Raw genomic sequence first — 113,791 nt, 5'->3', positions numbered from 1 at the left:
ACCGGCTGCGGCACTCGTTCGCCATGCAGGGCATCACCTCGCGTGAGATCAAGTCGGGTGTCATCGAGTTACGGATGACCGGCTACGACGTCCTCAAGCGGGTCCAGATGCCCGCCAAGGTCAACCGGGAAGGGCTGCGGGTCCCGGTCGCCCTCCGGGAGGACGGAGCAGTCCACTACCGGGACTACCAGGAGGTCCCGCACGCCCTGAACCTCGGGGCCACCAAGTCCGGGAAATCTGTCTACCAGCGGCAGTTGGTCAAGGAACTCGCGCCGCTCAACGTCGCCCTGGTCGGGATCGACTGCAAGGAAGGAGTGGAGCTCGCCCCGCTTGCCCGCCGGTTTTCCGCCCTGGCGGACAACCCCGATGACGCCGTCGAGCTGCTGGAGGCCCTCGTGGTCCGGATGGCCGACACGTACCAGGTGATCCGCAGCGAACAGCGCATCAGCGCCGACACTCCGGACGGGGAAATCACTGCCGACATCTGGGGCCTCCCGGATGATCTGCGGCCGGTCCCGGTCGTCCTCCTCGTCGACGAGGTGGCGGAACTCGCCCTGTTCTCCACCTCGGCGGAGAAGAAGCGGCGGGAGCGGATCATCACCGCCCTGGTTCGCCTCGTCCAGCTCGGTCGTGCGGCGGGGATCTATGTGGAGATCTGCGGGCAGCGATTCGGCGCCGAACTCGGGGACGGCATCACCATGCTCCGGGCCCAGCTGACCGGCCGCGTCTCGCACCGGGTCAACGATGAAGCCTCCGCCAAGATGGCGTTCGGCGACATCTCCTCCGATGCGGTGTCGGCCACCACACAGATCCCCATCGAACGCCCCGGTATGGCCGTGGCCGGTGACTCCTCCGGCGGCTGGGTCCGTATCCGCACCCCGTTTACGACGCTGCGCCAGGCCGTGACCGCCTGCAATGCACACGCGCACCGCACGCCGGCACTCGACGGGCTCGCCGCGTTTCGGCCGGTCCTGCCGGACGTGTCCCTGGTCAAGATCCCGGCCCCGGCCAGCACCCCCGCCACGGCCTGACACACCCCGCACCCCACGGCGGCGCGACCGCCCTTCGCGCCAAGTCCCTACCCCCGCCATGCCCAAAGGGAGGACGCCATGCCCGCCGCGAAGAGGCCCCGTCGCACACCCGCCGTGAAGAGGAAGCCGTGTCCGGACTGCAAGAGGGCCGGTCAGGTCTCCGAGTCCTTCCAGGTCGGAGGCCGCAAGAAGCGCGACTCCGCCGACCGGCAGGAAGCCCTCTGCCTGACCTGCTTCGGCACCGGCCACGCCCCCGAGTAGATCCCCGCCGGGGCCGGGCGGCAGGACATGGATACCCGCCCGGCCCCGGCCCCAACACCCCAGCGAAGGAGGTGAAGACATGACCCGCTCGATCCGCCCGGACGCCGTCCTCGTGCAAGCCGTGATCGCCGGTGCCCTGTCCTTCGCCCACCTGCACGACATTGCCGCGGCAGCCGGACAGGACGGCTGGAAAGCCTGGGCCTACCCCATCTCCGTCGACCTGCTCCTCGTCGCGGCCTGGCGGCGCCTGCGCATCCTCCGCACCACCGGCAAGCCGACCCGCGCTGCATGGACCTGGTTCGCCGTCGCACTGGCCGCATCCCTCGGCGCGAACATCGCCACCGCCGGACTCCTCGACCTCACCGACGTCCCCGCCTGGCTCCGCATCCTCGTCGCCGGATGGCCCGCCCTCGCCTTCCTCGGCGGAACCCTCCTCGTCCACACCCCGACCAGTGAGCCGGACACCGCCCCCGAACCCACTCCTGCGGCGGCTCCGGCAATCGTGCCGGCCGAATTGGCCCCCGAACGTGAGCCGTTCCCGGACGCGGTCGAAGCTGCCGATCCCGTCCCCGCGCTGCCCGCTCCGCCACCGGTGGATGTTCCGCCCGCTCTGGTCGACCACGCCCGCAAGCTCGCCGACGCGCACCGCTCCGCGACCGGCAACCCGATCGACGCCGACACCCTGCGCGACCGCCTCGGCCTGCCCGGTCCGATGGCCGCCCAGCTCGCTACCCACCTCGCCTGACAAGGAGACCCGTGATGGCTGCCCGTGACTTCTTCCACTCCGTGATGCGGATCGGCCCGGTGCAGATCGGCACCCACCGCGACCGCCACGGCCGCACCAAGCACGCCGCCGTCTGCGGCAACGACGACTGCGGCTGGTCCGCCGATTACTCCAGCCAGTCCGCCGCCCAACTCGCCGCGCGCACCCACCGCTGCCGCACCCACTGACCGAAAGGACCGACCCCCATGGACGTCCCTCTCTGGCTCGCCCTGATCGTCGTCGGCTGGCTCGGCATCAAGCTCTTCCGTCCCCCGGCCTGGCTCGTCGTCGTGCTCCTCCTCGGCGGCTACCTCCTCGCCGACAGCCTCCTGGCCCCCGTCATCGACACCGCCGTCAAGTAACCCGCCCGAAGGGAGAACACCCCATGATCCGCCCCCGCATCCCGGTCAACCCGCTGCCCACCGGCATCGCCACCCCGCTCATCACCACCGCCCCGGCTCCGGCCCCGGTCGAGCAGCACCACGCTGCAGCCTGCGCCTGCCAGCACACCACCCCGGCGCCCGCCCCGGTCGCTTCCGGGCCAGCGGTACGGCTGTCCCCGGCCGGTGTCCTGGCGGTAGTCGGCGGTGGCGCTGCCGTCGTACTCGTCGTCGGCGCGGTCCTGGTCTCGATGCTGCTGGCCGTCGCCATCACGGGCGCCTCGGTCGCCGTCTGCGCCGTCGTCCTGCGCTCCCTGCTCAACGACCCCCGGAAGCGGTGAGGGCAATGGACCTGCAAGCCGCGGCCATCGCCTTACCCGCCGTCGGCTGGGCCATACACAGCGGCTTCCTCGCCCGCCGCCTGGCCACTGCCCGCCGCGACCCGCTGACCGGCCTCCATACCCGCGCCGGATGGACCGCCCGCGCTGAACGCCTGATCACCCGCACCCCGGACTCGCTCGTCCTGCTGCTCGACCTGGACGACTTCAAAGCAATCAACGACACCCACGGACACGCCGCCGGGGACGCCGTCCTCACCGCCACAGCCGCCCGGCTGACCGCCTGGTGCGACCAGGACGGCATCGCCGCACGGCTCGGCGGAGACGAGTTCACCGCCATCGTCACCCACCCTGACCGCACCACCGGCCTCGCCGCCCTCACAGCCGCTCTGCGCCGCCCGGTCCCCTACCGCGGCTGCCTGCTGCCGGTCTCCGCCTCGGTCGGCAGCTGCCGCATCGCTGATCTGCCCGTGGCGACCCTCACCGACGCACTCGCCGCAGCTGACGCCGCCATGTACGCGGCCAAAGGCCACGGCCGCCGCACGACTCACCTGTAACCGGCCCTCGGGGCGGCCTCAACCGCCAAGTTTCCGCCGCCCCGAGAGCCCTGCCCCCTCCATCCCAAAGGACCGAAGGAGAACCCCATCATGGCCCAGCCCACCCCCGCCCCGGTGCGCATCTGCCCCAGCTGCGACGGCTTCGCCTCCGCCGCCATCACCCTCGGCGGCCGCGACCGCAACGGCAACCGGCGCACCATCACCGCCCACTGCCGCACCTGCCACGGCACCGGCATCACCCCGCCCCTGCGCACCCTGCTCGACACCGCGGCCACCGCCGCCTTCACCAGCCGCTGACCCCGCCGCCGGGACACCGCGCGCCCTTCCGGCCCGGTGTCCCGGCCTCTGCCTTTCGAGAGGAGGACTCCACAGTGACCACGACCACCGCACCGCCCCCGGTGGGCGACCTCGCGTTCCTCGCCAGCCTGGGCACCATGCCCGGCCTCATGCGCCAACTGCGCGGCCTCGGCGGCTGCACCACACCCATCCGCCTCGACGGACAGCGCACCGACATCCACCCCGCCACCGGCGAAATCCTCGACGAACTCCACTCCTCGGATCTGCCCGCCGGGAACCTCCTGGTCCGCTGCAACAACCGCCGCGCCACCCGCTGCCCTGCCTGCGCAGAGACCTACCGACGCGACACCTACCAACTCATCACCGCCGGACTCCGCGGCGGCAAAGGCACCCCCGCACAAGTCGCCACCCACCCACGGGTGTTCGCAACCTTCACCGCCCCCAGCTTCGGGCCCGTCCACAACCAACCCGCCTCCAGCCGTTGCCGCTGCGGCACTCAGCATCCGGACGACGCACCCGAGTTAGGCACCCCGCTCGCGCCCGCCGCCTACGACTACGAAGCAGCCGTGCTCTGGAACGCGCACGCCTCGAAAATCTGGGCCCGTTTCTCCATCTACCTGCGCCGGGAAGTCGCCAAGCGCGCCGGCCTCTCCCAACGCGCCTTCGCCGACCACGCCCGCGTCTCCTTCGCCAAGGTCGCCGAGTACCAGCGCCGCGGCGCCATCCACTTCCACGCCGTGATCCGCCTCGACGGCCCCGACGGCGGCGACACCCCGCCCCCGGCCTGGGCCACCCCAGACCTCCTCGCCGACGCCATCCGCGCCGCCGCCACCGCTGCCGACGTGCCCGGGCCGATCGTCGACGGCCGCGCCCACACCTTCGCCTTCGGCCGACAGCTCGACATCCGCCCCATCCGCACAGCCGACTTCGACGGGGGCACCGAACTCACCGAACGAGCCGTCGCCGCCTACATCGCCAAGTACGCAACCAAAGGAGCCGAGACCGCGACCGGCACCCTCGACCGCCCGCTGAAGTTCCTCGCCGAACTCGCCCGTATGACCCTCACCGAACACGCCCGCCAGATGATCCGCACCGCTTGGGCCCTCGGCGCTCGCAAGGACCTCGCAGAGCTCCGGCTCAGGGCATGGGCCCACATGCTGGGGTTCCGCGGCCACTTCTCCACCAAAACCCGCCGCTACTCCACCACCCTCGGCGCCCTACGCACCGCCCGCGCCGAATGGCGACGCCTCCAAGCCGCCATCGCCCACGGTGACCAAACCCCCGTGCCGGCCGACCTGGACGGTGACGACACCACCCTCGTCCTCGCCCATTGGAACTTCGCCGGAACCGGCCTCACCCGCGGCGAGGAATGGCTCGCCGCCTCCATCGCACCCGACCCGGAAGGAGAGATGGCCGCATGACTGATCGACTGCTCACAGTGGAGGAGGCTGCTCAACTCCTCGGCACAACCGTTCGCTTTCCTCGGCGCCTGATCGCCGAACGGAGGATCGTGTTCGTGAAGGTGGGGCGGCATGTCCGGATCCCCGAGAGCGCGTTGGCTGACTTCATCGCGGTCAACACCGTGCAGCCGATCGTCACGAGCCGTCGGCGCTTGAGGGCGGTGGCCTGATGGCGAACCAGAGAGGCAAACGTCGCCGGTTCGGGTCGGTCCGCAAGCTGCCGTCCGGTCGCTTTCAGGTGCGGTATCCCGGTCCGGATGGCCTGCTGCGTTCGGCGCCGGAGACCTTCTCCACTCAGACCGATGCTGATCGGTGGCTCGTCCGCAAGGAAGCGGAGATCCTCGACGGCCGATGGAGGAACCCGGACGACAAGGTTCTCTTCGGGGTGTACGCCGACGCCTGGTTCAAAGAGCGCGACTACGCCGCGACTACCCGCGAACGTAACGGCAGCGCGCTTCGCCTCCACATCCTGCCGACCTTCGCGAACGTGGTCCTGAGTGAGATCACGACACCGCAGATCCGCCGCTGGCGTGCCGGCCTCCTGGAATCTGGTGTCGGTGAGCCGACGGTCGCCAAGGCGTATCAGATCCTCCGCGCCGTCATGAGCACCGCGGTCGACGACGAGGTGATCCAGCGCAACCCCTGCCGTATCAAGGGCGCTGGGGCGGCTAAGACAGCCGAGCGGCCGTTCCTGGACGTCTCGGAGGTCTTCCAGCTCGCCGACGCCGTACCGGTGCGCTTCCGGGTGTTCATCCTCCTGGCGGCCTTCACCGGCCTCCGCTTCGGGGAGCTCGCCGCGCTCCAGCGTCATGACGTCGACCTCGTACGGCGAACCGTCGCCGTACGGCGGGCCCTGGCCGAGACCCGCACGGACGGCATCCTGGTCAAGACGCCCAAGAGCGCGGCCGGTGTCCGCACCGTCGCCTTCCCTGCCTCGCTGACTGAGGACGTGGCTGCTCACCTCGCTGCCTACGCAGAGCCGGGTCGTACCGAGCTGGTCTTCACCGGCGCACGTGGCGGGCAGCTTCGCCGGAACAACTTCCGCCGCCTGTGGTTGCGGGCCCTGGAGACGACCGGCCTGGGAGACGTCCACTTCCACGATCTGCGCCATACCGGGAACACCCTCGCCGCGACCGGTGGCGCGACGACGCGTGAGCTGATGCAGCGCATGGGGCACTCGTCGGTGCGGGCCGCGCTGATCTATCAGCACCTGGTCAACGGGCGGGACCATGCGATCGCCGCTCACGTCGATGAGCAGATCAAAAAGGTCCGCCCGGCCGAGCCCTCCGGGGAGGGTCCGGAGGAGGCATCTGGCACGTGAGTGGCACGACGCCACTCCCCTGCCGGAATGACGGAGAAACGATCAAGGCCCAGGTTCCCGGTTTGATGCCGGTGACCTGGGCCTTTGTCGTGCTTCCTGCTGGTGGGCGCGGACGGTTTCGAACCGCCGACATCTGCTTTGTAAGAGCAGCGCTCTACCCCTGAGCTACGCACCCGTGGATGAAGGAACAGCCTACATGGCGCATGGCCCATGCTCACAAACGGTTGTCCGGGCCGGGGAAGAGCGAGGGATTCGGGGGATATCCCCACCTCGCATACGGTAGCCGTCCGGATTCACCCCGGGCTGCCGCGCTCCCTACGGTGGTCCCAGACCGGTGGGACAAGCCCCCCGGACCCGGACGGGGGATCGATCACCGTGGCACTCCATACCCGCACTCGCACACTCGTCGCATCCGTCGGAGCCGTGGTCGTCGCCCTGGGGCTGTCCGGTTGCGGAAGTGCGGATGTGGATGACGCACCGGTCGAGCACAAGTCGTTCGCGTTCGGGGGGAAGTCCCTGACGATCGACTCCGGCAATACGGCCGTGGAGCTCGTACCGGCGGATGTGGACAAGGTCGAGGTGACGCGCCGCGTCGACGGGTGGGTGGTGCTCGGGAGCGGGCCCGACGCGCGTTGGTCGATGCGGGACGGCAGGCTCACGCTGCGGGTGAAGTGCACGGCGGTCGTCAGCAACTGCGAGGCCCTGCATCAGGTGAAGGTGCCGCGTGGGGTCGCGGTGACGGTCGACGGTGACAACGGCAGGGTCGTCGCCTCCGGGTTCGACACTCCTCTCACACTCCGCTCCGACAACGGGAAGGTGACCGTGCGTGACTCCAGTGCGCCGCTGAAGCTGGAGAGCGACAACGGGGGCGTCGTCACGGAGCGGATCTCCAGCACGTCCGTCTCCGCGCGGTCCGAAAACGGGGAGGTCCGGCTCGGGTTCACAGCCGTGCCGGATCGGGTGGACACCGTCAGTGACAACGGCCGGGTGACCATCGAACTGCCGAAGGGGTCGCAGACGTACGCGGTGACGGCCGTCGCCGGGAACGGGGACATCTCGGTGCGGGTGCCGCGCAGCGACAGCAGCCCGCATGTGGTGAAGGCCCGCAGCGACAACGGGGAAATCACGGTTCGAAGCGCGAACTAACGGGCCCGTGTGTTCGTCCTTACCTGGTGGGAGAATGAACCGGGCAAGGCGATACGGCACGGGAGAGGGATGTGACGGCGACACACGCGCGGCCGCAGGCAAGAGCGGGTGGCAGAACCGCCGTCAGGGACGTCCTCGGATTGATGCTGCTGCCGGTTCCGTTGCTCGCCGCCGCGTTGCCGGCCGCCTTCGCCGGTGGTGGTACGCGGCGCTGGTTCGGCGGTCGCGGGGAGGGCCAGCGCGCCGATGCGCAGGCGGCGAAGGACGCGGCTGCGGAGGCCTTCTACGAGCTGGACACGGCCCAGCGCGATCTGCAGATCTCGATCGAGACGATCACCGCGGTGGACAGCTCGCCCGCCGCGCGGAAGGTCGTGGACGATTTCGCCGCGCTGGGGCGGCGGATCGACGAGGCGAGCCATGCGTACATCACGGCGGTCGACGCCCATGATCTGGATCGCGACGATCTTGAGCCTGCTGTTGCGTCGCGTGCCCGGACGGAGCTGACCGCCGCCAAGGACGAGCTCGTGCGGGTCAAGGGCGAGCTGGATCGGTTCGCGCAGGGACTCGGTCCGCTCCTGGGGAGCGCCGAGACGCAGCTCGCCCGGCTCGCGCCGGCCGTCGAACGGGCGCGACAAGCGCTCCTCGGCGCGAGCAATGCTCTCGACGCGGCGCGCGCGTCCGGACTGCGGGCGGACGATCTCGCCGCACGCCTGGCGGCCCTCGCCCCCGAGCTGACCAAGCTCAATCAGGGCGCCGGCAGGCACGGCGTACCGGAGACGCTGCAACGCGCCGACCAGGTGCTGCGTGGCGCCGAGGCCGTGCGGGCCGAGGCGGCGCAGCTTCCGGAGCGCGCCGCGGAGATCGACCACCGGCTGGTGTCGCTGCGCACGCGAGCCCAAGCGCTGACGACGCGCGCGGGCTCGGTGGAGCCGGTGCTGAGCGAGCTGCGGCGGCGGTTCACCGCTGCCTGCTGGCAGGACCTCCAGTCCGTGCCCGAGCAGGCCGCGGTCAATGTGCGGCAGGCCGAGGAGAAGCTCAAGGAGGCCACCGAGGCACGGGGCGAGCAGCGCTGGGCCGATGCGACGTCGCGGCTGTCCACCGTGCGGGCCCTGCTGAACGCGACGGACGAGGCCGTGTCCGCGGCCGGTGACCGGCTGCGCCGCCTCGACGACGTGGCCAAGGATCCCCAGCAGGAGATCCAGCGGACCAGGTTCGCCATCCGCGACGCCCAGCGCCTGGCCATGGCGGGGCGCAACACACCCGAGCCGCGCCACGCCCGGCCGCTGGACGACTCCGTGGCCCGGCTGGAGCAGGCGATCGCCGGGCTGGAGGGCCGTCACCCCGACTACTGGCACTTCCTGACCGAGACCGAAGCCGTGCGGCAGACGGCGGCGCGGGTGGTCTCGGAGATCCGGGAGGAGCGGGGCGCCGGCGGCTGAGTTGTCGCGGCCGGGCGCGGGGCGGATCCTGGGGGTAGCGCGAAGGAGGCCCCCATGGCTACCCATGCAGTGCATCCCCCGCGGCGACGTGCACAGAAGCCCGCACGGCGCAGCAGAGCCGCCCGGTTCGACGACCATCTCCCGGTCGATCACCGGCTCAACAGCGTCTACCGCATAGGGGCGGGGTTGATGGGGCTGTTGCTGCTCGCTTTCGGCATCCTGGGACTCATCGACAAGATCGGCTTCTTCAACACGGGCGACGCCACTGTCGCGGGCCTGAACACCAACGGGTCGCTCAGCGTCCTCTCCATCTGCGTCGGCCTGCTCCTGTTCGTCGGGATGGTGATCGGCGGCAACTTCGCCTCGACGGTCAACATGGTGCTGGGCATCGCGTTCATCCTCAGTGGCTTCATCAATCTGGCGCTGCTCGACACCGACTTCAATTTCCTCGCCTTCCGCATGCAGAACGTCCTGTTCAGCTTTGTCGTCGGGCTGATGCTGATGATGTTCGGGATGTACGGAAGGGTCAGCGGCGGGCTCCCGCACGACAACCCGTACTGGCGCGCCCGCCATCCCGATGAGGCCGCCGTCGAAGAGCGCCACGACCGGAGTGCGTCCATGCCCATCGCCGGCCGGAGCCGTATTACGCGGTAGCCGCGGTGCCCGCCGGTTAGCCTGGGGCCATGCCTCGTTACGAATACCGCTGCCGCTCCTGCGGAGACACGTTCGAACTCAGCCGTCCGATGGCCGAGTCGTCGGCCCCCGCCTCCTGCCCCGCCGGGCACGAGGACACGGTGAAGCTCCTCTCCACGGTGGCCGTGGGCGGGGCGTCGGCCAAGTCCGCGCCCGCCGCCCCGTCGGGCGGCGGCGGTTGCTGTGGCGGGGGCTGCTGCGGCTGACCCGCCCGGGCGGACGGTCGCTAGCGCTTGCGGGAGAGGGTCAGTCCGTCCGCCACGGTGAGCATGACGCTGTCCATCCGCGGATCCGCGGCCACATGCTCGTTGAACTCCTTGATGGCCGCCGCTCCGCCGGTTGCCCGTGGGTCGGTCACACCGCCGTGGAACAGCACATTGTCGGTGACGATGAGGCCGCCGCGGCGCATCCGGGGCACCAGCTCTTCCCAGTACGGAATGTAGTTGCCCTTGTCCGCGTCCAGGTAGGCCAGATCGATGTGCGGCTCGGACGGCATCGCCGCCAGGGTGTCGAGAGCGGGGGCGATGCGCAGCTCGATGCGGTCGGCGACGCCCGCCTTCTCCCACGCCTCGCGGCCGTAGGCGGTCCACTCCTCCGAGATGTCGCAGGCGATCAGCCGCCCGTCGGCGGGCAGTGCCTGCGCCATCGCCAGGGCCGAGAACCCGGTGAACGTCCCGACCTCGACGATGTGCCGGGCACCCGTCAGCCGTACGAGGAAGGCGAGCAGCGGACCCTGCTCCTCGGCGGACTGCATCCCCGCCTGTTCGGGAAGCTGCGCGTACGTGGTCGCGACGAGTTCACGCTGTACCGCGTCGAGCGGCGGGTTGTGCGCCAGCATGTACGCGTACAGCTCGTCCGTGATCTTGGTTTCGTTTCCCTTGCTCATCGCGCACTCCCTCTGTGCCTGCCGGGCAGGCGGTCACCTGCCCGGCAGCTGGTCACCTGCCGGGCAGACCGGTCACGGCCTCAGGTACCACTGTTCCTTGCCGGAGGCCCTGCTGCGGGACGGAAGCGCGAAGGAAACGCCGGAGGATCTCCTCACCCGCCGCCACACCGCCCTCCGTCAGCACGTCGACGTGCGGGGCGCTCCAGTCGGTGTCGGCGAGCTCGCCGTGGCCGGGGCGCCAGGCGTGGTCGGCGGCGAGAAGCAGATCGGCGTCGAGGAGCGAGTCACCGGCGGCGAGGGTGAGCGTGGCGCCGGCGCGGCAGGCGACTTCGTTCATCGCGGCGCTCTTGGTGAGCGGCTTGGGTACGGCGTAGATCTTGCGGCCCTGGAGCGACACGGTCCAGCCACGGGGGTCCGCCCATTCGGCCAGCTCCCTCACCCAGCCCGCGGGCAGCAGCGAGCGTTCGACGACGAGATAGGCGAAGAGGTCCTCGGCGACCCGCTCCTTGAGGAGCCAGGCAGGGTCCGTGGTGGCGACGAGGTGGGCGCGGACTTCGGCGAGCGAGGCGCACTCGTCGGCGAGCCGGCGGGCCACCTGTGTCTGCCAGTCGGGGTCGGACACCCCGTCGACCAGGAGGTGTCCCCCGTTGGCGCAGATGGCGAACTTCGGTGCGGGGCCGGGGAGCCTGATGCGGTGGTACTGCTCACGGGTGCGGGTGGTCGTGGGTACGAAGACCGTGGTGCGGGCCAGCTCGTCGAGGAGTGCGGCGGCCGTCTCCGTGAGATAGGAGAGCGGCTTGTGGCCGTACACCTCGACGCAGAGCAGCCGGGGTGCTTCGGCGTCCGGCATGGAGAGCTGGAGCGCCGCCGTCGAGTAGATGAGGGTGCGGTCGAGGTCGCTGGCGACCAGCGTCACGGGGCCGGCCGGGGCGGCCATGGGGGCCGGGGCGGCCGTGGGCGTCGGGATGGTCACCGAGCCCGGGGTGGTCAGGGAGGTCGGGGTGGTCACTGTGACGCCACCGCCTTGCCGTCCGCTCCCGTCGCTCCCCGGGTGTACTTCGGGTGGATCAGTCCCACGCAGGTGTACGGGAGTTCGTCGACCTCTTCGACCGGCACTCCGCGCTGCTCGGCCAGCAGCCTGATGTGCTCGAGGTCGGCGCCGGCGCCGCGCTTGGCGAGGATCTTCCACGGGACGCGTCGCAGCAGTACGCGTGTGGTCTCGCCGACCCCCGGCTTGACCAGGTTCACATCGTGGATGCCGTACTCCTCGCTGATGCGCTCGACGGCCGCCCAGCCGTCCCACGTCGGGGCGCGGTCCGCGGCGAGCAGCTCCTTGACCTCGGCGTCCACCGCGTCGGCGACCTCGTCGAAGTGCTCGGCGACGGTGTCGAGGAAGTGGCCGGACACATCGGCGTCCGCCAGCTCCCGGTAGAACTTCGCGCCGTGGAAGTCATGCGGGCCGACCAGGTCGGCACGGAGCACCGTGCGCGAAATCAGTCCGGAGACGGTGGAGTTGAGGCAGGCGGACGGGATGAGGAAATCCTCGCGGGTGCCGTAGGTGCGGACGCAGCCGCCCGGGTCGGCCAGGACCGCGATCTCGGGGTCGAAGCCCTCGAACTCGGCGAGCGCCGCCGACAGTTCACGGGTGATCGCCCCCTTGCCGGTCCAGCCGTCGACGAAGACGACGTCCGCCGGGTTGTGGTGGGCGGCCAGCCAGCGCAGTGCGTTGGCGTCGATGCCCCGTCCGCGCACGATGGAGACGGCGTAGTGCGGCAGATCGAGTCCGTGCCGGTGCTGCGCCCAGCGGCGCATCAGCACACCGACCGGGGTACCGGCCCGGGCGAGGGAGACGAGAACAGGGCGGGGGGTGCGCTCGGCGAGAACCGTCTCGGTGACGGTGCCGACGGCCCGTGCGATGCGGGCGGCCGAAAGGTCCAGGGCCGCCTTGAACAGGTCCTGGTACTCGGCGGACGGCTGGTACTCGACGGGCAGCGACTCGGCGTAGTGCGCGCCACCGCTCTGTATCGCTTCCTCGCGCTCCTCGGTGGGCGCCTCCAGCTCGGTGTCCGAGAGGTCCTGGAGCAGCCATCCGACGTCGTCCGGCTCGTAGGAGGAGAAGACGGGGCCGCGAAGGGGCTCGGGCAGCATGCGGGGTTCCTGCCGTTCGGGGGCGGGTGAGGAGGCGTACGGGACGTACGAGGGGACGACGGCCAGCAGGACCTGGGCGGTGTGCGCGGCCAGCTCCGCCAGCAGGCCGCCGGGAGCGTGCAGCTCCGGGGTGTCGGCAGTGGAGTCGACGACCACCACCACCGCGTCGAAACCGGCGCCCGCGACGTTGTAGGCGAAGCGCTCGCCGGGGCCGTCGGCCGGGTTGTCGTGGGCCGGGAAGACCAGACGGCTGCGTATCGCGTAGCCGGGGTCGTCGACGGCGAGGACGGGGGAACGCGTGGTGGTCGAGTACCGCACCTCGGCGTCGGTGTGGTCCTCCAGTGCCGTGCCGAGCCGGAGCGGTGCGTACATCAGCTCCTCGAAGCCGAGGACCAGCACGCGGCGGGCGTCGCCGTCCAGGGCGTCGGCGATGCGGGCGGCCATGGCGGGAAGGGCCGATTCCAGACTTGCGCGATGTCCGGGGGTGAAGCCGTGCCGGCCGCCGTCGGGCACCCCGGCCGGCCACCCCAGCTCCACCCGGGTGCAGCGGGTGTCGGCCTCCCGCCCCGGTACCGACGATCCGGCCCCGGTTGCGGCAGCCGCGCCGCCGTCGCTCGCCTCGGCGGCCCGCTCATGGGCGGCGACCAGTGCCTGCCCCTTCTCCAGGACGCCGTCCGGGAGCCGGACCGTGCCCGTTCCCCTCGCCACCAGGTCGACACGTGCGCCGATCTCCGCGGCGAACTCGGTCAGGCGTCCGCGGTCGGCCGGCGACCTCATGTCCACCAGGGCCACGATCACGTACCGGTCGCGCGGGTACAGCTCGTGCAGCGCGCGGATCGTGTTGAGCACGGTGTTGCCCGTGGAGAACTCGTCGTCCACCAGCACGAGAGGCTCTCCCGCCCGGCCCTCACCGCCGGTCCCGAGCAGCGTCGGATCCTCCGGCAGCAGCAGATGCGAGGTCGCGTGCGAGTGCGACTCCTCGAAGCCGCCCGCCCGGACGACTCCCTCGACCGGACGGCGTGTCGAGTGGAGGTACGGCGCCACTCCCAGCCCGTCGGCGACCGCGTGGCCGAGACCGGTGGCCGTCTCCGCGTACCCGAGGACCACCGACCGGCGCGCCAGCGTCTCCCCGAGGTGCTCGCGCACCCGCAGACCGAGTTCGAAGCCCGCCCCGTAGACCACGGACGGCCTCTGCGGCACATGCTTGCCCAGCACATTGGAGACGAGCAGATGGGCCCGCTTGGGGTTGCGGCGCAGAGCCAGGCCCAGCAGCTCCCGGAGCTCGCCGTCACCGCCGGGCGTCCCGTTGCCGACGAGCTCGACGCCCAGTCGCTCCGCCACCCAGCTGCCCGACCACACCACGTTCGCCTTCTCTTTCCCTGCTGCGCGCTCGCTCGTTCGGGACGCGCTCATTCCGCGAGGCCCGCGGCCAGCAGATCCACGAACCCGACGTCTTCCTTCGCCACGCCGAAGACCTCGGCCCGCAGCAGCGTGCGCTCGGCCCAGGCCCGGTGGGGCTTCACTTCGTTCATCTTGTTCGTATACGCGGAGCGCATCACTCCACCGCCTCCCCGCTCCGGCCGCAGGATGTCCTGTGCATCGCTGAACTCCTCATGGCTGACCACGGACAGTGCGTGGACGGGCGCGACGTGCGACGGGTGGATGCAGGTCTTGCCGAGCAGCCCGTTGGCCCGGTCGAGCTCGATCTCCCGCAGCAGTCCGTCCAGGTCGTGCTCGATCAGCTCCGTGCGCAGCTCCTCGGCCCGGCCCTCCAGGAAGGGGCTGCGGCGCAGCTGCGGCTTGAACATGCGCTCCTGAAGTCGGAAGTACTCCCACACCGGGCCGGTGATGGTGAAACCGGTGCCGTCCGCCCGGCCCAGGACATTGACCACGTCGGCGATGACCGCGGCGACGAGCTGCACGTCGTACGCCGTCATGTCGGGCGCCCTGCGCAGTCCGTACGCCGAGCAGAAGTCGGTGACCCCGAGCCGCAGCGCGAGCACCCGGTCCCGGTACCTGTCCACGGTACGGGCGATTCCCCGCAGTGTCTCGCCGCGGGACTCCAGATGAAGCAGCTCCGGGGATTCGAGGACGGGCATCGCGAAGAGCCGTCGGCTCATGGCCGTCTCGGCCTTGGTGAGTGCCTCCATGAACGGCACACCACGCTCTTCCGTGAATTTCGGAAGTACAAAACCGGACAACAATCGGGCGGAGCCGCCGAGCCGGTTCACCAGGTCCGTGATCTGCTCCGGCTCACGGACCCGGATGAAGAGAAGCGGCACCTCGACACCGCGCGCCGCGAGGTCGGTGAACTGCCTGACCAGGTTCTCCTCGGCCTCCGCCACCTCGGAGTCGTCGATCGAGTCCTCCAGGCACAGCACCATCGAGACGACACCCCGCCCGGCCTGTTTGATGATGTCGTCCGCGAGCCGCGGCCGGGTGGCCGGGGAGTAGAGGGTGGCGCCCAGGGCGGCCGAAAGCGTGCGGGCGGGCGAGCCCGCACCGAACTCAGCCGGCTCCCGATGGAACAGGCCCTTCCGCGCAGCGGGCGAGATGTGCCCGAAATGCCGCATATATTTCCCCCGTACTGCCTGGCCGGCCGGACAACGCATGGCCGGTAATAGTACGTAAAGACTGGTGTCGAGAGTTCCCTGCGTGCATGAATTTCGGGTAACTCGTCCATTTCCCGACGGTTCCGCAAGGTGCGGGGTGAGTGGTTCCGACGCGGTGCCGGGACATGGGTTGCGACCCCCACGTTGTCTGCGCGGGTGGCCAGCAGGCAGGATGACCGCCATGACGCACGCGATGCTGAAGGGCTCGAACGTCCCGCTCGATGCCACGGCCGTACGGGCCGTGCTGCGCTGGACCCCGGGCGCCGGGGTCCCCGATGTGGACGCTTCGGCCCTGCTTCTCGGCACCGGTGGCCGTGTGCGCTCCGACGAGGACTTCGTCTTCTACAACCAGCCCAGGCACCCTTCCGGCCTGGTACGACGGCTACCGAAGCGCAGTGTCGCCGAGGGGCTGACCGACACCATCGAGGCCGACCTCGGCGCCCTCGACCCCTCGGTCGAGCAGGTGGTCATCGCCGCGTCCTCGGACGGCGCCGCCTTCCAGCAGGTCCGCGATCTGCGCATCCTGCTGTACGACGCGGGCTCGGCGGGCGGGGATCCACTCGCCGTGTTCGATGTGCGGCCGGAGACCGGCGAGGAGACCGCGATCATCTGCGGTGAGCTCTACCGGCGCGGCGATGGCTGGAAATTCAGGGCGGTCGGCCAGGGCTACCCGACGGGTCTGGTGGGTCTCGCGACCGCGTTCGGCATCTCGGTCGACGAGGCGGAGGCCGCGGCCGAGCCCGCTGCGGTCGGATCGCCCGGCCCTTCGCCCGCCTCGACGCCTGCGCCGGTCACCGGGCCGGCCGCCGCACCGCCCGCCCCCACTTTCCCCCCCGCGCCCGGACCCGACCCGCAGGCCACCGTCCAGCACCAGCAGCCCGCGTACGGCTACCCGCAGCCGACAGCGGTCGCAGCACCCTCCCCGGTCCCCCAGCCGGCCTACGGCTACCCGCAGCCGGCCTCCGCACAGCCCGCGTACGGGTATCCACAGCCCGCGGCGGCTGCGCAGCCCGCCCCGGACCCGAATTTCGTCCTGCCGCCGCAGGGACCGCAGTTCGTCCGCTCCTGACCGGCACGGCGCCGCGGGCCGGATCCGGGTCCGGGAACCGGCGATCGGCCTCCGCCGGGACTCAGGACCGCCACACAGGTCTCCAGGGCCCGGGCGTCGAGGACAGGCGGCCTCAGGCGCGTGACTTGTAGCCCCGCCCCCACTGCATCCCCCAGCCGTACAGCCGGTCCAGCTCCGACTGGAAGCCGTAGACGAACTTCACCTCGCGCCGCACGATCAGCTCGTCCTTGACGTTCTCCACGGTGAACACGGCGCACGAGCGGGCCTGCGGAGCCCTCTCGTCGAGCTCGATCTCGATCCGCGGCCCGTTGCCCGGGTAGAGCGTCACCTTGGCGTGCGTACGGTCGAAGGCCGGCGTCTGGTCGTAGATGTAGACGAAGAACAGCAGCCGCTTGATCTGGTCCCGCTGGTCGAGGTTGACGTACACGGTCTCCCCCGACGGCGCCCCGAAGCGGTCGTCCCCGCTGAGCCTGATGTACGGCGGCCCGTTCAGGTCGCCGATCAGGTTGCCCAGGGGCTGCACGACGCCCTTGGTGCCGTCCTTCAGCTCGTACATGCAGCCCAGGTCCAGGTCGACGTTGACCACGCCCTGGGTGTGCGCCTGGACCACATCGGGCTGGAAGAGCTTGAACGGGCGCAGCAGCCGGCCGCTCTGCCGCGATCGGCCCTCGATGTCGGACGTACGCATCCGCCAGGAGAGATTGACCCGGAGGTTGCCGGTCAGCGCGCCCTGCTTGGTCAGCGAGACCGTGGCGTGCCGCTTGGAGAGCACGATGGAGTTGGTCGCCGCGTTACCCGACTCGAACTGCGCTTCGCGCCTTGGCCACAGGCCGTCCCAGAACGCCATCCCCAACCCCCACACCTCTCGGTACTGCCCGGCCCCGCGCGCATCACTGCGGGGCGGCCCCCGGGCCGGCTCCGGGTGTCCCTGGAGAACCGTCGCCGTACGGACCGCCCCGCTGAGAGCGTTCCTCAATCCCTACCGGGTCACACCCCGGACGGGACTTCCGCCTTGGAGCCCGAGTTGTCGTCGCCGCCTCCGGCCTCCAGCGCCTTGTTGCGCCGGACCGAGGACCAGAAGGACCAGGCGATCAGCACGACGCCGACGAGGCCGGTGATGATCTCGTTGATCTGGTACTGGATGGTGACGAGCAGGATGACGGACAGCGCGCCGATCGCGTAGTGCGCGCCGTGCTCCAGGTAGACGTAGTCGTCGAGGGTTCCCTGACGGACCAGGTAGACCGTGAGCGACCGGACGTACATGGCGCCGATACCGAGGCCGAGGGCCATCAGCACGATGTTGTTGGTGATGGCGAATGCGCCGATGACGCCGTCGAACGAGAAGGACGCGTCGAGCACCTCGAGGTAGAGGAACATGAAGAACGCGGCCTTGCCGGAGAGGACCACCGCGGAGAGCTTCTTGCCGGTCTTCCTGGCCTCTTCCTCGGCCTCGTGCTCGCGCTCCTCCTCCTCCTCGAGCTTGTTCTCGAAGTAGCTGGAGAGACCGCCGACGATCAAGTACGTGATCAGACCCGCGACGCCCGCGAGCAGCACGGTCTCCGCCTTGTTCGCGTGACCGCCGCCGTGCTGGTGCGCCTGGACCGCAAAGGTCATGGCCGAGATCAGCAGCACGATGAGCGCGATGCAGACCGACAGCATGTCGACCTTGCCGAGCTTGGCGAGCGGACGCTCGATCCAGCGCAGCCACTGGATGTCACGCTCCTCGAAGATGAAGTCGAGGAAGATCATCAGCAGGAACATGCCACCGAAGGAGGCGATCGCCGGGTGGGCGTCCGTGACCAGTTCCTGATAGCGGTCGGGCTGGTTGAACGAGAGATCGACCGCCTCGATGGGGCCCAACTTGGCAGTGATGGCCACGATCACGACAGGGAAGACCAGCCGCATACCGAAGACCGCGATGATGACACCGATCGTGAGGAAGATCTTCTGCCAGAAGGCATTCATCTTCTTCAGGATTCCGGCGTTGACCACCGCATTGTCGAAGGACAGCGAGATCTCGAGGACGGAAAGGATCGCGACCACCCCGAGCGCCTCCCACCCCCCGTAGAACACCGCTGCGACCAGGCCGAGCGCGGTAATCGCGAACGACCAGCCGAAGGTTTTCAGAAGCACTGGCTACCCCATCGTGTAAGTACGGGTCTCCCCCGGGTGTGTACGGGGCTCCCCCGCGCCGTGCGCGGCTTTACGAAACGTTGACCCCGAAGTCTAGAGCGATGCCCCGCAGCCCCGACGCGTACCCCTGTCCCACCGCACGGAACTTCCATTCACCGCTGTACCGGTAGAGCTCACCGAAGATCATCGCGGTTTCCGTCGAGGCGTCCTCGCTCAGGTCGTAGCGCGCGAGTTCCTGGCCGTCCGCCTGGTTCACCACACGGATGAACGCATTGCTGACCTGACCGAAAGTCTGCCCGCGATTGTCGGCCTCATGGATCGAGACCGGAAAAACGATCTTGTCGCAGTGGGCGGGCACCTGCGTGAGGTTCACGATGATCGACTCGTCGTCGCCCTCGCCCTCACCGGTGAGATTGTCGCCCGTGTGCTCCACGGAGCCGTCGGGGCTCGTGAGGTTGTTGTAGAAGACGAACCACTCGTCGCCCAGCACCCGTCCCGACTGGCACAGCAGCGCGCTGGCGTCGAGGTCGAAGTCGGCTCCGGTGGTGGAACGCGCGTCCCAGCCGAGGCCGACGAGCACCTGGGTGAGGTTGGGTGCGGCCTTGGAGAGGGAGACATTGCCTCCCTTGGCGAGCGTGACGCCCATGGTGTGTGTCCTCCCCGAGTCGATGAACCGTCTGTACGTGACCGTCTATCGATGAACCGTCGACGGACTGTCTGTTGTGCGCGTCCGGCGCCGCACTGGGTGCGGCGCCGGACGGGGACGTGCCGGACGTGTCCCCGGCAGTGCCTGCGCAGGCACTGCCCGGTCACGCCTTCTGGGCCGTGCTCAGACGTTGACGCCGAAGTCCTGCGCGATGCCGCGCAGGCCCGAGGCGTAGCCCTGACCGATGGCACGGAACTTCCACTCCGCACCGTTGCGGTACAGCTCGCCGAAGACCATGGCGGTCTCCGTCGACGCGTCCTCGCTCAGGTCGTAGCGCGCGAGCTCGCTGTTGTCGGCCTGGTTGACCACGCGGATGTACGCGTTGCGCACCTGGCCGAAGCTCTGCTGGCGGGACTCGGCCTCATAGATCGAGACCGGGAAGACGATCTTGTCGACATCGGCCGGGACGCCGGCCAGGTTCACCTTGATGACCTCGTCGTCGCCCTCGCCCTCACCGGTGAGGTTGTCACCGGTGTGCTCGACGGAGCCGTCGGGGCTCTTGAGGTTGTTGAAGAAGACGAAATTCCCGTCGTTGCCGACCTTGCCCGCCGCGTTCGTCAGCAGGGCGCTGGCGTCGAGGTCGAAGTCTCCGCCGGTGGTGGTACGGGCATCCCAGCCGAGACCGACGATGACCGCGGTCAGGTTGGGCGCGGCCTTGGTCAGCGAGACGTTGCCGCCCTTGCTGAGGCTGACTCCCACGAGTCCTCCCATTGGTTTCATTAGAGGCCGACAGGTGCCGGCGCCTCCATCGTGCGTTGGCATCGGATCAACGAGTGGATCCTAGTGACCGGTTCCCGGCCAAAACAGGCTTTTGGCCGGGAGGCCGGGAGATCGCCCGGATCGTCGCCGGAAGATCCACCGAATCCGGATCAGATCGCGTCGAGGGCCTTGACGTAGTCGTTGAGGTCGCGCGCGTCGGGCAGGCCGTTGACGACGGTCCAGCGCACCACGCCCTCCTTGTCGATGATGAAGGTGCCGCGCACCGCACAGCCCTTCTCCTCGTCGAAGACGCCGTAGGCCCGCGAGGTCTCGCCGTGCGGCCAGAAGTCCGAGACGAGCGGGTACTCGAGGCCCTCCTGCTCGGCGAAGACACGAAGGGTGTGGATGGAGTCGTTGGAGACGGCGAGGAGCTGCGTGTCGTCGTTCTCGAACTTCGGCAGCTCGTCGCGGAGGGCGCAGAGCTCACCCGTGCACACGCCGGTGAAGGCGAACGGGTAGAACAGCAGGACCACGTTCTTCTCGCCGCGGAAGTCGGAGAGCTTCACGGTCCGGCCGTGGTTGTCCTTGAGCTCGAAATCCGGGGCCTTGGTGCCGACCTCGATCGCCATGGATACGCGTCCCTTCACTGCTTCACCGGGCTGGGCTGTCCGGGTGGACTCCCACCCTACGCAGAGCCCTCGGGGGGCCACGCGCCGCCCGCGTACCGACGCCCGCGAGCCCGCTCCCGGGCATACGAAGACCCCCGCCGGTGCACGACCGGCGGGGGCCTCGTGGTGAGTGCGGTTCAGCGCTTGGCTTTGGCCGACTTCGGGGTGACAAGACGGCTGCCCGTCCAGTCCTTGCCCGCATTGATGCTCTTGGTCTGGGAAAGACCGGCTGTCTGTGCAGCCTCGTTGATGTCGCTCGGTTCGACGTATCCCTCGCGGCCGGTCTTCGGCGTCATCAGCCAGACCGCACCGCCGTCCTCGATCAGACCAATGGCATCCACCAGCGCGTCCGTAAGGTCGCCGTCCTCGTCGCGGAACCAGAGCAGAACGACGTCAGCGACGTCGTCGTAGTCCTCATCGACGAGTTCCTGGCCGGTAGTGGCCTCAATGCCCTCACGGAGCTCCTGCTCGACGTCGTCGTCGTAGCCGATCTCCTGGACCACCTGTCCGGGCTCGAACCCCAGCCGTGCAGCCGAGTTGGTCCGTTCCTCCGCGTGGTCCGCGGTCGCGCTCACGGGTTGCCTCCTGATCATGTTTCGGAAAATGCTTCAGCCACGCGCGTGCGCGGGGCGTTGGCCGTAGTCCACACGGGCGCGGCGGATCGCGCAAGTACCCAGCGTGCGAGACCGCCTAAACGGTGACGTTCCCTGCCACGTCGCCGCACGATCGGCATGTCCCTCGCGGGGCCCGACGCTGCCGTCCACACCCTTTACGTGCTTGAACAGCATTACGTCCTTGAACAGCTTATGCCGTTTCGGTCCGCCAATCGGAGTCGAACAGCCTTTGGGAACGCTTGGACGGGTTGGGCGTATGGTTGCGGTTTGGTCCCACCCGTCTGCCGGACCGTCCTCGCGCACCGGACGTGATGTCTCACAACCTGACGGTTACCCCTGGGTAGAGATGACGTTTGCGTCCTCGCGGTACACGATGGTGACGACGTACATGCATACATCCCGGGGGCATGCCTCCCGTTATCAGGCCCCGTAGAGCACCACCGAACAGCGAAGGAACAGCGTGGCTTCCGGATCCGATCGCAACCCGATCATCATTGGCGGCCTTCCGAGCCAGGTCCCGGACTTCGATCCCGAGGAAACCCAGGAATGGCTCGACTCCCTCGACGCCGCCGTCGACGAGCGCGGGCGTGAGCGGGCCCGCTACCTGATGCTCCGGCTCATCGAGCGCGCGCGCGAGAAGCGTGTCGCCGTGCCGGAGATGCGCAGCACGGACTACGTGAACACGATCGCCACGAAGGACGAGCCGTTCTTCCCCGGCGACGAGGAGATCGAGCGCAAGGTCCTCAACGCGACTCGCTGGAACGCGGCCGTGATGGTGTCGCGCGCCCAGCGCCCGGGGATCGGCGTCGGCGGCCACATCGCCACGTTCGCCTCCTCGGCCTCGCTGTACGACGTGGGCTTCAACCACTTCTTCCGGGGCAAGGACGACGGCCTCGGCGGCGACCAGATCTTCTTCCAGGGGCACGCCTCCCCCGGTATCTACGCCCGCGCGTTCCTCCTCGACCGGCTGAGCGAGGCGCAGCTCGACGCCTTCCGCCAGGAGAAGTCGAAGGCGCCGAACGGCCTGTCCAGCTACCCGCACCCGCGGCTGATGCCGGACTTCTGGGAGTTCCCGACCGTCTCGATGGGCCTCGGTCCACTGGGCGCGATCTACCAGGCCCGGATGAACCGGTACATGGAGGCGCGCGGCATCGCCGACACCTCCCGGTCGCACGTCTGGGCCTACCTCGGTGACGGCGAGATGGACGAGCCCGAGTCGCTCGGCCAGCTCTCCATCGCCGCCCGTGAGGGCCTGGACAACCTGACCTTCGTGGTCAACTGCAACCTGCAGCGCCTCGACGGTCCGGTACGTGGCAACGGCAAGATCATCCAGGAGCTGGAGTCGCAGTTCCGCGGTGCCGGCTGGAATGTCATCAAGCTGGTCTGGGACCGCTCCTGGGACCCGCTGCTGGCGCAGGACCGCACCGGCATCCTGGTCAACAAGCTGAACACCACGCCGGACGGCCAGTTCCAGACGTACGCCACCGAGTCCGGCTCGTACATCCGTGAGCACTTCTTCGGGGACGACCCGCGGCTGCGCGACATGGTCAAGGACATGACCGACGACCAGATCCTGCACCTGGGCCGCGGCGGTCACGACCACAAGAAGGTCTACGCGGCGTACGCGGCGGCCAAGGCCCACAAGGGCCAGCCGACGGTGATCCTCGCGCAGACGGTCAAGGGCTGGACGCTCGGACCCAACTTCGAGGGCCGCAACGCGACCCACCAGATGAAGAAGCTCACGGTCGAGGACCTCAAGCGGTTCCGCGACCGGCTGCACATCCCGATCACGGACAAGCAGCTGGACGAGGGCTACCCGCCGTACTACCACCCGGGCCGCGACTCGGAAGAGATCCAGTACATGCACGACCGCCGCAAGGGTCTGGGCGGCTACGTCCCGACCCGTGTGGTGCGCGCGAAGCCGCTGGTCCTCCCCGAGGACAAGACGTACGCGACCGCGAAGAAGGGTTCGGGCCAGCAGTCGATCGCCACGACCATGGCGTTCGTCCGCATCCTGAAGGACCTCATGCGGGACAAGGAGATCGGCAAGCGTTTCGTGCTGATCGCGCCCGACGAGTACCGCACCTTCGGCATGGACGCGTTCTTCCCGAGCGCGAAGATCTACAACCCGCTGGGCCAGCAGTACGAGGCCGTGGACCGCGATCTGCTGCTCGCGTACAAGGAGTCGCCGACCGGTCAGATGCTGCACGACGGCATCTCCGAGGCCGGCTGCACGGCGTCGCTGATCGCCGCGGGTTCGGCGTACGCCACGCACGGCGAGCCGCTGATCCCGGTGTACGTCTTCTACTCGATGTTCGGTTTCCAGCGCACCGGTGACCAGTTCTGGCAGATGGCCGACCAGCTCGCGCGGGGCTTCGTACTGGGTGCGACCGCCGGTCGCACGACGCTGACCGGTGAGGGTCTGCAGCACGCGGACGGCCACTCGCAGCTGCTCGCCTCGACGAACCCCGGCTGTGTCGCGTACGACCCGGCCTTCGGGTACGAGATCGCGCACATCGTCAAGGACGGTCTGCGCCGGATGTACGGCGAGAACAGCGAGGACGTCTTCTACTACCTCACCGTCTACAACGAGCCGATCCAGCACCCGGCCGAGCCGGAGAACGTGGACGTCGAAGGCATCCTCAAGGGTGTCTACCGCTACAGGAGCGGCGAGCGGGGCATGATCCCGGCCCAGATCATGGCGTCCGGCGTGGCGGTCCCGTGGGCGGTCGAGGCGCAGCAGATCCTCGCCGACGAGTGGAACGTCAAGGCGGACGTCTGGTCGGCGACCTCCTGGAACGAGCTGCGCCGCGAGGCCGTCGAGGTGGAGCAGCACAACCTGCTGCACCCGGAGGAGGAGCTGCGCGTCCCGTACGTCACGCAGAAGCTCTCCGGCTCCGAGGGCCCGTTCGTGGCGGTCTCGGACTGGATGCGTTCCGTGCCGGACCAGATCGCTCGCTGGGTGCCCGGCACGTACCAGTCGCTGGGTGCGGACGGCTTCGGCTTCGCCGACACCCGTGGCGCGGCCCGCCGGTTCTTCCACATCGACGCGCAGTCGATCGTCCTCGCGGTGCTCACCGAGCTCGCGAAGGAGGGCCGGATCGACCGTTCGGTGCTGAAGACGGCGATCGACCGGTACGACCTCCTGGACGTGGCAGCGGCCGATCCCGGCGCGGCCGGCGGCGACGCGTAGGCACGACCGGCGGACGAGTCGGGTCGAAGGGCGGCGGACCTCCTGGTCCGCCGTCCTTCGGCGCTCTCCGGCCGGTCCCCCGTTCCGGCTCCGCGGTCAGTTCTCCCAGATCTTGAATGCCCTGACCTGGTACGGGGACTGCGGCACCCAGGTCCCGCCGCCCGGATACGTCTCGAACTCGCCGGTCTCGGCGCACTCCGCGGACTGATAGGTGGTGACGGGGCGGCCGGTGCGGTTGGCGAGTGCCTGGGCCTTGCCGCCCGGCGGCATCGGGACGCAGCTCTCGATGTCGGTGCCGGACAGTTCATGGATCTGCCGGGCGCCGGTGAAGTCCGGCTTCGCCCAGAAGCAGAGCTGCCCGCTTCCGCATGTCCCGAGGCGGACCGGCGCCGTGCGCGCGGCCGGTGCGGTCCGTGACGCCGAGGCTGCCGCCGGGATCAGTGCGGTGACGGCCAGTACCGCGGCAAGAACGGTCGTACGCATGTCAATCAACCCCCGTGCTGGTGTGGATCAGTTGCACGCACCCTGACCTGCGGGACAACGCCACCGGAAGGGGATCCGGGCCACACCACCCGGATAGGCGACAGCCCCGCCGGGAAGGCCCGGCGGGGCTGTCGTATGCGCTGTGTTGACGCTCGGCCGTCATCGGCGCGTGGGGGCCGGCGAGGACCGGCGGCGGGGTCAGATGTGGCCTGCGCCCGCGCCCGCCTCGGCGTTCTCACCGCGCTTGGTGAGCGTGGCGACCAGCGCCGCGATCACCGCGACGATGCCGGCGACCATGAACGCGGTGCTCATGCCGGACACGAACGTGTCATGCGCGACGTCCGTGATCTTCTCCACGACCGGCGCAGGCAGGTCGGGTCCCACCGGCGGAATGCCGACCTCGATGGCCGAGGACGCCTGGTCCAGCTGCTGGGGCGAGAGCGGCGGAAGCTTCGCCTCCGCCCAGTTGCCGGCCAGGTGGGAGTCGACCTGGGAGGCCATGACCGCACCCAGCACCGCCGTACCGAGGCTGCCGCCGACCTGCATGGAGGCCTGCTGCAGTCCGCCCGCGACACCGGAGAGCTCCATCGGGGCGTTGCCCACGATGACCTCGGTGGCACCGACCATCACCGGGGCGAGGCCGAGGCCGAGCAGGCCGAACCAGACGGACATCGTCGCCGTGCCGGTGCCGGTGTCCAGCTGCGACATCCCGAACATGGCGACCGCGGTGCACACCATGCCGCCGACGAGCGGGACGCGCGGGCCGAACTTGGTGATCAGCACGCCCGCGAGCGGGGAGCCGACGATCATCATGCCGGTCAGCGGGAGCAGGTGCAGACCCGCGTCGACGGCCTTCATGCCGTGCACGTTCTGCAGGTAGAAGGTGACGAAGAACAGTCCGCCCATGAAGGCGAATGCCATCAGCACCATCAGGACGACGCCCGCGGACAGCGGCACCGAGCGGAACATCGCCAGCGGGATCAGCGGCTCCCTGACGTTCTTCTGCGAGAAGGCGAACACCGCGAACAGGCCCACGGCGGCCACCAGGAAGGCGATCGTCTTGAAGTCGCCCCAGCCCCACTCGGCACCCTTGATGAGCGCCCAGATCAGGCAGAACATCGCCTGCGACAGCAGCACGATGCCGCCGATGTCGAAGGAGCGCGGGGCGTTCTCGGCCCGGTGGTCCTTGAGGATCACCACGCCGAGCAGGAGTGCGACCACACCGACCGGCACGTTGATGAAGAAGACGGACTGCCAGCTGACGTGCTCGACGAGCACACCGCCGAGGATCGGACCGCCCGCGGTCGAGGCGCCGATGACCATGCCCCAGATGCCGATCGCCATGTTCAGCTTCTCGGCCGGGAAGGTGGCGCGCAGCAGGCCGAGTGCGGCCGGCATCAGCAGTGCGCCGAAGAGGCCCTGCAGCACCCGGAACGTGATCACCAGGGCCACGCTGCTGGAGAGGCCGATGGCCCCCGAGGCCGCCGCGAAGCCCACGACCCCGATCAGGAAGGTCTGACGGTGGCCGAACCGGTCACCGAGCTTGCCCGCGGTGATCAGGGAGACCGCGAGTGCGAGCATGTAGCCATTGGTGATCCACTGGACCTGGGCGAGCGAGGCACCCAGGTCCTGCTGGATGGCGGGGTTGGCGATCGCGACGATCGTGCCGTCGAGCGCGACCATCATCACGCCGATGGCCACGGAGAAGAGCGTCAGCCAGGGGTGGCCGCGCAACCCCTTGGCCGGGGCGGGAACGAGGGTGTCCTGGGGCTCCCGCGACGCCTTTTCTACGGTGGTCTGACTAGTCATGCCCGGGAGATTAGTGTCAGTCACTGACAGTTGACAAACCATTTCACAAGTCGGTAACTGTCTCGTAGCTCACACGTTCACCGAGTCGGACAAACTATCAGAAAGAGGACAGGTTCAGTGACCGACGGGCCGCGAGCCGTGGAGCACCCGACCGGGCTGCGCGAACGCAAGAAACGACGCACCCGGGACGCCTTGCTGCACGCCGCCCTCGAGCTCTTCACCACCCAGGGGTACGAGGAGACCACCGTCGACGAGATCGTCGACGCCGTCGACGTCTCCCAGCGCACCTTCTTCCGCTACTTCGCCAGCAAGGAGGAGACCACCTTCGCCGTCCAGGAGATGGTGGAGTCGCGCTTCCTCTCCGAGCTGCGCCGACGACCCGCCACGGAGAGCCCGTTCGAAGCCATGCGCAGCGCCGTGCTCTGCGCCTGGAACAGCATCGGCGAAGCAATCGAGGAACTCGTCACGGTCGAACTCCACATGCGTACGTACCGGATGATCGAGTCGACCCCCTCCCTGCTCGCGGCCCATCTGCGGCGCAGCATCGATCTGGAGAACCAGATCGCCGAGGTGATCGCCGCGCGCGAGGGTCTCGACATCGAGACGGACCCGCGGCCGCGGGTCGCCGTCGCCGCGTTCTCCGGGGTGATGCGGGTGACCGGGCAACTGTGGGGGCAGGGGCGGGACACCAGCGTCGACTCGCTGCGGACGCTGACCGAGATCTACCTGGACCATCTCGGAGCCGCGCTCGTGGGGAACTGGCACGCACCGGTCGAACGGACTGCCGAGACACCTCACACGTCCGCCGGGTAGGTCAGCACCTCGATGTGCCGAACACCTCAAAGAGGAACATGACGGACTTCACAACAGCCGTGCCACGACCGGCACATGCGGCGTCCGCGAGGCTCCGGAGTTCGCCGGAGCGTGCGCGGCGCGCGCACGGAGCGTAAGGAAGTACCCCTTCAATTCCCCATGGACGGGTGATGTGCGTCACCCGGTTCACAGCTGCCGTCGCGCGTCTCCTAGTGTGGGCGGCAGTGACTTCCTTCGACTCCTCCCCCACGCTGACCGCATGGCGCGCACTGCTCGCCGTCGCGGTCGTGTTCGTGATGCTGGCGACCACAGGCTGGACCGCCGTGCGTCACCAACGCTCCGACGAGCCACGCGACATCGCACTCAGCTCCTGGGCGCGGGGCCGGATAGCGGGTCACCCCCTGCCGGACGCCGATGCATCCCCGTACCGGCTGGCCCAGTTCTTCGCCTCGCTCACCGCCGCGCAGCGCACCGCTCTCGCCGACAAGTACCCCTTGGTCGTCGGCAATCTGAACGGCGCCCCGGTCACCCTGCGCTACCGCGCCAACCGGCGTGCCCTGGTGCAGGCGCGGGCGGTCGAGCAGCAGCGCATGCACGACGTCCGGCTCTCCCCCGACGGCCGCGGCGACGCGCTCCGCCGAATGGAGCGGTTCCGGTCGATGCTTGCCCACGGCCGGCACTTCCTGGCCTTCGACCCGTCGGGGAAGGGCCACGCCGCCGAGGTGTTCGGCGATCTCGACAAGGCCGAGCGGGTCTCGCTGGTGGTGCCCGGTGTCGACACCAGCCTGCTGACGCTGGAGCGGTCCGGGCTCAAGGTCAACGCCGCGCCCGTCGGCATGGCGAAGTCGCTGTACGCCGCCGAGCGCGCCGCGAGCCCCGGCACCCGGACCGCGGTCATCGCCTGGGCCGACTACACCGCGCCCGCCGGCATCGGGATGGACGCAGCCCTGGGGAACCTCGCCGAGCGCGGGGCCGTCCGGCTCACCGCGCTGGTCGACGCCCTGCCCGGCGCGTCGAAGATCTCGCTGTTCTGCCACAGCTACGGCTCCGTGCTGTGCGGTGTCGCCGCGAACGAACTGCCGTCCAGGGTCTCCGACATCGCGGTCGCGGGCAGCCCCGGCATGCGGGCCAAGAACGCCGCGCAGCTTCACACCACGGCCGATGTCTGGGCGATGCGGGACCGCGACGACTGGATCCAGGACGTACCGAACATGGAGGTCGGCGGGCTCGGCCACGGCGCCGATCCGGTGGACCGCGGCTTCGGTGCGCGCATCGTCTCGGCGGACGACGCCATCGGGCACAGCGGCTATTTCGAGCCGGGCACCGAGAGCCTCAGCAACTTCGCCGCCATCGGCGTCGGAGCCTACGATTCGGTGACCTGTGCGAGCGCCGACAGCGCCTGTCGCGACGGAATTTCCGGCGCCGAGGGCGTCCGACGCGCGTAGATCACCGCAACCGCCGGTGAATTGCGGTCCGCTCGGAGGGGGGACGTCCGGACGAGTGCCGCATACGATGAGGCACATGGGTGATGTGCTGGCCGGAATTCATGCCACCTGGGAGTTCGACACCGACTCCGTGCTCATCCGCTTCGAACGGGGAATCCGCACGCCGAAGCTCTTCCAGAGCCTGCGTGAACGCCGCATTCCGCACGCGGCGTTGTCGTCGGTGACACTGACCCCGGGCAAGCGAGGCACGGTGGTTCTGCATGCGGTGCCGAGACCCGGTGCCGATCCACTGCTGGAAGCCGCGGCCGGGCAGCTGAAGGACGGCAGCGATCCGTACCGGCTGGTGCTGCCCGCGGAACGCGAGACGCTCGCCGAGTACTACGCGGACGAGCTGCGCGCGCGGCTCGGCCCGGACGCGGCGGAGCCCGCCGAAAGATTCCTGGTCGCGGCCCCCGAGGCGCCGATGCACTTCAAGGCGTACGACGGCAGGGCCAGCTTCGACGGGGACCGGATCTCCTTCCGCTGGTTCTGGACGGGTGCCTCCACGGCGAAGTGGAAAGCAGGCGACCAGACGTTCCCGGTCAGCGAGCTGAGCGGGGTCGAGTGGCGCTCGCCGGAGGCCTTCGACGGCTATCTGCGACTGGTGCCGCGCGGCGCTCCGGGCACGGACGCCGGGGCGGGTACGGGCATGTCGCCCGTTACGGGCAAGGGTGCGACCGCGCTCCGTACGGACTCCGCGCCGCCCGGTCCGCAGTCGTCGGCCCCACGGCCCACCCAGGCCGATCAGGACCCGGCTGCGGTGATCTTCGGGCTCGGCTACGGGCCGGTGCACGAGTCGCTGCCGTTCGCCGCCGCCGTACTGGAGTCCGTGCGCAAGAGGCAGTCCACGCCCGTCGCCGTGCCGGCGAGTGCCGTGCGGCGCGATCCGGCGGACATCGCCGAGCGGATCCGGCACCTCGGGGAACTGCACCAGGCGGGTCTGGTGACGGACGACGAGTTCAGCGCCAAGAAGGCCCAGCTGCTCGCGGAGCTCTAGCCGGACGGGCGAGGACCGGCCCGTCCGGCCCTTGCGGGGAGCCCGGCGGGCTCCCCGGACCTCCGGGAACGGCTACTCGCGCGCCGCCGACGTCGAGCTCATGTCCGGGTAGCGGTCGCCCGCCACCTGGCCGGCGATCGGCTCCAGCACGGCCAGCTCCTCCGGCGTGAGGGTGAGCCGGGTCGCCCCGACGTTCTCCAGCAGCCGGCTGCGCTTACGGGTGCCGGGGATCGGGACCACGGTCAGACCGTGCACCTCGGCGCGCTGCTGCACCCAGGCGAGCGCCACCTGCGCGGCCGTCGCCCCGTGTGCCGCCGCGATCTTGTGGACGGGTTCCAGGAGGGCGGCGTTCGTCTTGGCGTTGTCGCCGGTGAAGCGTGGCTGGTACTGGCGGAAGTCACCCTTCGACAGGTCCTTGGCGGCGTCGGCGAACGCCCCGGTCAGGAAGCCGCGGCCGAGCGGCGAGTAGGGCACGAAGGTCACCCCGAGTTCGACCGCCGCGGACACGGCGCTGCGCTCGACGTCCCGGCTGAAGAGCGACCACTCCGACTGCAGGGCGGCGATCGGGTGCACGGCGTACGCCTCGCGCAGCTCCGCTCCGGTGACCTCGCTCAGCCCGAGCTGCTTGACCTTGCCCTGCTGCACGAGCTCGGCCATCGCGCCGACGGAATCGGCCAGCGGCACGGAGGGGTCGCGGCGGTGCATGTAGTACAGGTCGATGACGTCGGTGTTCAGTCGGCGCAGGCTGTCCTCGACGGCCTGGCGGATGTACGCGGGGTCGTTGCGCACCGCCCGGTACCGCGGGTCGTCGTCCTTGCGCTCGATGGCGAACTTCGTGGCGAGCGTGATCTCGTCCCGGTGCGTGCCGACGAACGGGGCGAGGAACGTCTCGTTGGCACCGTTGCCGTAGATGTCCGCGGTGTCGAAGAGCGTGACGCCCGCCTCCAGTGCGGCCTCCAGGGTGTCCCGGGCGGCGGCTTCGTCGGTGTCCCCGTAGAACTCGCTCATGCCCATGCAGCCGAGTCCCTGCACGCCCACCTGCGGGCCGCCGTCCCCGAGCTCCACCGTTGCGATCTTGTTGTCGGTCATCAGGATCAAGGCCTTTCCGACGCCCGCCGGGCGCCCGCATAAAAGTCGATCTTGTAATCGAGGACGGCGAGGGTGTCCTGGAGCTCCGCGATCCGCGTCTTCACATCGCGGCGGGTCGCCTCCAGCAGCTCCTGCCGCTCCTCGAAGGTGTGCTCGCCCTCGCGCAGCAGCTCCGCGTACCTGACCATGTGGGCCACCGGCATCCCGGTCAGCCGCAGCTTGCCCACGAAGGCCAGCCAGTCCAGATCGCGATTGGTGAACCGGCGCTGGCCGGTGTGCGACCGGTCGACGTGCGGCATCAGGCCGATCCGCTCGTACCAGCGCAGGGTGTGTGCGGTGAGCCCGGTGAAGGCTGCGACCTCGCTGATGGTGTAGCGGTCCTGGCCCTCGGGGCGTGGATGCGCCCGTGGAGCCGATGCACAGGCGTCGGTCGTCGCGGTAGTGCTCTCCATCACCGTCATGCCCTCCACGCTAGAACCTTGGAGTGCACTCGAAGCAAGCGGCATCGGGGACAGGAATTTCCGGCCACCGGCCGGATGACGGGCGTTCGGCGGCAGGTCTTAGTCTCGTAGTCATGCAGAGCCTGGCGATGATCGAGAACTGGCCCGTCCCCACCGCGGCGGCCGCCGTCGTACGAGCGGACGGCACTGTCGTCGGCGGTCACGGGCCGACCGCGCACCGCTTCCCGCTCGCCTCCGTCACCAAGCCGATCGCCGCCTATGCCGCGCTCGTGGCGTACGAGGAAGGCGCCGTGGAGCTCGACGAACCGGCCGGACCCGAGGGTTCCACCGTCCGGCATCTGCTCGCGCACACCAGCGGGCTCGCCTTCGACGAACACCGGGTGACGGCCGCTCCCGGCACCCGGCGGCTCTACTCCAACGCGGGCTTCGAGGTGCTCGGCGACCGCATCGCCAAGGCCACCGACATCCCGTTCCCCGAGTACGTGCGCCAGGCGGTCCTGGAGCCGCTGGGCATGGCATCGACGACGATGGACGGCTCGCCCGCTCGGGACGGCGTCTCCACCGTCGACGACCTGGTGCGGTTCGCGGCGGAGGTGCAGGCCCCGCGGCTGCTCGATCCGCGTACGGTGCTGGCCGCGCAGACCGTCGTGCACCCCGGTCTGAAGGGCGTCCTGCCCGGTTACGGCCACCAGAACCCCAACGACTGGGGGCTCGGCTTCGAGATCCGGGACCACAAGTCGCCGCACTGGACAGGCAGTTCCTCGTCACCTGCGACCTTCGGGCACTTCGGGCAGTCGGGGACGTTCCTGTGGATCGACCCGGCCGCGGGTGCGGCGTGCGTCGCCCTGACCGACCGGGCCTTCGGACCGTGGGCGGCCGAGGTCTGGCCGCCGTTCACGGACGCGGTGCTCGCGGAGCTCGTACGTCCGGCGGACTAGTGCCCCCGGCCGGCTCCGGCCGAGGCCCCGCTCAGCCCGACAGCTCCCACACCAGCACCTGCGCCGGCACCTCGGCCACCAGCTCCAGCCCCACAGCCCCGGTGATCCGCGCCGCGTCCCCCGGACCGAGCGTCTCGCCGCCGAGGCGCACTTCGCCATCGATCACGTGCACGTACGCCCGCGCCGCGTCCGGCACCGCGGTGCGCTCCCCGGCGGCGAGCCTGCGCACATGCAGCATCGCTCCAGCTTCCGGGAGGGCGTACGGGGTGGAGTCGGCGATGCCGGGGACCGTCGTGTACGAGGGTTCGCCGCCCGGCTCGAGCGGCGCCAGCCACATCTGAAGGAACGTCAGCGGTATGTCCCCGTCGTTCCGCTCGACGTGGCGTACCCCGGCCGCCGAGCTGAGGTGCTGGACGTCCCCGGCCCGTACCACCGTGGTGTGACCGGCCGAGTCGCGGTGGGTGAGCTCGCCCTCGACGACCCAGGTGACGATCTCCGTGTGGCTGTGCGGGTGTTCGTCGAAGCCCGCACCGGGCGCCAGCCGTTCCTCGTTGCAGGCCAGGATCGCGCCGAAGCGCAGGTTGTCCGGATCGTAGAAGGAGCCGAAGGAGAAGGCGTGCCGGGACAGGATGCCCGCGGCCTCGTCGCCGCCCGTGTACCGGTCGTCCGCGCGCTGTACGGAAATCACGGGTCCACGGTAGCCCGGCCGGGCACCCCTGTGTCCCGGTCAGGGACGCCCGGATCCCGGCCGCGGACCGGCCGTGTCCCGGTCGGAAACCGGCCGTCCGCTACTCGGCGGTACGACCCGCGGCCGCCCCGGCCCTCCGTGCCCGTGGTCCGATAAGGCAGTCTTGTGTTCGTGCCCCGACCCGATCCTGAGCAGCCCGCTGCGAATGACGCCCACCTGCATGCCGCGACCCTGAAGCGGCTGGAGCAGTCCTCCGGCCGGCTGGCCGCGAACGCGATCGCCCGCATGGACGAGTCGCTGCCGTGGTACCGGGCGATGCCACCGGAGAACCGGTCCTGGATCGGCCTGGTGGCCCAGGCCGGAATCGCCGCTTTCACCGAGTGGTTCCGTCACCCGGAGACCCCGCAGGCCATCTCCACCGACGTGTTCGGTACGGCCCCGCGCGAGCTGACCCGTGCGATCACGCTGCGCCAGACCGTCGAGATGGTGCGGACGACGATCGAGGTGATGGAGGCCGCGATCGAGGAGGTCGCCGCGCCCGGCGACGAGTCGGTGCTGCGCGAGGCGCTGCTCGTCTACGCGCGGGAGATCGCCTTCGCGACCGCGCAGGTGTACGCGCAGGCAGCCGAGGCCCGCGGCGCATGGGACGCCCGGCTCGAATCACTCGTGGTGAACGCGGTGCTGTCCGGCGAGGCCGACGAGGGCGCCGTGTCGCGCGCCGCCGCACTCGGCTGGAACTCCCCCGAGCATGTCTGCGTGGTCCTCGGTACGGCCCCCGACGGCGACAGCGAACTGACCGTCGAGGCGATCCGTCGGGCCGCCCGGCACGCCAAGCTCCAGGTGCTGACCGGGGTGCTCGGCAACAGGCTGGTCGTCATCGCGGGTGGCAGCGACAACCCGCTGCATGTCGCGAAGGCCCTGATCGGCCCGTACGCGGCCGGCCCCGTCGTCGCCGGGCCGGTGGTGTCGGACCTGCTGGCGGCCACCCGGTCCGCGCAGGCCGCCGCCGCCGGGCTCAAGGCGTGCAGCGCCTGGCAGGACGCCCCGCGGCCGGTCCTGGCGGACGATCTGCTGCCGGAGCGCGCCATGGCGGGCGACCCTGCCGCGCGTGACCAACTGGTGGAGGAGATCTACAGACCGCTGGAAGAGGCGGGCTCCGCGCTGCTGGAAACGCTGAGCGTGTATCTGGAACAGGCGAGCAGTCTGGAGGGCGCCGCCCGGATGTTGTTCGTCCACCCCAACACCGTGCGCTACCGGCTCCGACGTGTGACGGACGTCACCGGATGGTCGCCTTCTGATGTCCGCTCCGCGTTCACTCTGCGCATCGCCCTGATTCTGGGGCGTCTGGCCGACAGAGATCCCCAGTCCTAGACTTTTGTCGGACATCAACAATTCCCCCTACGGTTCTTCGTCCCTGTCCCCACGGGTGTTCCGGACCGTTCACAAGAGAGAGTGTGAGGGTGCTCGTACTCGTCGCTCCCGGCCAAGGCGCTCAGACGCCCGGCTTCCTGACTCCCTGGCTCGACCTCCCCGGTGCCACCGACCGCATCGCGGCCTGGTCCGACGCCATCGGGCTCGACCTTGCCCACTACGGCACGAAGGCCGACGCGGACGAGATCCGCGACACCGCGGTGGCACAGCCGCTGCTGGTCGCCGCGGGTCTGCTGTCCGCCACCGCGCTTGACGCGTCGCCCGGTGTCGTCGCGGGTCACAGCGTCGGTGAGATCACCGCCGCAGCTCTCGCGGGCGTTCTCGACGACGAGGCCGCGCTCCGTCTCGTACGCACCCGTGGGCTCGCCATGGCCGACGCCGCGGCGGTCACCGAGACCGGTATGGCGGCGCTGCTCGGCGGCGACCCCGACGTGACGGTCCCTCATCTGGAGATGCTCGGGCTGACTCCGGCGAACGTCAACGGGGGCGGCCAGATCGTCGCCGCCGGCACCGCCGCGCAGATCGCCGCGCTGACCAAGGACATGCCCGAGGGCGTGCGCCGCGTGGTGCCGCTCAAGGTCGCCGGCGCCTTCCATACGCACCACATGGCCCCTGCGGTCGACCGGCTCCGCGAGGCCGCGGCGGCACTGACGGTCGCCGATCCGACCGTGACATACGTCTCGAACGCCGACGGAAAGACGGTCGCCACGGGCGACGAGGTCATCTCCCGGCTGGTCGGCCAGGTCGCCAACCCGGTCCGTTGGGACCTGTGCATGGAGACCTTCAAGGCGCTGGGCGTCACCGCGCTCATCGAGGCCTGCCCGGGCGGGACCCTCACCGGTCTCGCCAAGCGCGCACTCCCCGGGGTGCAGACCCTCGCGCTGAAGACCCCCGACGACCTCGACGCGGCCCGCGCGCTCATTTCCGAGCACGCAGACGCCTAAGGAGCCCGAGAGCATGTCGAAGATCAAGCCCAGCCAGGGCGCCGCGTACGCACGGATCATGGGTGTCGGCGGCTACCGCCCGACCCGTGTCGTGCCCAACGAGGTGATTCTCGAGAAGATCGACTCGTCCGACGAGTGGATCCGCTCCCGGTCCGGCATCGCCACCCGCCACTGGGCCTCCGAGGAGGAGACCGTGGCCGCGATGTCGGTCGAGGCGTCCGGGAAGGCCATCGCCGACGCCGGGATCACGCCCGAGCAGATCGGCGCGGTCATCGTCTCCACCGTCTCGCACTTCAAGCAGACTCCGGCCGTCGCGACCGAGATCGCCCACAAGGTCGGCGCGGGCAGGCCCGCCGCCTTCGACATCTCCGCCGGCTGCGCGGGCTTCGGCTACGGCCTGACGCTCGCCAAGGGCATGATCGTCGAGGGCTCGGCCGAGTACGTTCTGGTCATCGGCGTGGAGCGGCTCAGCGACCTGACCGACCTGGAGGACCGGGCAACGGCCTTCCTGTTCGGCGACGGCGCAGGCGCGGTCATCGTCGGCCCCTCCAATGTGCCCGCCATAGGCCCGACGGTCTGGGGCTCCGAGGGCGACAAGTCCGAGACGATCAAGCAGACCGTGGCGTGGGACGAGTTCCACGCCGAGCGTCCCGAGAAGTTCCCGGCCATCACGCAGGAGGGCCAGGCGGTCTTCCGCTGGGCCGTCTTCGAGATGGCGAAGGTCGCCCAGCAGGCGCTGGACGCGGCCGGGATCGCCCCGGAAGACCTGGACGTCTTCATCCCGCACCAGGCCAACATGCGGATCATCGATTCGATGGTGAAGACCCTGAAGCTGCCGGAACACGTCACGGTCGCCCGCGACGTGGAGACCACCGGCAACACCTCCGCCGCCTCGATTCCGCTCGCTATGGAGCGGCTTCTGGCGACCGGTCAGGCGAAGAGCGGCGACACCGCGCTCGTCATCGGCTTCGGGGCGGGTCTCGTCTACGCCGCGACGGTCGTTACTCTCCCCTAGGCACACCGGACCTTCCGGTCCGGACGTCCGAACCCTGCTGAAACACATCGAAGGAGCGCCAACATGGCCGCCACCCAGGAAGAGATCGTCAACGGTCTCGCCGAGATCGTCAACGAGATCGCCGGTATCCCGGTCGAGGACGTCCAGCTGGACAAGTCCTTCACCGACGACCTGGACGTCGACTCGCTGTCCATGGTCGAGGTCGTCGTCGCCGCCGAAGAGCGCTTCGACGTGAAGATCCCCGACGAGGACGTCAAGAACCTCAAGACGGTCGGCGACGCTGCCGACTACATCCTGAAGCACCAGGCCTGATCCAGCCGGCTCGTGTGTCGCCACCCGGCGGTGGCGCCGCTGATTCACGACCCTCTACACGTGGAGAAGATTTTCCAGTGAACTCGACCAATCGCACCGTGGTCGTCACCGGTATCGGCGCAACCACTCCGCTGGGTGGCGACTCCGCGTCGACCTGGGAAGGTCTGATGGCCGGTCGTTCCGGCGTCAAGCCTCTCGAGGGCGAACGTTTCGCCGAACTGCCCGTCCGGATCGCCGCCCTCGCGGCCGTCGACCCGGGCGACGTACTGCCCCGCCCGCTCGCCCGCAAGCTGGACCGCTCGGCGCAGTTCGCGCTGATCGCGGCCCGCGAGGCATGGGCGGACGCCGGCTTCACCGGCAAGGCCGGTGAGGACGACGCGATCCGGCCCGAGCGGCTCGGCTCGGTCATCGCCTCCGGCATCGGCGGCGTGATCACCCTGCTCGACCAGTACGACGTGCTGAAGGAGAAGGGCGTACGCCGCGTCTCCCCGCACACCGTGCCCATGCTCATGCCCAACGGCCCGGCCGCCAACGTCGGCCTCGAGGTCAACGCACAGGCCGGTGTCCACACCCCGGTCTCCGCCTGTGCGTCGGGTGCCGAGGCCATCGGGTACGCCGTCGAGATGATCCGCACCGGCCGTGCCGACGTGGTCCTCGCCGGTGGCACCGAGGCGGCCATCCACCCGCTGCCGATCGCGGCGTTCGCCAACATGATGGCGATGTCCAAGAACAACGACGAGCCCCAGAAGGCGTCGCGTCCGTACGACACGGGCCGTGACGGCTTCGTGCTCGGCGAGGGTGCCGGTGTCGTCGTCCTGGAGTCCGCGGAGCACGCGGCGGCGCGTGGCGCCAAGGTCTACTGCGAGGTGCTGGGCCAGGGTCTGTCCGCGGACGCCCACCACATCGCCCAGCCCGAGCCGACCGGTCGCGGGATCGCCGCCGCCATGCAGAACCTGCTGGACCAGACGGATCTCAAGCCGTCGGAGGTCGTGCACCTCAACGCGCACGCCACGTCGACGCCGCAGGGCGATGTCGCGGAGCTGAAGGCTCTGCGCAAGGTTCTGGGCGACGACCTCGACCACGTCGCGATCTCCGCGACGAAGTCGATGACCGGTCACCTGCTCGGTGGCGCGGGCGGCATCGAGACCGTCGCGACGGTTCTGGCGCTGCACCACCGGATGGCTCCGCCGACGATCAACGTGGAGAACCTCGACGAGGCGGTGGAGGCGGACATCGTGCGCGATGAGCCGCGGCCGCTGCCGGAGGGGTCGATCGCCGCGATCAACAACTCGTTCGGGTTCGGGGGACACAACGTGGTGCTGGCGTTCCGCAGCGTCTGATCCCCACCGCCCAGGCTCTACGACGAAGCCCGCCTCCCCGGTCGACCGGGGAGGCGGGCTTCGTCGTCTCGGTTCTCGGCCTCGCCTTGCGTGCGAGGCGCAGGGGTCCCGGTCCGGGAAGGGGCGGGCGGGGGACAGGGCCGCCGCAGGCGCCCCTCACACCACCTGGTGGAGCCAGCGGACCGGGGCGCCCTCGCCTGCGTGGCGGAAGGACTCCAACTCGTCGTCCCACGGCTTGCCGAGGAGTTTGGCGATCTCCGCCTCCAGGTCCGTCTCCCCGCTCACCGACCGCGCCAGCGCAGCCCGCAGCCGGTCCTCCGGCACCAGGATGTCGCCGTGCATGCCGGTGACCGCGTGGAAGATGCCCAGTTCGGGCGTGGAGCTGTAGCGCTCGCCCTCTGCCGTGGCACACGGCTCCGCCGTCACTTCGAAGCGCAGCAGATCCCAGCCGCGCAGCGCGGAGGCGAGCTTCGACGCGGTGCCCGCGGCGCCCTTCCAGGAGAACTCGGACCGCCAGGTGCCGGGCGCCGCCGGCTGTCTGATCCAGTCGAGCTGGACCCGCGCACCGAGGACTCCCGCCACCGCCCATTCGACATGTGGGCAGAGCGCGCGCGGTGCGGAGTGAACGTACAGAACTCCACGTGTCGTCACCGGGACCTCCAGTGTGGGACGAGGTTCGCCTTCCCCAGCGGCCTCGCGCCCGTACCGCCTCTTCCTGGCCGGCTCCCGAGGTCGTCATCAGTAAACAGCATCGGGAGTGAATCTCCTGAAAAGGGACAGTATGTGACGTGATGTGATTTTCCGATATCACCCAATTGGAGCCGGGTGGCGGAACGTGGCACTGGTTCGACGGGGAAAAGCTACCGTGCGGCGGCGTCCCAGGTGTGACGTACCGTCGGTCCTGGGCCCAGGATTCGCTCAGCATTCACCCGGCAGGGCGCCCGGGCCTGCTGCCTGGGGCTATATGGAGTTGCCGGGGGCATAAACGGGAGGGCCCGAGGGATGCAGAATCGTTTCGCGAACCACCGCTCGCGCACCGTCGTCGCCGTGCTGACGGTGCTTCCGGTCATCGCCGCGGCCGCGTTGACGGGTTGTGAGGCCGGGCAGGACGCGACGACGAAGGGGGCGACCGCCGCGAAGCACCGCTCCTCCGTTGCGCGTGCCCCCGTCTGGGACCGCAGTCCCGAGTCGGTCGCCGCCGTCGGGGACTCCATCACACGGGGGTTCGACGCCTGTTCGGTGCTGACCGACTGCCCGGAGGTGTCCTGGGCGACCGGCACGGACAGCGAGGTCCGGAGCCTCGCCGTGCGGCTGCTCGGCACCTCGCGCGCGGCCGCGCACAGCTGGAACCACGCCGAGACGGGCGCCCGGATCGCCCAGCTGCCGGAACAGATGGCCCTCGCTGCGGAGCAGAAGCCGGATCTGGTGACGGTGATGATCGGCGCCAATGACGCCTGCCGGGACTCGGCGGAGATGATGACGCCGGTGGCGGACTTCCGGGCGTCGTTCAAGGCGTCGATGCGTCAGCTGCGCAGCAAGGCACCGAAGACGCAGGTCTACGTGTCGAGCGTGCCGGATCTCAAGCGCCTCTGGTCGACGGGGCGTGGCAACGCACTGGGCAAGCAGATCTGGAAACTGGGGATCTGCAGGTCGATGCTGGGCGAGGCGGACGACATGGGTGCCGCGGCCGTGGCACGCCGCGCCGCGGTGCAGGAGCGGGTCGTGGACTACAACAAGGTGCTGCGGGACGTGTGCGCGAAGGATTCGCGCTGCCGGTACGACGGCGGTGCGGTCTTCGGATACCGGTTCACCGGCAAGCAGCTCAGTCAGTGGGACTGGTTCCATCCGGGGCGCAACGGACAGGCCCGGCTGGCGGAGATCGCGTACCGCAATGTCACGGCGCGGAAGCCCCCGGCGTAGCACAGCCCCGTGGTCTAAGGTCCGTGATCATGGACATGGGTTTGAGTACGGCGATACGTACGGAAGTCTTCGGCACCCTCGCGGACGGTACCGCCGTCCACCGCTGGACGCTGGAGCGGGCCGGTACGCGCGTACGCGTCCTGACGTACGGCGGCGTCGTGCAGTCGGTCGAGGTGCCGGGGCAGGACGGCGTCCGGGCTCAGGTGGCGCTCGGACTGCCGGATCTCGCGGCCTACGAGAAGCCCTCAGGTCCGTATTTCGGGGCGCTGGTCGGGCGGTACGCGAACCGGATCGCGCGCGGCTCCTTCGTACTCGACGGGCGGACCCACCGGGTGACCCGGAACGAGGGGCGCAACCATGTGCACGGCGGAGCCCGCGGTTTCGACAGGCGTGTGTGGGAGGCGCGGGAGCTCACCGACGGTGTGGAGCTCTCCCTGGTCGCGGAGGACGGCGAGGAGGGCTTCCCGGGCCGGCTGGCGGTCTCGGCCGCGTACACCCTGGACGAGGACGGGGCGCTGCGCATCGCGTACCGGGCGACGACGGACGCGCCGACCGTGCTGAACCTGACCAATCACACGTACTGGAACCTGGCCGGCGCCCACAGCGGCAGCGCGGTCGGGCACACGCTGCGGATCGCGGCAGGGCGGATCACGCCGACGGACGCCGAGTCGCTGCCGACGGGTGAGTTCCTGCCGGTGGACGGGACCCGGTTCGACTTCCGGGAGACGAGGACCGTGGGTGGCGGGTACGACCACAACTTCGTTCTGGACGCCGCCGACGACGGTCCGGTGGCCGAGCTGTGCGACCCCGTGTCGGGGCGTGTCCTGACGGTCACGACGACCGAGCCGGGTCTGCAGCTGTACACCGCCGACCACTTCGACGGGCGGCCGTACGGGCCCTGCGACGGGATCGCGCTGGAGACGCAGCACTTCCCGGACTCGCCGAACCGGCCGGAGTTCCCGAGCACGGTGCTGCGGCCGGGCGAGGAGTACGTATCGACGACGGTGTACGGGTTCTCGGTGCGCTGACGCGACGGACGGCGGGCAGGGGAGGAGCCCCGGGGCGGGGTCAGGTGCAGCTCCGGGGCTCTTCCATCCGGGCAGGGCTACTCCTCGATCTCCGTGGTCGCCGTCAGGCGTACGTCGCCGAGCGAGCGTGCCGCCTGCACCTCGTAGCTGCCGCTTCTGCGGCTGTTGCGGCCGGAGCCTTCGGACGCCCCGGACGGGCCCGACGCGCACAGCGGCTGACGGGTGTGCGGCCGGCGTCGCTCAGCGGGCGAGGCCCAGCGTGACGCCCAGCCCGATGAGCACCGAACCGATGCCGCGGTTGAGGACCTTCTGCCACCGCAGCATCGCCGTGCGCAGCTGCTCGTGCGAGAAGAACAGGGCGACCAGTGCGAACCAGCCGAGATGGGCCGCGGACATGAAGAGCCCGTAGCCGGCCTGCTGCCACAGGCCGGTGTCCTCTCCGACGACCTGGGTGAAGGTCGACACGACGAAGAGTGTGGTCTTGGGGTTCAGCGCGTTGGTCAGGAATCCGGTGCGCAGAGCCCCGAGCCGGGTCAGGGCGGGCTTCGACTCCAGGTCGACGACGAGATCGTTGCGGGCGAAGAACGTCCGTACGCCGATGTAGACGAGGTACACCGCGCCGGCCAGCTTGATCGCGGTGAACAGGGCGGTCGAGGATGCGATCAGCAGCCCGACGCCGAGCATCGTGTACGTGACATGGACGAGGACGCCCGCGGCGACTCCGGCGGCCGCGAGAAGTCCGGTCGTCCGGCCGTAGAGATAGCTGTTGCGCACGACCATCGCGAAGTCGGCGCCCGGGCTGATGACGGCGAGGACGGTGATGACGGCGACGGCGATGATCTCGGTCATGGCTCGGGGTCTCCTCGGTCCTCAGCCCTTGTCGAGGCTGTACGGGGAAGGGGTCGCGTCCTCGTCGTCGGTGGGCGGCGCCGTCAGGTCCCGCGCGAGCAGGGTGGCTCCGGCGACGGCGCCCGGCATCAGGAACACCGCGACGAACGGGACCAGGAAGGCGAGTCCCAGCGGTACTCCGAAGCCGAGGGTCAGCATGCGGCGGCCGCGGAGCAGGGCGAGCCGGTCCGCCAGGACGAGGCCGCGGCGCTGGAGCGCGACCGCGGTGAGCTCCTCGGCGAGGAAGTAGCCGGTGACGCAGAAACCTATCGCGGGGACCACGGTCTGGCCGACGACCGGGACGAACCCGAGGGCGAAGAGCAGTACGGCGTACAGCGAGACGCGCACGAGAATGCGGAGGCTGTCACGGGCGGAGATCCACAGTTCGCGCCAGAGCGGCAGCCCGGACTCGGGGACGTCGCCGCCCTCCGACCGGTCCACCTGCTCGGAGAGCGACTCGTAGAACGGCTGGCCGACCAGCAGCGTCACGGCGGTGAAGGTGATCACGGCGAGGAACAGCCCGAGGCCGAAGACCAGCACGGTCAGCGTGACCCGGAGCAGGCCGAGCCAGGGTGAGGACCAGTCGTCGGCGAACGGGGTCGCCCAGGACACGAAGTCGTCGGCGCCGTAGCCGAGGCCGACGAGCGCTGCCGCGTACACGACGAGCGTGATGAGGCCGGGGATCAGGCCGAAGCCGAACCAGCGTCCGTGCCGGCCGACCCAGCGCTGCCCCTTGATCAAATAGCTGAAACCCACCCCTAGATCGCGCATGGCGTCAGCGTAACGGGGGCGGTAGGGGGCGCGTTGACCGGGGAGTTGGGGGCCGGGCATGACTTCAGCGAGCGTTCCGTCCTCGATCTCCGGGCAGCCGGATCCGTTCTCGGTCAGGTCAGTCGGATCATGTTCCAGGACATGGGTTCCAGTGTCGCCCTCAGCACCGCACCGTCGAGGGTCGTGTCCTGCGCCTGATGCGGGGTGACGCGGTCCGGATCGGTGAGGGTGTTGCGGGCGTCCGGGTCGCTGTCCGCGAGGACCTGGTGTTCGGCGATCTTCGCCACGTCGAAGCCGTGCAGGGCGACTTCGAGCGGTAGCTCCTCGTCCTGGCTGCGGTTGACCGCGAAGACCGTGACCGCACCGGTCTCCGGATCACGGACCGCCGTGGCGTGCAGCAGGTCCGTCTCGCCGTACTTCGCCGTCCGGTACGTGGGTGAGTCGACCCGTACGTCGAGGACCCGGCCCCGCCCGTGCCGCGCGGCCTGGGCGAAGGGGAAGAACGTGGTCTGCCTCCAGGCCGGTCCGCCGGGCTCCGTCATGATCGGGGCGATCACGTTGACCAGTTGGGCGAGGCAGGCAACGGTCACCCGGTCCGCGTGGCGGAGCAGCGCGATGAGCAGAGTGCCGAGGACGACGGCGTCCGTGACCGTGTAGTTGTCCTCCAGCAGGCGCGGCGCCTCGGGCCAGTCGAGCGGGTTCTCCTCGGCGGCCTTCTGACTGCGGCTCATGTACCAGACGTTCCATTCGTCGAAGGAGAGGTTGATCCTCCTGGACGATTTGAGCCGGGCCCCGATGTGATCGCAGGTGGCGACGACGCTCTCGATGAAGGACTCCATGTCCACGGCGGAGGCGAGGAACGAGTCGCGGTCGCCGTCGAGTTCCTCGTAGTAGGCGTGGAGGGAGACGTAGTCGACGAGGTCGTACGTCTCGGCCAGCACGGTCGCCTCCCACGCGGCGAAGGTCGGCATGGACCGGCTCGACGAGCCGCAGGCGACGAGTTCGACGGACGGGTCGATCTGCCGCATCGCGCGCGCCGTCTCGGCGGCGAGCCGCCCGTACTCCTCGGCGGTCTTGTGGCCGGTCTGCCAGGGGCCGTCCATCTCATTGCCCAGGCACCACAGTCCGATGCCGAAGGGGTCCTTGTCGCCGTGTGCGATACGGCGGTCGGAGAGTTCGGTGCCGGCCGGGTGGTTGGCGTACTCCTGGAGTTCGATGGCCGCCCGGACGCCACGGGTGCCGAGGTTGACGGCCATCATGGGCTCGGCCTGCGGGCCGATCTTCTTCAGGAACGCGATGTACTCGGAGAGTCCGAAACGGTTCGTCTCGGTGGAGCGCCAGGCCAGGTCGAGGCGGCGCGGCCGCTCGTCGACGGGGCCGACGCCGTCCTCCCACCGGTAACCGGAGACGAAGTTGCCGCCGGGATAGCGGATGGCGGTGACGCCGAGTTCCCGGATCAGTTGGAGGACGTCCGTACGCAGACCTGCCTCGTCGGCGGCCGGATGCCCCGGCTCGTGGATGCCGTCGTAGACGCAGCGGCCGAGGTGCTCGACGAAGGAGCCGAAGAGGCGGGGAGAGACGTCGCCGACGGTGAACGCCGGGTCGAGGGTGAAGCGCGCGGTGCGGGTCATGGCGTCCTCGCTGTGTTCGGTATTCCGGGCATGGGCCGAAGAGCCGGGCAGGGTCCGCACCGCTTGCTCCCGCGGCTTCGAACGGACCGTAGGATCGAAGCGCTTGCGCGTCAATGCCGCGCACGAGAATTCCGAACAACGTCCGGTATACCGAACGCGATTGAGGGCGGTACGCACGTGAGGGCCGCACCCTGGCGGGGTACGGCCCTCACGTGCGTACGGGCAGTGCGATCTGTCAGACGACCGACAGCTCGACCTTGATGTTGCCGCGCGTGGCGTTCGAGTACGGGCACACCTGGTGCGCCTTCTCGATGAGCGACCGAGCCGTGGTGGCGTCCACGTTCGGGATGGTCGCGGAGATCGCGACCTCCAGACCGAAGCCACCCTCGGCGGTCTTGCCGATGGAGACCGAGGCGGTCACCGTGGAGCCGGAGATGTCGGCCTTCTCCTGACGGGCCACCACACCGAGGGCGCCCTGGAAGCAGGCGCTGTAGCCGGCCGCGAAGAGTTGCTCCGGGTTGGTGCCCGCACCGCTGCCGCCCAGCTCCTTCGGCGGGTTGACGACGACGTCGAGCCGGCCGTCGTCGGAGGAGACGCGGCCGTCACGGCCGTTCTCCGCGGTGGCGACGGCGGTGTACGCGACGGTTATGTCCTGAATGGCCATGCTGAGGTTTCCTCTGCTGTAGCGCCGCAACTCGCGCCCACGATCGCGACGGCCTGCGGATGAGAGTAACGGTGACGGCGAACCGCTGTCAGCCGAGGGAAACGATCATCTTTCCGGTGTTCTCGCCGCGCATCAGGCCGAGGAAGGCGTCGAAGCCGTTCTCGATGCCCTCGACGACGGTCTCGCGGTACTTCAGCTCACCGGAGGCCAGCCAGCCGGCGACCTCCTGGACGAACTGCGGCTGGAGCGCGGCGTGGTCACCGACGAGCATGCCCTGCAGACGCAGCCGCTTGCCGATGACGAGCGCGAGGTTGCGCGGGCCGGGGGTGGGCTCGGTCGCGTTGTACTGGGCGATCATTCCGCAGATGGTGGCGCGGCCGTGCACATGGAGCGAGGAGATCGCCGCTTCGAGGTGCTCACCGCCGACGTTGTCGAAGTAGACGTCGATGCCGTCGGGGGCGGCCTGGCGCAGCTGCTCGGCGACCGGGCCGTTCTTGTAGTTGAAGGCGGCGTCGAAGCCGTACTCCTCGACGAGGAGCTTGACCTTCTCGTCGGATCCGGCCGAGCCGATGACCCGCGAGGCGCCCCTGAGCTTCGCCATCTGGCCGACCTGGCTGCCGACGGCACCGGCGGCACCGGAGACGAAGACGGCGTCGCCCTCCTTGAAGGACGCGACCTCGAAGAGGCCCGCATAGGCGGTGAGCCCGGTCATGCCGAGCACTCCGAGGTAGGCGGAGAGCGGGGCCAGGTCCGGGTCGACCTTGACGGCGTGCTGGGCCGGGACGTCGGCGTACTCGCGCCAGCCCAGACCGTGCAGGACGTGGTCACCGACCGCGATCCCCTCGGCGCCGGAGGCGATGACCTCGCCGACCGCGCCGCCTTCCATGGGGTGATCCAGCTTGAAGGGCGGGGTGTACGACTTCACGTCGTTCATCCGGCCCCGCATGTACGGGTCGACCGAGAAGTGCAGGTTGCGGACGAGGACACGACCCTCGGCAGGAGCGGTGACCGGGGCCTCACGCAGCGCGAAATCCTCGGCCTTCGGCCAGCCGTGGGGGCGGGCGACAAGGTGCCATTCACGGCTTGACGTGGGAAGTGCTGCAGACATGGGCTCGGGTTCTCCTCGATGTCCTACGGGTGGGGGGAAGCGTTCCGCCGGGTCCCGCCGGGTTCGGTCCGCCGGGTTGCGCCGCGGAAAAGCTTCATGACGTGAAACAACCATGCTCCTGAATATTTCATGTTGTCAAGTAACTGGGTATCCTGGGTGTCATGGCCACCACGCGAACAGACCCACTGACCCTCGAAGTCGTCGACCTCATCGGCACGGTCGTGGCGCGCTACTACGAGGAGTACGACCGGGCCGCGGCCGCGCACTCGCTCACCGGCGCGCAGGCCCGGGTCCTCGGGCTGCTCTCCCTGGAGCCGACGCCGATGCGCAGGATCGCCCAGAAGCTGAAGTGTGAGCCGTCGAACGTGACGGGGATCGTCGACCGGCTGGAGACGCGTGGCCTGGTGGAGCGTCGGCCCGACCCGGCCGACAGGCGGGTGAAGCTGGCCGCCGCGACGGAGAAGGGTGCCCGGACCGCGTTGCAGCTCCGCGAGTCGCTCGGCTTCGCGCGCGAGCCGCTCGCCGAGCTGTCGCACGCGGAGCGTGCGGTGCTGCGGGACCTGCTGCGGCGGATGCTGGGTGTGGACACGGAGTCCTAGGGCCGCAGGCCCAAGGGCCGCCCTGTGAACCCTGGCGGGCGCACGACCACGGCGACCGCACGTCGCCGCGTTGCCGGAGCGCCCGTATGCGTCCGGTGTGAGCACGCCCCTCCGCCTCGCGATGCCCGGCATGCGACGCGGAGGCTGATCCACCAGGGATCACAGCACAGCCCTCAGGAGCAGAAGAAGATGAGCCAGCACGACTCGCTCTTGGTCGGGCTGGGCGTGGGCGAGGGCGGGTTCGGATGCTGTGACGGGTGGCCGGTGGGAGTGCCCGACGGGCCGCGAGGCGATCCGGAGGGACTCGGTCCGGACGACGGATCCGTGGAGGACGTGGCGTCGCCGGAGGGCGTGGTGGTGGCCTCGGGCGGGGCGGAGCCCACGCCTCCGGGGGCACCGCCGCCGGTGCCGGTCGCAGTTCCCGGAGGGCCGGTGCCGGAGGTGTGCGCGTCTGTGACAGGGACGGTGGAGGGGCTGTCCACCGGTCCGGGGCGGTCGACGTCGTGGCTCGACGAGGGTTTCGGCACCGGCGCGGTCGTCACGTCGGTGGCCTCGCGTACGTAGTCCGAGGCGCCGTCGTCACCCTTCGGCTCGATGGCCAGCTCGGCGAGGCTCAGTGCTCCGGCGGCGAGCACGACACCGAGGATGGCGAGCAGGGCGGTACGACCGCGGCGGCGGTGCGAAGGGCGGCCCCGGCCGCCACGTTGCCTGCTGGAGCCTCGTCGTTCCCGGCCGTCACGCTGGTCTCTCGCGACGAGTTGGTCCTCCTTGGCGACAAGCTCGTCCTCGGCGAACAGCTCGCCCCCGGCAGCACGCTCGTCCGCGCCGCCTCGCTCGTCGCGGCGCGCCCGACGCGATCCGCCCGACGCGCGCGCATTCGCGGACCCGCGTCTGCTCCCGGACCCGCGCGCGCCTCGCCCGCCCGCGGCAGGCTCGGTGGCGCCTCGGGACCGGCGGCGGCGTCCGCCGGGCGCTGACGGCAGGGCTTTCACACGCTCCGCGTCCGGTTCGTGGCCGGAGAGGGCGGGCGTGGCGTAGTGGCTCAGCGCCTCGACGGGGGTTCCGCACCCGGCACAGGCGAGGGCGCCGTTGAGATGCCGCTGACACGGGTGGCAGTAATCCATGGCGCCCGCAGATTAAGTGCCGATAGGACAACAGAGAAAGCCACTCACGTGAGGATCTTGTGTGGAAACGTTAATTCCATGACCGCCGTCCCATTTGGCCCACTCGAGTTCCAGCTCGTCCTGCTCCGCCGGATGGCCGACCACCAGCCCGGCCTCGTCGAGGACGCCCGGCACGAACTCAGCGCCTCGCTCGCCGAGATGCGAGAGGCCAACCGCCGCTGGCAGGCGATGGTACGGGCGCCCCGCGGCCGCGGCTCGTTGCGCCGCTACCGCTCGGTGCTGGGCGAACCCGAGTCCTCCGTACACCGCCGGATCGGCGATCTGGAGTGCGACGCCCTGCTCTGGCCGGTGCCGCTCTGGCCGGAGCTGCGGTTCGAGGTGATGGTCGCACCGGGCGGCGCCGTATGGAACGAGTGGCTGGTCAGAGCTCCGGGGGCGAGTGGCCCCGAGCTGCGTACGATCGACGACCTGCGCCCCTGGTCGTGCACCGTCGACGAGGTCGCCCGGGCTTTCCCGCCGGCCCGCCCGATGGAGGGCAGCGCACCGACCCGGTGGGCGCTCGCCATCACCGACCCCGGGACGGGTGCGTCGTACGTCGCGGAGTTCACCTGGGGGCTGTTCCAGCGACTGCTCCCCGGCACACCGCGGCCCTGACCTGGCAGTCCGTCAGCTCCACACCCCCCTGATGGCCCATCCCAGCGGGCGGCGCGACCGCGCGCGCCGCACGATGCGAAGAGGGCCGGCCGCCGCCGGCACCGCCCATCAGCGCTCCCGGGAGACCTGCCGTGACCGTCAGTCTTGAGCAGTTGCGCCGCTGCCACGTCGCCGTCGACCTCGGGGCCGCCCGGACCCGCGTCTACATCAAGGGGCTCGGGCTCGTCGTCGACGAGCCGAGTGCCGCCGCCATCAACACCCGTAGCGGTTCGCTCATCGCCGTCGGTGAGCTCGCCGAGAAGATGACGGGCCGCACCCCCGACTACATCCGGGTGGTCCGCCCGGTCTCCGGCGGGTCCGTCATCGACATCGAAATGGCCCAGCGCATGCTCCGCCATCTGCTCGGCGAGAAGCTCCGCCGTCAGCTGCGCCGCAAGCCGCGGCTGCGCGCCGCCGCCTGCACCCCGCACGACAGCGATCCGCTCGCCCAGCGCGCCACCATCGAGACCCTGGTCGGACTCGGCGCCCGGCGGGTCGAGCTGGTCGACACCCTGCTCGCGGCGGCGGTCGGCTGCGATCTCCCGGTCGAGCAACCGGTCGGGAGCATGATCATGGTGTGCGGGGCGGCGACCACGCAGATCGCCGTGCTCTCGCTCGGTTCGATCGTGACCGCCGTACGGATCCCGATCGGCGGCGACGCCATCGACCACGCGGTGATCCAGCATCTGCGCCAGCAGCACGAGTTGATGCTGCCGAGCCAGTCGGTACGCCCGTTGCAGCTGGCCCTCAGCGGCAACGGTCTGACCTCGCACGGCCCGGCCGTGACCGAGATCCATGGCCGTGACGTCGTGACCGGTCTGGCCCGTTCGGTGCAGGTCGACACCGCCGCCGTGCGGCGCGCCATCCACACCCCGCTGACCGCGGTCCTCGACGGCCTCGGCAAGGTGCTGCGCCACTGCCCGCCCGATCTGGTGGCCGACCTCGCGGACTGCGGGATCATGATGGTCGGCGGCAGTGCGCTGCTGCCCGGGCTCGACCAGATGCTGCGCGATGCGACGGGCATGCCGGTGCACATCGCGGAGCGCCCCGACGTGTGCGCCGTCCTGGGGCTCGGCGCCATGCTGGACGGCAAGGTCGAGCCGATGGTCCTCAACCCGCTGGCCGCCTGACGGCCGTCGGGGCGGCGGATGACTTACGGGAGCGAAGGCCGGGGTGCGGCCGGCGGGCCCCCCAGCAGCAGGCCCCGCAAGCTGCCGATACTCCTGGAAGCGGTGCTCAGCGTGGGCACCGATCTCGAACTGCGGTCCACCCTCCAGCAGATCGTGGACACCGCCACCGCGCTCACCGAGGCACGGTACGGCGCGCTCGGCGTCCTCGACCCCCACCGCAGCACCATCACCGAACTGTTCACCTCCGGTCTGACCGATGTCGAGCGCCAGCGCATCGGCCGCTTCCCGGACGGGCACTCGGGGCTGCTCGGCGTGCTCGTCGAGGAACCCGCGCCGTTGCGCTCGGACGACCTGACCGCCGACCCGCGCTCCAGCGGCGTGCCGCCCGGCCACCCACGGATGCGTTCCTTCCTCGGAGCGCCCATCCGGGTGCACAGCGAGGTGTTCGGCAATCTCTATCTCACCGAGAAGCGCACCGGACACTTCACCGACACGGACATGGCGCTGCTGCAGGTCCTCGCCGCTCAGGCCGGGATCGCGATCGGCAACGCCCGGCTGTACGAGACGGTCTGCCAGCGGGAGCGCTGGATCGAGGGCGCGGCAGCCGTCACCACGGCCCTGCTGGGCGGCACGAGCGCGACGGACGCACTGATGACCGTTGCCGAGCGAGCCCGCATTCTCGCCGATGCCTCGGCCGGGGTGATCCTCCAGCCGACCGAGAACGGCGGGATGGAGATCGTCACCGCGTCCACGCTCGACGACCCGGCCGGCATCGTCGGCACCACCATCGAGCCGGGCTCCCCCGTGCTGGCGCAGCTGCTGGGTGGTGAGCCGGTCTTCATCGACGACTCGGCGACCGATCCGCGGATGACGACGCATGTGCGGACCCGGTTCGGTCCCAGCATGATGTTGCCGTTGCAGAGCGGCGGCAGGCTCATCGGCACCCTCGCGCTGCCCCGGCGGCGCGGCGGACGCCCGTACACGGCCGTGGACCGGCTGCTGGCCTCCCAGTTCGCCTCCCAGGCCGCACTCGCCCTGGTGATGGCGGACGCCCAGCACAACAGGGAACAGCTCGCGGTGTACGAGGACCGTGACCGGATCGCCCGCGATCTGCACGATCTCGTCGTCCAGCGGCTCTTCGCGACCGAGATGATGCTGGAGTCGACCCGCCGCCGGGCGGCCGCCCCGGAGACGGACGAGCTGCTCAGCCGGGCCGTCGACGAGCTGAACTCCACCATTCAGGAGGTACGGACCACGATCTTCGCCCTCCAGCAGCCGCCCACCGACGCGCCCAGCACCTTCCGCGGCCGGGTGCTCCGGGAGACCGGGGGCGCGGCCTCCGTCCTCGGCTTCCAGCCGTCGGTGCAGTTCACCGGGGCGGTGGACTCACTCGTGCGGCAGCCCGCGGACCGGCGGCTCCTCACGGCCCTGCGCGGCGCGCTCGCGGCGGCGCACCGGCGGACCGGGGTGTCGGCCATCGAGGTGGAGGTGGACGCGACGGCACGGCTGCCCGACGGGCGGGCCGCAGTCCGGCTGGCGGTCTCCGACGACGGCCGGGGCGACGACGGCTCGCGCTCCCCGACGTTCACCTGGCAGGCGCCGCTCTGAGCGCGACCCGGGTGCTGGAGTGGGCGACGCCCGCTTCCCGCTTGAGTCGGCGCAGCAGTCCGTCCAGGGCGGCGGTGTCGGCGACCGTGGCCCGTACGAGATAGTCGTGCCCGCCCGTCACGTGCACCACTTCGGTGATGCCGGGCAGGGCGAGCACCGCCCGTTCGAACACCTCGTTGGTCGTGTCGATACGCAGCGTCACATCGATGAAAACGACCAGACCCGTTCGGGTGTCGGCGGCCGGGTCGATGATCACGGTGAAGCCGCGGATGACGCCGTCGCGGCGCAGCCGCCGCACCCGATCGGCCGCGGCGTTGGCACTGAGGCCGACCCGTACCCCCAGGTCGCGGTACGAGATCCGCGCGTCCTCCTGGAGGACGCTGAGGATTTCCCTGTCCAGACGGTCCATACCGCGATTGTCGCAGCTTGTGCCGGATTATGACTGCGGAGACCACGACGGCCCGGGCCGTGGCCGTGACATGGCCCGTGACCCGCCTGGTGTAGGCCGGCGAGCCCACCGGCCCCGCCCGGCCTTGACTTGCAGGGTGGAAGCCGTCAAGCAGTCCCCCGCTCCGACAGGCCGGCCGTCCGCGGCCGCATACCGCAACCTTGCGGTGGCCACGATCGGCTTCGGACTCACGTTCTGGGCCTGGAACCTGATCGCGCCGCTCTCCGGGGGCTACAAGGAGCGGCTCGGGCTGAGCTCGTTCGAGCAGTCGCTGCTGGTCGCCGTGCCGGTGCTGGTCGGTTCGCTGGGCCGGATCGCGGCGGGGGCGCTCACCGACAAGTACGGCGCCCGTCTCATGTTCCCGCTGGTCTCGGCGCTGACCATCGTCCCCGTACTGCTGCTGATCCCGGCGAGGAGCTCGTACGGGGCGATGCTCGCCGTGGGCTTTTTATTGGGGCTGGGCGGCACGACGTTCGCGATCGGTATCCCGCTGGTCAACTCGTGGTTCCCGCCCTCCGACCGAGGGCTCGCGCTGGGTGTGTTCGGCATGGGCATGGGTGGTGTCGCACTCTCCGGCTACTTCACCCCACGGATCGCCCAGCACGGCGACAACCTGCCGTCCCTCGTCGTCGCCGGTGCGCTGGTGGTGTACGCGGCGCTGGCCGCGGCGCTGATCAGCGACCACCCGGACCGGCAGGTACCGACCGACTCGCTCGGCCACCGGCTGGGCGCGGCCGGGCGACTACGGGTCACCTGGGAACTCTCCGCGCTGTACGCGATCGGCTTCGGCGGCATCGTGGCGTTCGGCGTCTATCTGCCGACCTATCTGAAGACCTGGTACGACCTCTCACCGACCGACGCCGGCACGAAAGCCGCCGGGTTCGCCCTGGTCACCGTCGTCTTCCGGCCGATCGGCGGCTGGCTCTCGGACCGCATCCACCCGGCGCTGGTCACCTCGGCGGCGCTGGGGCTGGCCGCACTGATGGCGATCGTCCAGGCCTTCGACCCGAAGCTCGCGCCGGGCGGCGCGATCGCACTGCTCTGCATGGCGGCCGGACTGGGCACGTCGAGCGGCAGCATCTTCGCCCTCGTCTCGCAGGTGACACCGCAGCCGAAAGTGGGCAGCGTCACCGGAATCGTCGGCGCGATGGGCGGACTCGGCGGCTTCGTCCCGCCGTTGGTGATGGGCGCGATCTACAGCGCGAAGGGCTCGTACTCGATCGGCTTCATGCTGCTGTCGGACCTCGCGCTGGCCGGATGTGTGTACGCGTACGGGCGGATGCGGAACATCCAGAGGCAGCGGAGGATGCCCGACCCGGCTCCGCAGCACAGCCCTTAGGGTCGGAACGTGACTTCTCTTCTGCCTGCGCTGCATGACGGATCCGGCCCCGCGGCCTCCCGGGAAGCCGTCCGGTTCGGTGAACACACCCTGACGTACGCACAGCTGGCCGCGGCCTCCGACGCGCTCGCCGCGCGGCTCACGGGGGCGGGAAGGGTCGCCGTCTGGGCCACGCCGACCGCCGAGACCGTCGTCGCGGTGGTGGCGGCGCTGCGGGCCGGGGTGCCCGCCGTCCCCCTCAACCCGAAGAGCGGCACACGCGAACTGGCGCACATCGTGACCGACAGCGCCCCGTCGGCGGTGCTCGCCGGGGCGGGCGACGTGCTCCCGCCGGTGCTCGCCGCGCTGGACCGTAAGGATGTCGACACGGCAGCGGCGGCGGCCGACGGCGTCGTCTTCCCCGAACCCTCCCCCGAGTCCCCCGCCCTGATCGTCTACACCTCCGGCACCACGGGCCCGCCCAAGGGTGCGATCCTGCCCCGCCGTGCGATCGCCGCCTCGCTGGACGCGCTGGCGGACGCCTGGCAGTGGACCGGCGACGACGTCCTCGTGCACGCCCTGCCGCTGTTCCATGTGCACGGCCTGATCCTGGGCGTGCTCGGGCCGCTGCGCCTGGGCGGATCCGTACGGCATCTGGGGCGGTTCTCCACCGAGGGTGTGGCCCGGGAACTGTCGTCCGGCGCCACGATGCTGTTCGGCGTGCCGACGATGTACCACCGGATCGCCGAGACGCTCGGTACGACGGCACCGGCCGCGACCGAGCTGGCGGAGGCGCTCGCCGGGGCCCGGCTGCTGGTATCGGGGTCGGCCGCGCTTCCGGTCCATGACCACGAGCGCATCGCGGCGGCGACCGGCCGCCGGGTCATCGAGCGGTACGGCATGACGGAGACCCTGATGAACACGGGCGTCCGGGCGGACGGCGAGCCTCGTCCCGGGACGGTCGGCACCCCGCTGCGGGGCGTCGAGCTCCGGCTCGTCGAGGAGGACGGCACCCCGCTCGGCGATCCGACGGCCGAGGACGCGGTGGGCGAGATCCAGGTGCGCGGCCCGAACCTCTTCGCCGGTTATCTGAACCGCCCCGACGCGACAGCGGCCGCCTTCGCCGAGGGCGGCTGGTTCCGTACCGGCGACATGGCCGCACTCGACGCCGACGGCTATGTACGGATCGTCGGCCGCAAGGCCACCGACCTGATCAAGAGCGGCGGGTACAAGATCGGCGCGGGCGAGATCGAGAACGCGCTGCTGGACCACCCGGGCGTCCGCGAGGCCGCCGTCACCGGGGAGCCCGACCCGGATCTGGGCGAGCGGATCGTCGCCTGGGTGGTGCCGGCCGACCCGGCAGCACCACCCACGGAGGCCGAGCTCGCGGACCACGTGGCGGCCCTGCTGGCCCCGCACAAGCGCCCCCGCACGGTCCGTTATCTGGAGGCGCTGCCCCGCAACGACATGGGCAAGATCATGAAGCGGTCGCTCGGTGCGTAGGCGCCTCACGGCACGGCAGGCGATCGCGGCGGTCACCGACGACTTCGCCGAGGCCGGCACCCCGCCCGGCGCGGAGATACCGGTGGACGGTCCGCTCTCCTGGTCCGGTTACGCGGACGCCCGGGCCCGCGCCACGGCGCGTACCGGCGAGGAGGAGTCCGTCGTCCACGGCCTTGCCACGGTCGGAGGCCGGCCGTGTGTGCTCGTCTCCTTCGAGTTCGGATTCCTGGGCGGATCGCTGGGGCAGCGCACCGGGGACCTGCTGGAAGCCGCGTACGGGACCGCGCTCACCCGGCGGCTGCCGCTCGTCTCGATCGTCGCGACGGGCGGCAGCCGGATGCAGGAGGGCATGATCGCGCTCACCCAGCTCCAGCGGGTGGCCCGCGCCTCGGCACGGCTGCGGGCGGCGGGTCTGCCGCAGTTCGCGGTCGTGCGCGATCCGACGACGGGCGGTGGCTGGGCCACGCTGGGGGCCGGCGCCGATGTGATCCTGGCGCTGCCGGGGGCCCAGATCGGGTTCGCCGGATCGCGGGTGCGGCCGGTGGACGCGGACCCGTCGGCGTACACCGCGGAGGGCCAGCTGGCGGCGGGCCAGATCGACGCGGTCGTCCACGCGGACGAGCTGCCACGGACGCTGGGGCGGTGGCTCGGCGCGCTGGGGGCGGCAGGCGTCGGCGAGTCCGGTGTCCCCGCGCCGGTCCCGGGCGCTCTCGCGGCCACCGGGCTGCCGGCGACCGGCTGGGCCGCGGTGCAGCAGGCCCGCGCTTCGGCCCGGCCACGTGCCGGGGCGTATCTCGACGCGTACTTCGACGACCTGCTGCCGCTCAGCGGCGACCGGTGCGGCGGTACGGATCCGGGGCTGCTCTGCGGGTTCGGGGTACGCGGCGGCCGGCCGATCGCCTACGTCGCCCAGTGCGGCACCGCGACCCGCCCGGCCGGCTACCGCACCGCGGCCCGGGTGATCCGGCTGGCGGACCGGCTCGGCGTGCCCGTCCTGACCCTGATCGACACCCCGGGGGCGGCGAACGACGCCGAGGCGGAACGGGCGGGCGCGGGGGCCGCCATCGCCGATGCGTTCGCGGCGATCGCCGAGGCCCGGGTCCCGGTGACCACGCTGGTGATCGGTGAGGGCGGCTCGGGCGGGGCGCTCGCCCTGGCGGCGCCGGAGAACACCTATGTCACACCGGACAGCTACTTCTCCGTCATCGCCCCGGAGCTCGCGGCTGCCATCCTGAAGCGCACCCCCGACGCCGTGCACGCCACGGCCGACCAGTTGCGCCTGCGCCCCCAGGACCTGGTGGAGCTGGGGGTCGCCCGCGGCATCGCGGCCCCGGAGGCCACGGCCGCCGACGGGTAGTCCGGCGCGCGGCGTGCGGAACGGCCGGCCGAGGACTGTCCCGTGATCCCAGGCTGGCGCACGACGCCGGCCACAGCACCTCGCCACCTCGCAGGAGCGCCCGGATACGACCGGCATGAGCACACCCCCTCCGCCTGGCGACGCACCGCATCCGACGCCGCGCGCCGATCCACCAGGGACCATGGGGCAGCCCTTAGCGTGAAAAACCGGACGAATCACCGAGTCAGGAGCGCAGGACCATGGCTGTGGAACCAGAAGGCACCCCGTGCTGGGCCGACGCGATGTTCACCGATGTCGAGGGGGCGAAGAGCTTCTACGGTGACGTGCTGGGGTGGACGTTCGGTGAGTCGTCGTCGGAGTTCGGTCACTACACGCAGGCGTACGCGAACGGCAAGGCGGTGGCCGCCGTCGTACCCCCGATGCCGGGCCAGGAAGGCCAGTCGGCATGGTGCCTGTACCTCGCGTCGCCGGACGCCGCAGCCACCGCCGCAAAGATCCGTGACAACGGCGGCGAGGTCCTGATGGAGCCGATGCAGGTCGGCGACTTCGGCTCCATGGCGCTGGCCCGCGACCCGGGCGGGGTGGTCTTCGGTGTGTGGCAGGCGGGGCAGCACGAAGGGTTCGAGGCCAGGGCCACGCCGGGCGCGTACTGCTGGGCGGAGGTGTTCACCCGGGACCCGGCGAAGTCGGACACCTTCTTCCCCGCCGTCTTCCCGTACCGCGTGAAGCAGATGCAGGACGATGCGATCGACTTCGCGCTGTACGACCTGGGCGCCGATCCGGTCCTGGGGCGGATGAGGATGACGGACGACTTCCCGCCCGAGGTACCGCCGTACCTCAATGTGTACTTCACCGTCGAGGACTGCGACGCCGCGGTCGCGAAGGCGACGGGGCGCGGGGCGATTCTCCGGTTCGGTCCGATGACCAGCCCGTTCGGCCGGTTCGCGGCGCTGAGCGACCCGCAGGGCGCGCCGTTCTCCGTGATCGACGTCAAGACGACCGAGGGCGAGATGCCGAAGTTCTCCGACGCGACCGCCTGAGCGGAGGAGTCACGCCGCCGGGGCCGGTCGGCCCGCATGACCGGCCCGACGCGGCCGGTCGGCCCGGGTGGCCGCCCCCGGCCTGTCAGGGCTGTGCGTCCCGGGCGTCGTACCGGGCGAATCCCCGCCACTTCAGCGCGAGCAGTGACACCGCGACCACGCATGCGATGCCGCCCCCGGTGGCCGCCACCGTCGGGGACGCCAGATCGGCGACCGAACCCGCCAGGAAGTCCCCGAGCCGCGGCCCACCGGCCACGACCACGATGAACACGCCTTGCAGCCGCCCCCGCATCTCGTCCGGGACCGCCGCCTGGAGCATGGTGTTCCGGAAGACCATCGAGACGGTGTCCGCGCAGCCGGCGAGCGCCAGCAGGACCAGCCCGAGCCAGAGCTGACGGGTCAGCCCGAAGACGGCGATGGCGCTGCCCCAGCAGGCCACGGCGGTGATCACAGCGAGCCCGTGCCGTCTGATCCGGCTCAGCCAGCCGGAGAACACCCCGCCCAGCAGTGCGCCCAGTGCCGGTGCCGCTACCAGCAGCCCGGTGGTCTTCGCGTCACCGCCGTACCAGACCACGGCGACGACCGGGAAGAGCGCGCGCGGGTGGGCGAGGACCATGGCGCACAGATCGGTGAAGAAGGTCATCCGCAGAACGGGTCGCGCCGCCAGGAACCGCAGCCCGCCCACCACGGACGCCCGCTTCTCGCTCCCCGCGTCGTCCCCGCGCTCGGGGAGCATCGAGGGCAGCCGCCACATCGCGTACAGCGCGGCGGTGAAGGTGACGGCATCGACGGTGTACGCGGCCCGGTACCCCCACCAGCCGACCATGAGTCCGCCCAGCATCGGCCCGACCAGCGCACCGGTGGTGCTGGTGATGGAGCTGAGCGCGTTGGCGGCGGGCAGCTGCTCGGCCGGCAGGAGGCGCGCGACCATCGAGCTGCGGGCCGGTGAATTGAGCGCGAAGCAGACCGCCTGCAGGGCGACGACCGCGTATAGCAGCCCCAGCTGCTCGACCCCGGCGACGCTCGCGGCGACCAGTGCGACGGCGAGCACGAACGAACCGGAGGAGCTGGCCAGCCCCAGTTTGCGCCGGTCGACGGTGTCCGCGACGGCCCCGCCGTACAGTCCGAAGACGACCAGCGGCAGAAACGAACAGAACCCGATGAGCCCGACCGAGAAGGCGGACCCGGTGATGTCGTACACCTGGAGCGACACGGCGAGCGCCGTCATCCCCTGCCCGATCCAGGAGACCGTGTTCCCGAACCAGAGCCGCCGGTAGTCGGGCGAGGTACGCAGCGGCGTCAGGTCGGCGAGTATGCGCGTGCGATGTACAGGTTCTTCGGTCGTTTCGGTCACAACGGATGGTAACGACCGGGCCCGAGCCGGATCTCCCTAGGGCCTACCGCCAATGGATTCCCGAAGGGCGCGCATGCTTGGCGTGTGCGTTGACGGTGCCGTTGCGTCGCGAGGGCTTGGCGTCGAACAGCGTGGCGTACAGGCCGCTCCGGCCGAGCAGTTGGGTGTGCGTGCCCGACTCCACCAGACGCCCCTCGTCCAGCACCAGGATGCGGTCGGCGTCGGCGGCGAGGGCCAGGTCGTGCGTGATGACGATGGTGGTGCGTCCCTCGGCGAGGCGCCGCAGCGGGCCGAGGATGCGCTGTGCGGCCAGTGCGTCCAGGCCGGTGGTGGGCTCGTCGAGAAGAAGGACGGGCGCGTCGCGGACCATGGCGCGGGCGATCGCGATGCGCTGCAGCTGCCCCCCGGAGAGGCGGGACGTGCCGGGTGAGACAACGGTGTCGTAGCCGTCGGGAAGCGCACGGATGAAGTCGTGCGCGTCGGCTGCCCGCGCGGCCTCCTCGATGTCACGGAAAGTTGTGTCGGTACGCCCGCACGCGATGTTCTGCTCGATGGTGTCGTGCAGGACGAGGGTGTCCTGCGGCAGCAGCGTGATGTTCCGACGGAGGTAGGTCAGCGGCAGCTGGTCCACGGATGTGCCGTCCAGCCGGATGCTGCCGCGGTCCGGGTCGTAGAACCTCAGCAGCAGGGCGGCCAGGGTCGACTTGCCGGCCCCGCTGGGGCCGGTGATGACCAGCAGTTCGCCGGGGACCGCGGCGAACGAGAGACCGCGGAGAACCGGCTCCGGGTTGCCGGGGTAGTGGAAGTCGACCTCCCGCGCCTCCACCTCGCCGACGGCGCGCCGTCTGGCCGGGGCCGCGACGGATGCGCCCGGGTCGGTGACGGTGGGCTCGGTGTCGAGGATCTCCAGGAGCCGCTCGGCTCCGGCGGTCGCGGCGGTGGCCGTCAGGCCGAGCTGGCCCAGGGAGCGGATCGGCGGGTAGAGGGAACCGATGAAGGCGGCGAAGGCGAGGAGCTGGCCGAGTGTGATCCCGCCGGTGGAGATCTGCCACGCCCCCAGACCGATGATCACCAGGACACACACCGTTTCGAGGACCTCCACGAGTTGCTCGTAGAGCTCGGCGAGCCGGGTGCCCCTCACCGCTGCCTTGAACCGGGCACGCGCCTTGCCGAGGAGCCGTTCCTCCTCGTCCTGCTGCCTGTTGTACGCCTGGGTCATGACGACGTTGACCAGCGTCTCCTCGACCACGGCGGTGATGGCACCGTCCGCCGCGCGTCCACGCCGGGACACCGCGCGCAGAGGCCCCGTGAACACGCGGGTGACGAGGTAGAAGAGCGGGACCATGGCAAAGGTGGCGAGGGCCAGTTTCCAGCTCAGCCACGCAGCGGCGGCAGCGTAGAAGAAGGTGTTGAAGAGAGCCGTGGCAGCCCCGACGATGCCGGAGACCACGAGCGCTTCGATGGCTTCCACGTCGCCGGTGAGCCGCTCGACCAGGTCACCACGGCGATTGCGCTGGTAGAAGTGGGGCGGCAGCGTCTGCAGATGACCGAAGACGCGGGCCCGCAGCCGCATCACGAAGCGTTCGGCGGTCCAGACCGCGAGCGAGCTGCACAGATACCCCACGATCGCACCGATGACGGCCACGGTGAGCCACTGACCGGCAGGTTTCCAGAAGGCGCTGACGGATCCCTGCTGCAGAGCGTTGTCGGTCAGTTCCGCGAAGAGAAGGATGGTGATGGTCTCCGCGACCGCGGTCAGGGAGGCGAGGACGCAGATCAGCAGGAGCCAGCGCCGGTCTCCGTACGTGAGCGGCCAGAACCGCCGGAACGACCGCACCACGCTGATGGGGTCGGTACGGATCGGAACGTCCGTCACCGATTCCGGGGACGGCTCGTCGGGGCGCGCAAGGGGGCCGAGAAGGCGCATGGGCCTCACATCACTGAGGAGTGCGGAATGCGGACCGCCGCCGGAACCTGTTCCCGGATCGGGGCCGGACCACGGCGCCATCTGCGACGGCGTCGTGATTCAGGCCTTGATGAGCGCCTGCGGAACGTCTGCCAGGGGCCGCAGGTCGACATGATCCGAACGGAGGCCCCTGGGGCGCGGGCCCCAAACCACGAGGCGTGACCCGCGCGGTTGCGCGGGCCAGCCTCGTGTAAGGGGTTTGTGGATTCTGGGTGGGCAGGTCAGTAGCCGTAGCCTCCGCGGCCGAAGCCACCACGACCATAGCCTCCGCGGCCGTAGAACCCGCGGCCGAAACCGCGTCCACGTCCACGTCGGCCGAAGCCGTAGCCGTAACCGCCGTAGCCACCGTAGCCGCCGTAGCCGCCCCAGCCGCCCCAGCGATCCCTGCCACCCCCATGGCGGAAGATGTCACGAGCGCTCATCTTCGCCTCCTTTGGGAAGTTTGGTATGCCGCACCCTGTTTCTGCCGCGGCACTATCGACACTACGACGCCTCAACGGGACCAACAAGTCGTACACGTACGAATTCGGGCAAAAGCCCTATTTCCCGGCAAATATTCAGGGTCTCGCCCCACGCGACACGCAGGCACAGAGGGTCCGAGGGGCGCCTCACCGGCACGATGAGGCCCGCCCGCGGCACCCCTGCCGAAATCGGCGACAGCGGCCCCGCGTCCCCGCAGATCCGGACCTGCGGCCGTCAGGCGCCCACGGGTGGGGTCGGGTCGCGGCGGAACGGTCCCGGAGCGTGACGGTGCGACAGCGCCGATCGACGGTCCACCCGGAGTCGCGACGAGCGAGGTGCGTTGCTAACGCAAAGAAATTGCCCGTACTAGGCGTCAGGGCGCAGCCGCAGGCCGCCACAACCTGCACATTCCCTCTCAACGCCGTTGCCAGTCCACCCACTTGACGCATGTCCGGACGAAACCGGTCGGTGCGTGCGGAGTTCGAGCTCCGCAGGAGACCACGCACGGAGCCCCGGCCGCATGCGCGGTCGGGGCTCCGCCCTGCTCCGATCTGTCGCCCTCTGAGCCGACAGGGGGCCCGCGAAGGGCCTTCAGCGTGTCTTGCACGTTCGACGCCGCCGCGTGTGCATCCTTGTTTCCAGGAGGCTGGAACGTTCCTGCGTTGCGGCCGTCGTAGTGGGGCGGGTGGGACTCGAACCCACGGCCGACGGATTATGAGTCCGCTGCTCTAACCGGCTGAGCTACCGCCCCTTTTCGGCGTGGCGCGCACATGTGTGCGCGCCGTCTGCCGCAGCATAGCCGGTCATACGATCTCTCGCTCCGGATGGTCGGCTTCGCCTGACCATGAGGACCGCACTGCACGCTGCCCGGTTCCGGACGGCGTGAAGTAGATACGAAAGAGTCCGGCACCGGCCGTCGAACCACCCTCCGGCCCGGCACGCGAAAAAGGACCCCGAAGGGCCCTCTTCCGTTCCGCTCCCCCGACTGGACTCGAACCAGTAACCCTCCGGTTAACAGCCGAATGCTCTGCCAATTGAGCTACAGGGGATCGCGCTCCCCCGACTGGACTCGAACCAGTAACCTGCCGGTTAACAGCCGGCTGCTCTGCCAATTGAGCTACAGGGGATTGCTGCGTTTGCACCGAACCCTACCTGCCTGGCTGCTGCCGGGCGGCGCGCGTTCGCTGCGACACATACATTAGCGCAAGCAGGGGGGTGCTCCGCCAATCGGTATCGCCCCGGGTGATCTCGGGCCCCGGCGGGTAGGCGGGCAGCACATGTCGCACCGAGCACATACGCAGCAAGCACGGAGCAGGAGAAGGGTGGCAGCCATGCGGTACCGGCTCACGTTCATCGCCGGCCTGGCCCTCGGTTACGTCATCGGCACTCGGGCCGGACGCGAGCGCTACGAGCAGCTGAAGAAGTCCGCACGTCAGATCGCCGAGAACCCGGCCGTGCGCAATACCGCCGAGTCCGCGGCACAGAGCAGCCGCGAGTTCGCCGGCAAGGCGTACCACGCGATGAGCGTCAAGGTCGGTGACAAGGTGCCCGCCTCGGTGGTCGAGCGGGTGCGGTCGGTGCGGGAGCGGAGCCGGGGCCAGGGTGCCGAGGACGACTGGGGCACCAGCAATACATGACAGAGGTGGCGGCCCGCCTTCCGTACGGGAAAGCTCCGGCGGTGCGGCAGAATCTTCACCATGGGCATAGTCGCCGGCTTGGACAGTTCTTCGGCCTTCACACACATCGTCGTCTGCGATGCGGACACGGGTGCCGTACTCCGGCAGGGGTACGCCGCACATCCCGTCGAGGCCAAGGCCACCGAGGTGGATCCGCAGGTATGGCTGCTCTCACTCGGTGAGGCGGCCACCGGCGGGCTGCTCGAAGGCGTCCAGGCCATCGGCGTGTCGGCGCAACAGCACGGTCTGGTGCCGCTCGACCGGCAGGGCAACCTCGTACGTCCGGCGCTGCTCGGCAACGACAAGCGGGCACAGGTCGCCGCGGCCGATCTGATCGACGGGCTCGGCGGGCGACAGGCCTGGGCCCAGGCGGTCGGGGCCGTGCCGCAGGCCGCGCAACCGGTGTCGAAGCTGCGGTGGCTGGCGCGGACCGAGCCGGAGGCGGCGCAGCGGGTCGCTTCGGTGCTGCAGCCGCACGACTGGTTGGTCTGGCAGTTGCTGGGCCGGCCGAACCGGCGGACCACCGACCGGGGTGCCGCGTCGGGGACGGGGTACTGGTCGGCGGAAGGCGGTGCGTACCGGCCGGATCTGGTGGAGCTCGCGCTCGGGCACCAGGCCGCGCTGCCCGAGGTGCTGGGCCCCGCCGATGCGGCAGGGACGACGCCGGAAGGGCTGCTGATCTCGGCCGGAACCGGCGAGACGATGGCGGCGGCGTTCGGGCTCGGGGTCGGGCCCGGCGACGCGGTGGTGTCGCTGGGGGCCTCGGGCTCGGTGATGGCGGTGCACCACGAGGCACTGGCCGATCCATCCGGGATGATCACGTCGTTCGCGGATGCCACCGGGATGCATCTGCCGGTGGTGTACACGCTCAATGCGGTGCGTGCGCTGCGGGGCACTGCCGAGATGCTGGGCCTGGAGGGGCTGGAGGAGCTGTCCGCCCTGGCGCTGAAGTCGACGCCGGGCGCGTCCGGGCTCGTCCTGCTGCCGTATCTGGAAGGTGAGCGCACCCCCCATCTCCCGCACACCGCGGGCACGCTGAGCGGGCTGCGGCGGGAGTCGATGAAGCCGGAGCATCTGGCGCGGGCGGCGTTCGAGGGGATGCTGTGCTCGCTGGCCGACGCGCTCGATGTACTGCGTGGCCGCGGGGTCGAGGTGCGTCGGGTGTTCCTGCTGGGTGCGGCGGCCGAACTGCCTGCCGTGCAGGGACTTGCGCCCGCGGTGTTCGGTACGCAGGTCGTCGTACCGCAGCCGGCCGAGTACGCGGCACTGGGTGCGGCCCGGCAGGCGGCCTGGGCGCTGGGGGTCTCGCAGGGGACGCTCGATCCACGCACCCCCCCGGCCTGGCAGGGCGCGGCGGCGCAGGTGCTGGAGCCGGGCGAGGAACTGCCGGTCGGTCAGGCGGTGCGGCAGCAGTACACGGCGACGCGGGACCAGATCCACCCCGGGGCGTTCGACTCCGCGCTCTGATCCGACCGCTCTGGGTGACAAGGCCGGTCCCCCGGCCGGAGGTTCGTCCTCCGGCAGGTGGACCCGGTCTCGTTTTTGACCTGGGCTTGAGGAAAAACGTTCGCAGTCACGCCGGGCCTTGCCGGAAAATGAGTCGACTCCCGCCCTCCTGCCGACTCCGAGAGACACGCGTGCTCATAAAACTCCTGCGGGCCTGTCTCGGCCCGTACAAGAAACCGATCATGCTGTTGGTGGCTCTCCAGCTGCTGCAGACCTGCGCCACCCTCTATCTCCCCTCCCTCAACGCGGACATCATTGACAACGGTGTCGTCGAGGGGGACACGGGCTACATCCTGCAGTACGGCGGCATCATGATCGCCGTCTCCATCGCCCAGGTCGTCTGCAACACGGGGGCCGTCTTCTACGGTGCGCGCACTGCGGCCGCACTGGGCCGGGACGTGCGGGCGTCGGTCTTCGACCGCGTTCAGTCGTTCTCGGCACGTGAGGTCGGGCGCTTCGGGGCGCCCTCGCTGATCACCCGTACGACCAATGACGTCCAGCAGGTCCAGATGCTGGTCCTGATGACGTTCACCATGATGGTCTCGGCACCGATCATGTGTGTCGGCGGCATCATCATGGCGCTCGGCCAGGACGTTCCGCTGTCGGCGGTGCTGCTCGCGGTGGTGCCGGTGCTCGGCATCGCGGTGAGTCTCATCGTGCGGCGGATGCGGCCGCTGTTCCGCACGATGCAGGAGCGGCTCGACACGGTGAACCGGGTGCTGCGCGAGCAGATCACCGGCAACCGGGTCATCCGCGCCTTCGTCCGCGACGGGTACGAGGAGAAGCGATTCCGCGGTGCCAACACCGAGTTGACCGATGTGGCGCTCTCCACCGGCCGTCTGATGGCGCTGATGTTCCCGACCGTGATGACGGTCGTGAACGTGTCGTCGATCGCCGTGGTCTGGTTCGGTGCGCACCGGATCGACAGCGGCGGGATGGAGATCGGCGCGCTGACCGCGTTCCTCTCCTACCTGATGCAGATCGTCATGTCCGTGATGATGGCCACCTTCATGTTCATGATGGTGCCGCGCGCCGAGGTGTGTGCCGAGCGCATCCAGGAGGTGCTGGAGACCGATTCGAGCGTGGTGCCGCCGGTCGAGGCGGTGCGGGAGCTGCGCGCTCACGGCCATCTGGAGGTGCGGGCTGCGGACTTCCGCTACCCGGGCGCCGAGGAGCCGGTGTTGCGGTCGGTGGATCTGGTGGCACGCCCCGGCGAGACGACCGCGATCATCGGGTCGACGGGCAGCGGGAAGTCGACGCTGCTCGGTCTCGTGCCGCGGCTCTTCGATGTGACGGACGGTCAGGTGCTGGTCGACGGCACGGACGTACGGACGCTGGAGCCGTCGCTGCTGGCGAGGACGGTGAGTCTGGTTCCGCAGAAGCCGTATCTGTTCTCCGGGACGGTCGCGACGAATCTGCGGTACGGAAACCCGGACGCGACCGACGAGGAGCTGTGGCACGCGCTGGAGGTCGCGCAGGCCAAGGAGTTCGTCGAGGAGCTGGAGCACGGGCTGCACGCGCCGATCGCGCAGGGCGGCACCAATGTCTCCGGCGGGCAGCGGCAGCGGCTCGCGATCGCGAGGACGCTGGTACAACGGCCGGAGATCTATCTCTTCGACGACTCGTTCTCCGCGCTCGACTACGCGACGGACGCCGCGCTGCGCCGGGCGCTGTCGCAGGAGACGGCCGAGGCGACCGTGGTGATAGTGGCGCAGCGGGTGTCCACCATCCGTGACGCGGACCGGATCCTGGTGCTCGACGAGGGCCGGGTCGTCGGGTCCGGCACCCATCACGAGCTGATGGACGGCAATCAAACGTACCGGGAGATCGTGCTCTCCCAGCTGACGGAAGCGGAGGCCGCATAATGGCCGGGCCTGGCGGACGCATGATGGCGGGCGGGGCGCCGACCGACCGGTCCATGAACTTCAAGGGGTCGTCGAAGCGGCTGCTGAAGCGCTTCGCGACGGAGAAAGCCTCGCTGTACGCGATGCTGGCGGCCTGTGTGTTGAGCGTCGGTCTCTCGGTGGTGGGACCGAAGATCCTCGGCAAGGCGACCGACCTGGTCTTCGCCGGCGTCATCGGCCGGCGGCTACCCGCGGGTACGACGAAGGAGCAGGCCGTCGAGGGCCTGCGCAAGACCAACAGCGCCTTGGCCGACCTGCTCTCCGGAGTCGACTTCACCCCGGGCCAGGGCATCGACTTCGATGCGGTGGGCCACGTACTGCTGACGGCGCTGGCGGTCTATGTCGGTGCCGGTCTGCTGATGCTGGTGGCCACCCGGCTGTCGATCCGGATCATCAACCGGGTCGTGTTCCAGCTGCGCGAGGACATCCAGACGAAGCTGTCGCGGCTGCCGCTGTCGTACTTCGACCGGGCCAAGCGCGGTGAGGTGCTCAGCCGGGCGACGAACGACATCGACAACATCTCCCAGACGATGCAGCAGACGATGGGCCAGCTCATCAACTCCCTGCTCACCATCGTCGGCGTGCTGATCATGATGTTCTGGATCTCGCCGCTGCTCGCCCTGGTCGCGCTGGTCACGGTGCCGCTGTCGGTGGTCGTGGCGACGAAGGTCGGCAAGCGGTCACAGCCGCAGTTCGTGCAGCAGTGGAAGGTGACGGGCAAGCTCAACGCCCATATCGAGGAGATGTACACCGGGCACACCCTGGTGAAGGTCTTCGGGCGGCAGGAGGAGTCCGCGAAGGACTTCGCCGAGCAGAACGACGCACTGTACGAGGCGAGCTTCCGGGCGCAGTTCAACAGCGGGATCATGCAGCCGCTGATGATGTTCGTGTCGAACCTGAACTATGTGCTGATAGCCGTCGTCGGTGGACTGCGGGTCGCGTCGGGCGCGTTGTCGATCGGTGACGTCCAGGCGTTCATCCAGTACTCGCGGCAGTTCTCGATGCCGCTGACACAGGTCGCTTCGATGGCGAACCTGGTGCAGTCGGGTGTCGCCTCGGCCGAGCGGATCTTCGAGCTGCTGGACGCCGAGGAGCAGGGCCCCGATCCGGTGACAGGTGAGCGCCCGGCCGATCTGCTCGGCAGTGTCTCTCTGGAGAAGGTGTCGTTCCGTTACGAGCCGGACAAGCCGCTCATCGAGAATCTGTCGCTGAGCGTCGAACCGGGCCACACCGTCGCGATCGTCGGCCCGACCGGCGCCGGCAAGACGACGCTCGTCAACCTGCTGATGCGGTTCTACGAGGTGACGGGCGGCCGGATCGCGCTCGACGGCGTCGACGTGGCGAAGATGTCGCGCGATGAGCTGCGGGCAGGAATCGGCATGGTCCTGCAGGACACCTGGCTGTTCGGCGGGTCGATCGCGGACAACATCGCGTACGGCGCTTCGCGCGAGGTCACCCGGGAGGAGATCGAGGAGGCGGCGAGGGCGGCTCACGCCGACCGCTTCATCCGTACCCTGCCGGACGGTTACGACACGGTGATCGACGACGAGGGCACCGGGGTCAGCGCGGGCGAGAAGCAGCTGATCACCATCGCGCGGGCGTTCCTCTCGGACCCCGTGATCCTGGTGCTCGACGAGGCGACGAGCTCCGTCGACACCCGTACCGAGGTGCTGATCCAGAAGGCGATGGCCCGCCTCGCGCACGGCCGTACGAGCTTTGTGATCGCGCACCGGCTCTCCACCATCCGGGACGCGGACGTCATCCTGGTGATGGAGAACGGGTCGATCGTCGAACAGGGCACGCACGACGAGCTGTTGGATGCACAGGGGGCGTACGCCCGGCTGTATGCGGCGCAGTTCGCGCAGGCGGTCGCCGAGGTCGACTGATCTCCTCGGTACGACCTCAGTCCAGGTAGCCGCGGAGCTGGTCGGCGAAGGCGTGGTCCCGCAGCTTGTTGAGGGTCTTGGATTCGATCTGGCGGATGCGTTCGCGTGTCACGCCGAAGATCCGGCCTATCTCTTCGAGTGTGCGGGGCCGGCCGTCGTCCAGCCCGTAGCGCAGCTGGACCACCTTCCGCTCCCGCTCGCCCAGGGTGGAGAGCACCGCTTCGAGGTGCTCTCGCAGCAGCAGGAACGCGGCGGACTCCACGGGGGACGCCGCGTCACCGTCCTCGATCAGGTCGCCGAGGGCGACGTCGTCCTCCTCGCCGACCGGCGCGTGGAGCGAGACGGGTTCCTGGGCGAGCCGCAGCACTTCACCGACCCGTTCCGGCGTCAGGTCGAGCTGGGCGGCGACCTCTTCGGGCGTCGGTTCGTAGCCGCGTTCCTGGAGCATCCGGCGCTGGACCCGTACGACGCGGTTGATCAGCTCGACGACATGGACCGGGACCCTTATCGTCCGCGCCTGGTCGGCGAGGGCCCGGGACATGGCCTGCCGGATCCACCAGGTCGCGTACGTCGAGAACTTGTAGCCCCGGGCGTAGTCGAATTTCTCGACGGCCCTGATCAGTCCGAGGTTCCCCTCCTGGACCAGGTCGAGCATGGTCAGTCCACGGCCCACATAGCGCTTGGCGACGGAGACGACGAGACGCAGGTTCGCCTCGATCAGGCGGCGCTTCGCCATCCGCCCCATGACCACCAACCGGTCGAGATCGACGGCGAGTCGGGAGTCCGGGTCCGGGGTGCTCGCGAGCCGCTCCTCGGCGAAGAGGCCGGCTTCGACGCGGCGGGCGAGCTCCACCTCGTCCGCCGCGGTGAGCAGCGGAATGCGTCCGATCTCCCGCAGGTACTGACGGAAGAGATCGGAGGACGGCCCGCCGCTGTCGGGGCGGCCACGCGGCTCCGGGAGTTCGGGCACCTCCGCCTGCTCCTCCAGGACGGCGTCGGCTGCGACGACTGCCTCGGGCGGTTCCGACGGTTCGGGCGCTTCGGGTCTCAGTTGGTCCACCGCTGCCTCCGGATGATGCATGGCCCGGTTCTGCGCGGGGACGGCCGAGACACGCTCGGTTGTGGTCAGGGTCCGGGTCTGCACGGGGGCGACCTCCAGGTGATCGCTGCCGGATCGCGGGGATGGGAGGTCCACCGTGCAGTGGGCCGACCGCGCTCCGATGACTCAGGCACCGCCCCCCAGTGTGGGGTAAGACACATCGCCGCCACGAGGGGCGTGCGCGGACTTTCTGAGTCCGGTCCGTAACCGGCCGGTTACACATGAGGAGGCCGGCCCCGGCGATGATCCGCCGGGCAGAACCTGGGTGCGTCAGAGCGCGTCGGCGCCGTTGTTACGCAGGGACTGGGCGTACTGCTGGAGGACCCAGACCTCGTTCTGCGCGGCCGCCAGATGGTCGGGAGCCACATTGCTGCCGAGACGGCTGAGGCTGCCCTGGACGTCGTTGATCCGGCGGTCGACGGCGCGCAGCCGGACCTTGACCAGGTGCTCGCCCGCGTACGCCTCGTCGATGGACTTGCCGTGGAAGACCTCCACGGCGAGCTCGGTGACCAGCTTGCGCACCGTGTCGTCGGGAGCGGCGCCCAGGACGCCGACCAGATACTCGCGGGTGTCGGCGAGGCCCCGCTCGGCGCCGCCCGCCTCCGCGATGCACTGCCGCACCGCCGCGTACGGCGGGGCGGTGAACTCGTCGACCCCGTAGGCGTCGAAGGCCGGGGAGACCAGGGCGGGCCGTTGCAGGGCGAGCTTGAGCAGCTCCCGCTCGGTGCGGTGGGCGGGGCTGCGGAGGTGGAGCGCCGGGCCCGACGGGCCGGCGGAGGGCCGGGCCTGCTGGTGCTGGGGGCCGCCGCGGGTGGGCGCAGGGGCGGGGCCCCGGTCGCCGCGGTCGCGGGCCCAGCGGGCCAGCTGGGCGACGCGCTTGACGACGAACTGGGTGTCGAGGATGCCGAGCATCCCGGCCAGCTGGACGGCGACCTCGTGCTGCGAGGAGCTGTTCTTGATCCGGGCGACGACGGGGGCAGCCTCGTCGAGGGCGGCGCCGCGGCCCGCGGGGGTCTCCAGGTCGTACCGCCCGACGATCTGGCGGAGCGCGAACTCGAAGAGCGGCGTGCGGGGTTCGACCAGGTCGCGGACGGCCTCGTCGCCCTTGACGAGGCGCAGATCGCACGGGTCCATGTTGTCCGGGGCGATCGCGATGTACGTCTCCGCGGCGAACTTCTGGTCGTCCTCGAAGGCCCGCAGGGCGGCCTTCTGGCCGGCCGCGTCACCGTCGAACGTGAAGATCACCCGGGCGCTGCCGTTGTCCATCAGCAGCCGGCGGAGGATCTTGATGTGGTCGCCGCCGAAGGCCGTACCGCAGGTGGCGATGGCGGTGGTGATGCCGGCGAGGTGGCAGGCCATGACGTCGGTGTAGCCCTCGACGACGACGGCCCGGCTGGCCTTCGCGATGTCCTTCTTCGCATGGTCGATGCCGTACAGCACCTGCGACTTCTTGTAGATCGCGGTCTCGGGGGTGTTGAGGTACTTCGGGCCGTTGTCGTCGTCGCGGAGCTTGCGGGCCCCGAAGCCGACGACCTCGCCGGACGTGTCGCTGATCGGCCACATCAGCCGGCCGCGGAAGCGGTCGATGGGACCGCGGCGGCCGTCCTGGGAGAGGCCCGAGGTGATCAGCTCCCGGTCGCTGAACCCCTTGCCCCGGAGGTAGCGGGTGAGGTGGTCCCAGCCGGCCGGGCTGTAGCCGACGCCGAAGTGGGCGGCCGCCGCCTGGTCGAAGCCGCGCTCGGCCAGGAACTTCCGGCCGATCTCCGCCTCGGGACTGTCCAGCTGCTCGACATAGAACTGGGCGGCGGCCTTGTGCGCCTCGACCAGCCGGATGCGCTCGCCTCGCTGGTGGGAGGGGTTGTATCCGCCCTCCTCGTAGCGCAGGGTGATGCCCGCCTTGGCGGCGAGCCGCTCGACCGTCTCGGAGAAGGAGAGGTGGTCGATCTTCATCACGAAGGCGATGGTGTCGCCGCCCTCCTGGCAGCCGAAGCAGTGGAAGAGTCCCTTGCTCGGGCTGACCTGGAAGGAGGGCGACTTCTCGTCGTGGAACGGGCAGAGCCCCTTGAGGTTGCCCCCGCCCGCGTTCCGCAGCTGGAGGTACTCCGAAACGACGGCGTCGATCGGGACCGCGTCCCGGACCGCCTTCACATCGTCGTCATTGATCCTGCCTGCCACGGGTGAAGTCTACGGGTGAGGGCGGACAGCAGGAGTGCACGGTCGTCGTCGCGGACGCCGGACGGGACCCTGATCACGACCGCCCGGCGACGGAGCACGCGACAGGGAAGACGGCGCGGAACACCGTCCTGACACGGCTCAGATCAGCGACTCCAGCGGCACCGACGGGTCCGCGAGCGTGTCCGGGTCGATCTGCCGGCCGGTCCGGATCAGCTCCTGCACGGTCTCGGTGACATCCCACACATTGACGTTCATCCCGGCCAGCACCCTGCGGTCCTTCAACCAGAACGCGATGAACTCCCGCTTGCCCGCGTCGCCGCGGATGACGACCTGGTCGTACGAGCCCGGGGGCGCCCAGCCCGAGTACTCGAGCCCCAGGTCGTACTGGTCGGAGAAGAAGTACGGCACACGGTCGTAGCCGACGTCCCGGCCGAGCATGGCGCGGGCCGCGGCCGGGCCGCTGTTCAGCGCGTTCGCCCAGTGCTCCACACGCAGCCGGGTGCCGAACAGCGGGTGCGGCATGTTGGCCACGTCCCCGGCGGCGTAGATGTCCGGGTCGGAGGTGCGCAGCGACGCGTCGACCGCGATGCCGCCGCCGTCGCCGCGGGCTGCGATCGCGAGGCCCGCGGCCTCGGCGAGGGCGGCGCGCGGGGCGGCGCCGATCGCGGCGAGGACGTCGTGGGCGGGGTGTTCCTCGCCGTCGTCGGTGCGGGCGGCGAGAACCATGCCGTCCTGACCGATGATCTCGGTGAGCCTGGTGCCGAAGTGGAAGCGGACGCCGTGGTCACTGTGGAGCTCGGTGAAGATCTGGCCGAGTTCCGGGCCGATGACCCGGAGCAGCGGGGTCGCCTCCGGCTCGACGACGGTGACCTCGGCGCCGTATCCCCGAGCCGCCGCCGCGACCTCCAGGCCGATCCAGCCGGCCCCGGCGATCACCAGATGGCCGTTGTCGCGGCCGAGCGCGGACAGCACGTTCTTCAGCCGGTCGGCGTGAGCGAGGCGGCGCAGATGGTGGACGCCGGCCAGGTCCGTACCGGGGATGTCGAGGCGGCGTGGTTCGGCCCCGGTGGCGAGCAGCAGCTTGTCGTAGTGGATGACGGTGCCGTCGCCGAGCTCCACGGAGCGCGCGCCACGGTCGATGGAGGTGACGGGCTGGCCGAGGTGGAGCTCCACATCGGCGCCCGCGTACCAGGCCGTCTCATGGACGAAGACGCTTTCCCGGGCCTCCTTGCCGGCCAGATAGCCCTTGGAGAGGGGAGGTCGTTCGTACGGATGGTCACGCTCATCGCCGACCAGGATGACCCGGCCGCTGAAACCCTCCGCACGGAGTGTCTCGGCTGCCTTCGCTCCTGCCAGTCCTCCCCCGACGATGACGAACGTCCGATGTGCGTCGACCACTTTGGTGCCTCCTCGGTGCTTGCTGAGCTCCGCCGCCACCTGCGAGCGTCCCGCACGCAGCGTGATGGCGAAAGAGGGTGTACCCCGATCAGGTCACGTCCGGTGGCCGCAGGCCGGGGCCGATGCCGCGCGGAGCGGGCCCCTGGCGGAGCCGCGCGCCCGCCCGGCGTGGCATGTGCTCCCAGCACATCACCTGCGCCGTTGCTGACCGTCATCGCCGCGCCCCACGGCCGCAGGACTTGCCCGGGGCCGGCGAACAGCCGGTCGGAAATTCGAGGGTGTGGGCCACCGCCCTTTTCCCGGGCGGCGGCCCACCGGGGCGCCTTTCCCGCACCACGCACACCGGCCCGGAGCACGGGCGGCCGGTCCGCGTCCGGCAGGACGCGCGCCGGCGGGGCGTTCGGTGCCGGGGCGGATCCGGGGTAGCCGCCCGGCCGTCCTCTCACTGCCCCCGGGAGGTGAGTGAGGTGTGCAGTGAGCGGGCCGAGGCGTCCGTGAGCGCCGCGATCTGGTCGATCAGGACGCGTTTGCGGGACCGGTCGTCGCAGGCATGCTCGTACAGCGCGCGGAACTGTGGTTCCAGGCCGTCCGGGGCGCGCGCGGTCAGCGCCGCGGCCAGTTCCGCGATGACGATCCGCTGGTCGGCACGGATCGCCTCCTGTTCGGCGCGCTGCATCACATAGCGGTCGGCCACCGCCTTCAGGACGGCGCATTCGTTGCGTGCCTCGCGCGGGACGACGAGCTCGGCGGCGTACCTGCGGAGGCGGCCGGTTCCGTACGTCTGGCGAGTGGCGGTCTCGGCGGCGAGGCAGAACCGGCCGATCAGCTGGCTCGTCGCGTCCTTCAGCCGGGCCTGGGCGACGGCGGATCCGTCGTAGTTGTGCGGCCACCACTCCTGGCCGATGAGCCGGTCGAGGGCGTCGGCCAGCTCCTGCGGGTCGGTGTCGGGCGGAACGTACCGCCCGATCGCCACGTTGCAGATCTCTCGGCGCTCCGGCTCTGCGAAGAGGCAGTTGGGGTCGATGTGGCCGGCGTGCAGACCGTCCTCGAAGTCGTGCACCGAGTAGGCGACGTCGTCGGACCAGTCCATCACCTGGGCCTCGAAGCACTTCCGGTGCGACGGGGCGCCCTTACGGGCCCACTCGAAGACCGGCAGGTCGTCCTCGAACACCCCGAATTTCCGGGAGCCGGGGTCGGTGGGGTGGGCGCCGCGCGGCCACGGGTACTTGGTGGCGGCGTCCAGCGCGGCCCGGGTCAGATTCAGCCCCACGCTGACCAGTTCGCCGGTCCGCACGTCGCGCACGAACCGCTTCGGCTCCAGCCGGGTCAGCAGCCGAAGCGACTGGGCGTTGCCCTCGAAGCCGCCGCAGTCGGAGGCGAAGTCGTTGAGCGCCTGCTCGCCGTTGTGCCCGAACGGCGGGTGGCCCATGTCGTGCGCCAGACAGGCCGTCTCGACCAGATCGGGATCGCAGCCGAGCGCGGCACCGAGCTCCCGGCCGACCTGGGCGCATTCCAGGGAGTGCGTGAGTCTGGTCCGAGGGCTCGCGTCCCAGGCGAGGCTGCGGGTGCCGGGCGTGACGACCTGGGTCTTCCCGGCGAGTCTGCGCAGCGCGGCGGAGTGCAGCACGCGGGCGCGGTCCCGCTGGAAGGCGGTGCGGCCCGGCCGTTTGTCGGGCTCGGTGTCCCAGCGCTCGGTGTCGGCCGCGCCGTAGGGCGTGGTGCCGTGTTCCTGTGTGCCCCGCGTACCGTCCATGGTCCCGACAGTAAACGGCCGGACCGACGAGAACGCTCAGGCGGACGCCAGGAGATGGTCGTTCGTCGCGACTTCATGTGCCGGGAGTGCGCCGGTCAGCGCCTGGTCGTACCGGCACAGGAGCAGCCGCGCCATCGCCGGATGCGCGCCGAGCGGGGCCGCGGCGGTGCCGGGGGCGGCAGCGGCGGCGGCCGTCGCGAAGCGGCCGGGTGCGGTGAAGTACGAGGCGACGGCGACCCGGTGCCGACCACGGGCGGCGAGGGCGCGCACCGCGACGGGGACGGTGGGTGTGGTGGCGGAGGCGTAGGCGGGGACGACGGGCACCCCGCCGAGCCGTTCGCTGAGCATCCGCGCGGTGCGGCGGGTGTCGGCGGCCGAATCGGGGTCGCGCGAGCCGGCGGCGGCGAGGACCACGGCGGAGCCGCGGCTGTCGGCCTCCTCGGCCGGCCAGCCCGCTTCGACGAGCCGCCCGTACAGCGCCTCGACGAGCAGGGGGTGCGGGCCGAGCGGCGCGGCGATCGTGGCCCGCAGGGCCGGTGCGGCGGCGACTGCCGCAGGTATGTCCCGCTTGACGTGGTGGCCGCGGCCGAGCAGCAGCGGTACGAGAACGGCGTCACCGGAACCCAGGCCGGACAGGGCCGCCGGCAGGAGCGGCTCGTTCAGCTCGATGTGGCCGAGCCGGACGTCCAGCCCGGGGCGCAGTTCCCGCACCCGGTCCAGCAGCTTCATGACCGTGCGCAGCGCCTGCGGGTCGCGGCTGCCGTGCGCCACCGCGACGAGCGCGGGGGCGCGGTTGATGGTGGCGGAGCCGCCGGTTCGGTGGTGCATGGGTCTGCGCGTTCCGTTCAGGGAGACATGGCTGAGCTGGGCGCCGAGCTGGTCGGTGATGCGGGTCAACAGTTGCGCTGTGCTGTCGAGAGGCAGGGACTCACGGGGTTGTGCCGATGCCGACTCCGTCATGGACCGATGGTGGCGGGCGCAGGTTGCCAGGTCGTTGCGCAGGGGTGACGGGTCTTTGCCACGGGCTCACGGCGCGGTCGGCGGCCCGAAGAGGCGCTCCAGGACGTGGGCCACCCCGTCCTCCTCGTTGGACACCGTGTGGGACGGTACGGCGGCGAGCACAGCCGGGTGGGCGTTGCCCATGGCGAATCCGGTGCCCGCCCAGTCGAGGACGGTCAGGTCGTTGGGCATGTCGCCGAACGCGATGACCTCCGTGGCGTCGATGCCGCGCCCGGCGCAGAGCTCCGCGAGAGTGGCCGCCTTGGTGACCCCGAACGCGCTGATCTCCAGGAGACCGTGCCCGCCGGAGTGGGTGAACTGGACTTCGCTGCCTGCCGGGCCCGCCCCTTGCCGGGCCGCGGCCAGCAGGGTGTCCGCGTCGATCCGGTCGGACCAGGCGAGGAGTTTGGTGACCGGTACGTCGGTCAGCCACAGGTCCGCCAGGGACCCCACGGGCAGTTCGGCGTCGATGTCCTCGGACAGGCGCAACCGGTACGCCGGTTCGTACAGGATCTGGTTGCCGGTCTCCAGGGCGAAGCCCACCTCCGGCAGGACGGCGGCGAGTGCGGTGGCCACGCGCTGGGCGACGGTGACGGCCAGGACCCGGGAGGAGACGACCGTACGCGTCCCGATGTCGTAGACCAGGGCGCCGTTGCTGCACACCGCCGTCCCCGTCAGACCCGTCGCCTCGGCGAGCCGGTCGACGAACCGGGGCGGCCTGGCGGTGACGAGGACGATCTCCGCACCGGCGCTCTCGGCCGAGCGCAGGGCGCGGAGGGTTCGGGAAGAGAGGGTGCCGTCGCGGCGCAGAAGAGTGCCGTCGAGATCGGAGGCGATCAGCCGGGGAAGCAACATCGGCCGATGGTACGGGGCGGGGTCCGCGCCCGGTGCGCGCACGGCACGCGTTGCCGCCGCATGCCATCGGCGCGGCGGCGAAGGCGTTCGGGCCGCCGGTCCGGATGAAGAATGTCGAGGCGTGGAGAACCCTTTTGACCTGATACTCGTCCGATCAGTTGACGTGCTGACACCGACCGAGGGACTCCGATGCGAGGGAAGCGGCCGCAATGGCTGGGGTGGCTCGGACGGCTGCGGCCACGCCGGCCGCGCACGCGGCGTGGGCAGCGGTGGGCCGTGCAGGGCGTGATGGCGGCCTGTGTGCTGGGCCTGACCCCCGCGACCTGGATGTACTCCGTCGCCGACGCCCGTGTCCGGACCACCGCGGACGCGCCCGCGCAGCAGGTCGCCGTGGTGTTCGGGGCCGGGCTGTGGGACGGGAAGCCGTCGCCGTATCTCGCGAACCGGCTGAACACGGCCGCCGAGCTGTACCGCGACGGCAAGGTGAAGGTCGTACTGGTGACCGGTGACAACAGCCGCGAGGAGTACGACGAGCCGGATGCCATGCGGGCGTATCTGGTGACGCACGGGGTGCCGGACAAGCGGATCGTCAGCGACTTCGCCGGGTTCGACACGTGGGACTCCTGCGTGCGGGCCAAGAAGATCTTCGGGGTCGACCGGGCCGTGCTGGTGAGCCAGGGGTTCCACATCCGGCGGGCGATCGCGCTGTGCCGGGCCGCGGGCATCGACGCATACGGGGTCGGGGTCGACGCCAAGCACGACGCGACCTGGTACTACGGCGGGACGCGGGAGGTGTTCGCGGCGGGGAAGGCGGCGCTGGACGCGGTGTTCAAGCCGGATCCGCACTTCCTGGGGCCCGAGGAGCCCGGGGTCGGGGAGGCCCTGGCGACCGGCGGGCGGTGAGGACCCCGACCGACCTCACGGGCCCGGCGGAGGTGGGCTGAGGTCCACGTTCCGGCGGCGTAACCGGTCGCGGGCGTCCGCGTAACACCCGGCTCGCACGCTGGAGCACATGGCCCGCACCGAGATCGCCCCCACCGCGACCCACTGCCCGTACTGCTCACTGCAGTGCGGGATGAATCTGCGACCGGTCACCGGAGGCCCGGTGGTCGAGGTCGTGGAGCGTACCGATTTTCCTGTCAACCGCGGCGCCCTGTGCGGCAAGGGCCGAACCGCCCCGGCGGTGCTCTCCTCACGGGTACGTCTGACCGGACCGCTCGTGCGCAACGCGGTCGGGGGCGAGCTTGAGCCGGCCGGCTGGGACGAGGCGCTGGCCGCGATCGCCGACGGGCTACGGCGCACCCGGGCCGTGCACGGGCCCGATGCCGTCGGGGTGTTCGGCGGTGGCGGGCTCACCAACGAGAAGGCGTACGCGCTCGGGAAGTTCGCCCGGGTCGTCCTGTCGACCTCGCAGATCGACTACAACGGGCGGTTCTGCATGTCGTCGGCGGCCGCCGCGCACCAGCGGGCCTTCGGCCTCGACCGCGGGCTGCCCTTCCCCCTGGAGGACATCGCGCGCACCGGATGCGTGATCCTCGTCGGGTCGAACCTCGCCGAGACGATGCCGCCCGCCCTGCGTTTTCTGACTGAACTGCGGGAGAACGGCGGCCGGTTGATCGTCATCGATCCTCGCCGGACCCGCACCGCCGAGCAGGCCGATCTGCATCTGGCGCCCCGGCCCGGCACAGATCTCGCGCTCGCACTCGGAATGCTGCATCTGGTGGTGGCGGCCGGCCGGGTGGACGAGGAGTTCGTACGCGACCGTACGACCGGCTGGGACGAGGCCAGGGCCGGAGTCATGGCGCACTGGCCGGAACTGGTGGAGCGGCTGACCGGGGTGCCGGTGCCGCAACTGCGCGAGGCCGTCGAGATGTTCTGCGATGCACCGGACGCAATGGTGCTGACCGCGCGCGGACCCGAGCAGCAGTCCAAGGGCACGGACACGGTCGGCGCCTGGATCAACCTCTGTCTGGCCACCGGCCGGGCCGGCAGACCGCTGTCCGGGTACGGCTGTCTGACCGGTCAGGGCAACGGTCAGGGCGGGCGCGAACACGGCCAGAAGGCCGACCAGTTGCCCGGCTACCGCAAGCTCACCGACCCGGCGGCGCGCCGCCATGTGGCGGGGGTGTGGGGGGTCGACCCGGACTCGCTGCCGGGGCCGGGGCGCAGTGCGTACGAGCTCCTCGACGCGTTGGGGACGGACGTCCGGTCGCTGTTGGTGATGGGGTCCAACCCGGTGGTGTCGGCTCCGCACGCCGCGCATGTGGAGGAGCGGCTGCGGTCGCTGGACTTCCTCGCCGTCGCGGACGTGGTGCTGTCGGAGACGGCGGCGATGGCCGATGTGGTGTTGCCGGTGACGCAGTGGGCGGAGGAGACCGGGACGACGACCAGCCTGGAGGGCAGGGTGCTGCTGCGGCAGCGGGCGGTCACCGCGCCGGACGGCGTCCGCAGCGATCTGGAGGTGTTGCACGGGCTGGCCGCGCTGCTCGGGCACGGCAAGGGGTTCCCCACCGAACCCGAGGAGGTCTTCGACGAGCTCCGGCGAGCCTCCGCGGGCGGTCCCGCCGACTACGCGGGGATCACGTACGGGCGGATCGCCGCGGAGAACGGGGTCTTCTGGCCGTGCCCGGACGAACAGCATGCCGGTACGCCGCGGCTGTTCCTGGACCGGTTCGCCACGGACGACGGGCGAGCGAGGTTCGTACCCGTGACGCACCGTCCGGCCGCCGAGGAGACCGACCGGGAGTATCCGGTGGTGCTGACGACCGGTCGAGTGGTCGCCCAGTACCAGTCGGGCGCGCAGACCCGCCGGGTCGACGAGCTGAACGCCGCGGCCCCCGGCCCGTTCGTGGAACTGCATCCGCGGCTCGCCGAGCGGATCGGGGTGGCGGAGGGCGATCCGGTGGCGGTCACCTCGCGGCGCGGGCGGGCGGTGGCGCCCGCCCGGATCACCGGTGCGATCCGGCAGGACACCGTCTTCATGCCGTTCCACTGGGCGGGTGAGGGCCGGGCCAACACGCTGACGAACCCGGCGCTGGACCCGGTGTCGCGGATGCCGGAGTTCAAGGTGTGCGCGGTGCGGGTGGAGGCGGCCGCCGGGTGAGCCAATCCCCTCCGGGGATGGGGATGCCGCCCGTACGGAGGGTGCGGGTGACGGGAGCAGCGGCGAGGTAGACCCAGGCGCGGGCGGTTCCGGAAACGGGCGGGACCGCGCCCGGGAGGCGGACTTCGCGGGCGACCCGCTCGTAGAGATTGCGCGGGTGCCCCGGTCCGGCGTACTCCTCCAGCCGGTCGAGGAGGACGAGCAGCTCCGCGTACACGGCGGGCGCGGCCGTGACGAGCGTGCCGCGCACGGTGCCGTGGCCCTCGATCGCGTACGGGTAGCCGGGGCCTTCGTACAGCAGGGCGCCCGGCAGCAGGGCCGGCTGTTCCGCGATCGCCCGGTCCCGGAGGAACAGATCGTGGTTGGGTTCGCCGGGGAGCAGCGTGCCGTAGACGAAGAAGGGCAGTTCGGGGTCGGTCCGCGGCATGGTCAGAGGGCCGTGACCGGGGCAGTCTCCGCAGTCACCCAGGCGAGGTAGCCGTCGCTTCCCCGTACCACCGGCGTCGCGATGATCTCCGGGGTCTCGTAGTCGTGCGCCGCCCGGAGGTGCTCCTCCAGTTCGTCGTAGCGCTCGGCCACCGTCTTGAACAGCACCTGCCACTCCTCCGTGGTCTCGATGGCGTTCCGCCACCGGTAGACGGAGGTGACGGGCGCGGAGATCTGCGCGCATGCCGCGAGCCGCGCCTCCACCGCGCCCTGGGCGAGGGCGTGGGCCTTCTCCTCGCTGTCCGTGGTGGTCAGAACGGTCAGCCATGCCGGCGTCGTCACCGTCGGTCTCCTCAGCTCTTCGGCTCTGCTCTTCGGATCTTGTGCCTGTGGCGTGTCCTTCTCGTCGATTGTCGGGGCGGTTCGGTGCCGTGTCCTCCTTCATCACCGTTGCGGTATGGACATGACATGTCATGAACCCTTAAATCTGAGGCGAACTCAGAAGCACCGCTCAGATCGCCCCTTCCCCCCGCACTCCGAGGAGTCCGATGAGATCGATTCGGCACGCATCGCGCCTCACCCCGCTCGGCATAGCCGCCGTCGGCGCCACCCTGCTTGCTTCCGCCCTCACCGCGACCACGGGCGCAGCCGCGGCCGGTCACCCGGCCCCGAGCCCCGCCGCCGCCGTCCGTCACGCCGAGGCCGCGCTCACCGGGCATGCCACCGCACTGGGCCTCACCGGCTCCCAGGACACCGCGGTGCGCGATGTGGTCGTCGACAAGGACGGCAGCCAGCATGTGCGTTACGACCGCACCTACCGCAACCTGCCCGTCCTCGGCGGCGACTTCGTCGTCCACCTCGCGCCCGACGGCGCGTACCGGAGCGCCGACCGGGCCGTCCGCGGCGATCTCGCCGTGCCGACCGTGACCCCGGCCCTCTCCGCGTCGGGCGCCGCCGACCTGGGCGCGGCCGCACTGCGCTCGGCCAACCGCGGCCTGAAGCTCAGCAAGGTCGCCGCACAGCCGCAGCTCGTCGTGGACGCCCTGCACGGCGCGCCCAAGCTGGCCTGGCGCACCGAGGCGGCAGGCAAGGACTCACTGGGCAACCCGGTCGCCCGCGTGGTGCTCACCGACGCCCGCACGGGCCGGCAGATCGACGCCTGGGACAGCCTGGAGACGGCGTCCGGCGACGGCCGGTCGCTGTACAGCGGTACGGTCCCGCTGCAGACGACCCAGTCGGGATCCACGTACCAGCTCAAGGACGCGACGCGCGGCAACACCTACTCCGGCGACGCACAGAACAAGACCGACGGCTGCATCCTCACCATCTGCTGGAGCCGGGCGCCCGCGGTGCTGTTCACCGACGCCGACAACCACTGGGGCAGCGGAACCACCTCCGACCGCGCATCGGCGGCGGTCGACGCCCAGTACGGCACGGACACCACCTGGGACTACTACAAGAACGTGCACGGCCGGAACGGCATCGCCGGGGACGGCAAGGGCTCGTACAACCGGGTGCACTACGGCAACGGGTACAACAACGCCTTCTGGGACGACAGCTGCTTCTGCATGACGTACGGGGACGGCGACGGCTCGACGTTCGGACCGCTGGTCGCGCTGGACGTGGCCGGGCACGAGATGTCGCACGGCGTGACGTCCAAGACGGCGGCCCTCACCTACTCCGGTGAGTCGGGCGGTCTCAACGAGGCCACCTCCGACATCTTCGGCACACTGGTGGAATTCCATGCGAACAACTCGCAGGACCCGGGCGACTACCTCATCGGCGAGAAGATCGTGAAGCCCGGCTTCGGAAAGGCCGCGTTGCGGTTCATGGACCAGCCCTCCAAGGACGGTAACTCGGCGGACTGCTGGAGCTCCTCGGTCGGCAATCTGGATGTGCACTACTCGTCCGGTGTCGCCAACCACTTCGCGTATCTGCTGGCCGAGGGAAGCGGTCCGAAGGTCATCGGCGGCGTCCAGCACAACGGCACCACGTGCAACGGCGCGACGCTGAGCGGTATCGGCAAGGACAAGCTCGGCAAGATCTGGTACCGGGCGCTGACCGTCTACATGACGTCCTCCACCAAGTACGCGGGCGCGCGCACCGCTACGCTCAACGCCGCGAAGGACCTGTACGGCGCCGGCGGCGCGGAGCAGAACGCGGTGGCTGCGGCCTGGTCGGCAGTGTCGGTCGGCTGACCTGGAGCAGGTCCCGGAGCCACTGCCCGCCTCGGGACCTGCGTCGGCTTCATCCACCGTCAATCACCGTACGGACGAACCGCCTTGGCTTCACGCAGCGCCTGCCCCCACCAGACGAGCTGATCGAGCAACGTCTTCGCCGCCGCGTCCACGGCCGCCGGATCCCTGTGCCTGCGGTCGTCGTCGAACAGGGCGCCCGCGTTGTGGAACGACACCGTGTCGCGGATGGAGACGGCGTGCAGTTCGGCGAAGACCTGGCGGAGGTGCTCGACGGCCCGCAGACCGCCGGACACTCCCCCGTACGAGACGAAGGCGACGGGCTTGGCCTGCCATTCGGCGCGATGCCAGTCGATGAGGTTCTTCAGCGGGGCGGGGAACGAGTGGTTGTACTCGGGGGTGACGACGACAAAGGCGTCGGCAGCGGCCAACCTGGGTGTGATCTCGGCCAGTTGTGCAGTCGCGTCGGGTCCGGGGCGGTGAGAGAGGGCGTACGGGAGATCGAGGTCGGCGATGTCGACGAGGTCGGTCTCGATGTCCGGGTGGTCCGCCGTACGCGAGAGGAACCAGTCGGCGATCACGGGGGCGAAGCGGCCCTCTCGGTTGCTGGCCAGGATGACCGCGACCTTCAGGGGTGCGGTGGTGGCGGATGCGACCGGGGCAGGTGTCATGAGTTCCATGCGGAGAGATTCGTACGTCAACCAAGGTTGAGGTCAAGCCGCATCGTCCACTCCTTCGGCATACGGTGGAACACATGACGACCGCCGCACCCCTGTACGCCGAGTTCAACGGACACGCAGCAACCGAGGCGGATCTCCTGATCCCCGCCTTCTCCAGCTACGGCCACTTCACGGCCATGCAGGTCAGGGACGGAAAGGTGCGTGGCCTCGCCTTCCACCTGGCCCGGCTGGACGCCGCGAACCAGGAACTGTTCGACCACGGCCTGGACGGCGGACGGATCCGCGACCTGATCCGGCACGCACTCGACGGTGCGGGCATACGGGACGCCTCGACCCGGGTGCACGCCTTCCTGCCACCCGGCGACGCGAAGGCGACGGTCATGGTCACGGTGCGCGGACCGGCGCAGAAGTCCCCCGAACCGCACAGCCTGATGTCCGTTCCGTACGTCCGCACCGCGCCGCACATCAAGCGCCCCGGCGAGTTCGGCCAGACGTACTACGGGCGGCTCGCCGCGCGCTCCGGTTTCGACGAGGCGCTGCTGACCGCACCGGACGGAACGGTGACCGAGGGCGCGATCACCAACATCGCCTTCTGGGACGGAACTTCGGTCGTCTGGCCCGCCGCACCGTCACTCCACGGCGTCACCATGGCCCTGCTGGAACAGGAGCTTCCGGGGGCCGGTCTGGCGTCCGTACGGCGGCCCGTGACGCTGGACGGGATCGGCGCCTTCCGGTCGGCGTTCCTCACCAACTCGCAGGGCATCGCACCGATCCGGCGGATCGACGACGCGGAGTTCACCGTCGACGAGGAACTGATGAAGCAGGTGGGGCTGGCGTACGAGGGCGCCCCCTGGGACACCCTCTGAGGCCACCCGCGCAGCACCTCCGGGGGCTCCCACCCGGCCCGACCGCATCGCGGTCGCCAGGCCCGCTCGACCTCACCCCGAAAAGGAGGCCGTCCCCATCGGGCCCAGGGGGGAGTGGGTCCGATGAGGACGGCGGCCGGGCGGCCGAAGGAGCCGTCCCGTGGGGGGTGATGTGCGTGTGCCCGGGGTCGGCCAGGTCATGCATGTGACGTACACCACTCATGCCGCGAAGGTCGTCACCCAATCGGCACGGCGTGTCGCGGGGCGGGCCACCCCCTCCCCGATCAGGGATTTGACCTGCAGATATACCTCCCGGCAAGGAGGCAGGGCCGGGCTGATCGAGTGAAAGCTGACTCGACGTCAGCAGGCGTGGATGGCGGGCCGCCCGTTAGCTCGGAGTCAGGAGACACCAGCCAGCGCCTTCGCTCGGAGGAACCCCCCATGCCCCGTCCTGCCCGCCTCGTGACCGGCACCGCCGCCGCAGCTCTCACCGCTGCTGCGATCGGCCTCTTCACCGCCGCGCCGTCAGCGTACGCAGGAGAGCTCGGTTCACCGGAGATATCTCCGGCCGCCGCGGCTTCGGGGGACCCGGTCGGCACCATGCCCTCCGGGAACGCCGCGAGGGCCACCGGGCATGCGGACTCCCTGGAGGCAGGGGTACTCACACTGGCACCGGCCACCGAGGAGGAGGCGCTCTCCCACACGTTCAGGGTGCCGGAGACGACCGGTGCGGGAAAGGTCACCGGACAGCACGACAGTGGGGACACCGGGCAGGACAACGCCTCCGGTGACGACCCGGGCGGCGGGTCCCAGGTGCCTTCCCTCGACGACCTGGCCGCCAGGGGCGAGAACCTCCTCGGGAACGCGAACCCCTTCGGGCTCGGCACCTCCACCGGGCAATCCGATACCTCACCCAGGCGCGACACGGGGAACAACACCGGCCGTGACACCGGGAACGGCAACGGCAACGGGGGACGCGACACCGGAAACGGGAACGGCGGACGCGACACCGGAAACGGAAACGGAAACGGCGGACGCGACACCGGAAACGGAAACGGAAACGGCGGACGCGACACCGGAAACGGAAACGGGAACGGGGGGCGCGACACCGGGAACGGGAACGGCGGACGTGACACCGGAAACGGAAACGGCGGACGCGACACCGGAAACGGAAACGGGAACGGGGGCGGCGACACCGGAAACGGCGGTGGCGACAGCTACGGCTCGCCCAGCGGTCCTTCCGGGCACGTCAAAACTGGTGTAGGCGGCTCCGTCCGCCCGGACACCACCCAGATCGCGGCGGGCGTCGGCGTTCTCGCCGCCTCCGCCGTCGGCGGAGCCTGGCTCCTGCGTCGTCGGGCGAGCGGCACGCAGGCCGGCAGCTGACGGGGGCGTATCCACGCCCCCGTCACCGCCAGGATTCCGTCCCGGTGGCCTCGCGCCACCGGGACGGGACCCATTACCACCTTCTCCACCCCGGAGGACAACTGTGTCCCAGAAGGCCAAGGGCTGGCTGGTCGCCGTCGCAGTGCTGTTCGGCATCTGGCTGATCCGGAACGGCTCGGAAACTCAGCTGATGCCGCCACAGCCGACCGCGGCCCAGGCCTTCGCGGCCGGTCCCGAAGTGCAGCCCGGCTCACCGGTCGCCGAGCCGCTGCGCCCCTCGACACCCGTCCGCATCCGCATCCCCAGCATCAGGGTGGACGCCCCGATGATCCGGCTCGGGCTCAGGCCCGACGGCAGTCTCGCCGTGCCGCCGGCCGAGAACCGTAACGTCGTCAGCTGGTACAAGGACGGCACCCCGCCCGGCGCCAAGGGCACCGCCCTCGTCGTCGGTCATGTCGACAACGCGCAGGGGCGGTCGGTCTTCTACAACCTGGGTTCCCTGGCGAAGGGCAGCACCATCGAGGTGGACCGCCGGGACGGGCACACCGCCGTCTTCTCGCTCGACGCCATCGAGGTGTACGCGAACAAGGACTTCCCCGACCAGAGGGTGTACGGCCCCTCGCCGAACGCCTCGCTGCGGCTGATCACCTGCGGCGGCGGCTTCTCGAAGACCACCGGCTACCAGGGCAATGTGGTGGCGTACGCGCACCTCACGGGCGTGCGGTGACCCCCGTCCGCACCCTTACGACCACTGGTCGAAGGCAAGTCGCGCGACCAGGGAGAACACCACGACCAGCAGGACGCCCCGGACGAACTCACTGCCTTTCCGGAGCGCCGTCCTCGCGCCCAGCAGCCCGCCCGCCAGGTTGAACACCGCCATCAGCGCGGCCAGCTGCCACATGACATTGCCCTGGTAGGCGAACATCGCGAGGGCGCCGCCGTTGGTGCAGACGTTGACGATCTTGGCGGTGGCGGACGCCGTCACCAGGTCGAGGTGGAGCACGGCGGTCAGCGCGAGCACCAGGAACGTGCCGGTGCCGGGTCCGAACAGCCCGTCGTAGAAGCCGATGCCGCCGCCGACCAGCACGATCGCGGTGACGGTACGGGCCCGGGTGACCTTGCGGTCCGTGGCCCCCGCGGCCTCCTTGCCGAACTGCGGCCGCAGCATCACGAACGCCGCGACCGCCAGCAGCACCACCATGATGACCGGACGCAGCACGTCACTGCTGATCCCGGCGGCGAAGAAGGCTCCGGTCATCGATCCGGCCAGCGCCATGAGCCCGATCCGGACGGCCGTCCCGACCTTCACCGGTGCCTTGCGCGCGTAGGTCACGGCGGCGCCCGACGTACCGACGATCGCGACCGCCTTGTTGGTGCCGAGGACATGCGCGGCCGGGACGTGTGGCAGGCCCAGCAGCAGCGCGGGCAGCAGAAGCAGTCCGCCACCGCCGACCACCGCATCGATCCAGCCCGCGGCGGCAGCGGCGAGGCAGAGGACGACAAGGGTGGTCAGGGTGATGTCGGGCATGGTCGCGACTTTAAGGACGAGATACGTGTCCCGTCCAACTTTCCCGCCCGGATCCCCGGAAAGTTGAGCCAACTCTGAGGTTCCCGCACCTCAGCGCCCTCACAGACGGCTTCCGGAGACGCTGAGCGCAAGGTTCCTCCCGGGAAACAGTGAGGATCCGGTCGGGTAACACCCGTCGCACAGGCTGCTCACCATGACGACAGCGACGGCGGACGCGGCAGGTGTGGTGGTGATCGGCGCCGGGATGGCGGGCGCGCGGCTCGCCGCCCGGATGCCCGGCGTCACCGTCATCGGCGAGGAGACGCACGCCCCGTACAACAGGGTGCTGCTGGCGGAGGTGCTGGCCGGGCGGTACGCGGCCGAGGTCATCGCCCTGCCCCCCGCCGAGGTGCGGCGCGGGGTGCGGGTGGTGCGGATCGACCGCGCCGACCGGCTCGTCCACTGCGACGACGGAAGCGTCGTGCGGTACGGGCGGCTGGTGCTGGCCACCGGGTCGAACCCGGTGCTGCCCCCGTTGCGCGGGCTCGGCACCACGATGCCGGACGGGGTGCATGCGTTCCGTACGCTCGACGACTGCTTCGCGCTGCGGGAAGCGGTGCGTGCCGGTACCCGGGGTGTGCGCGCCGTCGTCATCGGGGGCGGACTGCTCGGTGTGTCCGCCGCCCGGGCGCTCGCCGCATGCGGTGCGCAGGTGGTGCTGGCCCAGCAGGGCGAGCACCTCATGGAGCGGCAGCTGGACGCCGAGTCGGCGGGGCTGCTCCGCCGCCACCTGGAGAGTCTCGGTGTGGAGGTGCACACCGAGTGCCGGGTTCGCGGGCTGCGCTGCGCCGACGGCGCGGTGCGGGCGGTGGAGTTGGCCGACGGCTACGAGCTGGCGGCCGAGATCACGGTGCTGGCCTGCGGGGTACGACCCAGGACCGGGCTCGCGCAGGCGGCCGGACTGGACGTGCGCCGGGGCATCGTCGTCGACGACGAGCTGCGTACCTCCGATCCGTACATCCATGCGATCGGCGACTGCGCCGAGCACCGCGGCGCCGTGTACGGCCTGGCGGGCCCGGCGCTGGAGCAGTCCGATGTGCTCGCCCAGGTGCTGGCGGGGCGGCCCGCCCGCTACGAGGGGACCCGCGCGCTGACCCGGCTCACTCTGCACGGTCCGGTCGCCGGCCCCGCGGGCCCGTTCGATCTGGCCGCGTTCGGGGAGTCCCGGCCACTGCCCGGCGACGACGTCGTCCGGCTCGCCGATGCCACGCGCGGCGCGTACCGCTCGGTCGTGGTGCGCGGCGACCGGCTGGCAGGCGGTGTGCTGCTCGGCGATCTCGCCGCGGTCGGCACGCTCGCCCGGACCTGGGAGGACGACGAACCGCTCCCCGCCGAAACGTCCCTGCTCCATCTGCTCACCAACGACGGAGGCTACTGAGATGCCGGTGTCCACTCCCCCGACCGACCACACCGCCCCGGTGCCCACGATCGTGGTCGTCGGACACGGCATGGTCGGCCAGCGGTTCCTGGAGGCGCTCGCCGACCGCGGACTGACCGCGACCGCGGGCACCGCCCGGGTCGTCGTGCTCTGCGAGGAGCCCCGCGCCGCCTACGACCGCGTCCAGCTCACCTCGTACTTCACCGGGCGGACCCCGGACGAGCTGTCGCTCGCCGAACCGGACTTCATGGACCGGCACGGCTTCGAGCTGCGTCTCGGCGACCCTGCCGAGAGCGTGGACCGCGAGGCCCGTACGGTCACCGCACGCTCCGGGGAGACCTTCGCGTACGACACGCTGGTGCTGGCCACCGGCTCGTACCCTTTCGTGCCGCCGGTCCCCGGCAAGGACGCCGCGGGCTGCTTCGTCTACCGCACCATCGAGGACCTCCTCGCCATCGAGGAGTACGCGAGGACGGCGACCACCGGTGCGGTGGTCGGCGGCGGACTGCTCGGGCTGGAGGCGGCGGGCGCGCTGAAGGGGCTCGGGCTCGACACGCACGTCGTGGAGTTCGCGCCGCGGCTGATGCCGGTGCAGGTCGACGAGGGCGGTGGCGCGGCGCTGCTGCGCACCATCGAGTCCATGGGCCTCACCGTGCACACGGGCGTCGGCACGCAGGAGGTCACCGCGGGCGAGGACGGCGCGGTGACCGGCATGGCACTCTCCGACGGCTCCTCGCTCGCCACCGACCTGGTGGTCTTCTCGGCGGGCGTACGCCCCCGCGACCAGCTGGCCCGCGACTGCGGTCTGCCGGTCGGCCCGCGCGGCGGCATCGTCGTCGACGAGGAGTGCCGCACCTCCGACCCGTCGGTCTTCGCGATCGGCGAATGCGCGCTGGCCTCGGACGGCCGGGTGTACGGGCTCGTCGCGCCCGGCTACGAGATGGCGCAGACGGCCGCCGAGGTGATCGCGGGCAGGACGGCGGCGTTCACCGGCGCCGATCTGTCGACGAAGCTGAAGCTGCTCGGGGTGGACGTGGCGTCGTTCGGCGACGCGCACGGCACGGCCGAGGGCTGCCTCGACGTGGTGTACGCGGACTCCCGCACCGGCGTCTACAAGAAGCTGGTGATCGGCCGGGACGGCACCCTGCTCGGCGGGGTGCTGGTCGGAGACGCCGAGCAGTACGGCACGCTGCGGCCGATGACCGGTACGGTCCTGCCGGTGGCCCCGGAGCAGCTGGTGCTGCCGGCCGGTGCGGGCGGCCCGGTCACGCTCGGCCCGTCCTCGCTGCCGGACGACGCGGTGATCTGCTCCTGCCACAACGTCACCAAGGGCTCGATCTGCGAGCACAGCACCCTGCCCGAGGTGAAGAAGTGCACCAAGGCCGGTACCGGCTGCGGCAGTTGCGTGAAGGTGATCGGGCAGCTGTTGCCGCAGAGCCAGGACAAGGGCCTGTGCGGCTGCTTCTCGCACACCCGCAGCGAGTTGTACGAGATCGTCCGAACCCTCGGCATCGCCTCGTACGCGCAGCTGCTCGACTCGCACGGCCGTGAGGCAGCACGCGGCGGGGACGGCTGCGAGATCTGCAAGCCGACCGTCGGCTCGATCATCGCGTCGCTGGCTCCGACACTCGGCGCGAGCGGCTATGTGCTGGACGGCGAGCAGGCGGCCCTCCAGGACACGAACGACCACTTCCTCGCCAACCTCCAGCGCAACGGCTCGTACTCGATCGTGCCGCGCATCCCGGGAGGCGAGATCACCCCGGAGAAGCTGATCGTGATCGGTGAGGTCGCCCGCGACTTCGGCCTCTACACGAAGATCACCGGGGGCCAGCGGATCGACATGTTCGGCGCCCGTGTCGACCAGCTGCCACTGATCTGGACGCGTCTGGTGGACGCCGGCTTCGAGTCCGGGCACGCGTACGGGAAGTCGCTGCGTACGGTCAAGTCCTGTGTGGGCCGGACCTGGTGCCGGTACGGCGTGCAGGACTCGGTACGGATGGCGATCGACCTGGAGCTGCGCTACCGCGGGCTGCGCTCGCCGCACAAGCTGAAGTCGGCGGTGTCCGGATGCGCCCGGGAATGCGCGGAGGCCCGGGGCAAGGACTTCGGGATCATTGCCACCGCGGGCGGCTGGAACCTGTACGTGGGCGGCAACGGCGGCGCCGAACCGCGCCACGCGGACCTGCTCGCCCAGGATCTCTCCGACGCCGAACTGGTGCGTCTCATCGACCGGTTCCTGATGTTCTACATCCGCACCGCGGACCGTCTGGAACGCACCTCGACCTGGCTGGACCGCATCGAGGGCGGCCTCGACCACGTACGGGACGTCGTCGTCCACGACTCACTGGGGCTCTGCGAGGAGCTGGAGCGGATGATGGCCGACCATGTCGCCGGCTACCGCGACGAGTGGGCCGAGACCATCAACGACCCGGAGCGGCTGAGGCGGTTCGTCACCTTCGTCAACGCACCCGACGCACCCGACCCGTCGGTGCGGTTCGTCCCGGAACGCGACCAGGTCAAGCCCGACCTGGAGATCCTCGCCGGTCCGGTTCTCGCTGTCCGCACTCTCGAAGGGACCTCCTCCCGATGACCGCACAGACGATGGAGACGACACAGCAGACATCACTGCTCCAGCTCGCCTACGGAACGGACTGGATCACGGTCTGCGAGCTGGCGCGGCTGACTCCGGGGCGCGGTATCGCCGCGCTCCTCCCGGACGGCCGGCAGGTCGCGCTGTTCGTCGACCGCGCAGGGCGCGCGTACGCGATCGACAACCGCGATCCGTTCACCGGGGCGTACGTTCTCTCGCGCGGACTGGTCGGGTCCGCCGAGGGACGTCCGTTCGTCGCCTCGCCGCTGCTGAAGCAACGCTTCGACCTGGCGACGGGTACCTGCCTGGACGACGACGAGGCACACGTCCCGGTCTTCGCCGTGCGCGCCGTCTGACGGGTGCCGCGAGGACCGGGACAGGAACGCTCCGCAGCGGATTCCGGCCAACAAGCCCCGGCCGTACGCTTGATCCATGACCCAGGGCTGGAACGCGAGCGACATCCCCGACCAGAGCGGCCGTACGGCCGTGGTCACCGGAGCCAACAGCGGCATCGGACTCGTCACCGCACGGGAGCTGGCGCGCCGCGGCGCGCGGGTGCTGCTCGCGTGCCGTGACGAGCGCCGCGGCAAGGAGGCCGAGTCGCGTATCCGGGCTGCGGTACCGGGCGCACGGGTGGAGTTCGCGCCCCTGGATCTGGCCGATTTGTCCTCCGTGCGGGAGTTCGCGACGGCGTACCCGTCCGACCGGTTGGATCTGCTGATCAACAACGCGGGTGTGATGGCCCTGCCGTACGGAAGGACGGCCGACGGCTTCGAGACCCAGTTCGGCGTCAACCATCTCGGGCACTTCGCTCTGGCCGGCCTGCTCCTGCCCAAGCTGCTCGACACCCCCAGGGCCCGGGTGGTGAGCGTGTCCAGCGCGATGCACGCCGCGTCCAACATAGACATCGGTGATCTCAACAGCGAGCGAAACTACCGCCGTTGGACCGCGTACGGCCGCTCGAAGACCGCGAACCTGCTCTTCGTCCATGAGCTGGCGCGCCGGCTCGCGGCGTCCGGCTCCGACATCGTGGCCGCCGCCGCACACCCCGGCTACGCGGCGACCAATCTGCAGACCGCGGGCGTACGGATGGAGAACCGCAAGGCGGCGGAACGGGTCTTCGAACTGGGCAACCGGATCATTGCCCAGCCCGCGTCGTCCGGTGCGCTGCCGACGCTGTACGCGGCCACCGCACCCGGCGTGCGCCCCGACTCGTTCACCGGTCCGAAGCTGCTGGGCTGGCGGGGTGCGCCCGCCCCGTCCTGGCGGGCGCGCTGGACGCTGAACGACGTGGCGGGCGAACGGTTGTGGGTGGCGTCCGAGCAGCTCACCGGGGTGACCTGGCCGGCCCTCAGGTCCTGACCGGCCCCGGGCGAGCGCTGCGGCCCGGCCCGGACGGCTCAGCCCTGGCTCTGGACTGCGGCCGGGTCCATCCACACGACCTCCCAGATGTGGTGGTCGGGGTCCTGGAACGACCGGCCGTACATGAACCCGTGGTCCATGGGTTCGTTGGCGGGCGAGCCCCCGGAGGCGAGCGCCGTGTCGGCCAGGTCGTCGACCTCCTCGCGGCTCTCGGCACTGAGCGCGATGATCGCCTCGGTGGTCTTCGAGGCATCGGCGATCTCCTTCTTGGTGAACTCCTTGAAGCGCGGCTCGGTGATGAGCATGGCGAAGATGGTGTCACTGATGACCAGGCACGCGGTGGTCTCGTCGGAGAACTGCGGGTTGAACGAGAAGCCGAGCTTGCCGAAGAAGCCCTTGGTTCTCTCCAGGTCCTTGACCGGCAGGTTCACGAAGATCATCTGGGTCATGTCCGTCTCTTCTCCTCGGCGGCACTCCCTGTGAGCGCGGTCGAAGGGTAGACGGCGGGTCGGCGCGGAACTCATCGCGACGGGCGGGGAAATCATCCGGAGCGGCCCGCCCCACCCATTGAGCGGAGTGTCCCCACCCGCCGAGCCGTCCGCCCCGTCATGACAGCGCGAGCGGTGCACCTCCCCTGAGGAGCGAGCCGCCCAGCGGGGTGAGCGTGTGCAGGACGGAACTGCCGTGCCGCAGAGTGCGTACGAGCCCTGCCTCGCGCAGCACGCACGCATGCTGACTGGCCGAGGCGAGGGACACCCCGGCCCGGCGGGCGAGCTCGCTGGTCGTGCAGCCCGTGCCGATGGCCTGGAGGACCGCCGACCGGGTGTTGCCCAGGAGCCTGCCGAGCCACGGTCCCGGGCCCGGCTCGGCGAAGACCGGGGCGGCGGAGTGGGTGACCGGGTACACGAGGACGGGTGTGAGCTTCGAGTTGCGGTAGACGACCGGGGTGGACCGGCAGAAGAACGACGGCTGGAGCAGTAACCCCCGGCCGTCCAGGTGCAGTTCGCGGTCGACGGGATAGTCCGCCTCCAGCACCGGGGCGCGCCAGCGGATCATGGACGGGAGGGAGGCGAGGAGTTCGTCGGCACCGCCGTCGAGGAGGGCGCGGCCACGGACGGCCCGGTCGGCCTCGATGCTCGCCTGGATGTGCGGCCAGTACGGCTCGACGGCGGCGCGGTGGTAGCTGCGCAGGGTGGTGATGAGCCGCCCGAGAGGTTCGCTCCGCCCTTCGGAGAGCGCGTCCAACCGGACGGGCGGCACCGGCCGGCCGTCCCCCGGCCGTCCCCCCGCGGGCCGTACGCCACCGGACCGCGCCCCGCGCCCGGAGCCGTGCCCGCCGCCCGGCCGCCCGCCCAGCGACAACGGCCGTCCGGGCTCACGGCGGTCGGCGCGCAGCAGGCCCAGTTCGGCGTGGAGCCGCTCGGCCGGGGTGTCGCGCAGCGCCTCCATCCCGTCGTCGAAGCCGTGCGGCTCGCTGCCTTCCCGGGAGGGCGTCAGAAAGTCCGGGAAATAGCCGCGGGGTGGCACGAGGGCTCCCAGCAGGCGTGTCTCACCATTCAACCGGGGCCGGGTTTCCGTACGCCATTTCCCGAACACCGTCGAGGCGCGCCGGTCCCTGAGCCGGTGAAAACTCAGAATGGTTTCCCACAATGCGTCCGGCCGTGTGGCCATCCGCACCTTGGAAAGGTCCATCCCGGACACATGGATACGCAGCACCGAACCCCCATCTGTTGCATCCGCAATTTCCCCCGCTCAAGAGTATGCGCACCGTCACAGGACGTCACCACGGGGTTTCGGCCAGAGGTGAAACGTCTCGCCGAACCCCACCGTCACCGGAAAAGCTGTACGACGTCGGGCACGAAACCTGAGCCGACCGGAAGAGCGAGTGAAGGCCGTGGGGGGTTTTGCTCGTTCGGCGGCGGTCGGCGGACGGTGCGGCTCCGTGTCCGACGGGGGTAAGCCGGGTGCGGTCCATGGGTGGGGATCCATGGACCGCACCCCGGTCCGTTCACCGCCTATATCTTTGCGTATTGAACGATGCAATGGGCCGAGGAGCGAACGGCGAACACCGAAAGCGCTTGCGCCTTTTTTCTTTGCGCCAGGCTGGGTGACCCATTCACCCACGGCCACTCATGACCGACCGTTTCCGCACACGATCCGCCCACAGAACCCGGCACCCGCCGTGGCGGCGGCCGGACATGACGGAGCGGCGGCACCCCCGCACAGGGTGCCGCCGCTTCCTGGTTGTCCGGGGCCGTCGTCGGGTCGGTGAGGGTGTGAGCCGACGACAGCCCTGGAGTCCGGGACGGGTTCAGATCAACGGCTGTCGCTGCCCTTCGACTCCGCGGCAGCCCTGCCCGCCTCCAGGCGCGCGACCGGGATCCGGAACGGCGAGCAGGAGACGTAGTCGAGGCCCACCTCGTGGAAGAAGTGCACCGACTCCGGGTCGCCGCCGTGCTCGCCGCAGACGCCGAGCTTGAGGTCCGGGCGGGTGGCCCGGCCGGCCGCGACCGCGCTGCGGACGAGGGAGCCCACACCGTCCTTGTCGATCGTCTCGAACGGTGACACCCCGAAGATGCCCTTCTCCAGGTAGGCGGTGAAGAACGAGGCCTCCACGTCGTCCCGGGAGAAGCCCCACACCGTCTGGGTCAGGTCGTTCGTACCGAAGGAGAAGAACTGTGCGGCCTCGGCGATCTGACCGGCGGTCAGCGCGGCGCGCGGCAGCTCGATCATCGTGCCGATGGTCAGCTTCAGCGAGGTGCCGGTGGCCGCCTCGACCTCGGCGATGACCTGGTCGGCCTCCTCGCGGACGATCTCCAGCTCCTGGACCGTGCCGACCAGCGGAATCATGATCTCGGCGCGCGGGTCGCCCTTGGCGTTCTTGCGGTGCGCGGCCGCCTCCGCGATGGCGCGGACCTGCATCGCGAACAGGCCGGGGATGACCAGACCGAGCCGTACGCCGCGCAGACCGAGCATCGGGTTCTGCTCGTGCAGCTTGTGCACCGCCTGCAGAAGACGCAGGTCGTTCTCGTTGGCGTCCTTGCGGGACTCGGCGAGCGCGACGCGTACCGACAGTTCGGTGATGTCCGGCAGGAACTCGTGCAGCGGCGGGTCGAGCAGCCGTACGGTGACGGGCAGTCCGTCCATCGACTCGAACAGCTCGATGAAGTCGGCCTTCTGCAGCGGCAGCAGCTCGGCGAGCGCGGTCTCGCGCTCCTCGTCCGTGTCCGCGAGGATCAGCTTCTCGACCATCTCGCGGCGCTCGCCGAGGAACATGTGCTCGGTGCGGCACAGGCCGATGCCCTGGGCGCCGAAGCGGCGGGCCCGCAGCGCGTCCTCGGCGTTGTCGGCGTTGGCCCGCACCCGCAGCCTGCGGACGCGGTCGGCGTACGCCATGATCCGGTGCACGGCCGCGACCAGTTCGTCGGCGTCGTCGGCGCCCGCGTGCATCCGCCCCTCGAAGTACTCGACGACCGGGGACGGGACGACGGGGACCTCACCGAGGTACACCTTGCCGGTGGAGCCGTCCACGGAGACGATGTCGCCCTCCTCGACGACGGTCCCGCCGACGGTCAGCCGACGCCGCTTGGTGTCGACCTCGATCTCCTCGGCGCCACAGACACACGTCTTGCCCATGCCGCGGGCGACGACGGCGGCGTGCGAGGTCTTGCCACCGCGGGAGGTCAGGATGCCCTCGGCGGCGATCATGCCATCGAGGTCGTCGGGGTTGGTCTCCCGGCGGATCAGGATGACCTTCTCGCCGGAGCGGGACCACTTGACGGCGGTGTACGAGTCGAAGACCGCCTTGCCGACCGCGGCTCCCGGCGACGCGGCGATGCCACGGCCGAGCAGCTGCGTCTTCGCGTCCTCGTCGAAGCGCGGGAACATCAGCTGCGCCAGCTGTGCCCCGGTCACCCGCTGCAGCGCCTCGGCCTCGTCGATGAGCCCCTGGTCGACCAGCTGCGTGGCGATCCGGAAGGCGGCACCGGCGGTGCGCTTGCCGACCCGGGTCTGGAGCATCCACAGCTGCCCGCGCTCGATGGTGAACTCGATGTCGCACAGGTCCTTGTAGTGCGTCTCGAGCGTCTTCATGATCTGCATCAGCTGGTCGTACGACTTCTTGTCGATCGACTCGAGCTCGGCGAGCGGGACGGTGTTGCGGATACCGGCGACGACGTCCTCGCCCTGCGCGTTCTGCAGGTAGTCGCCGTACACGCCGGCGTGGCCGCTGGCCGGGTCTCGGGTGAACGCGACCCCCGTACCGGAGTCCGGGCCGAGGTTGCCGAAGACCATGGAACAGACGTTGACGGCCGTGCCGAGGTCGCCGGGGATGCGCTCCTGGCGGCGGTAGAGCTTGGCCCGGTCGGTGTTCCACGAGTCGAAGACGGCCTTTATGGCCAGGTCCATCTGCTCGCGCGGGTCCTGCGGGAAGTCGCGTCCGGCGTCCCGCGTGACGATCTTCTTGAACTGCTTGACCAGCTTCTTCAGGTCGGCGGCGTCGAGATCCACGTCGACGGTGACGCCCTTGGCCTGCTTCGCGGCCTCCAGCGCCTCCTCGAAGAGGTCGCCGTCGACGCCGAGGACGGTCTTGCCGAACATCTGGATGAGGCGGCGGTACGAGTCCCACGCGAACCGCTCGTCGCCGGCCTGGGCGGCGAGGCCGACGACGGACTCGTCGGAGAGGCCGATGTTGAGAACCGTGTCCATCATGCCGGGCATCGAGAACTTCGCGCCGGAGCGGACGGAGACCAGCAGCGGGTCGTCGGCCTGACCGAGCTTCTTGCCCATCTGCTTCTCGAGGGCGTCGAGGTGCGCACTGACCTCGTCGCGAAGCGCCCTCGGCTCCTCGCCGCTGTCGAGGTAGACCTTGCACGCCTCGGTGGTGATGGTGAAGCCCGGAGGGACGGGCAGCCCGAGGTTGGTCATCTCGGCGAGGTTGGCGCCCTTCCCGCCGAGCAGGTCCTTCAGATCCTTGTTGCCCTCGGTGAAGTCATAAACGAACTTCTGACCCTGGAGCTCCGGGGTGGATACGTGGGGATCTTTGTTTTCCGACACGGGTCTCGACTCCTCGAGGACGCGGGTGGCTGCCCTGACGGCCAGGAACATACCCAGATCGAAGGTGTCTGGGTACGTCCACTTGCGCGTCATACGGCCTTAACCACTCGTCCGCCAGCAGATCGAAAGTTGCGTACGGTTCCGCCTCCCGGACGCCGCCATTCGACTCTTGAACCCATAATCACTCAGAGCATTCGGGATGGCAGAGATTCGGCACACTGGGTAGCGGATGCGTCGATCGATCAAAGTAAAGTCGGGTGGCACCGAGTGCCATCATTTGAGAAATGCAGTCCCCAAAATCCCGCTCATCTGAGCAACGAAGGCCTCAGGGGTGGCGAGAATCACGCCGCACCAGGCGCTCAGATGTCATCATCCGGACACCTCGAGGCCTACGCATGGTCATAGGACGACCGCGCACGGCGAGTGAAAAGGGAGCGGCGCGCCCCGATCGCCCGGCATGGCACCCCGCACCGCCGGGTTCGCCTCCAACTCGCATCCGATCTGCGCTCAGATGAGCAGCCGCGGGGAAGGGGCACCCGGTGCCTGACGCCGGAGACACGGAAGGGCCCCGCGGGGGGTCGAGTGACACCCTCCGCAGGGCCCTGTCCGAACCGGCTCCGTCGCCTCAGCCGCCCGATGTGTCGAGCTCCGCCTCCGCGCTCACACCCGAGCAGTCGTAGGGGTCCTTCAGCCAGCCGTCCGGCAGCACCACCCGGTTGTTGCCCGAGGTGCGCCCGCGCGGCCCGTCGGCCCCGTCCGGCCACGCCTGGTCCAGGTCCAGCTCGTGCAGCTGCGCACCCAGCTCGTCCAGTGACGAGGTGACCGCGAGCTTCTTGCGCATCTCGGAGCCGACCGAGAAGCCCTTGAGGTACCAGGCCACGTGCTTACGGAAGTCGATCACGCCACGGGTCTCGTCGCCGATCCACTCCCCCAGCAGCGTCGCGTGCCGCAGCATGACGGTGGCGACCTCCCGCAGCGTCGGCGCCTGCCGCGTCTGCGTGCCCTCGAACGCGCTCACCAGGTCGCCGAAGAGCCACGGGCGCCCCAGACAGCCGCGGCCCACGACCACGCCGTCGCAGCCGGTCTCGCGCATCATCCGGCGGGCGTCGTCCGCGCACCAGATGTCGCCGTTGCCGAGGACGGGGATCTCCGGGACGTGCTCCTTGAGGCGGGCGATCGCGTCCCAGTCGGCGGTACCGCCGTAGTGCTGCGCGGCGGTCCTGCCGTGCAGCGCGACGGCCGTGACACCCTCCTCCACCGCTATCCGGCCGGCGTCGAGGTAGGTGAGGTGGTCGTCGTTGATGCCCTTGCGCATCTTGATGGTGACCGGCAGGTCGCCGGCATTGGAGACCGCCTGGTTCAGGATCGCGCGCAGCAGGGGCCGCTTGAACGGGAGCGCCGAGCCACCGCCCTTGCGGGTCACCTTGGGGACCGGGCAGCCGAAGTTCAGGTCGATGTGGTCGGCGAGGTTCTCGTCGACGATCATGCGGACGGCCTTGCCGACCGTGACCGGGTCCACTCCGTACAGCTGGATCGAGCGCGGCGTCTCGCTGGCGTCGAAGTGGACGAGCTGCATGGTCTTCTCGTTGCGCTCGACCAGCGCCCGCGTCGTGATCATCTCGCTGACGAACAGCCCCTTGCCGCCGGAGAACTCCCGGCACAGGGTGCGGAACGGCGCGTTGGTGATGCCGGCCATGGGTGCGAGCACCACCGGCGGCTGCAAGGTGTGCGGGCCGATCCGGAGCAGCGGGGGCGAGGGGGCGAGCGTGGTCATTGCTCCATTGTCGCGTACGGCGGAGGCAGCTTCGGCAGGCACCGCGGCACGGGCGCAGTCCGTACCCGCGACGGCGCCGGACGGATGTACCGGGGGGCGCCCGTCGGGGTCTCCCGGCGACAGCAGTCGTTAGTTAACCGTACTATCTATGTATGCCTGAGCTCACCCACCGCCGACGGCAGTTGGTTCTGGCGATCTGCTGCATGAGTCTGCTGATCGTCAGTCTCGACAACACCGTCCTCAATGTCGCTCTGCCCTCCATGCAGCGGGAGCTTCACGCGACCGTGGCCGGCATGCAGTGGACGATCGACGCCTACACCCTCGTCCTCGCCTCACTGCTGATGCTGTCGGGCTCCACCGCCGACCGGATCGGACGGGCGAAGGTCTTCAAGATCGGGCTCGTCCTCTTCACGCTCGGCTCGGTGCTCTGCTCCGTCGCGCCGAACCTGGAGTCGCTGGTCGCGTTCCGGATGGTGCAGGCGGTCGGTGGCTCGATGCTCAATCCCGTCGCGATGTCGATCATCACCAACACCTTCACCGACCCGCGCGAGCGTGCCCGTGCCATCGGTGTGTGGGGCGGTGTCGTCGGCATCTCCATGGCGGCGGGACCCGTGGTCGGCGGCCTGCTGGTGGACTCCGTCGGCTGGAGGTCCATCTTCTGGATCAATCTGCCGGTCGGTCTCGTCGCGCTGCTGCTCACCTGGCGGTACGTCCCCGAGTCCCGCGCCCCGAAACCGCGCCGCCCCGACCCCGTGGGACAGCTGCTGGTGATCGCGCTCCTCGGTGCACTGACGTACGCGATCATCGAGGCGCCCTCGGCCGGCTGGGCCTCGCCGCAGATCCTGGGCTTCGCGGCGCTCGCCGCGTGCGCCCTGATCGGGCTCCTGCTGTACGAGCCCAGGCGCGCCGAGCCCCTCATCGACCTGCGGTTCTTCCGCAGTGCCCCGTTCAGCGGCGCCACCGCCATCGCGGTCTGCGCCTTCGCCGCCCTGAGCGGCTTCCTCTTCCTGAACACGCTGTATCTGCAGAACGTGCGCGGCCTGAGCGCCCTGCACGCCGGTCTGTACATGCTGCCGATGGCCGCTCTCACCTTTGTCTGCGCCCCGCTGTCGGGGCGGCTCGTCGGCAGCCGGGGACCGCGGCTCTCGCTGCTCGTGGCGGGTGCGGCCATGACGGCGTGCGGGCTGCTGTTCGCGGCGTTCGACGCGGAGACGCAGAACGTGCTGCTGTTCACCGGCTATGTGCTGTTCGGTCTCGGCTTCGGCATGGTGAACGCGCCGATCACCAACACCGCCGTCTCCGGGATGCCGCGCTCTCAGGCGGGCGTGGCGGCGGCGGTCGCCTCGACCAGCCGGCAGATCGGCGGGACGCTGGGCGTCGCCGTGATCGGTGCGGTGCTGGCCGCGGGTGTGGCCGGCAGCGGTTCCCCGCACGGCGCCGGGTATGCCACCGCCTTCGTGGACGCGAGCAAGCCCGCCTGGTGGATCATCACCGGCTGCGGTCTGGCCGTTCTGCTGGTGGGGGCCCTGACCAGTGGGCGGTGGGCCCGCGAGACGGCGCGGCGCACCGCCGCACGGCTGGAAGCCCCCGCCGGGACCGAGGCCGGGGCCGGGGCCGGGTACGGAGGTCAGGCTTCGGCGAGCGCCAAGGCGTGAAGGCGCTCGAGCCGCTCCCGGGACTCCTCGTCGGCGGGGACGTACGTCACCATGCGCGGACCCGTCGACGGGCCGAGCCAGAGGTCGGTGTGGTCCAGGCGCACCAGTCCGACCCGGGCGTTGCGGAAGAGCTTGGTCCGGCCGCCGGGGCCGACGACCTCGTGGCGCGCCCAGATCTCCCGGAATTCCGGTGAGGCCGTCTCCAGCCGCTTGAGCAGGGCTTTCCAGGCGGGCTCGGCGAGATGCTCGGCCATCGAGGCGCGGAACTTGGCGGCCATCACCCGGTTCATCTCGGGGAGGTCGACGACGGACGTGCGCCAGTTCTCGTCGGTGTACGACAGCACCATGCAGTTGCGGTTCTCGGGGGCGACGGCGTCCAGGTCGCAGAGCAGCCGTCCGTAGGTCCTGTTGTAGGCGAGGATGTCGTACCGGCTGTTCTGCACACAGGCCGGGATCGGGTCCAACTGCCACAGCATCTCGCGCAGTGCCGGGGTGATGCTCGGGCACTCCGTACCCGGAGCGGGGTCGACGGCGCCCGCCAGGGAGAACAGATGGCTGCGCTCGCTCCGGTCGAGGAGCAGGGCGCGGGCGAGGGCGTCCAGGACCTGCGGCGAGACCTGGATGTCCCGTGCCTGTTCGAGCCACGTGTACCAGGTGACGCCGACGGCGGAGAGCTGGGCGACCTCCTCGCGGCGCAGCCCGGGGGTGCGCCTGCGGCGGCCGCGTGGCAGACCCACCTGCTCGGGGGTGATGCGCTCGCGCCGACTGCGCAGGAAGCCCGCGAGTTCCTGCCGCCGGACCTCGGTCTCCGGCGGCTCGGCCGAACCCGCCGGCCCGGGACCGTGGGGCATCTGCTGCGCTTCGGTCACCATCGTCGTCATGCTCCCAGCCTGCCGAATGACCCGGCCCTGTACCAGGTGCCGCTTGTACCAGGATAAAGACACTCTGGTACCAGGCTGCGATTCCGGGGATCGTCGATACCGTGAGTGAATCCACCGTACGGACGCAGACATCCACCCTCACCACCCGTGTGGTGCGGCACGACCATCCCATCCCGGTACTCGGCACGCTCGGACTGTTCACCGTGCTGATCGGTGCGGCCCTGCCGCTCATCGACTTCTTCATCGTCAATGTCGCCCTGCCGACGATCGACAAGGATCTGTCCGCGGGCCCCGCACTGCTCGAACTGGTCGTGGCGGGCTACGGACTCTCGTACGCCGTCCTGCTCGTCCTCGGCGGCAGGCTCGGCGACATGGCCGGGCGGCGCCGGCTCTTCCTCACCGGCATGGCGGCCTTCGCTCTCACCTCGCTGGCCTGCGGACTCGCCCCGAATGCCTGGACACTCGTCGGGGCACGGGTGGCGCAAGGCGCCTCGGCCGCGCTGATGCTGCCTCAGGTGCTCGCCACCATCCAGGCCGCCACCTCCGGACACCGGCGGGCACGTGCGATGAGCCTCTACGGGGCGACGGCCGGGCTCTCGATGGTCGCCGGCCAGATCCTCGGCGGCGTACTGGTCGCCGCCGCTCCGCTGTCGTCGGTGTTCGGCGAGAGCGCGGGCTGGCGGTCGGTCTTCCTGGTGAACGTGCCGGTGGCAGCGGTGGGGCTGGTCCTGGCCGCGCGTGCGGTGCCGGAGACCCGCTCGGATCGGCCCGCGCCCATCGACGTACCGGGGACGCTCCTGCTGGCCGTTTCCCTGGTGACGCTGCTGGCGCCCCTGACGGAGGGACGGGCCGCGGGCTGGCCGGCGTGGACCTGGATCTCCCTCGCACTGTTCCCGATCGCCGCGGCCGCCTTCTACCGGGTCGAACAGCGCGCCGACCGGCGCGGACAGATCCCGCTGATCCCGCCGAGCCTGCTGCGACTGGACTCGCTGCGGCGCGGTCTGGCGCTGGTCCTGCCGTTCTCGCTCGGCTTCGGCGGCTTCATGTTCGTCATCGCGGTGGCGCTGCAGCAGGGCCTGAAGCTCGGTCCGGCGGCGGCCGGGCTGGCGTTGGCGCCGATGGCGGTGGCCTTCTTCGCGGCCTCGCTGGCCGGTCCGCGGCTGGTACGGCGGTTCGGAAGCCGGGTCGTGACGGCGGGCGGGCTGATCCAGGGCGCGGGCGTCGCGGTGCTCGCGCTCACCGTGTGGCTCGGCTGGCCCGGCCTGGGGATCCCGGCCCTGCTGCCGGGCGTCGCGATCGCCGGTCTCGGCCAGGGGCTGCAACTGCCGGTCCTGTTCCGCATCGTGCTCTCCGACGTGCCGGCCGAGCGGGCCGGGGTGGGCGGCGGAGTGATGACGACGACGCAGCAGGCCGCTCTGGCCCTGGGGGTGGCCACGCTCGGCACGCTGTTCCTCGCCCTGGTCCCCGGATCAGGCATGCGGGACGCGCTGATCGTGGCGCTGCTGGTGCAACTGGCGGCGGTGGCGCTGACGACGCTGCTGAGCCTGCGGCTGCCGCGCACGGTGGCATGAGTGCGGGGACGGTTCAGGAACGAGCGTGGGCCCGGATCACTCGAGGTGATCCGGGCCCACGGTCGTAAGGGTGATGAGAAGACGTCAGCTCTGGGCCTGCTGCTCCTGCTCCGGGGAGTCGTCCGACTGTGCGGACTCGGCGGACTGCGCGCGCTCACGCATCTTGCGCAGCAGTTCCTGCTTCTGGTCGGCAGCCGTCTTGCGGTCGGCGTTGCGCGCGGTGCCCGCGCCCTGCTGCTCGGCGCGGGACAGCTTCTTGCGCTGTCCGCCGACGCCGAGGAGGTTGTTGCGGCTCTTGGCCACGGGGTTCTCCCATTCGTGGTGAGTCGTGAGGTCGTGAGCGACCTGGGATCGATCCGATGGGCGGCGGGCGGAGAGTTTCCGGGCCCGCCGCGCTCTCACTCGTAGATCTGGAAGAACGAATACATGCGGGAACGGTACCCCGGCCGCGCCCGGCCCAGCACCCGGTTTTCGGCCCGTCCGGGTGAAGCATCACAACAATGGACTGACAGATATTGAAATCTGTTAGTCCTTGTGTCACAGTTGCGTACGACCCGCCCTTCCTTTCCCACGGGAGACCTTCATGACCACCACCCGCACGCTCGGCTCCACCGGCCCACAGGTCTCCGCACTGGGCCTCGGCTGCATGGGCATGTCCGCGCTGTACGGCGAGAGCGACCGCACCGAGTCGATCGCCACCATCCACGCCGCGCTCGACGCGGGCATCACCCTGCTGGACACCGGCGACTTCTACGGCATGGGTCACAACGAACTGCTGATCAACGAGGCGCTGCGCACCGCTCCCGGCGCTGCTCGCGAGCAGGCGCTGACCAGCGTGAAATTCGGTGCGCTGCGTACGGTCGAAGGCGCCTTCACGGGGTACGACGGCCGCCCTGCCGCCGTGAAGAACTTCGCCGCGTATTCGCTCCAGCGGCTCGGCACCGACCACATCGACATCTACCGGATCGCCCGTGTCGATCCCGATGTCCCGGTCGAGGAGACCATCGGCGCCATCGCCGAACTGGTCGAGGCCGGCCATGTCCGCCACATCGGCCTGTCCGAGGTCGGTGCGGACACGATCCGCCGGGCCGCGTCGGTGGCCCCCATCTCCGATCTGCAGATCGAGTACTCGCTGATCTCCCGGTCCGTCGAGGACGCGATCCTGCCGGTCTGCCGCGAGCTGGGCATCGGCGTCACGGCATACGGGGTGCTGTCCCGCGGCCTGATCAGCGGGCACTTCAGCCGTGACCGCGAGCTGGCCCCCGGCGACTTCCGCGCCATGAGCCCTCGCTTCCAGGGCGGGAACCTCCAGCACAACCTCGACCTGGTCGACGCCCTGCGCAAGATCGCCGAGCAGAAGGGTGTCTCGGTCGCCCAGATCGCCATCGCCTGGGTGCTCGGCCGGGGTACGGACATCGTGCCGCTCGTCGGCGCCCGCCGCCGCGACCGGCTCACCGAGGCTCTCGGCGCCCTGGACGTCACGCTGGACGCCGCCGACCTCACCGCGATCGAGGAGGCCGTCCCGGCGGGTGCAGCCGCCGGTGCGCGCTACCCGGAGCAACAGATGGCCCACCTCGACAGCGAGCGCTGAGCTCCGGGTACGGTCGTCGGGGTGCGGCCCCCACCGGGCAGCTCCCCGACCGGTGCCCTCCGAAAGGCAGCACAGACACCATGCCGTCAGCCGACCCACTGACCCCCGAGCGCATTCTCGAGGCCACCGAGGACGTGCTGCGCCGCTACGGCCCCGCCAAGGCGACGGTGGTCGACGTGGCCCGCGCGCTCGGCGTCAGCCACGGCAGCGTCTACCGCCACTTCCGTACGAAGTCGGAGCTGCGCGAGGCGGTGACCGCTCGCTGGCTCACCCGGACCGAGGTGGCCCTCACGGAGATCATCAACACCTCGGCTGAGCCCGCCCCGGCGAAGCTGCGGCACTGGCTGGCGGCGCTGTTCGAGGCCAAGCGCCACAAGGCCGGTGACGACCCCGAGCTGTTCGCCACCTACATCGTGCTCATCGGTGAGAGCACGGTCGTCGAGGCGCACATCCGCGAACTGGTCGGCCAGCTGCGGGAGATCGTCGAGGAGGGCGTACGCGGCGGGCAGTTCGCGGTCGACGATCCCGCGGTCGCCGCCCAGGCGGTCTTCGACGCGACAGCGCGCTTCCACGATCCGGCATACGCCGCCGAGTGGCAGAACCCCGCGATCGGCGCCGAGTTCACCGCCGTCTCGGAGCTGTTGCTGCGCGGCCTGCGCGCGTAGCGGCACTGCGCGCGGAGCCGGTCACGGCAGGCCGCCGGACAGCCGTCGGGCTCAGGCCGTCGGGTCGACCGTGGCCTGGTGGGCCTCGGCGAGGTGTTCCTCGGCCTTGAGCCAGGGTAGGAACTGCACACCTTTGCGCCAGTCGCAGGTGTCGCAGCTCAGCTGCCGTTGGATCCCCGACTTGCGTACATGGACGACATGTTCACGGCCGTGCTGATCCCATCTGCTGACCTTGCTGGTGGTCATGGACGGCATCCGAGCCTCCTGTTGACGCATGGTCGCGTGTGCTCAGTGTGCAACGAAGCCCCCGGTTCCGTACAAGGAACCGGGGGCTTCGCCGTGGAACCGTGATGCGTCAGCAGCCCAGCAGCCGGGCGCCGAGGTAGGCCTGGATCTGGTCCAGCGAGACGCGCTCCTGCTTCATGGTGTCGCGCTCGCGCACCGTCACCGCGTTGTCGTCGAGGGTGTCGAAGTCGACGGTGACGCAGAACGGCGTACCGATCTCGTCCTGACGACGGTAACGGCGGCCGATGGCGCCCGCGTCGTCGAACTCGATGTTCCAGTTCTTCCGCAGATCGGTGGCGAGGCCCTTGGCCTTCGGCGACAGCTGCGGGTTACGGGAGAGCGGCAGCACCGCGACCTTGACCGGCGCGAGGCGCGGGTCGAGGCGCATCACGGTGCGCTTCTCCATGACGCCCTTGGCGTTGGGCGCCTCGTCCTCGATGTAGGCGTCGAGGAGGAAGGCGAGCATCGAACGGCCGACACCGGCCGCCGGCTCGATGACGTACGGAGTCCAGCGCTCGCCGGCCTCCTGGTCGAAGAACGACAGGTCCGTGCCGGAAGCGGTGGAGTGGGCCTTGAGGTCGTAGTCCGTACGGTTGGCGACGCCCTCCAGCTCGCCCCACTCGCTGCCGCCGAAGCGGAAGCGGTACTCGATGTCAGCGGTGCGCTTGGAGTAGTGGGAGAGCTTCTCCTTCGGGTGCTCGAACCACCGCATGTTCTCCTCGCGCAGGCCCAGGTCCGTGTACCAGTTCCAGCGCTGCTCCATCCAGTACTCCTGCCACTGCTCGTCCTCGCCCGGCTTGACGAAGAACTCCATCTCCATCTGCTCGAACTCGCGGGTGCGGAAGATGAAGTTGCCCGGAGTGATCTCGTTCCGGAAGGACTTGCCCATCTGCGCGATGCCGAACGGCGGCTTCTTGCGCGAGGTCTGCTGCACCTGACCGAAGTTGGTGAAGATGCCCTGCGCGGTCTCGGGGCGCAGGTAGGCGACCGAGCCGGAGTCCTGGGTCGGGCCGAGGTGCGTGGAGAGCAGACCCGAGAACTGCTTGGGCTCGGTGAAGGTGCCCTTGTTGCCACAGTTGGGGCAGTTGAGGTCGGCGAGGCCGTTGACGGGCGGCTTGCCGTGCTTCTCCTCGTACGCCTCCTCCAGGTGGTCCGCGCGGAAGCGCTTGTGGCAGGAGGTGCACTCGGTCAGCGGATCGGTGAACGTGGCGACGTGGCCGGAGGCGACCCATACCTCGGGGGCGAGGATGACCGACGAGTCGATACCGACCACGTCTTCGCGCGAAGTGACCATGTAGCGCCACCACTGGCGCTTGAGGTTCTCCTTGAGCTCAACGCCCAGCGGCCCGTAGTCCCAGGCGGCCTTCTGGCCACCGTAGATCTCACTGCAGGGGTAAACGAAGCCACGGCGCTTGCTCAGGCTGACGATGGAGTCGATCTTGTCGGCGGCCACGGTGCTCTCTTCATTACGACGACGACGAACGGCGAATGCTTCAGATTACCGGCGGGCACGCCCCCTGGATCAAATCGGTGCGTGGACAGATGGTGAGCAGGGCCTCACATCGAGCTTGTTGACAATCGTTTCCACTTTTGTTGAAAATGAGTGTCATGAACGTACGCCGCCTCATACCCACCGCCGCTGTCGCCGGGGCCGTCGCCCTCGGTCTCACCGGGCTCTCCGCCTGCTCCACCTCCGACGCCGCCGAAAGCAAGAACGGGGACAAGCTGGATGTGGTGGCTTCGTTCTATCCCATGCAGTTCCTGGCCGAGGAGATCGGCGGGACCCATGTCTCGGTCACCACACTGACCAAGCCGGGCGTCGAGCCGCACGACCTGGAGCTCAGCCCTCGGCAGATCGGCGGGCTCGGCGACGCCGATTACATCCTGTATCTCAAGGGTATCCAGCCCGCCGTCGACGACGCGATCGCGCAGTCCGGGGTCAGGAACTCCGTGGACGCGGCGAAGCTCACCACGCTGGAGGACCACGGCACGGAGACCGGCGGCGACGAGCACGGCCATGCGCACGAGGGCGAGGGCGCCGGGGCCGACCCGCACATCTGGCTGGACCCGGTGAAGTACGCCGAGGTCGCCAAGGGGGTCGGAAAGTCCCTGGAGAAGGCCGACCCGAACCACGCCGCGGACTACCGCACCAACACGGACGCCCTGCTCAAGAAGCTCGACGCGCTGAACGCGTCGTACAAGGCGGGCCTGCGGACCACCACCACCAAGACGTTCATCACCACCCACTCCGCCTTCGGGTACCTCGCCGAGCGCTACGGGCTCGTCCAGGAGGGCATCGCCGGCATCGACCCCGAGACCGAACCGAGCCCCGCCCGGATCAAGGACATTCACTCCATCGCGGAGAAGAGCAACGCCACCACCGTCTTCTTCGAGACGCTCGCCAGCGACAAGACCGCGAAGACCGTCGCCGCGGACACCGGTCTGAAGACCGACGTCCTCGACCCCCTCGAGGGAATCACCGCCAAGTCCAAGGGCGATAACTACATCGAGGTCATGCAGTCCAATCTCGCCGCGCTCCAGAAGGCGCTCGGCGCGAAGTGACCCACGCAACGCCCGCCACAGCAGTATCGGAGACGCTCATGCCCGAGCCCCGGAGCACCAAGCCCGACCCCGTGATCACCCTGCGCGGAGCCACGGCCACGCTCGGCGCGCGCCCTGTACTGCGCGGCATCGATCTCACCGTGCGCCGCGGTGAGGTCGCCGCCCTGCTCGGCGCCAACGGCTCCGGCAAGTCGACCGCCGTCCGGTCCGTCATCGGCCAGGTCCCGCTGACCAGCGGCTCGGTCGAGCTGTTCGGCACCCCGCTGCGCCGCTTCCGCAACTGGGCGCGGATCGGCTACGTACCGCAGCGCACGACGGCGGCGAGTGGCGTTCCTGCCACGATCCGCGAGGTCGTCGCCGCCGGGCGGCTGTCCCGTACGAAGCTGGGACCGCTGCGCAAGGCGGACCGGGACGCCGTCGACCGGGCCATCGAGCTCGTCGGCCTCGGCGACCGGGCCAAGGACTCGGTGAGCGCCCTCTCCGGCGGGCAGCACCAGCGCGTGCTCATCGCCCGCGCACTCGCCGCCGAACCCGAGCTGCTGATCATGGACGAGCCGATGGCGGGCGTCGACCTGGCCAGCCAGGAGATCCTCGCCGATACGCTGCGTGAGCAGGTCGCCACGGGCACCACCGTGCTGCTCGTGCTGCACGAACTGGGCCCGCTGGAGCCCCTCATCGACCGCGCGATCGTGCTGCGCGACGGCTGTGTGATGCACGACGGGCCGCCCCCGAAGGCCCTGGGCCAGCACGCGCTGCCCGGCCACGACCACGTACACCCCCACGCGGCTTCCGAGCCCGCCCGGACGGGACTGCTGACCTGATGACGGAATTCCTCCAGCCCCCCTTCATGCAGCGGGCCCTGCTCGCCGCCGTACTCGTCGGCGTCATCGCCCCCGCCGTCGGGATCTACCTCGTCCAGCGCCGCCAGGCCCTGATGGGCGACGGAATCGGCCATATCGCGATGACCGGTGTCGGCCTCGGCTTCCTGCTCTCCACCAGCCCCGTCTGGATGGCCACGGCCGTCGCCGTCGTCGGCTCGGTCGTCATGGAACTGGTCCGCTGGTACGGGCGCACCCGCGGCGACATCGCGCTGGCCATGCTGTTCTACGGAGGCATGGCGGGCGGGGTGCTGCTGATCAACCTCTCCGACACCGGGTCCAACGCCAATCTCACCTCGTACCTCTTCGGCTCGCTGTCCACGGTCTCGTCCGAGGACATCACCGCGATCTGTCTGCTCGCCGCCTTCGTGCTGCTGGTGACACTGGGGCTGCGTCGCCAGCTGTTCGCGGTCAGCCAGGACGAGGAATTCGCCCGGGTCACCGGGCTGCCGGTGCGGGCACTGAATCTGCTGATCGCGGTCACGGCGGCGGTGACCGTCACCGTCGCGATGCGCGTCGTCGGCCTGCTGCTGGTCAGCGCGCTGATGGTGGTCCCGGTCGCGGCCGCGCAGCAGATCTCGAAGTCCTTCAAGGTGACGTTCGTACTGTCCGTCGTCATCGGCACGGCGGTGACCCTGGCCGGCACCGTGACCTCGTACTACCAGGACGTGCCGCCCGGCGCGACGATCGTGCTGCTGGCCATCGGCGTCTTCGTCGCCCTGACCCTGCTCGCCGCACCGCTGGCCGCACGGCGCGCCCGACGCAGCGAAACGGCTACGGCGCAGTGCACCCTGGAAGGGAAGGCTCCGGACGTACCGGCTTCCCGACCGGCCTCGGACGACGTCCGGGTTTGACCCCGGCACGCGGGCGGACTGGCACAATGGCCCGACACATGTACGGGCGACACGAGGAGGCACCTGTGGCGACGGCGCCGATCAGTGGAACGAACGCATCCCCGGTACGCGGCCGGTCGACCCGGCAGCGCGCTGCGGTGGCCGCCGCGCTCGACGAGGTGGACGAGTTCCGCAGCGCCCAGGAGCTGCACGACGTACTCAAGCACCGCGGTGACTCGGTCGGGCTGACCACGGTCTACCGCACCCTGCAGTCCCTCGCCGACGCGGGCGAGGTGGACGTCCTGCGCACCACCGACGGCGAGTCCGTGTACCGGCGGTGCTCGACCGGGGAACACCACCACCATCTGGTGTGCCGGGTCTGCGGCAAGGCCGTCGAGGTCGAGGGGCCGGCGGTGGAGCAGTGGGCGGCGACGATTGCCTCGCAGCACGGTTTCGTGAACGTGGCGCACACGGTGGAGGTCTTCGGTACGTGCGCGGAGTGCGCGGAGTGCCCGACGGCGGGGTGACCGCCGCCGGGGGCTCGGCCTCGCCTCCGAGCCCCCGCTCCGCAAGCGCCGGAGAGTCTGGACGGTGCCGGACTCAGGCTGTCAGACCTTTGTCAGGTGCCGGTCGAAGATCTCACGCAGGCGGTCCACGTCGGACGGGTCCTGGACGCCGCGCTTGGCCACCACGGTCAGGCCGACGGCGTTCCTGTCGTCGCTGAGCATCACGAAGAGATCTGCTGTCTCCAGGTACCGCGGCTGCGCCTGCCACCTGACGACCGTACTGGAGTTGTCGGTGTCGACGGTGACGCCGGACTCCTCGACCCGTACCCGGAACTCGCCCTGCCGCCCCACGAACCGGAACAGCTGGCGCGCCATCAGCCACGGGCTCAGGAGCAGCACCGGGCCGCAGAACAGCAGCGCCACCAGCAGCGGCACCGGGACGTCGGTGCCACTCACCAGGGACAGTGCGGTGGCCACGACGGCGCACCCCGTCGCGGCCACCCCCAGAATCCGCTGCCGTCGGCCCGCCGCGCTGACCCGGTTGCGGGCGCGGAGCGTCGCCGAGTAGTCCTGCAGCACCGGTCGGTATCTCAGCTCGACCGCACCGTGCACGGTCCCCTGTTGCTCGCTCATGGCCCCTCCCGAGTATGAAGAGCCGTGATCGTACCGGCAGGGTCAGGCCGTCGGCTCCGCCGTTTCCGAACCCTCCACCGCGCCGCCGAAGCGCCGGTCGCGCTGGGCGTACTCCAGGCAGGCCCGCCACAGGTCGCGCCGGTCGAAGTCCGGCCACAGCACGTCCTGGAAGACCATCTCGGCGTACGCGCTCTGCCAGATCAGGTAGTTGGAGGTGCGCTGTTCACCGCTGGGACGCACGAACAGGTCCACGTCCGGCATGTCCGGGTAGTAGATGTACTTCGCGAAGGTCTTCTCGTTGACCTTGGCCGGGTCCAGCTTTCCGGCCGCGACGTCCTCGGCGATGCGCTGCGCGGCGTCGGCGATCTCCGCCCGGCCGCCGTAGTTGACGCAGAAGTACAGCGTCATCTTGTCGTTGTCCTTCGTCTGCTCCTGGGCGACCTGGAGCTCCTGGACGACGGACTTCCACAGCTTCGGCATCCGGCCCACCCAGCGGATGCGGATGCCCAGTTCGTCCATCTCGTCACGACGGCGGCGGATGACGTCCCGGTTGAAGTTCATCAGGAACTTCACTTCTTCCGGCGAACGCTTCCAGTTCTCGGTGGAGAAGGCGTACAACGAGAGGTTCTTGACGCCCATCTCGATGCAGCCCTTGAGGACGTCCATGACGACGCCCTCGCCGACCTTGTGGCCCTCGGTGCGCGGGAGGCCCCGTTCCTTGGCCCAGCGGCCGTTGCCGTCCATCACGACGGCGACGTGCTTGGGCACCAGCTCGCCGGGGATCTTCGGGGGTGTGGCCCCGGAGGGGTGTGGCTCGGGGGTTTTGTATACGCGCCTGTTACGGCCACCGAGGATCCCGCGTACTGCCATGAGCTGTCTCGTCTCCCTGTGCCTGCTGTGCCGGTGTCGGTCACTTCTCTACGTAACGCAGCGAACGCAGTCCGCGCTCCAGATGCCAGTGCAGATAGGCGGACACCAGCCCGCTCCCCTCCCTGACATGCCGCGCCTCGCACGCGTCGGCCGTCTCCCAGTCACCGGTGAGCAGCGCGCTCAGCAGGGCGACGGCCTCTGCTGAGGGTACGACGCTGCCGGGCACCCGGCAGTCGCCGCATATGGCACCGCCCGCCGCGACGGAGAAGAATCGGTTGGGTCCGGGCATTCCGCACTTCGCGCAGTCCTCGAAGCTGGGTGCGTAACCGTTGACGGCAAGGGAACGCAGCAGGAAGGCGTCGAGGATCAGGTTCGGCGCGTGCTCCCCCCGGGCGAGGGTGCGCAGCCCGCCGACGAGCAGCAGGTACTGCTGGACCGCGGGCTCGCCCTCGTGGTCGGTGAAGCGCTCGGCGGTCTCCAGCATCGCGGTGCCCGCGGTGTACCGGGCGTAGTCGGTGACGATGCCGCCCCCGTACGGCGCGATCGTCTCGCTCTGGGTGCACAGCGGCAGACCGCGGCCGATCAGTTCGCTGCCGCGCGCGAAGAACTGCACGTCCACATGGGAGAACGGTTCGAGGCGGGCGCCGAACTTCGACTTGGTACGCCGCACACCGCGGGCGACGGCCCGCACCCGGCCGTGGCCGCGGGTCAGGATCGTGATGATCCGGTCGGCCTCGCCCAGTTTCTGCGTGCGCAGCACCACGCCGTCGTCCCGGAACAAGCTCATGCGTCCATTGTCCTGTACGCGCGCACCCGAGCGGGGCCGCCCCTGAAGACCGTACGGTTCGGCTTCGGCCGGCCACGCGCCCCGGCCGTTACCGCGTGCTGCGCCGCCCGAGCTGCCGTTCCGACGCCCCTGTCCCGGCTCCCGGCCGCCGGGGGCCGGTTTCGCGGCTGCTGCGGGGGGCGAGGGAGCCCGCGCACGCCCGTGGGAGTACCCGCCCGGAGCGTGGAGCGTCCGATCGGGGTGGGGAGCTCCGGAGCACGGGGAGCAGGCGCTAGGACGGGGTACGCGCCGCCGCAGCGAGCAGCCGGGCGGTGTCGTCCGCGCAGAGCTGCAGCGCCGCACCCACCGTGGTCAGCACCTCGCGCTCGGCCTGGCTGTACGGGCCGTCGGCGAGCGCGATCCTGGCACCCTGCAGCAGGATCGATTCACGTCCGGCGGGCGCCAGATGCGGGGCGAGGGGTTCCAGCGCCTCGTGGAGCTCGATGGCGAGGGCGGCGCCGCACGCCTCGGCCGCGGCGTCGAAGGCGGAGCCGTGGCCGATGTCGGCTGCGAGCACCTCGACGACGGTGGAGAGTTGCTCCTCCGTGCAGTCGTCGAACCCGGCGCCGCGCACGGTGGCCACCGCGGTCTCCAGGACCGTGCGCGAGGTGGTGCCACCGGCGGCGAGGACGCCGAGGGCGACCGTGTGTACGGCGTCCCGGAGCATCGCGGAGAACCGGGTGGTGGTGGGGTGGTCGAGCGCGTCGGTGTCGAAGTGGGTGCGGCAGGCGGCGCATTCGACGACGGGGCCCACGGTGCCCCGGCGCAGCAGCGGCACACCGAGCACGGTGAAGCGCCGACGGCCGGTGAGACGGCGGTAGTTGCGGTCGCCGCCGCAGCCGGGGCAGAAGAACTCGCCGTCGGCAACGGCGTCCCAGATGGTGCGGATGCCGCAGATACGCAGCTTCATGGCGCGTTGTCCCAGGGCTGACCGCACGTCGCACACCTCCGTAACGCTCCGGCAACATTGCCGTGTCGACGTGATGTTAACCACAGTCACGATGTGGCGTCAGCACCTCGATCGTCACAACCGTCGGGAGATGGCCGAACCCCGCCCCCGGGAGCCGGGTGGACGGGGTTCGGCGATCATGCGCCTGTGCGCCCTTTCGGGCGCCGGGTCAGCGGGTTGCGCGGTTGACCGCGGAGACGACCGCCTTCAGCGAGGCCCGCGTGGTGTTGGCGTCGATGCCGATGCCCCACAGGACCTTTCCGTCGATCGCGCACTCGATGTACGAGGCCGCCTGGGCGCTCGCACCCTCGCTCATCGTGTGCTCGGTGTAGTCCAGGAGACGGGCGTCGATGCCGATGGCCTGCAGCGCTTCGAAGAACGCGGAGATCGGACCGTTGCCGGAACCGGTCAGCACGGTGTCCGCGCCGTCCACGGTCGCGTCGACGGTGATCGTGTCCCGGCCGTCGGAACCGGTCGTCGTCTGACCGGAACGGATCTGCACGCGACCCCAGGCGTTCTCCGGGTTGGGCAGGTACTCGTCCTGGAACGTGGACCAGATCTGCGTCGGCGTGACCTCTCCGCCCTCGGCATCGGTCTTGGCCTGAATGATCCTGGAGAACTCG

Annotated in this window: 107 protein-coding genes and 4 tRNA genes (2 of these 111 only partly in view); 58 read left to right on the top strand and 53 right to left on the bottom strand. The window is 70.2% G+C overall.

Translation table 11 applies throughout. The features are described from left to right. The 11 genes from OG963_RS30590 to OG963_RS30540 form a co-directional block, all read left to right on the top strand. On the top strand, positions 1-1,031 hold the 3' portion of the coding sequence (locus tag OG963_RS30590) for an FtsK/SpoIIIE domain-containing protein (RefSeq protein ID WP_362271932.1). The gene continues 331 nt to the left of window position 1, outside the view; the window shows 1,031 of its 1,362 coding nt (coding positions 332-1,362); its start codon lies beyond the left edge, outside the window; the stop codon is at positions 1,029-1,031. 78 nt (positions 1,032-1,109) lie between these two features. Then, positions 1,110-1,292: a hypothetical protein gene (locus tag OG963_RS30585; protein WP_371799679.1), complete on the top strand. Its 183-nt coding sequence runs from the start codon at positions 1,110-1,112 to the stop codon at positions 1,290-1,292. Positions 1,293-1,371: 79 nt separating this feature from the next. Then, on the top strand, positions 1,372-2,037 hold the full coding sequence (locus OG963_RS30580) for a DUF2637 domain-containing protein (protein ID WP_371799678.1): 666 nt from the start codon (positions 1,372-1,374) through the stop codon (positions 2,035-2,037). Positions 2,038-2,051: 14 nt separating this feature from the next. Beyond that, entirely contained in the window at positions 2,052-2,243 is a 192-nt protein-coding gene (locus OG963_RS30575; RefSeq protein ID WP_326603546.1) for a mobile element transfer protein, read from the top strand. 18 nt (positions 2,244-2,261) lie between these two features. Next, positions 2,262-2,417 carry a hypothetical protein gene (locus tag OG963_RS30570; RefSeq protein ID WP_326603548.1) on the top strand — a complete coding sequence of 52 codons (156 nt, stop codon included), beginning with the start codon at positions 2,262-2,264 and terminating at the stop codon, positions 2,415-2,417. A gap of 23 nt (positions 2,418-2,440) precedes the next feature. Further along, positions 2,441-2,776, top strand: coding sequence for a SpdD-like protein (locus tag OG963_RS30565; protein WP_362271927.1), 336 nt, complete (start codon positions 2,441-2,443; stop codon positions 2,774-2,776). Positions 2,777-2,781: 5 nt separating this feature from the next. Further along, on the top strand, positions 2,782-3,330 hold the full coding sequence (locus tag OG963_RS30560) for a GGDEF domain-containing protein (protein WP_371799677.1): 549 nt from the start codon (positions 2,782-2,784) through the stop codon (positions 3,328-3,330). A gap of 90 nt (positions 3,331-3,420) precedes the next feature. Then, positions 3,421-3,627, top strand: coding sequence for a hypothetical protein (locus tag OG963_RS30555; protein ID WP_371799676.1), 207 nt, complete (start codon positions 3,421-3,423; stop codon positions 3,625-3,627). 137 nt (positions 3,628-3,764) lie between these two features. Beyond that, complete coding sequence (locus OG963_RS30550; RefSeq protein WP_371800327.1) at positions 3,765-5,048, top strand: replication initiator; 1,284 nt, start codon at positions 3,765-3,767, stop codon at positions 5,046-5,048. Further along, positions 5,045-5,257 (top strand): excisionase family DNA-binding protein, encoded by a 213-nt coding sequence (locus OG963_RS30545; protein ID WP_326603555.1) that lies wholly within the window; start codon positions 5,045-5,047, stop codon positions 5,255-5,257. Before OG963_RS30550 ends, OG963_RS30545 begins: the two co-directional genes overlap by 4 nt. Continuing rightward, positions 5,257-6,408 (top strand): tyrosine-type recombinase/integrase, encoded by a 1,152-nt coding sequence (locus OG963_RS30540; protein ID WP_371799675.1) that lies wholly within the window; start codon positions 5,257-5,259, stop codon positions 6,406-6,408. Before OG963_RS30545 ends, OG963_RS30540 begins: the two co-directional genes overlap by 1 nt. A 100-nt stretch (positions 6,409-6,508) precedes the next feature. Here the strand turns inward: OG963_RS30540 and OG963_RS30535 are convergent. Beyond that, positions 6,509-6,583: transfer RNA gene (locus tag OG963_RS30535), tRNA-Val, on the bottom strand. A 200-nt stretch (positions 6,584-6,783) separates the two neighbouring features. On the opposite strand from OG963_RS30535, the gene OG963_RS30530 reads away from it, so the two are divergent. The 4 genes from OG963_RS30530 (at position 6,784) to OG963_RS30515 (ending at position 9,892) form a co-directional block, all read left to right on the top strand. Then, positions 6,784-7,554 carry a DUF4097 family beta strand repeat-containing protein gene (locus OG963_RS30530; protein WP_256223650.1) on the top strand — a complete coding sequence of 257 codons (771 nt, stop codon included), beginning with the start codon at positions 6,784-6,786 and terminating at the stop codon, positions 7,552-7,554. Between the two features lie 71 nt (positions 7,555-7,625). After that, the gene (locus OG963_RS30525; protein WP_362270544.1) at positions 7,626-8,993 is read left to right on the top strand and encodes a hypothetical protein; all 1,368 of its coding nucleotides are present in this window, start codon (positions 7,626-7,628) and stop codon (positions 8,991-8,993) included. A gap of 54 nt (positions 8,994-9,047) precedes the next feature. After that, positions 9,048-9,647, top strand: coding sequence for a DUF4383 domain-containing protein (locus tag OG963_RS30520; protein WP_093774536.1), 600 nt, complete (start codon positions 9,048-9,050; stop codon positions 9,645-9,647). A 29-nt stretch (positions 9,648-9,676) separates the two neighbouring features. Then, the gene (locus OG963_RS30515) at positions 9,677-9,892 is read left to right on the top strand and encodes a zinc ribbon domain-containing protein (protein ID WP_093774534.1); all 216 of its coding nucleotides are present in this window, start codon (positions 9,677-9,679) and stop codon (positions 9,890-9,892) included. Between the two features lie 20 nt (positions 9,893-9,912). On the opposite strand, the gene OG963_RS30510 is transcribed toward OG963_RS30515, so the two are convergent. From OG963_RS30510 to OG963_RS30495, 4 genes are all read right to left on the bottom strand, one after another. After that, positions 9,913-10,572 carry an O-methyltransferase gene (locus OG963_RS30510; protein ID WP_030925934.1) on the bottom strand — a complete coding sequence of 220 codons (660 nt, stop codon included), beginning with the start codon at positions 10,570-10,572 and terminating at the stop codon, positions 9,913-9,915. 52 nt (positions 10,573-10,624) lie between these two features. Continuing rightward, complete coding sequence (locus tag OG963_RS30505; RefSeq protein ID WP_371800326.1) at positions 10,625-11,509, bottom strand: HAD family hydrolase; 885 nt, start codon at positions 11,507-11,509, stop codon at positions 10,625-10,627. Between the two features lie 68 nt (positions 11,510-11,577). Further along, entirely contained in the window at positions 11,578-14,133 is a 2,556-nt protein-coding gene (locus OG963_RS30500; protein ID WP_371799674.1) for a phosphoribosyltransferase, read from the bottom strand. Continuing rightward, positions 14,130-15,293 (bottom strand): HpcH/HpaI aldolase/citrate lyase family protein, encoded by a 1,164-nt coding sequence (locus OG963_RS30495; protein ID WP_093774532.1) that lies wholly within the window; start codon positions 15,291-15,293, stop codon positions 14,130-14,132. Before OG963_RS30495 ends, OG963_RS30500 begins: the two co-directional genes overlap by 4 nt. Positions 15,294-15,513: 220 nt before the next feature. Between OG963_RS30495 and OG963_RS30490 the strand changes: the two genes are divergently transcribed. Beyond that, positions 15,514-16,401, top strand: a complete 888-nt coding sequence (locus OG963_RS30490) for a TerD family protein (protein WP_030925927.1) — start codon at positions 15,514-15,516, stop codon at positions 16,399-16,401. A 112-nt stretch (positions 16,402-16,513) separates the two neighbouring features. Here the strand turns inward: OG963_RS30490 and OG963_RS30485 are convergent, their stop codons facing one another. The 6 genes from OG963_RS30485 to OG963_RS30460 form a co-directional block, all read right to left on the bottom strand. Further along, a complete protein-coding gene (locus tag OG963_RS30485; protein ID WP_030925925.1) occupies positions 16,514-17,248 on the bottom strand; it encodes a Tellurium resistance in 735 nt (244 codons plus the stop codon). Between the two features lie 140 nt (positions 17,249-17,388). Continuing rightward, complete coding sequence (locus OG963_RS30480; protein ID WP_093774528.1) at positions 17,389-18,534, bottom strand: DUF475 domain-containing protein; 1,146 nt, start codon at positions 18,532-18,534, stop codon at positions 17,389-17,391. Between the two features lie 70 nt (positions 18,535-18,604). Further along, complete coding sequence (locus OG963_RS30475; RefSeq protein ID WP_030925921.1) at positions 18,605-19,180, bottom strand: TerD family protein; 576 nt, start codon at positions 19,178-19,180, stop codon at positions 18,605-18,607. A gap of 183 nt (positions 19,181-19,363) precedes the next feature. Beyond that, a complete protein-coding gene (locus OG963_RS30470; protein WP_030925919.1) occupies positions 19,364-19,939 on the bottom strand; it encodes a TerD family protein in 576 nt (191 codons plus the stop codon). A gap of 170 nt (positions 19,940-20,109) precedes the next feature. Continuing rightward, entirely contained in the window at positions 20,110-20,568 is a 459-nt protein-coding gene (locus OG963_RS30465) for a peroxiredoxin (protein WP_030925918.1), read from the bottom strand. A 176-nt stretch (positions 20,569-20,744) separates the two neighbouring features. Beyond that, positions 20,745-21,182 carry a DUF3052 domain-containing protein gene (locus OG963_RS30460; protein WP_030925917.1) on the bottom strand — a complete coding sequence of 146 codons (438 nt, stop codon included), beginning with the start codon at positions 21,180-21,182 and terminating at the stop codon, positions 20,745-20,747. Between the two features lie 499 nt (positions 21,183-21,681). On the opposite strand from OG963_RS30460, the gene aceE reads away from it, so the two are divergent. Then, a complete protein-coding gene (gene aceE / locus OG963_RS30455; RefSeq protein WP_093930242.1) occupies positions 21,682-24,414 on the top strand; it encodes a pyruvate dehydrogenase (acetyl-transferring), homodimeric type in 2,733 nt (910 codons plus the stop codon). 96 nt (positions 24,415-24,510) lie between these two features. On the opposite strand, the gene OG963_RS30450 is transcribed toward aceE, so the two are convergent. Both OG963_RS30450 and OG963_RS30445 read right to left on the bottom strand, forming a co-directional pair. Further along, positions 24,511-24,897, bottom strand: coding sequence for a peptidase inhibitor family I36 protein (locus OG963_RS30450; protein WP_093774526.1), 387 nt, complete (start codon positions 24,895-24,897; stop codon positions 24,511-24,513). A gap of 198 nt (positions 24,898-25,095) precedes the next feature. Beyond that, positions 25,096-26,583: an MFS transporter gene (locus tag OG963_RS30445; protein ID WP_371126412.1), complete on the bottom strand. Its 1,488-nt coding sequence runs from the start codon at positions 26,581-26,583 to the stop codon at positions 25,096-25,098. 240 nt (positions 26,584-26,823) lie between these two features. On the opposite strand from OG963_RS30445, the gene OG963_RS30440 reads away from it, so the two are divergent. The 3 genes from OG963_RS30440 to OG963_RS30430 all read left to right on the top strand — a co-directional run bounded on the left by OG963_RS30440 (position 26,824) and on the right by OG963_RS30430 (position 30,000). Next, a complete protein-coding gene (locus tag OG963_RS30440; protein ID WP_093774521.1) occupies positions 26,824-27,519 on the top strand; it encodes a TetR family transcriptional regulator in 696 nt (231 codons plus the stop codon). A gap of 224 nt (positions 27,520-27,743) precedes the next feature. After that, complete coding sequence (locus OG963_RS30435) at positions 27,744-28,964, top strand: alpha/beta hydrolase (RefSeq protein WP_319736324.1); 1,221 nt, start codon at positions 27,744-27,746, stop codon at positions 28,962-28,964. 76 nt (positions 28,965-29,040) lie between these two features. Further along, the gene (locus OG963_RS30430; RefSeq protein WP_093774518.1) at positions 29,041-30,000 is read left to right on the top strand and encodes a DUF4429 domain-containing protein; all 960 of its coding nucleotides are present in this window, start codon (positions 29,041-29,043) and stop codon (positions 29,998-30,000) included. Positions 30,001-30,072: 72 nt separating this feature from the next. On the opposite strand, the gene OG963_RS30425 is transcribed toward OG963_RS30430, so the two are convergent. Then, entirely contained in the window at positions 30,073-31,089 is a 1,017-nt protein-coding gene (locus OG963_RS30425; RefSeq protein WP_030925904.1) for an aldo/keto reductase, read from the bottom strand. 5 nt (positions 31,090-31,094) lie between these two features. Then, complete coding sequence (locus OG963_RS30420) at positions 31,095-31,550, bottom strand: MerR family transcriptional regulator (protein ID WP_030925902.1); 456 nt, start codon at positions 31,548-31,550, stop codon at positions 31,095-31,097. Between the two features lie 113 nt (positions 31,551-31,663). Between OG963_RS30420 and OG963_RS30415 the strand changes: the two genes are divergently transcribed. Continuing rightward, entirely contained in the window at positions 31,664-32,488 is an 825-nt protein-coding gene (locus OG963_RS30415; protein ID WP_371799673.1) for a serine hydrolase domain-containing protein, read from the top strand. Positions 32,489-32,519: 31 nt separating this feature from the next. Here the strand turns inward: OG963_RS30415 and OG963_RS30410 are convergent, their stop codons facing one another. Continuing rightward, positions 32,520-33,176: a pirin family protein gene (locus tag OG963_RS30410; protein WP_362270559.1), complete on the bottom strand. Its 657-nt coding sequence runs from the start codon at positions 33,174-33,176 to the stop codon at positions 32,520-32,522. A 171-nt stretch (positions 33,177-33,347) separates the two neighbouring features. On the opposite strand from OG963_RS30410, the gene OG963_RS30405 reads away from it, so the two are divergent. From OG963_RS30405 to fabF, 5 genes are all read left to right on the top strand, one after another. After that, complete coding sequence (locus tag OG963_RS30405) at positions 33,348-34,547, top strand: CdaR family transcriptional regulator (protein WP_030970314.1); 1,200 nt, start codon at positions 33,348-33,350, stop codon at positions 34,545-34,547. An 89-nt stretch (positions 34,548-34,636) separates the two neighbouring features. Continuing rightward, positions 34,637-35,551, top strand: coding sequence for an ACP S-malonyltransferase (locus OG963_RS30400; protein WP_093774510.1), 915 nt, complete (start codon positions 34,637-34,639; stop codon positions 35,549-35,551). 13 nt (positions 35,552-35,564) lie between these two features. After that, entirely contained in the window at positions 35,565-36,566 is a 1,002-nt protein-coding gene (locus OG963_RS30395; RefSeq protein ID WP_030925893.1) for a ketoacyl-ACP synthase III, read from the top strand. A 63-nt stretch (positions 36,567-36,629) separates the two neighbouring features. Next, the gene (locus OG963_RS30390) at positions 36,630-36,878 is read left to right on the top strand and encodes an acyl carrier protein (RefSeq protein ID WP_030925892.1); all 249 of its coding nucleotides are present in this window, start codon (positions 36,630-36,632) and stop codon (positions 36,876-36,878) included. 77 nt (positions 36,879-36,955) lie between these two features. Next, positions 36,956-38,218 carry a beta-ketoacyl-ACP synthase II gene (gene fabF, locus OG963_RS30385; RefSeq protein ID WP_093774508.1) on the top strand — a complete coding sequence of 421 codons (1,263 nt, stop codon included), beginning with the start codon at positions 36,956-36,958 and terminating at the stop codon, positions 38,216-38,218. Positions 38,219-38,374: 156 nt separating this feature from the next. Here the strand turns inward: fabF and OG963_RS30380 are convergent, their stop codons facing one another. Then, positions 38,375-38,869, bottom strand: coding sequence for a DUF3145 domain-containing protein (locus OG963_RS30380; RefSeq protein WP_093774506.1), 495 nt, complete (start codon positions 38,867-38,869; stop codon positions 38,375-38,377). A gap of 351 nt (positions 38,870-39,220) precedes the next feature. On the opposite strand from OG963_RS30380, the gene OG963_RS30375 reads away from it, so the two are divergent. After that, positions 39,221-40,138, top strand: a complete 918-nt coding sequence (locus tag OG963_RS30375; RefSeq protein ID WP_093774504.1) for an SGNH/GDSL hydrolase family protein — start codon at positions 39,221-39,223, stop codon at positions 40,136-40,138. A gap of 35 nt (positions 40,139-40,173) precedes the next feature. Next, positions 40,174-41,166 carry an aldose epimerase family protein gene (locus tag OG963_RS30370; RefSeq protein WP_256328143.1) on the top strand — a complete coding sequence of 331 codons (993 nt, stop codon included), beginning with the start codon at positions 40,174-40,176 and terminating at the stop codon, positions 41,164-41,166. Between the two features lie 240 nt (positions 41,167-41,406). Here the strand turns inward: OG963_RS30370 and OG963_RS30365 are convergent, their stop codons facing one another. From OG963_RS30365 to OG963_RS30345, 5 genes are all read right to left on the bottom strand, one after another. Continuing rightward, positions 41,407-42,015, bottom strand: a complete 609-nt coding sequence (locus OG963_RS30365; RefSeq protein ID WP_030925884.1) for a LysE family translocator — start codon at positions 42,013-42,015, stop codon at positions 41,407-41,409. Between the two features lie 21 nt (positions 42,016-42,036). After that, positions 42,037-42,825: an EI24 domain-containing protein gene (locus OG963_RS30360; protein ID WP_030925882.1), complete on the bottom strand. Its 789-nt coding sequence runs from the start codon at positions 42,823-42,825 to the stop codon at positions 42,037-42,039. Positions 42,826-42,938: 113 nt separating this feature from the next. Then, entirely contained in the window at positions 42,939-44,456 is a 1,518-nt protein-coding gene (locus OG963_RS30355; protein WP_093930247.1) for an alpha-N-arabinofuranosidase, read from the bottom strand. A gap of 235 nt (positions 44,457-44,691) precedes the next feature. Then, on the bottom strand, positions 44,692-45,120 hold the full coding sequence (locus OG963_RS30350; protein ID WP_093774498.1) for an organic hydroperoxide resistance protein: 429 nt from the start codon (positions 45,118-45,120) through the stop codon (positions 44,692-44,694). Positions 45,121-45,208: 88 nt separating this feature from the next. Then, the gene (locus tag OG963_RS30345) at positions 45,209-46,228 is read right to left on the bottom strand and encodes an NADP-dependent oxidoreductase (protein WP_030925876.1); all 1,020 of its coding nucleotides are present in this window, start codon (positions 46,226-46,228) and stop codon (positions 45,209-45,211) included. A 161-nt stretch (positions 46,229-46,389) separates the two neighbouring features. On the opposite strand from OG963_RS30345, the gene OG963_RS30340 reads away from it, so the two are divergent. Then, positions 46,390-46,827 (top strand): MarR family winged helix-turn-helix transcriptional regulator, encoded by a 438-nt coding sequence (locus OG963_RS30340; protein WP_093774496.1) that lies wholly within the window; start codon positions 46,390-46,392, stop codon positions 46,825-46,827. A gap of 173 nt (positions 46,828-47,000) precedes the next feature. Here OG963_RS30340 and OG963_RS30335 read toward each other — a convergent pair whose 3' ends face one another. After that, positions 47,001-47,951 carry a hypothetical protein gene (locus OG963_RS30335; protein ID WP_176902213.1) on the bottom strand — a complete coding sequence of 317 codons (951 nt, stop codon included), beginning with the start codon at positions 47,949-47,951 and terminating at the stop codon, positions 47,001-47,003. A gap of 78 nt (positions 47,952-48,029) precedes the next feature. Here OG963_RS30335 and OG963_RS30330 point away from each other — a divergent pair, with 78 nt between their 5' ends. The 3 genes from OG963_RS30330 to OG963_RS30320 all read left to right on the top strand — a co-directional run bounded on the left by OG963_RS30330 (position 48,030) and on the right by OG963_RS30320 (position 51,382). Further along, a complete protein-coding gene (locus tag OG963_RS30330; RefSeq protein WP_093774492.1) occupies positions 48,030-48,605 on the top strand; it encodes a hypothetical protein in 576 nt (191 codons plus the stop codon). 131 nt (positions 48,606-48,736) lie between these two features. Continuing rightward, the gene (locus tag OG963_RS30325) at positions 48,737-49,774 is read left to right on the top strand and encodes a rod shape-determining protein (RefSeq protein ID WP_030925869.1); all 1,038 of its coding nucleotides are present in this window, start codon (positions 48,737-48,739) and stop codon (positions 49,772-49,774) included. Positions 49,775-49,792: 18 nt separating this feature from the next. Beyond that, the gene (locus OG963_RS30320; protein ID WP_093930248.1) at positions 49,793-51,382 is read left to right on the top strand and encodes a GAF domain-containing protein; all 1,590 of its coding nucleotides are present in this window, start codon (positions 49,793-49,795) and stop codon (positions 51,380-51,382) included. Here OG963_RS30320 and OG963_RS30315 read toward each other — a convergent pair. Continuing rightward, complete coding sequence (locus OG963_RS30315; protein ID WP_030925866.1) at positions 51,360-51,791, bottom strand: Lrp/AsnC family transcriptional regulator; 432 nt, start codon at positions 51,789-51,791, stop codon at positions 51,360-51,362. The two genes, OG963_RS30320 and OG963_RS30315, sit on opposite strands and share 23 nt — an antisense overlap. 136 nt (positions 51,792-51,927) lie before the next feature. Between OG963_RS30315 and OG963_RS30310 the strand changes: the two genes are divergently transcribed. The 4 genes from OG963_RS30310 (at position 51,928) to OG963_RS30295 (ending at position 57,048) form a co-directional block, all read left to right on the top strand. Then, the gene (locus OG963_RS30310; RefSeq protein WP_256223653.1) at positions 51,928-53,169 is read left to right on the top strand and encodes an MFS transporter; all 1,242 of its coding nucleotides are present in this window, start codon (positions 51,928-51,930) and stop codon (positions 53,167-53,169) included. Between the two features lie 9 nt (positions 53,170-53,178). Continuing rightward, a complete protein-coding gene (locus OG963_RS30305; protein WP_093774486.1) occupies positions 53,179-54,651 on the top strand; it encodes an acyl-CoA synthetase in 1,473 nt (490 codons plus the stop codon). Next, positions 54,644-56,008: a carboxyl transferase domain-containing protein gene (locus OG963_RS30300; RefSeq protein ID WP_371799672.1), complete on the top strand. Its 1,365-nt coding sequence runs from the start codon at positions 54,644-54,646 to the stop codon at positions 56,006-56,008. The genes OG963_RS30305 and OG963_RS30300 overlap by 8 nt, the downstream gene beginning before the upstream one ends. A 239-nt stretch (positions 56,009-56,247) precedes the next feature. Beyond that, positions 56,248-57,048, top strand: coding sequence for a VOC family protein (locus OG963_RS30295; protein WP_093774482.1), 801 nt, complete (start codon positions 56,248-56,250; stop codon positions 57,046-57,048). An 85-nt stretch (positions 57,049-57,133) separates the two neighbouring features. On the opposite strand, the gene OG963_RS30290 is transcribed toward OG963_RS30295, so the two are convergent. The 6 genes from OG963_RS30290 to OG963_RS30265 all read right to left on the bottom strand — a co-directional run bounded on the left by OG963_RS30290 (position 57,134) and on the right by OG963_RS30265 (position 61,957). Further along, positions 57,134-58,402 carry an MFS transporter gene (locus OG963_RS30290; RefSeq protein WP_093774480.1) on the bottom strand — a complete coding sequence of 423 codons (1,269 nt, stop codon included), beginning with the start codon at positions 58,400-58,402 and terminating at the stop codon, positions 57,134-57,136. 43 nt (positions 58,403-58,445) lie between these two features. Further along, positions 58,446-60,329, bottom strand: coding sequence for an ABC transporter ATP-binding protein (locus OG963_RS30285; RefSeq protein ID WP_093774478.1), 1,884 nt, complete (start codon positions 60,327-60,329; stop codon positions 58,446-58,448). A 260-nt stretch (positions 60,330-60,589) separates the two neighbouring features. Then, a complete protein-coding gene (locus OG963_RS30280; RefSeq protein ID WP_143019994.1) occupies positions 60,590-60,790 on the bottom strand; it encodes a hypothetical protein in 201 nt (66 codons plus the stop codon). Between the two features lie 717 nt (positions 60,791-61,507). Next, positions 61,508-61,581 (bottom strand) — tRNA-Ile (locus OG963_RS30275). A gap of 225 nt (positions 61,582-61,806) precedes the next feature. After that, positions 61,807-61,879, bottom strand: a tRNA-Asn gene (locus tag OG963_RS30270). Between the two features lie 5 nt (positions 61,880-61,884). After that, positions 61,885-61,957: transfer RNA gene (locus OG963_RS30265), tRNA-Asn, on the bottom strand. 204 nt (positions 61,958-62,161) lie between these two features. On the opposite strand from OG963_RS30265, the gene OG963_RS30260 reads away from it, so the two are divergent. The 4 genes from OG963_RS30260 (at position 62,162) to OG963_RS30245 (ending at position 67,802) form a co-directional block, all read left to right on the top strand. Next, positions 62,162-62,467, top strand: a complete 306-nt coding sequence (locus OG963_RS30260; protein WP_030925852.1) for a hypothetical protein — start codon at positions 62,162-62,164, stop codon at positions 62,465-62,467. A gap of 60 nt (positions 62,468-62,527) precedes the next feature. After that, entirely contained in the window at positions 62,528-63,973 is a 1,446-nt protein-coding gene (locus OG963_RS30255) for an FGGY family carbohydrate kinase (protein WP_093774476.1), read from the top strand. A gap of 170 nt (positions 63,974-64,143) precedes the next feature. Continuing rightward, entirely contained in the window at positions 64,144-65,877 is a 1,734-nt protein-coding gene (locus OG963_RS30250) for an ABC transporter ATP-binding protein (RefSeq protein WP_030925847.1), read from the top strand. Continuing rightward, positions 65,877-67,802: an ABC transporter ATP-binding protein gene (locus tag OG963_RS30245; RefSeq protein ID WP_093774474.1), complete on the top strand. Its 1,926-nt coding sequence runs from the start codon at positions 65,877-65,879 to the stop codon at positions 67,800-67,802. The genes OG963_RS30250 and OG963_RS30245 overlap by 1 nt, the downstream gene beginning before the upstream one ends. 16 nt (positions 67,803-67,818) lie before the next feature. Here the strand turns inward: OG963_RS30245 and OG963_RS30240 are convergent, their stop codons facing one another. From OG963_RS30240 to OG963_RS30215, 6 genes are all read right to left on the bottom strand, one after another. Then, positions 67,819-68,946 carry an RNA polymerase sigma factor gene (locus OG963_RS30240; protein ID WP_030925843.1) on the bottom strand — a complete coding sequence of 376 codons (1,128 nt, stop codon included), beginning with the start codon at positions 68,944-68,946 and terminating at the stop codon, positions 67,819-67,821. A gap of 225 nt (positions 68,947-69,171) precedes the next feature. After that, positions 69,172-71,076: a DNA primase gene (gene dnaG / locus OG963_RS30235; protein WP_093774472.1), complete on the bottom strand. Its 1,905-nt coding sequence runs from the start codon at positions 71,074-71,076 to the stop codon at positions 69,172-69,174. A gap of 138 nt (positions 71,077-71,214) precedes the next feature. Continuing rightward, entirely contained in the window at positions 71,215-72,474 is a 1,260-nt protein-coding gene (locus OG963_RS30230; RefSeq protein ID WP_030925839.1) for an NAD(P)/FAD-dependent oxidoreductase, read from the bottom strand. A 442-nt stretch (positions 72,475-72,916) separates the two neighbouring features. After that, positions 72,917-74,227, bottom strand: a complete 1,311-nt coding sequence (locus tag OG963_RS30225; RefSeq protein WP_371799671.1) for a deoxyguanosinetriphosphate triphosphohydrolase — start codon at positions 74,225-74,227, stop codon at positions 72,917-72,919. A gap of 36 nt (positions 74,228-74,263) precedes the next feature. After that, on the bottom strand, positions 74,264-75,187 hold the full coding sequence (locus tag OG963_RS30220; protein WP_371799670.1) for a sirohydrochlorin chelatase: 924 nt from the start codon (positions 75,185-75,187) through the stop codon (positions 74,264-74,266). Positions 75,188-75,253: 66 nt separating this feature from the next. Beyond that, positions 75,254-76,081, bottom strand: coding sequence for a Cof-type HAD-IIB family hydrolase (locus OG963_RS30215; protein ID WP_371126403.1), 828 nt, complete (start codon positions 76,079-76,081; stop codon positions 75,254-75,256). A 189-nt stretch (positions 76,082-76,270) separates the two neighbouring features. On the opposite strand from OG963_RS30215, the gene OG963_RS30210 reads away from it, so the two are divergent. Together OG963_RS30210 and OG963_RS30205 are read left to right on the top strand one after the other, a co-directional pair. Then, entirely contained in the window at positions 76,271-76,984 is a 714-nt protein-coding gene (locus OG963_RS30210) for a vancomycin high temperature exclusion protein (RefSeq protein WP_093774466.1), read from the top strand. A gap of 109 nt (positions 76,985-77,093) precedes the next feature. Next, on the top strand, positions 77,094-79,184 hold the full coding sequence (locus OG963_RS30205; protein WP_093774464.1) for a molybdopterin oxidoreductase family protein: 2,091 nt from the start codon (positions 77,094-77,096) through the stop codon (positions 79,182-79,184). On the opposite strand, the gene OG963_RS30200 is transcribed toward OG963_RS30205, so the two are convergent. Beyond that, positions 79,144-79,611, bottom strand: coding sequence for a gamma-glutamylcyclotransferase family protein (locus tag OG963_RS30200; RefSeq protein WP_371799669.1), 468 nt, complete (start codon positions 79,609-79,611; stop codon positions 79,144-79,146). The two genes, OG963_RS30205 and OG963_RS30200, sit on opposite strands and share 41 nt — an antisense overlap. Positions 79,612-79,613: 2 nt before the next feature. Next, the gene (gene cutA / locus OG963_RS30195) at positions 79,614-79,952 is read right to left on the bottom strand and encodes a divalent-cation tolerance protein CutA (protein WP_093774460.1); all 339 of its coding nucleotides are present in this window, start codon (positions 79,950-79,952) and stop codon (positions 79,614-79,616) included. Between the two features lie 206 nt (positions 79,953-80,158). On the opposite strand from cutA, the gene OG963_RS30190 reads away from it, so the two are divergent. Next, on the top strand, positions 80,159-81,808 hold the full coding sequence (locus OG963_RS30190) for a M4 family metallopeptidase (protein WP_319324989.1): 1,650 nt from the start codon (positions 80,159-80,161) through the stop codon (positions 81,806-81,808). 59 nt (positions 81,809-81,867) lie between these two features. Here OG963_RS30190 and OG963_RS30185 read toward each other — a convergent pair whose 3' ends face one another. Continuing rightward, complete coding sequence (locus OG963_RS30185; RefSeq protein ID WP_093774456.1) at positions 81,868-82,485, bottom strand: NADPH-dependent FMN reductase; 618 nt, start codon at positions 82,483-82,485, stop codon at positions 81,868-81,870. A 74-nt stretch (positions 82,486-82,559) separates the two neighbouring features. Here OG963_RS30185 and OG963_RS30180 point away from each other — a divergent pair, with 74 nt between their 5' ends. The 3 genes from OG963_RS30180 to OG963_RS30170 all read left to right on the top strand — a co-directional run bounded on the left by OG963_RS30180 (position 82,560) and on the right by OG963_RS30170 (position 85,464). Continuing rightward, the gene (locus OG963_RS30180; RefSeq protein ID WP_093930254.1) at positions 82,560-83,351 is read left to right on the top strand and encodes an aminotransferase class IV family protein; all 792 of its coding nucleotides are present in this window, start codon (positions 82,560-82,562) and stop codon (positions 83,349-83,351) included. A gap of 441 nt (positions 83,352-83,792) precedes the next feature. Beyond that, positions 83,793-84,737, top strand: coding sequence for a hypothetical protein (locus OG963_RS30175; protein WP_371799668.1), 945 nt, complete (start codon positions 83,793-83,795; stop codon positions 84,735-84,737). A 103-nt stretch (positions 84,738-84,840) separates the two neighbouring features. Further along, the gene (locus tag OG963_RS30170; protein ID WP_093774450.1) at positions 84,841-85,464 is read left to right on the top strand and encodes a class F sortase; all 624 of its coding nucleotides are present in this window, start codon (positions 84,841-84,843) and stop codon (positions 85,462-85,464) included. Positions 85,465-85,479: 15 nt separating this feature from the next. Here the strand turns inward: OG963_RS30170 and OG963_RS30165 are convergent, their stop codons facing one another. Beyond that, positions 85,480-86,265, bottom strand: a complete 786-nt coding sequence (locus OG963_RS30165; protein WP_030925813.1) for a TSUP family transporter — start codon at positions 86,263-86,265, stop codon at positions 85,480-85,482. A gap of 193 nt (positions 86,266-86,458) precedes the next feature. Between OG963_RS30165 and OG963_RS30160 the strand changes: the two genes are divergently transcribed. The 4 genes from OG963_RS30160 to OG963_RS30145 all read left to right on the top strand — a co-directional run bounded on the left by OG963_RS30160 (position 86,459) and on the right by OG963_RS30145 (position 91,634). Further along, entirely contained in the window at positions 86,459-87,682 is a 1,224-nt protein-coding gene (locus tag OG963_RS30160) for an NAD(P)/FAD-dependent oxidoreductase (RefSeq protein ID WP_093774448.1), read from the top strand. 1 nt (position 87,683) lies between these two features. Next, positions 87,684-90,272, top strand: a complete 2,589-nt coding sequence (nirB, locus tag OG963_RS30155) for a nitrite reductase large subunit NirB (protein WP_093774446.1) — start codon at positions 87,684-87,686, stop codon at positions 90,270-90,272. After that, positions 90,269-90,628 (top strand): nitrite reductase small subunit NirD, encoded by a 360-nt coding sequence (gene nirD / locus OG963_RS30150; RefSeq protein WP_093774444.1) that lies wholly within the window; start codon positions 90,269-90,271, stop codon positions 90,626-90,628. The genes nirB and nirD overlap by 4 nt, the downstream gene beginning before the upstream one ends. A 76-nt stretch (positions 90,629-90,704) precedes the next feature. Then, positions 90,705-91,634, top strand: a complete 930-nt coding sequence (locus tag OG963_RS30145) for an oxidoreductase (RefSeq protein ID WP_093774442.1) — start codon at positions 90,705-90,707, stop codon at positions 91,632-91,634. A 38-nt stretch (positions 91,635-91,672) separates the two neighbouring features. On the opposite strand, the gene OG963_RS30140 is transcribed toward OG963_RS30145, so the two are convergent. From OG963_RS30140 to dusB, 4 genes are all read right to left on the bottom strand, one after another. Beyond that, a complete protein-coding gene (locus tag OG963_RS30140; RefSeq protein ID WP_093930257.1) occupies positions 91,673-92,083 on the bottom strand; it encodes a VOC family protein in 411 nt (136 codons plus the stop codon). A gap of 157 nt (positions 92,084-92,240) precedes the next feature. After that, a complete protein-coding gene (locus tag OG963_RS30135) occupies positions 92,241-93,350 on the bottom strand; it encodes a helix-turn-helix transcriptional regulator (RefSeq protein WP_093774438.1) in 1,110 nt (369 codons plus the stop codon). A gap of 600 nt (positions 93,351-93,950) precedes the next feature. Next, complete coding sequence (ppdK, locus tag OG963_RS30130) at positions 93,951-96,689, bottom strand: pyruvate, phosphate dikinase (RefSeq protein WP_093774855.1); 2,739 nt, start codon at positions 96,687-96,689, stop codon at positions 93,951-93,953. Between the two features lie 625 nt (positions 96,690-97,314). Further along, positions 97,315-98,463 (bottom strand): tRNA dihydrouridine synthase DusB, encoded by a 1,149-nt coding sequence (gene dusB, locus OG963_RS30125; protein ID WP_371799667.1) that lies wholly within the window; start codon positions 98,461-98,463, stop codon positions 97,315-97,317. A 152-nt stretch (positions 98,464-98,615) separates the two neighbouring features. Here dusB and OG963_RS30120 point away from each other — a divergent pair, with 152 nt between their 5' ends. Continuing rightward, on the top strand, positions 98,616-100,118 hold the full coding sequence (locus OG963_RS30120) for an MFS transporter (protein ID WP_093930258.1): 1,503 nt from the start codon (positions 98,616-98,618) through the stop codon (positions 100,116-100,118). Here the strand turns inward: OG963_RS30120 and OG963_RS30115 are convergent. Further along, positions 100,091-100,999: a helix-turn-helix domain-containing protein gene (locus OG963_RS30115; protein WP_371799666.1), complete on the bottom strand. Its 909-nt coding sequence runs from the start codon at positions 100,997-100,999 to the stop codon at positions 100,091-100,093. The genes OG963_RS30120 and OG963_RS30115 overlap by 28 nt on opposite strands. A gap of 101 nt (positions 101,000-101,100) precedes the next feature. Between OG963_RS30115 and OG963_RS30110 the strand changes: the two genes are divergently transcribed. Further along, entirely contained in the window at positions 101,101-102,570 is a 1,470-nt protein-coding gene (locus OG963_RS30110) for an MFS transporter (RefSeq protein WP_371126402.1), read from the top strand. An 84-nt stretch (positions 102,571-102,654) separates the two neighbouring features. Here OG963_RS30110 and OG963_RS30105 read toward each other — a convergent pair whose 3' ends face one another. Continuing rightward, positions 102,655-102,873, bottom strand: a complete 219-nt coding sequence (locus tag OG963_RS30105; protein WP_030921008.1) for a DUF6243 family protein — start codon at positions 102,871-102,873, stop codon at positions 102,655-102,657. A gap of 280 nt (positions 102,874-103,153) precedes the next feature. Between OG963_RS30105 and OG963_RS30100 the strand changes: the two genes are divergently transcribed. Together OG963_RS30100 and OG963_RS30095 are read left to right on the top strand one after the other, a co-directional pair. Further along, on the top strand, positions 103,154-104,161 hold the full coding sequence (locus OG963_RS30100) for an aldo/keto reductase (protein WP_093774434.1): 1,008 nt from the start codon (positions 103,154-103,156) through the stop codon (positions 104,159-104,161). Positions 104,162-104,241: 80 nt separating this feature from the next. After that, positions 104,242-104,826, top strand: a complete 585-nt coding sequence (locus tag OG963_RS30095) for a TetR family transcriptional regulator (RefSeq protein ID WP_030921014.1) — start codon at positions 104,242-104,244, stop codon at positions 104,824-104,826. 51 nt (positions 104,827-104,877) lie between these two features. Here OG963_RS30095 and OG963_RS30090 read toward each other — a convergent pair whose 3' ends face one another. Both OG963_RS30090 and OG963_RS30085 read right to left on the bottom strand, forming a co-directional pair. After that, entirely contained in the window at positions 104,878-105,081 is a 204-nt protein-coding gene (locus tag OG963_RS30090; protein WP_030921017.1) for a hypothetical protein, read from the bottom strand. 100 nt (positions 105,082-105,181) lie between these two features. After that, positions 105,182-106,564 carry a glycine--tRNA ligase gene (locus OG963_RS30085; protein ID WP_030921019.1) on the bottom strand — a complete coding sequence of 461 codons (1,383 nt, stop codon included), beginning with the start codon at positions 106,562-106,564 and terminating at the stop codon, positions 105,182-105,184. Positions 106,565-106,719: 155 nt separating this feature from the next. Between OG963_RS30085 and OG963_RS30080 the strand changes: the two genes are divergently transcribed. The 4 genes from OG963_RS30080 (at position 106,720) to OG963_RS30065 (ending at position 109,911) form a co-directional block, all read left to right on the top strand. Continuing rightward, positions 106,720-107,673, top strand: a complete 954-nt coding sequence (locus OG963_RS30080) for a metal ABC transporter substrate-binding protein (RefSeq protein ID WP_093774428.1) — start codon at positions 106,720-106,722, stop codon at positions 107,671-107,673. A 38-nt stretch (positions 107,674-107,711) separates the two neighbouring features. Beyond that, positions 107,712-108,494, top strand: coding sequence for a metal ABC transporter ATP-binding protein (locus tag OG963_RS30075; RefSeq protein WP_093774426.1), 783 nt, complete (start codon positions 107,712-107,714; stop codon positions 108,492-108,494). Continuing rightward, entirely contained in the window at positions 108,491-109,405 is a 915-nt protein-coding gene (locus OG963_RS30070) for a metal ABC transporter permease (protein WP_176902226.1), read from the top strand. The genes OG963_RS30075 and OG963_RS30070 overlap by 4 nt, the downstream gene beginning before the upstream one ends. Positions 109,406-109,470: 65 nt before the next feature. Next, positions 109,471-109,911 carry a Fur family transcriptional regulator gene (locus tag OG963_RS30065; RefSeq protein ID WP_030921032.1) on the top strand — a complete coding sequence of 147 codons (441 nt, stop codon included), beginning with the start codon at positions 109,471-109,473 and terminating at the stop codon, positions 109,909-109,911. 81 nt (positions 109,912-109,992) lie between these two features. Here the strand turns inward: OG963_RS30065 and OG963_RS30060 are convergent, their stop codons facing one another. The 5 genes from OG963_RS30060 to leuA all read right to left on the bottom strand — a co-directional run. After that, positions 109,993-110,523 (bottom strand): YcxB family protein, encoded by a 531-nt coding sequence (locus OG963_RS30060; protein WP_371799665.1) that lies wholly within the window; start codon positions 110,521-110,523, stop codon positions 109,993-109,995. A gap of 42 nt (positions 110,524-110,565) precedes the next feature. Then, positions 110,566-111,393 (bottom strand): isoprenyl transferase, encoded by an 828-nt coding sequence (locus OG963_RS30055; protein WP_030921038.1) that lies wholly within the window; start codon positions 111,391-111,393, stop codon positions 110,566-110,568. Between the two features lie 40 nt (positions 111,394-111,433). After that, positions 111,434-112,180 (bottom strand): DNA repair protein RecO, encoded by a 747-nt coding sequence (gene recO, locus OG963_RS30050; protein ID WP_030921040.1) that lies wholly within the window; start codon positions 112,178-112,180, stop codon positions 111,434-111,436. A 271-nt stretch (positions 112,181-112,451) separates the two neighbouring features. Further along, positions 112,452-113,129, bottom strand: coding sequence for a TerB family tellurite resistance protein (locus OG963_RS30045; RefSeq protein WP_051878115.1), 678 nt, complete (start codon positions 113,127-113,129; stop codon positions 112,452-112,454). A gap of 208 nt (positions 113,130-113,337) precedes the next feature. Then, positions 113,338-113,791, bottom strand: the end of a protein-coding gene (leuA, locus tag OG963_RS30040; protein WP_371799664.1) for a 2-isopropylmalate synthase. It continues 1,334 nt past the right edge of the window; 454 of the gene's 1,788 nt are visible here — the last part of the coding sequence; its start codon lies off the right edge, out of view; its stop codon occupies positions 113,338-113,340.

The organism is Streptomyces sp. NBC_01707, assembly GCF_041438805.1.
Classification (GTDB): Bacteria; Actinomycetota; Actinomycetes; order Streptomycetales; family Streptomycetaceae; genus Streptomyces.
Note: the sequence above shows the minus strand (reverse complement) of the source record. Positions and strands in the feature narration are given on the sequence as shown.

Bases quoted from the DNA above. Each gene is read 5' to 3' on its own strand.
- OG963_RS30585 (WP_371799679.1), top strand. From the start codon at position 1,110: ATGCCCGCCGCGAAGAGGCCCCGTCGCACACCCGCCGTGAAGAGGAAG.
- OG963_RS30580 (WP_371799678.1), top strand. From the start codon at position 1,372: ATGACCCGCTCGATCCGCCCGGACGCCGTCCTCGTGCAAGCCGTGATC.
- OG963_RS30575 (WP_326603546.1), top strand. From the start codon at position 2,052: ATGGCTGCCCGTGACTTCTTCCACTCCGTGATGCGGATCGGCCCGGTG.
- OG963_RS30570 (WP_326603548.1), top strand. From the start codon at position 2,262: ATGGACGTCCCTCTCTGGCTCGCCCTGATCGTCGTCGGCTGGCTCGGC.
- OG963_RS30565 (WP_362271927.1), top strand. From the start codon at position 2,441: ATGATCCGCCCCCGCATCCCGGTCAACCCGCTGCCCACCGGCATCGCC.
- OG963_RS30560 (WP_371799677.1), top strand. From the start codon at position 2,782: ATGGACCTGCAAGCCGCGGCCATCGCCTTACCCGCCGTCGGCTGGGCC.
- OG963_RS30555 (WP_371799676.1), top strand. From the start codon at position 3,421: ATGGCCCAGCCCACCCCCGCCCCGGTGCGCATCTGCCCCAGCTGCGAC.
- OG963_RS30550 (WP_371800327.1), top strand. From the start codon at position 3,765: ATGCCCGGCCTCATGCGCCAACTGCGCGGCCTCGGCGGCTGCACCACA.
- OG963_RS30545 (WP_326603555.1), top strand. From the start codon at position 5,045: ATGACTGATCGACTGCTCACAGTGGAGGAGGCTGCTCAACTCCTCGGC.
- OG963_RS30540 (WP_371799675.1), top strand. From the start codon at position 5,257: ATGGCGAACCAGAGAGGCAAACGTCGCCGGTTCGGGTCGGTCCGCAAG.
- OG963_RS30520 (WP_093774536.1), top strand. From the start codon at position 9,048: ATGGCTACCCATGCAGTGCATCCCCCGCGGCGACGTGCACAGAAGCCC.
- OG963_RS30515 (WP_093774534.1), top strand. From the start codon at position 9,677: ATGCCTCGTTACGAATACCGCTGCCGCTCCTGCGGAGACACGTTCGAA.
- OG963_RS30510 (WP_030925934.1), bottom strand. From the start codon at position 10,572: ATGAGCAAGGGAAACGAAACCAAGATCACGGACGAGCTGTACGCGTAC.
- OG963_RS30505 (WP_371800326.1), bottom strand. From the start codon at position 11,509: ATGGCCGCCCCGGCCGGCCCCGTGACGCTGGTCGCCAGCGACCTCGAC.
- OG963_RS30500 (WP_371799674.1), bottom strand. From the start codon at position 14,133: ATGAGCGCGTCCCGAACGAGCGAGCGCGCAGCAGGGAAAGAGAAGGCG.
- OG963_RS30495 (WP_093774532.1), bottom strand. From the start codon at position 15,293: ATGCGGCATTTCGGGCACATCTCGCCCGCTGCGCGGAAGGGCCTGTTC.
- OG963_RS30490 (WP_030925927.1), top strand. From the start codon at position 15,514: ATGACGCACGCGATGCTGAAGGGCTCGAACGTCCCGCTCGATGCCACG.
- OG963_RS30485 (WP_030925925.1), bottom strand. From the start codon at position 17,248: ATGGCGTTCTGGGACGGCCTGTGGCCAAGGCGCGAAGCGCAGTTCGAG.
- OG963_RS30475 (WP_030925921.1), bottom strand. From the start codon at position 19,180: ATGGGCGTCACGCTCGCCAAGGGAGGCAATGTCTCCCTCTCCAAGGCC.
- OG963_RS30465 (WP_030925918.1), bottom strand. From the start codon at position 20,568: ATGGCGATCGAGGTCGGCACCAAGGCCCCGGATTTCGAGCTCAAGGAC.
- OG963_RS30450 (WP_093774526.1), bottom strand. From the start codon at position 24,897: ATGCGTACGACCGTTCTTGCCGCGGTACTGGCCGTCACCGCACTGATC.
- OG963_RS30445 (WP_371126412.1), bottom strand. From the start codon at position 26,583: ATGATGGTCGCGCTCGACGGCACGATCGTCGCGATCGCCAACCCCGCC.
- OG963_RS30430 (WP_093774518.1), top strand. From the start codon at position 29,041: ATGGGTGATGTGCTGGCCGGAATTCATGCCACCTGGGAGTTCGACACC.
- OG963_RS30425 (WP_030925904.1), bottom strand. From the start codon at position 31,089: ATGACCGACAACAAGATCGCAACGGTGGAGCTCGGGGACGGCGGCCCG.
- OG963_RS30420 (WP_030925902.1), bottom strand. From the start codon at position 31,550: ATGACGGTGATGGAGAGCACTACCGCGACGACCGACGCCTGTGCATCG.
- OG963_RS30415 (WP_371799673.1), top strand. From the start codon at position 31,664: ATGCAGAGCCTGGCGATGATCGAGAACTGGCCCGTCCCCACCGCGGCG.
- OG963_RS30395 (WP_030925893.1), top strand. From the start codon at position 35,565: ATGTCGAAGATCAAGCCCAGCCAGGGCGCCGCGTACGCACGGATCATG.
- OG963_RS30390 (WP_030925892.1), top strand. From the start codon at position 36,630: ATGGCCGCCACCCAGGAAGAGATCGTCAACGGTCTCGCCGAGATCGTC.
- OG963_RS30375 (WP_093774504.1), top strand. From the start codon at position 39,221: ATGCAGAATCGTTTCGCGAACCACCGCTCGCGCACCGTCGTCGCCGTG.
- OG963_RS30370 (WP_256328143.1), top strand. From the start codon at position 40,174: ATGGGTTTGAGTACGGCGATACGTACGGAAGTCTTCGGCACCCTCGCG.
- OG963_RS30365 (WP_030925884.1), bottom strand. From the start codon at position 42,015: ATGACCGAGATCATCGCCGTCGCCGTCATCACCGTCCTCGCCGTCATC.
- OG963_RS30360 (WP_030925882.1), bottom strand. From the start codon at position 42,825: ATGCGCGATCTAGGGGTGGGTTTCAGCTATTTGATCAAGGGGCAGCGC.
- OG963_RS30355 (WP_093930247.1), bottom strand. From the start codon at position 44,456: ATGACCCGCACCGCGCGCTTCACCCTCGACCCGGCGTTCACCGTCGGC.
- OG963_RS30350 (WP_093774498.1), bottom strand. From the start codon at position 45,120: ATGGCCATTCAGGACATAACCGTCGCGTACACCGCCGTCGCCACCGCG.
- OG963_RS30345 (WP_030925876.1), bottom strand. From the start codon at position 46,228: ATGTCTGCAGCACTTCCCACGTCAAGCCGTGAATGGCACCTTGTCGCC.
- OG963_RS30340 (WP_093774496.1), top strand. From the start codon at position 46,390: ATGGCCACCACGCGAACAGACCCACTGACCCTCGAAGTCGTCGACCTC.
- OG963_RS30335 (WP_176902213.1), bottom strand. From the start codon at position 47,951: ATGGATTACTGCCACCCGTGTCAGCGGCATCTCAACGGCGCCCTCGCC.
- OG963_RS30330 (WP_093774492.1), top strand. From the start codon at position 48,030: ATGACCGCCGTCCCATTTGGCCCACTCGAGTTCCAGCTCGTCCTGCTC.
- OG963_RS30320 (WP_093930248.1), top strand. From the start codon at position 49,793: ATGACTTACGGGAGCGAAGGCCGGGGTGCGGCCGGCGGGCCCCCCAGC.
- OG963_RS30315 (WP_030925866.1), bottom strand. From the start codon at position 51,791: ATGGACCGTCTGGACAGGGAAATCCTCAGCGTCCTCCAGGAGGACGCG.
- OG963_RS30295 (WP_093774482.1), top strand. From the start codon at position 56,248: ATGGCTGTGGAACCAGAAGGCACCCCGTGCTGGGCCGACGCGATGTTC.
- OG963_RS30285 (WP_093774478.1), bottom strand. From the start codon at position 60,329: ATGCGCCTTCTCGGCCCCCTTGCGCGCCCCGACGAGCCGTCCCCGGAA.
- OG963_RS30280 (WP_143019994.1), bottom strand. From the start codon at position 60,790: ATGAGCGCTCGTGACATCTTCCGCCATGGGGGTGGCAGGGATCGCTGG.
- OG963_RS30260 (WP_030925852.1), top strand. From the start codon at position 62,162: ATGCGGTACCGGCTCACGTTCATCGCCGGCCTGGCCCTCGGTTACGTC.
- OG963_RS30255 (WP_093774476.1), top strand. From the start codon at position 62,528: ATGGGCATAGTCGCCGGCTTGGACAGTTCTTCGGCCTTCACACACATC.
- OG963_RS30245 (WP_093774474.1), top strand. From the start codon at position 65,877: ATGGCCGGGCCTGGCGGACGCATGATGGCGGGCGGGGCGCCGACCGAC.
- OG963_RS30225 (WP_371799671.1), bottom strand. From the start codon at position 74,227: ATGGACGGTACGCGGGGCACACAGGAACACGGCACCACGCCCTACGGC.
- OG963_RS30220 (WP_371799670.1), bottom strand. From the start codon at position 75,187: ATGACGGAGTCGGCATCGGCACAACCCCGTGAGTCCCTGCCTCTCGAC.
- OG963_RS30215 (WP_371126403.1), bottom strand. From the start codon at position 76,081: ATGTTGCTTCCCCGGCTGATCGCCTCCGATCTCGACGGCACTCTTCTG.
- OG963_RS30210 (WP_093774466.1), top strand. From the start codon at position 76,271: ATGCGAGGGAAGCGGCCGCAATGGCTGGGGTGGCTCGGACGGCTGCGG.
- OG963_RS30205 (WP_093774464.1), top strand. From the start codon at position 77,094: ATGGCCCGCACCGAGATCGCCCCCACCGCGACCCACTGCCCGTACTGC.
- OG963_RS30200 (WP_371799669.1), bottom strand. From the start codon at position 79,611: ATGCCGCGGACCGACCCCGAACTGCCCTTCTTCGTCTACGGCACGCTG.
- OG963_RS30190 (WP_319324989.1), top strand. From the start codon at position 80,159: ATGAGATCGATTCGGCACGCATCGCGCCTCACCCCGCTCGGCATAGCC.
- OG963_RS30185 (WP_093774456.1), bottom strand. From the start codon at position 82,485: ATGGAACTCATGACACCTGCCCCGGTCGCATCCGCCACCACCGCACCC.
- OG963_RS30180 (WP_093930254.1), top strand. From the start codon at position 82,560: ATGACGACCGCCGCACCCCTGTACGCCGAGTTCAACGGACACGCAGCA.
- OG963_RS30175 (WP_371799668.1), top strand. From the start codon at position 83,793: ATGCCCCGTCCTGCCCGCCTCGTGACCGGCACCGCCGCCGCAGCTCTC.
- OG963_RS30165 (WP_030925813.1), bottom strand. From the start codon at position 86,265: ATGCCCGACATCACCCTGACCACCCTTGTCGTCCTCTGCCTCGCCGCT.
- OG963_RS30160 (WP_093774448.1), top strand. From the start codon at position 86,459: ATGACGACAGCGACGGCGGACGCGGCAGGTGTGGTGGTGATCGGCGCC.
- nirB (WP_093774446.1), top strand. From the start codon at position 87,684: ATGCCGGTGTCCACTCCCCCGACCGACCACACCGCCCCGGTGCCCACG.
- nirD (WP_093774444.1), top strand. From the start codon at position 90,269: ATGACCGCACAGACGATGGAGACGACACAGCAGACATCACTGCTCCAG.
- OG963_RS30145 (WP_093774442.1), top strand. From the start codon at position 90,705: ATGACCCAGGGCTGGAACGCGAGCGACATCCCCGACCAGAGCGGCCGT.
- OG963_RS30140 (WP_093930257.1), bottom strand. From the start codon at position 92,083: ATGACCCAGATGATCTTCGTGAACCTGCCGGTCAAGGACCTGGAGAGA.
- dusB (WP_371799667.1), bottom strand. From the start codon at position 98,463: ATGACCACGCTCGCCCCCTCGCCCCCGCTGCTCCGGATCGGCCCGCAC.
- OG963_RS30120 (WP_093930258.1), top strand. From the start codon at position 98,616: ATGCCTGAGCTCACCCACCGCCGACGGCAGTTGGTTCTGGCGATCTGC.
- OG963_RS30115 (WP_371799666.1), bottom strand. From the start codon at position 100,999: ATGACGACGATGGTGACCGAAGCGCAGCAGATGCCCCACGGTCCCGGG.
- OG963_RS30100 (WP_093774434.1), top strand. From the start codon at position 103,154: ATGACCACCACCCGCACGCTCGGCTCCACCGGCCCACAGGTCTCCGCA.
- OG963_RS30095 (WP_030921014.1), top strand. From the start codon at position 104,242: ATGCCGTCAGCCGACCCACTGACCCCCGAGCGCATTCTCGAGGCCACC.
- OG963_RS30090 (WP_030921017.1), bottom strand. From the start codon at position 105,081: ATGCCGTCCATGACCACCAGCAAGGTCAGCAGATGGGATCAGCACGGC.
- OG963_RS30080 (WP_093774428.1), top strand. From the start codon at position 106,720: ATGAACGTACGCCGCCTCATACCCACCGCCGCTGTCGCCGGGGCCGTC.
- OG963_RS30075 (WP_093774426.1), top strand. From the start codon at position 107,712: ATGCCCGAGCCCCGGAGCACCAAGCCCGACCCCGTGATCACCCTGCGC.
- OG963_RS30060 (WP_371799665.1), bottom strand. From the start codon at position 110,523: ATGAGCGAGCAACAGGGGACCGTGCACGGTGCGGTCGAGCTGAGATAC.
- OG963_RS30055 (WP_030921038.1), bottom strand. From the start codon at position 111,393: ATGGCAGTACGCGGGATCCTCGGTGGCCGTAACAGGCGCGTATACAAA.
- recO (WP_030921040.1), bottom strand. From the start codon at position 112,180: ATGAGCTTGTTCCGGGACGACGGCGTGGTGCTGCGCACGCAGAAACTG.
- OG963_RS30045 (WP_051878115.1), bottom strand. From the start codon at position 113,129: ATGAAGCTGCGTATCTGCGGCATCCGCACCATCTGGGACGCCGTTGCC.